The organism is Comamonas aquatica (genome assembly GCF_018064205.1).
Lineage (GTDB): Bacteria > Pseudomonadota > Gammaproteobacteria > Burkholderiales > Burkholderiaceae_C > Comamonas > Comamonas aquatica.
Genome location: NZ_CP072916.1, coordinates 3213311 through 3323605, shown reverse-complemented (window position 1 = coordinate 3323605; position 110295 = coordinate 3213311). Strand labels below are relative to the sequence as shown.

The 110295-nt window shown below is 64.8% G+C and carries 107 protein-coding genes, 1 tRNA gene and 2 pseudogenes (2 of these 110 only partly in view); 63 read left to right on the top strand and 47 right to left on the bottom strand.

Annotated elements, in window-relative coordinates; all coding sequences use genetic code 11:
- The 3 genes from KAQ61_RS15675 to KAQ61_RS15665 form a co-directional block, all read right to left on the bottom strand.
- On the bottom strand, window positions 1-109 hold the 5' portion of the coding sequence (locus KAQ61_RS15675) for a CsgG/HfaB family protein (RefSeq protein ID WP_042417618.1). Its footprint begins 581 nt before the window's first position; the window shows 109 of its 690 coding nt (coding positions 1-109); its start codon is at window positions 107-109; the stop codon falls past the left edge of the window.
- Between the two features lie 175 nt (window positions 110-284).
- A complete protein-coding gene (locus KAQ61_RS15670; protein WP_210929768.1) occupies window positions 285-1874 on the bottom strand; it encodes a methyl-accepting chemotaxis protein in 1590 nt (529 codons plus the stop codon).
- 183 nt (window positions 1875-2057) lie between these two features.
- On the bottom strand, window positions 2058-4253 hold the full coding sequence (locus KAQ61_RS15665) for a malate synthase G (protein WP_210929767.1): 2196 nt from the start codon (window positions 4251-4253) through the stop codon (window positions 2058-2060).
- Between the two features lie 247 nt (window positions 4254-4500).
- On the opposite strand from KAQ61_RS15665, the gene KAQ61_RS15660 reads away from it, so the two are divergent.
- The 8 genes from KAQ61_RS15660 to KAQ61_RS15625 all read left to right on the top strand — a co-directional run bounded on the left by KAQ61_RS15660 (window position 4501) and on the right by KAQ61_RS15625 (window position 12175).
- The gene (locus KAQ61_RS15660; RefSeq protein WP_042417623.1) at window positions 4501-5430 is read left to right on the top strand and encodes a LysR family transcriptional regulator; all 930 of its coding nucleotides are present in this window, start codon (window positions 4501-4503) and stop codon (window positions 5428-5430) included.
- A complete protein-coding gene (locus tag KAQ61_RS15655; RefSeq protein ID WP_210929766.1) occupies window positions 5427-5873 on the top strand; it encodes a DUF2214 family protein in 447 nt (148 codons plus the stop codon). Before KAQ61_RS15660 ends, KAQ61_RS15655 begins: the two co-directional genes overlap by 4 nt.
- A 65-nt stretch (window positions 5874-5938) precedes the next feature.
- Window positions 5939-7648 carry an arginine--tRNA ligase gene (argS, locus tag KAQ61_RS15650; protein ID WP_210929765.1) on the top strand — a complete coding sequence of 570 codons (1710 nt, stop codon included), beginning with the start codon at window positions 5939-5941 and terminating at the stop codon, window positions 7646-7648.
- A gap of 30 nt (window positions 7649-7678) precedes the next feature.
- Window positions 7679-8329, top strand: coding sequence for an SPOR domain-containing protein (locus KAQ61_RS15645; protein WP_210929764.1), 651 nt, complete (start codon window positions 7679-7681; stop codon window positions 8327-8329).
- Between the two features lie 55 nt (window positions 8330-8384).
- Window positions 8385-9032 (top strand): thiol:disulfide interchange protein DsbA/DsbL, encoded by a 648-nt coding sequence (locus KAQ61_RS15640; protein WP_042417634.1) that lies wholly within the window; start codon window positions 8385-8387, stop codon window positions 9030-9032.
- Window positions 9033-9135: 103 nt separating this feature from the next.
- Entirely contained in the window at window positions 9136-9774 is a 639-nt protein-coding gene (gene lptA, locus KAQ61_RS15635; protein ID WP_210929763.1) for a lipopolysaccharide transport periplasmic protein LptA, read from the top strand.
- Window positions 9774-10544 (top strand): LPS export ABC transporter ATP-binding protein, encoded by a 771-nt coding sequence (gene lptB / locus KAQ61_RS15630; protein ID WP_045265905.1) that lies wholly within the window; start codon window positions 9774-9776, stop codon window positions 10542-10544. Before lptA ends, lptB begins: the two co-directional genes overlap by 1 nt.
- 50 nt (window positions 10545-10594) lie before the next feature.
- Window positions 10595-12175: an RNA polymerase factor sigma-54 gene (locus KAQ61_RS15625; protein WP_210929762.1), complete on the top strand. Its 1581-nt coding sequence runs from the start codon at window positions 10595-10597 to the stop codon at window positions 12173-12175.
- 192 nt (window positions 12176-12367) lie between these two features.
- On the opposite strand, the gene KAQ61_RS15620 is transcribed toward KAQ61_RS15625, so the two are convergent.
- Window positions 12368-14194, bottom strand: a complete 1827-nt coding sequence (locus tag KAQ61_RS15620) for a methyl-accepting chemotaxis protein (RefSeq protein WP_210929761.1) — start codon at window positions 14192-14194, stop codon at window positions 12368-12370.
- A 152-nt stretch (window positions 14195-14346) separates the two neighbouring features.
- On the opposite strand from KAQ61_RS15620, the gene KAQ61_RS15615 reads away from it, so the two are divergent.
- From KAQ61_RS15615 to KAQ61_RS15605, 3 genes are all read left to right on the top strand, one after another.
- Window positions 14347-15630, top strand: coding sequence for a THUMP domain-containing class I SAM-dependent RNA methyltransferase (locus KAQ61_RS15615; protein WP_043383713.1), 1284 nt, complete (start codon window positions 14347-14349; stop codon window positions 15628-15630).
- Window positions 15631-15633: 3 nt separating this feature from the next.
- The gene (locus KAQ61_RS15610; RefSeq protein WP_210929760.1) at window positions 15634-16122 is read left to right on the top strand and encodes a putative toxin-antitoxin system toxin component, PIN family; all 489 of its coding nucleotides are present in this window, start codon (window positions 15634-15636) and stop codon (window positions 16120-16122) included.
- Window positions 16123-16238: 116 nt separating this feature from the next.
- The gene (locus KAQ61_RS15605) at window positions 16239-17342 is read left to right on the top strand and encodes a 3-deoxy-7-phosphoheptulonate synthase (RefSeq protein WP_045265909.1); all 1104 of its coding nucleotides are present in this window, start codon (window positions 16239-16241) and stop codon (window positions 17340-17342) included.
- Between the two features lie 160 nt (window positions 17343-17502).
- On the opposite strand, the gene KAQ61_RS15600 is transcribed toward KAQ61_RS15605, so the two are convergent.
- The gene (locus KAQ61_RS15600) at window positions 17503-18507 is read right to left on the bottom strand and encodes an isopenicillin N synthase family dioxygenase (RefSeq protein ID WP_210929759.1); all 1005 of its coding nucleotides are present in this window, start codon (window positions 18505-18507) and stop codon (window positions 17503-17505) included.
- A 428-nt stretch (window positions 18508-18935) separates the two neighbouring features.
- Between KAQ61_RS15600 and KAQ61_RS15595 the strand changes: the two genes are divergently transcribed.
- From KAQ61_RS15595 to KAQ61_RS15585, 3 genes are all read left to right on the top strand, one after another.
- The gene (locus KAQ61_RS15595; protein WP_210929758.1) at window positions 18936-19970 is read left to right on the top strand and encodes an ABC transporter substrate-binding protein; all 1035 of its coding nucleotides are present in this window, start codon (window positions 18936-18938) and stop codon (window positions 19968-19970) included.
- Window positions 19967-20491 carry a nucleoside deaminase gene (locus KAQ61_RS15590; RefSeq protein WP_244982914.1) on the top strand — a complete coding sequence of 175 codons (525 nt, stop codon included), beginning with the start codon at window positions 19967-19969 and terminating at the stop codon, window positions 20489-20491. Before KAQ61_RS15595 ends, KAQ61_RS15590 begins: the two co-directional genes overlap by 4 nt.
- 216 nt (window positions 20492-20707) lie before the next feature.
- On the top strand, window positions 20708-21028 hold the full coding sequence (locus tag KAQ61_RS15585) for a DMT family transporter (protein WP_210929757.1): 321 nt from the start codon (window positions 20708-20710) through the stop codon (window positions 21026-21028).
- A 91-nt stretch (window positions 21029-21119) separates the two neighbouring features.
- Here KAQ61_RS15585 and KAQ61_RS15580 read toward each other — a convergent pair whose 3' ends face one another.
- Window positions 21120-21440 (bottom strand): heavy metal-binding domain-containing protein, encoded by a 321-nt coding sequence (locus KAQ61_RS15580; RefSeq protein WP_210929756.1) that lies wholly within the window; start codon window positions 21438-21440, stop codon window positions 21120-21122.
- Window positions 21441-21971: 531 nt separating this feature from the next.
- Between KAQ61_RS15580 and KAQ61_RS15575 the strand changes: the two genes are divergently transcribed.
- Entirely contained in the window at window positions 21972-22610 is a 639-nt protein-coding gene (locus tag KAQ61_RS15575; RefSeq protein WP_042417672.1) for a response regulator, read from the top strand.
- A 70-nt stretch (window positions 22611-22680) separates the two neighbouring features.
- Here KAQ61_RS15575 and KAQ61_RS15570 read toward each other — a convergent pair whose 3' ends face one another.
- Window positions 22681-23100, bottom strand: a complete 420-nt coding sequence (locus KAQ61_RS15570) for a RidA family protein (RefSeq protein WP_210929755.1) — start codon at window positions 23098-23100, stop codon at window positions 22681-22683.
- A gap of 133 nt (window positions 23101-23233) precedes the next feature.
- Here KAQ61_RS15570 and KAQ61_RS15565 point away from each other — a divergent pair, with 133 nt between their 5' ends.
- Window positions 23234-24172: a LysR family transcriptional regulator gene (locus tag KAQ61_RS15565; RefSeq protein WP_210929754.1), complete on the top strand. Its 939-nt coding sequence runs from the start codon at window positions 23234-23236 to the stop codon at window positions 24170-24172.
- 19 nt (window positions 24173-24191) lie between these two features.
- On the opposite strand, the gene KAQ61_RS15560 is transcribed toward KAQ61_RS15565, so the two are convergent.
- Window positions 24192-25283, bottom strand: coding sequence for an acyltransferase family protein (locus KAQ61_RS15560; protein WP_244982913.1), 1092 nt, complete (start codon window positions 25281-25283; stop codon window positions 24192-24194).
- 186 nt (window positions 25284-25469) lie between these two features.
- Here KAQ61_RS15560 and KAQ61_RS15555 point away from each other — a divergent pair, with 186 nt between their 5' ends.
- On the top strand, window positions 25470-25898 hold the full coding sequence (locus KAQ61_RS15555; protein WP_042417683.1) for a VOC family protein: 429 nt from the start codon (window positions 25470-25472) through the stop codon (window positions 25896-25898).
- A gap of 78 nt (window positions 25899-25976) precedes the next feature.
- Here KAQ61_RS15555 and dmeF read toward each other — a convergent pair whose 3' ends face one another.
- Window positions 25977-27050: a CDF family Co(II)/Ni(II) efflux transporter DmeF gene (gene dmeF, locus KAQ61_RS15550; RefSeq protein ID WP_210929753.1), complete on the bottom strand. Its 1074-nt coding sequence runs from the start codon at window positions 27048-27050 to the stop codon at window positions 25977-25979.
- A gap of 45 nt (window positions 27051-27095) precedes the next feature.
- Here dmeF and KAQ61_RS15545 point away from each other — a divergent pair, with 45 nt between their 5' ends.
- On the top strand, window positions 27096-27371 hold the full coding sequence (locus KAQ61_RS15545) for a metal/formaldehyde-sensitive transcriptional repressor (RefSeq protein ID WP_083215376.1): 276 nt from the start codon (window positions 27096-27098) through the stop codon (window positions 27369-27371).
- Window positions 27372-27375: 4 nt separating this feature from the next.
- On the opposite strand, the gene KAQ61_RS15540 is transcribed toward KAQ61_RS15545, so the two are convergent.
- The gene (locus tag KAQ61_RS15540) at window positions 27376-27780 is read right to left on the bottom strand and encodes a YkvA family protein (protein WP_210929752.1); all 405 of its coding nucleotides are present in this window, start codon (window positions 27778-27780) and stop codon (window positions 27376-27378) included.
- 189 nt (window positions 27781-27969) lie between these two features.
- Window positions 27970-30618, bottom strand: a complete 2649-nt coding sequence (locus tag KAQ61_RS15535) for a hybrid sensor histidine kinase/response regulator (protein ID WP_210929751.1) — start codon at window positions 30616-30618, stop codon at window positions 27970-27972.
- 214 nt (window positions 30619-30832) lie between these two features.
- On the opposite strand from KAQ61_RS15535, the gene KAQ61_RS15530 reads away from it, so the two are divergent.
- Window positions 30833-32155 carry a dicarboxylate/amino acid:cation symporter gene (locus KAQ61_RS15530; protein WP_042417696.1) on the top strand — a complete coding sequence of 441 codons (1323 nt, stop codon included), beginning with the start codon at window positions 30833-30835 and terminating at the stop codon, window positions 32153-32155.
- 145 nt (window positions 32156-32300) lie between these two features.
- Here the strand turns inward: KAQ61_RS15530 and KAQ61_RS15525 are convergent, their stop codons facing one another.
- The 3 genes from KAQ61_RS15525 to KAQ61_RS15515 all read right to left on the bottom strand — a co-directional run bounded on the left by KAQ61_RS15525 (window position 32301) and on the right by KAQ61_RS15515 (window position 35153).
- Window positions 32301-33254, bottom strand: a complete 954-nt coding sequence (locus tag KAQ61_RS15525; RefSeq protein ID WP_210929750.1) for a GGDEF domain-containing protein — start codon at window positions 33252-33254, stop codon at window positions 32301-32303.
- A gap of 18 nt (window positions 33255-33272) precedes the next feature.
- Entirely contained in the window at window positions 33273-34094 is an 822-nt protein-coding gene (locus KAQ61_RS15520; RefSeq protein ID WP_210929749.1) for a hypothetical protein, read from the bottom strand.
- 246 nt (window positions 34095-34340) lie between these two features.
- Window positions 34341-35153 carry a BUD32 family EKC/KEOPS complex subunit gene (locus KAQ61_RS15515; protein ID WP_210929748.1) on the bottom strand — a complete coding sequence of 271 codons (813 nt, stop codon included), beginning with the start codon at window positions 35151-35153 and terminating at the stop codon, window positions 34341-34343.
- 239 nt (window positions 35154-35392) lie between these two features.
- Between KAQ61_RS15515 and KAQ61_RS15510 the strand changes: the two genes are divergently transcribed.
- Complete coding sequence (locus KAQ61_RS15510) at window positions 35393-36214, top strand: YecA/YgfB family protein (RefSeq protein ID WP_210929747.1); 822 nt, start codon at window positions 35393-35395, stop codon at window positions 36212-36214.
- Between the two features lie 195 nt (window positions 36215-36409).
- The gene (locus KAQ61_RS15505) at window positions 36410-37888 is read left to right on the top strand and encodes a SulP family inorganic anion transporter (protein WP_210929746.1); all 1479 of its coding nucleotides are present in this window, start codon (window positions 36410-36412) and stop codon (window positions 37886-37888) included.
- Between the two features lie 89 nt (window positions 37889-37977).
- On the opposite strand, the gene KAQ61_RS15500 is transcribed toward KAQ61_RS15505, so the two are convergent.
- From KAQ61_RS15500 to apaG, 9 genes are all read right to left on the bottom strand, one after another.
- A complete protein-coding gene (locus KAQ61_RS15500; RefSeq protein WP_210929745.1) occupies window positions 37978-39225 on the bottom strand; it encodes a L,D-transpeptidase family protein in 1248 nt (415 codons plus the stop codon).
- A 26-nt stretch (window positions 39226-39251) separates the two neighbouring features.
- Complete coding sequence (locus tag KAQ61_RS15495; RefSeq protein ID WP_476728540.1) at window positions 39252-40337, bottom strand: YybH family protein; 1086 nt, start codon at window positions 40335-40337, stop codon at window positions 39252-39254.
- Between the two features lie 256 nt (window positions 40338-40593).
- Complete coding sequence (locus KAQ61_RS15490; protein WP_210929743.1) at window positions 40594-41088, bottom strand: CinA family protein; 495 nt, start codon at window positions 41086-41088, stop codon at window positions 40594-40596.
- An 8-nt stretch (window positions 41089-41096) separates the two neighbouring features.
- Window positions 41097-41678 (bottom strand): phosphatidylglycerophosphatase A family protein, encoded by a 582-nt coding sequence (locus KAQ61_RS15485; RefSeq protein WP_154165098.1) that lies wholly within the window; start codon window positions 41676-41678, stop codon window positions 41097-41099.
- A gap of 45 nt (window positions 41679-41723) precedes the next feature.
- Window positions 41724-42692, bottom strand: a complete 969-nt coding sequence (gene thiL / locus KAQ61_RS15480) for a thiamine-phosphate kinase (protein WP_042417574.1) — start codon at window positions 42690-42692, stop codon at window positions 41724-41726.
- 115 nt (window positions 42693-42807) lie between these two features.
- Complete coding sequence (locus KAQ61_RS15475) at window positions 42808-43932, bottom strand: YbdK family carboxylate-amine ligase (RefSeq protein ID WP_210929742.1); 1125 nt, start codon at window positions 43930-43932, stop codon at window positions 42808-42810.
- A gap of 2 nt (window positions 43933-43934) precedes the next feature.
- On the bottom strand, window positions 43935-45182 hold the full coding sequence (locus KAQ61_RS15470) for a cation:proton antiporter domain-containing protein (protein ID WP_210929741.1): 1248 nt from the start codon (window positions 45180-45182) through the stop codon (window positions 43935-43937).
- Between the two features lie 70 nt (window positions 45183-45252).
- Window positions 45253-47217, bottom strand: coding sequence for a site-specific recombinase (locus KAQ61_RS15465; RefSeq protein ID WP_043383778.1), 1965 nt, complete (start codon window positions 47215-47217; stop codon window positions 45253-45255).
- A complete protein-coding gene (gene apaG / locus KAQ61_RS15460; RefSeq protein WP_043383781.1) occupies window positions 47218-47631 on the bottom strand; it encodes a Co2+/Mg2+ efflux protein ApaG in 414 nt (137 codons plus the stop codon). It abuts the gene before it with no gap.
- A gap of 31 nt (window positions 47632-47662) precedes the next feature.
- Between apaG and rpe the strand changes: the two genes are divergently transcribed.
- From rpe to KAQ61_RS15435, 5 genes are all read left to right on the top strand, one after another.
- Complete coding sequence (gene rpe / locus KAQ61_RS15455) at window positions 47663-48346, top strand: ribulose-phosphate 3-epimerase (protein ID WP_042417560.1); 684 nt, start codon at window positions 47663-47665, stop codon at window positions 48344-48346.
- Between the two features lie 116 nt (window positions 48347-48462).
- On the top strand, window positions 48463-48627 hold the full coding sequence (locus KAQ61_RS15450; protein WP_210929740.1) for a hypothetical protein: 165 nt from the start codon (window positions 48463-48465) through the stop codon (window positions 48625-48627).
- 18 nt (window positions 48628-48645) lie between these two features.
- Window positions 48646-49488, top strand: a complete 843-nt coding sequence (locus KAQ61_RS15445; RefSeq protein ID WP_210929739.1) for a TniQ family protein — start codon at window positions 48646-48648, stop codon at window positions 49486-49488.
- Between the two features lie 62 nt (window positions 49489-49550).
- Complete coding sequence (locus tag KAQ61_RS15440; protein ID WP_210929738.1) at window positions 49551-49853, top strand: hypothetical protein; 303 nt, start codon at window positions 49551-49553, stop codon at window positions 49851-49853.
- Window positions 49854-50089: 236 nt separating this feature from the next.
- Window positions 50090-50344, top strand: coding sequence for an AbrB/MazE/SpoVT family DNA-binding domain-containing protein (locus KAQ61_RS15435; RefSeq protein WP_210929737.1), 255 nt, complete (start codon window positions 50090-50092; stop codon window positions 50342-50344).
- A 217-nt stretch (window positions 50345-50561) separates the two neighbouring features.
- On the opposite strand, the gene KAQ61_RS15430 is transcribed toward KAQ61_RS15435, so the two are convergent.
- The gene (locus tag KAQ61_RS15430) at window positions 50562-51788 is read right to left on the bottom strand and encodes an IS256 family transposase (protein ID WP_210929736.1); all 1227 of its coding nucleotides are present in this window, start codon (window positions 51786-51788) and stop codon (window positions 50562-50564) included.
- A gap of 127 nt (window positions 51789-51915) precedes the next feature.
- On the opposite strand from KAQ61_RS15430, the gene KAQ61_RS15425 reads away from it, so the two are divergent.
- Window positions 51916-52245 carry a hypothetical protein gene (locus KAQ61_RS15425; protein ID WP_210929735.1) on the top strand — a complete coding sequence of 110 codons (330 nt, stop codon included), beginning with the start codon at window positions 51916-51918 and terminating at the stop codon, window positions 52243-52245.
- A 212-nt stretch (window positions 52246-52457) separates the two neighbouring features.
- Here the strand turns inward: KAQ61_RS15425 and KAQ61_RS15420 are convergent, their stop codons facing one another.
- Complete coding sequence (locus KAQ61_RS15420; protein ID WP_199797940.1) at window positions 52458-53477, bottom strand: cation efflux transmembrane domain-containing protein; 1020 nt, start codon at window positions 53475-53477, stop codon at window positions 52458-52460.
- 136 nt (window positions 53478-53613) lie between these two features.
- On the opposite strand from KAQ61_RS15420, the gene cadR reads away from it, so the two are divergent.
- On the top strand, window positions 53614-54033 hold the full coding sequence (cadR, locus tag KAQ61_RS15415) for a Cd(II)/Pb(II)-responsive transcriptional regulator (RefSeq protein ID WP_010791743.1): 420 nt from the start codon (window positions 53614-53616) through the stop codon (window positions 54031-54033).
- 22 nt (window positions 54034-54055) lie between these two features.
- On the opposite strand, the pseudogene tnpC (KAQ61_RS15410) reads toward cadR, so the two are convergent.
- The 4 genes and pseudogenes from tnpC (KAQ61_RS15410) to KAQ61_RS15395 form a co-directional block, all read right to left on the bottom strand.
- Window positions 54056-54949 (bottom strand): annotated as a pseudogene (gene tnpC, locus KAQ61_RS15410) (IS66 family transposase); the annotation flags it as partial.
- Window positions 54950-54992: 43 nt separating this feature from the next.
- Window positions 54993-55388 carry an IS66-like element accessory protein TnpA gene (tnpA, locus tag KAQ61_RS15405; protein ID WP_006217728.1) on the bottom strand — a complete coding sequence of 132 codons (396 nt, stop codon included), beginning with the start codon at window positions 55386-55388 and terminating at the stop codon, window positions 54993-54995.
- A 284-nt stretch (window positions 55389-55672) separates the two neighbouring features.
- A complete protein-coding gene (locus tag KAQ61_RS15400) occupies window positions 55673-57064 on the bottom strand; it encodes a heavy metal sensor histidine kinase (RefSeq protein ID WP_210929734.1) in 1392 nt (463 codons plus the stop codon).
- Window positions 57061-57744: a heavy metal response regulator transcription factor gene (locus tag KAQ61_RS15395; protein WP_045267443.1), complete on the bottom strand. Its 684-nt coding sequence runs from the start codon at window positions 57742-57744 to the stop codon at window positions 57061-57063. Before KAQ61_RS15395 ends, KAQ61_RS15400 begins: the two co-directional genes overlap by 4 nt.
- 145 nt (window positions 57745-57889) lie before the next feature.
- Here KAQ61_RS15395 and KAQ61_RS15390 point away from each other — a divergent pair, with 145 nt between their 5' ends.
- The 11 genes from KAQ61_RS15390 to KAQ61_RS15340 all read left to right on the top strand — a co-directional run bounded on the left by KAQ61_RS15390 (window position 57890) and on the right by KAQ61_RS15340 (window position 69853).
- Window positions 57890-58990, top strand: a complete 1101-nt coding sequence (locus KAQ61_RS15390) for a TolC family protein (protein ID WP_210929733.1) — start codon at window positions 57890-57892, stop codon at window positions 58988-58990.
- Window positions 58991-59023: 33 nt separating this feature from the next.
- Window positions 59024-60397, top strand: coding sequence for a multicopper oxidase family protein (locus KAQ61_RS15385; protein WP_045267445.1), 1374 nt, complete (start codon window positions 59024-59026; stop codon window positions 60395-60397).
- Window positions 60398-60450: 53 nt separating this feature from the next.
- Window positions 60451-60927 carry a cupredoxin domain-containing protein gene (locus KAQ61_RS15380; RefSeq protein ID WP_210929732.1) on the top strand — a complete coding sequence of 159 codons (477 nt, stop codon included), beginning with the start codon at window positions 60451-60453 and terminating at the stop codon, window positions 60925-60927.
- Window positions 60928-60959: 32 nt separating this feature from the next.
- Window positions 60960-61301, top strand: a complete 342-nt coding sequence (locus KAQ61_RS15375) for a copper-binding protein (protein ID WP_210929731.1) — start codon at window positions 60960-60962, stop codon at window positions 61299-61301.
- Window positions 61302-61444: 143 nt separating this feature from the next.
- Window positions 61445-61975, top strand: coding sequence for a hypothetical protein (locus tag KAQ61_RS15370; protein WP_210929730.1), 531 nt, complete (start codon window positions 61445-61447; stop codon window positions 61973-61975).
- Window positions 61976-61999: 24 nt separating this feature from the next.
- A complete protein-coding gene (locus KAQ61_RS15365; RefSeq protein ID WP_083215358.1) occupies window positions 62000-62233 on the top strand; it encodes a DUF2933 domain-containing protein in 234 nt (77 codons plus the stop codon).
- 3 nt (window positions 62234-62236) lie between these two features.
- A complete protein-coding gene (locus KAQ61_RS15360; protein ID WP_210929729.1) occupies window positions 62237-64444 on the top strand; it encodes a copper-transporting P-type ATPase in 2208 nt (735 codons plus the stop codon).
- A gap of 241 nt (window positions 64445-64685) precedes the next feature.
- Complete coding sequence (locus tag KAQ61_RS15355) at window positions 64686-65765, top strand: calcium/sodium antiporter (RefSeq protein ID WP_003074489.1); 1080 nt, start codon at window positions 64686-64688, stop codon at window positions 65763-65765.
- A 784-nt stretch (window positions 65766-66549) separates the two neighbouring features.
- Window positions 66550-68061 carry a recombinase family protein gene (locus KAQ61_RS15350; protein ID WP_276514470.1) on the top strand — a complete coding sequence of 504 codons (1512 nt, stop codon included), beginning with the start codon at window positions 66550-66552 and terminating at the stop codon, window positions 68059-68061.
- A complete protein-coding gene (locus KAQ61_RS15345; protein WP_210929727.1) occupies window positions 68058-68954 on the top strand; it encodes a plasmid partitioning protein RepB C-terminal domain-containing protein in 897 nt (298 codons plus the stop codon). Before KAQ61_RS15350 ends, KAQ61_RS15345 begins: the two co-directional genes overlap by 4 nt.
- A gap of 47 nt (window positions 68955-69001) precedes the next feature.
- The gene (locus KAQ61_RS15340; protein ID WP_244982912.1) at window positions 69002-69853 is read left to right on the top strand and encodes a plasmid partitioning protein RepB C-terminal domain-containing protein; all 852 of its coding nucleotides are present in this window, start codon (window positions 69002-69004) and stop codon (window positions 69851-69853) included.
- 80 nt (window positions 69854-69933) lie between these two features.
- Here KAQ61_RS15340 and KAQ61_RS18895 read toward each other — a convergent pair whose 3' ends face one another.
- The 3 genes from KAQ61_RS18895 to merT are packed head-to-tail and all read right to left on the bottom strand — an operon-like array spanning window position 69934 to window position 70832.
- Entirely contained in the window at window positions 69934-70161 is a 228-nt protein-coding gene (locus tag KAQ61_RS18895; protein ID WP_079364968.1) for a GDCCVxC domain-containing (seleno)protein, read from the bottom strand.
- Window positions 70158-70442: a mercury resistance system periplasmic binding protein MerP gene (gene merP / locus KAQ61_RS15335; RefSeq protein WP_079364967.1), complete on the bottom strand. Its 285-nt coding sequence runs from the start codon at window positions 70440-70442 to the stop codon at window positions 70158-70160. The genes KAQ61_RS18895 and merP overlap by 4 nt, the downstream gene beginning before the upstream one ends.
- A 15-nt stretch (window positions 70443-70457) precedes the next feature.
- Window positions 70458-70832: a mercuric ion transporter MerT gene (merT, locus tag KAQ61_RS15330; RefSeq protein ID WP_070401208.1), complete on the bottom strand. Its 375-nt coding sequence runs from the start codon at window positions 70830-70832 to the stop codon at window positions 70458-70460.
- 42 nt (window positions 70833-70874) lie between these two features.
- On the opposite strand from merT, the gene merR reads away from it, so the two are divergent.
- A complete protein-coding gene (gene merR, locus KAQ61_RS15325) occupies window positions 70875-71294 on the top strand; it encodes an Hg(II)-responsive transcriptional regulator (protein WP_079364966.1) in 420 nt (139 codons plus the stop codon).
- 6 nt (window positions 71295-71300) lie between these two features.
- Here merR and tnpC (KAQ61_RS15320) read toward each other — a convergent pair whose 3' ends face one another.
- The 4 genes from tnpC (KAQ61_RS15320) to KAQ61_RS15305 all read right to left on the bottom strand — a co-directional run bounded on the left by tnpC (KAQ61_RS15320) (window position 71301) and on the right by KAQ61_RS15305 (window position 75378).
- Window positions 71301-72845, bottom strand: a complete 1545-nt coding sequence (tnpC, locus tag KAQ61_RS15320) for an IS66 family transposase (protein WP_179130010.1) — start codon at window positions 72843-72845, stop codon at window positions 71301-71303.
- Window positions 72846-72925: 80 nt separating this feature from the next.
- On the bottom strand, window positions 72926-73258 hold the full coding sequence (gene tnpB, locus KAQ61_RS15315; RefSeq protein WP_210929725.1) for an IS66 family insertion sequence element accessory protein TnpB: 333 nt from the start codon (window positions 73256-73258) through the stop codon (window positions 72926-72928).
- On the bottom strand, window positions 73255-73671 hold the full coding sequence (locus KAQ61_RS15310; protein ID WP_143434174.1) for a transposase: 417 nt from the start codon (window positions 73669-73671) through the stop codon (window positions 73255-73257). The genes tnpB and KAQ61_RS15310 overlap by 4 nt, the downstream gene beginning before the upstream one ends.
- A gap of 354 nt (window positions 73672-74025) precedes the next feature.
- Window positions 74026-75378: a TniQ family protein gene (locus KAQ61_RS15305; RefSeq protein ID WP_210929724.1), complete on the bottom strand. Its 1353-nt coding sequence runs from the start codon at window positions 75376-75378 to the stop codon at window positions 74026-74028.
- A 185-nt stretch (window positions 75379-75563) separates the two neighbouring features.
- Between KAQ61_RS15305 and KAQ61_RS15300 the strand changes: the two genes are divergently transcribed.
- Window positions 75564-76711 (top strand): IS3 family transposase gene (locus KAQ61_RS15300; RefSeq protein ID WP_210929257.1). Its coding sequence is split into 2 segments (ribosomal slippage): window positions 75564-75825 and window positions 75825-76711, totalling 1149 coding nucleotides; the frame shifts between segments, so codons are not numbered across the junction.
- 355 nt (window positions 76712-77066) lie between these two features.
- Here KAQ61_RS15300 and KAQ61_RS15295 read toward each other — a convergent pair.
- The 4 genes and pseudogenes from KAQ61_RS15295 to KAQ61_RS15280 form a co-directional block, all read right to left on the bottom strand.
- On the bottom strand, window positions 77067-77225 hold the full coding sequence (locus KAQ61_RS15295; RefSeq protein WP_210929723.1) for a helix-turn-helix domain-containing protein: 159 nt from the start codon (window positions 77223-77225) through the stop codon (window positions 77067-77069).
- 1049 nt (window positions 77226-78274) lie between these two features.
- A pseudogene (locus KAQ61_RS15290) lies at window positions 78275-79207 on the bottom strand (IS5 family transposase).
- An 81-nt stretch (window positions 79208-79288) separates the two neighbouring features.
- Window positions 79289-80083 (bottom strand): hypothetical protein, encoded by a 795-nt coding sequence (locus KAQ61_RS15285; RefSeq protein ID WP_210929722.1) that lies wholly within the window; start codon window positions 80081-80083, stop codon window positions 79289-79291.
- Between the two features lie 9 nt (window positions 80084-80092).
- Window positions 80093-80180, bottom strand: a tRNA-OTHER gene (locus tag KAQ61_RS15280).
- Between the two features lie 348 nt (window positions 80181-80528).
- On the opposite strand from KAQ61_RS15280, the gene gph reads away from it, so the two are divergent.
- Window positions 80529-81242 (top strand): phosphoglycolate phosphatase, encoded by a 714-nt coding sequence (gph, locus tag KAQ61_RS15275; protein WP_210929721.1) that lies wholly within the window; start codon window positions 80529-80531, stop codon window positions 81240-81242.
- Window positions 81243-81386: 144 nt separating this feature from the next.
- The gene (gene speE, locus KAQ61_RS15270) at window positions 81387-82628 is read left to right on the top strand and encodes a polyamine aminopropyltransferase (RefSeq protein WP_210929720.1); all 1242 of its coding nucleotides are present in this window, start codon (window positions 81387-81389) and stop codon (window positions 82626-82628) included.
- 55 nt (window positions 82629-82683) lie between these two features.
- On the opposite strand, the gene KAQ61_RS15265 is transcribed toward speE, so the two are convergent.
- Both KAQ61_RS15265 and KAQ61_RS15260 read right to left on the bottom strand, forming a co-directional pair.
- Window positions 82684-84492 (bottom strand): methyl-accepting chemotaxis protein, encoded by a 1809-nt coding sequence (locus tag KAQ61_RS15265; RefSeq protein WP_210929719.1) that lies wholly within the window; start codon window positions 84490-84492, stop codon window positions 82684-82686.
- A gap of 166 nt (window positions 84493-84658) precedes the next feature.
- On the bottom strand, window positions 84659-85282 hold the full coding sequence (locus tag KAQ61_RS15260; RefSeq protein ID WP_244982911.1) for a chalcone isomerase family protein: 624 nt from the start codon (window positions 85280-85282) through the stop codon (window positions 84659-84661).
- 404 nt (window positions 85283-85686) lie between these two features.
- Here KAQ61_RS15260 and trpE point away from each other — a divergent pair, with 404 nt between their 5' ends.
- From trpE to KAQ61_RS15220, 8 genes are all read left to right on the top strand, one after another.
- The gene (trpE, locus tag KAQ61_RS15255; RefSeq protein ID WP_210929718.1) at window positions 85687-87186 is read left to right on the top strand and encodes an anthranilate synthase component I; all 1500 of its coding nucleotides are present in this window, start codon (window positions 85687-85689) and stop codon (window positions 87184-87186) included.
- Window positions 87183-87536: a chorismate mutase gene (locus KAQ61_RS15250; protein ID WP_042417536.1), complete on the top strand. Its 354-nt coding sequence runs from the start codon at window positions 87183-87185 to the stop codon at window positions 87534-87536. Before trpE ends, KAQ61_RS15250 begins: the two co-directional genes overlap by 4 nt.
- Window positions 87533-88114 carry an anthranilate synthase component II gene (locus tag KAQ61_RS15245; protein ID WP_210929717.1) on the top strand — a complete coding sequence of 194 codons (582 nt, stop codon included), beginning with the start codon at window positions 87533-87535 and terminating at the stop codon, window positions 88112-88114. The genes KAQ61_RS15250 and KAQ61_RS15245 overlap by 4 nt, the downstream gene beginning before the upstream one ends.
- A gap of 148 nt (window positions 88115-88262) precedes the next feature.
- Entirely contained in the window at window positions 88263-89297 is a 1035-nt protein-coding gene (trpD, locus tag KAQ61_RS15240; protein ID WP_210929716.1) for an anthranilate phosphoribosyltransferase, read from the top strand.
- Window positions 89298-89345: 48 nt separating this feature from the next.
- Window positions 89346-89981, top strand: coding sequence for a hypothetical protein (locus tag KAQ61_RS15235; protein WP_210929715.1), 636 nt, complete (start codon window positions 89346-89348; stop codon window positions 89979-89981).
- 55 nt (window positions 89982-90036) lie between these two features.
- Window positions 90037-90837: an indole-3-glycerol phosphate synthase TrpC gene (trpC, locus tag KAQ61_RS15230; protein WP_210929714.1), complete on the top strand. Its 801-nt coding sequence runs from the start codon at window positions 90037-90039 to the stop codon at window positions 90835-90837.
- 206 nt (window positions 90838-91043) lie between these two features.
- Window positions 91044-91763, top strand: a complete 720-nt coding sequence (locus tag KAQ61_RS15225; protein ID WP_043383813.1) for a uracil-DNA glycosylase — start codon at window positions 91044-91046, stop codon at window positions 91761-91763.
- A 7-nt stretch (window positions 91764-91770) separates the two neighbouring features.
- Window positions 91771-92037: a DUF2798 domain-containing protein gene (locus KAQ61_RS15220; protein WP_210929713.1), complete on the top strand. Its 267-nt coding sequence runs from the start codon at window positions 91771-91773 to the stop codon at window positions 92035-92037.
- A 25-nt stretch (window positions 92038-92062) separates the two neighbouring features.
- Here KAQ61_RS15220 and KAQ61_RS15215 read toward each other — a convergent pair whose 3' ends face one another.
- Complete coding sequence (locus KAQ61_RS15215; RefSeq protein ID WP_210929712.1) at window positions 92063-92968, bottom strand: DMT family transporter; 906 nt, start codon at window positions 92966-92968, stop codon at window positions 92063-92065.
- A gap of 323 nt (window positions 92969-93291) precedes the next feature.
- Between KAQ61_RS15215 and KAQ61_RS15210 the strand changes: the two genes are divergently transcribed.
- From KAQ61_RS15210 to KAQ61_RS15195, 4 genes are read left to right on the top strand one after another with little or no spacing between them, the layout of a single operon-like run.
- Window positions 93292-94221, top strand: a complete 930-nt coding sequence (locus tag KAQ61_RS15210) for a siderophore ABC transporter substrate-binding protein (protein ID WP_042417511.1) — start codon at window positions 93292-93294, stop codon at window positions 94219-94221.
- Complete coding sequence (locus KAQ61_RS15205) at window positions 94205-95206, top strand: ABC transporter permease (protein ID WP_197504838.1); 1002 nt, start codon at window positions 94205-94207, stop codon at window positions 95204-95206. Before KAQ61_RS15210 ends, KAQ61_RS15205 begins: the two co-directional genes overlap by 17 nt.
- 4 nt (window positions 95207-95210) lie before the next feature.
- Window positions 95211-96212, top strand: a complete 1002-nt coding sequence (locus KAQ61_RS15200) for an iron chelate uptake ABC transporter family permease subunit (protein WP_210929711.1) — start codon at window positions 95211-95213, stop codon at window positions 96210-96212.
- Window positions 96209-96967, top strand: coding sequence for an iron ABC transporter ATP-binding protein (locus KAQ61_RS15195; protein WP_042417502.1), 759 nt, complete (start codon window positions 96209-96211; stop codon window positions 96965-96967). Before KAQ61_RS15200 ends, KAQ61_RS15195 begins: the two co-directional genes overlap by 4 nt.
- 112 nt (window positions 96968-97079) lie before the next feature.
- On the opposite strand, the gene queA is transcribed toward KAQ61_RS15195, so the two are convergent.
- Window positions 97080-98168, bottom strand: a complete 1089-nt coding sequence (gene queA / locus KAQ61_RS15190) for a tRNA preQ1(34) S-adenosylmethionine ribosyltransferase-isomerase QueA (RefSeq protein ID WP_210929710.1) — start codon at window positions 98166-98168, stop codon at window positions 97080-97082.
- Window positions 98169-98392: 224 nt separating this feature from the next.
- Here queA and KAQ61_RS15185 point away from each other — a divergent pair, with 224 nt between their 5' ends.
- Window positions 98393-99547, top strand: coding sequence for a GGDEF domain-containing protein (locus KAQ61_RS15185; RefSeq protein ID WP_210929709.1), 1155 nt, complete (start codon window positions 98393-98395; stop codon window positions 99545-99547).
- A gap of 13 nt (window positions 99548-99560) precedes the next feature.
- On the opposite strand, the gene KAQ61_RS15180 is transcribed toward KAQ61_RS15185, so the two are convergent.
- The gene (locus tag KAQ61_RS15180) at window positions 99561-100751 is read right to left on the bottom strand and encodes a cyclic di-GMP phosphodiesterase (protein ID WP_210929708.1); all 1191 of its coding nucleotides are present in this window, start codon (window positions 100749-100751) and stop codon (window positions 99561-99563) included.
- A 95-nt stretch (window positions 100752-100846) separates the two neighbouring features.
- Here KAQ61_RS15180 and recG point away from each other — a divergent pair, with 95 nt between their 5' ends.
- The 6 genes from recG to KAQ61_RS15150 all read left to right on the top strand — a co-directional run bounded on the left by recG (window position 100847) and on the right by KAQ61_RS15150 (window position 107699).
- A complete protein-coding gene (recG, locus tag KAQ61_RS15175) occupies window positions 100847-102970 on the top strand; it encodes an ATP-dependent DNA helicase RecG (protein ID WP_210929707.1) in 2124 nt (707 codons plus the stop codon).
- Between the two features lie 129 nt (window positions 102971-103099).
- On the top strand, window positions 103100-104062 hold the full coding sequence (locus KAQ61_RS15170) for a LysR substrate-binding domain-containing protein (RefSeq protein ID WP_042417489.1): 963 nt from the start codon (window positions 103100-103102) through the stop codon (window positions 104060-104062).
- 248 nt (window positions 104063-104310) lie between these two features.
- Complete coding sequence (locus KAQ61_RS15165; protein WP_225890607.1) at window positions 104311-104742, top strand: Dps family protein; 432 nt, start codon at window positions 104311-104313, stop codon at window positions 104740-104742.
- 85 nt (window positions 104743-104827) lie between these two features.
- The gene (ubiA, locus tag KAQ61_RS15160; RefSeq protein WP_043383839.1) at window positions 104828-105721 is read left to right on the top strand and encodes a 4-hydroxybenzoate octaprenyltransferase; all 894 of its coding nucleotides are present in this window, start codon (window positions 104828-104830) and stop codon (window positions 105719-105721) included.
- Window positions 105722-105912: 191 nt separating this feature from the next.
- Window positions 105913-106782: a 4,5-DOPA-extradiol-dioxygenase gene (gene ygiD / locus KAQ61_RS15155; RefSeq protein ID WP_244983096.1), complete on the top strand. Its 870-nt coding sequence runs from the start codon at window positions 105913-105915 to the stop codon at window positions 106780-106782.
- A gap of 62 nt (window positions 106783-106844) precedes the next feature.
- Window positions 106845-107699 (top strand): HNH endonuclease, encoded by an 855-nt coding sequence (locus KAQ61_RS15150; RefSeq protein ID WP_210929706.1) that lies wholly within the window; start codon window positions 106845-106847, stop codon window positions 107697-107699.
- Window positions 107700-107776: 77 nt separating this feature from the next.
- Here KAQ61_RS15150 and proC read toward each other — a convergent pair whose 3' ends face one another.
- Complete coding sequence (gene proC, locus KAQ61_RS15145; RefSeq protein ID WP_210929705.1) at window positions 107777-108616, bottom strand: pyrroline-5-carboxylate reductase; 840 nt, start codon at window positions 108614-108616, stop codon at window positions 107777-107779.
- 107 nt (window positions 108617-108723) lie between these two features.
- On the opposite strand from proC, the gene aqpZ reads away from it, so the two are divergent.
- Window positions 108724-109428: an aquaporin Z gene (gene aqpZ / locus KAQ61_RS15140; protein WP_210929704.1), complete on the top strand. Its 705-nt coding sequence runs from the start codon at window positions 108724-108726 to the stop codon at window positions 109426-109428.
- A 91-nt stretch (window positions 109429-109519) separates the two neighbouring features.
- Here the strand turns inward: aqpZ and glpK are convergent, their stop codons facing one another.
- Window positions 109520-110295, bottom strand: the 3' portion of a protein-coding gene (glpK, locus tag KAQ61_RS15135; protein WP_210929703.1) for a glycerol kinase GlpK. It continues 721 nt past the right edge of the window; 776 of the gene's 1497 nt are visible here — the last part of the coding sequence; its start codon lies off the right edge, out of view — the gene reads right to left on this strand; its stop codon occupies window positions 109520-109522.

Here is a 110295-nt window from a genome sequence, read left to right as displayed (position 1 = left end):
TCTGGGTCTGGGTGGCGTTCAGGGCCTGGGACGTTTCCGTCGCGCAGCCGGTCAGCCAGAGGGGAACGGCCACGACGGCGGCCAGGGGGATCAGTCGGAAAGAGCGCATGGTGCAGTGCAATCAAGAGAAAAGTGGATTGTCTCCATATCGGACCGCGCGATGCTTGTGGCTGGCTGACAGAAGGGGCCAGCGCCCACCAAAAAGGCACCCGCAGGTGCCTTGTCTTGCGCCATGTCAGACGCCGGTGCGTCGCCCGGATCCCGATCAGGGCCGGGACTGCGGGTCATGCCCGGGTCAGCAGCGCCGGGGCGGCGGTGATGGCGCGTTCCTGGCCGACCTGGAAGTGCACCATGGCCTGGACCAGTTGCACGGACTGGGCCTCCAGCGCGCGCGTGGCGGCGGCGGCTTCCTCGACCAGGGCGGCGTTCTGCTGGGTCACGGTATCCATCTGCGTGATGGCGTGCTGCACCTGTTCCAGGCCCTGGGTCTGCTCCTGGCTGGCCGCGCTGATCTCGCCGACGATGTCGGTCACTCGGCGCACACCGGCCACCACGTCGCGCATTACCACGCCCGCTTCCTCGACCAGGGTGTGGCCGGCGTCGACACGCTCCACGCTGGCGGTGATCAGGTCCTTGATCTGCTTGGCCGCATCGGCACTGCGCTGCGCCAGGGTGCGCACCTCGCTGGCCACCACGGCGAAGCCGCGGCCCTGCTCGCCAGCACGCGCGGCTTCCACGGCGGCGTTCAGCGCCAGGATGTTGGTCTGGAAGGCAATCGCGTCAATGACGCCGATGATGTCCACGATCTTGCGCGAGGCCTCATGGATGTCGCCCATGGTGCCCACCACCTGGTCAACCACCTGGCCGCCGCGGCTGGCCAGCTCCGAGGCCGAGACCGCGAGCTGGTTGGCGGTGCGGGCGTTGTCGGCGTTCTGGCGCACGGTGGAGGTCATTTGCTCCATCGAAGCGGCGGTCTGCTGCAGGGCGCTGGCCTGCTCTTCCGTGCGGCTGGACAGGTCCAGGTTGCCGCTGGCGATCTGGCTGGAGGCCGAGGCCACGCCGTCCGCACCCTGGCGCACCTGGCCGACCACGTCGCGCAGCTGGTCGCCCATGCCGTCCAGGGCGCGCAGCAACTGGCCGGTTTCGTCCCGGGCATCGCTGCGCACGCGGTGCGTCAGGTCGCCGGCGGCCACGGTTTCCACGGCGTGCACGGCGCGCGCCAGCGGGGTGGTGATGCTGCGCGTGATGGTCACGGCCAGGGCCACGGCGATCAGCACGGCCAGGCCCCCCAGGCCGGCCAGCTGCATACGGCCGCGTTCAAACTCGGCCTGCACGCCGGCGGCGGCGTCGCTGATGCGCTGGCGCTGGTGGTCCAGCAGGGCTTGCAGGGTCTGCAGGTAGGCGTCGGCCGCCGGCTGGAAGTCGCTGCGCAGCAGGCGCTCGGCCTCGTCGGCCCGGCCTTCGGCCTTGGCCTGGTAGATGGTGTCGCGGGCCTGTACGAAGCGGGTGCGCAGCACGCTGACCTGGTCGAACAGCGCCTGTTCTTCGGGCGTGCTGATCAACTTTTGCAGCTCCGCCTGCTGGCGCGACGAGGCCTTGGAGGCCTCGACGTTGTCGGCCACAAACTGGCGCGCCAGATCGGCGTCGCTGCTGCGGGCGACCAGGGCGTGGCGGCTCACGTTGCTGTAGACGGTGCGGTACCAGTCGGAGATGACGCGCTCCTTGGACAGCGGGCGCGCCATCATGTCGGCCGTGGACTGGGCCACGGCCTGCAGGCGCCAGATGCCCACCGCCAGCATGGTGGCGATGAACAGCGTCAGCACGGCAAAGGCCAGGCCCAGGCGCTTGCCGATGGAGATGTGTTGAAGTGGCATGGAGATGGAGTAAGTAAAAACCCTGATTGGCGGCGATTGTCCAAGCAATCACCGCCCACTCCGTCTACGCGCCAATGACAACCTTACATCCTGTAGCAATATCTGCAGAGCTGGCGACGCCATGCAAAAAAGCGCCCCGCAGGGCGCTTGGTCGTGCCTGTCGGGGCCTGGGGCCCCGTGGCTTCAGCGGGCGCCGGCCTTGACCTTCAGGCGCCAGGCGTGCAGCAGGGGCTCGGTGTAGCCGGACGGCTGTTGCACGCCCTTGAACACCAGGTCCAGTGCCGCCTGGAAGGCCGCCCCCTGTGGGTTGGCGACCAGGCTCTTGTAACTGGCGTCGCCGGCGTTCTGGTTGTCCACCACCTGGGCCATGCGGGCGAAGGTGTCGCGCACCTGCTGCTCCGTCACCACGCCGTGCAGCAGCCAGTTGGCGATGTGCTGGCTGGAGATGCGCAGCGTGGCGCGGTCTTCCATCAGGCCCACGTTGTGGATGTCAGGCACCTTGGAGCAGCCCACGCCGGCGTCCACCCAGCGCACCACATAGCCCAGGATGCCCTGCACGTTGTTGTCCAGCTCCTGCTGCTTCTCGGCGTCGGTCCACTTGGGGGCCTTGGCCACGGGGATTTGCAGCAGATCGGCCAGGATGTTGGCGCGCTCGGTGTCGGCGCTGGTCTTTTCCAGCTCCTTTTGCACATCGGCCACATTGATCTGGTGGTAGTGCAGGGCGTGCAGCGTGGCACCGGTGGGCGAGGGCACCCAGGCGGTGTTGGCGCCCGACTTGGGGTGGCCGATCTTCTGCTCCAGCATGGCCTTCATCAGGTCGGGCATGGCCCACATGCCCTTGCCGATCTGGGCGCGGCCGCGCAGGCCCATGGTCAGGCCGACCAGCACGTTGTTGCGCTCATAGGCCTGCAGCCAGGCACTGGTCTTCATGTCGCCCTTGCGCACCATGGGGCCGGCGCGCATGGCGGTGTGCATTTCGTCGCCGGTGCGGTCCAGGAAACCGGTGTTGATGAAGGCGACGCGGGCGGGGGCCGCGGCGATGGATGCCTTCAGGTTCACCGAGGTGCGGCGCTCCTCGTCCATGATGCCCAGCTTCACGGTGTTGGCGGGCAGGCCCAGCAGTTGCTCGACACGGCCGAACAGCTCGTTGGCAAAAGCGACTTCGGCAGGGCCGTGCATCTTGGGCTTGACGATGTAGACGCTGCCGGTGCGGCTGTTGCGGATGCCGTTGGCGCCATGGCCCTGCAGGTCATGGATGGCGATGGCGGTGGTGACCACGGCGTCCAGGATGCCTTCGGGGATTTCCTTGGCCTGCGCACCCCACAGGATGGCGGGGTTGGTCATCAGGTGGCCGACGTTGCGCACGAACATCAGCGAGCGGCCGTGCAGCACCACGGGCTGGCCGTTGGCACCGGTGTAGACGCGGTCGCCGTTCAGGCCCCGGGTGACGGTCTTGCCGCCCTTGTCGAAGGATTCGGTCAGCGTGCCCTTCAGGATGCCCAGCCAGTTGCTGTAGCCCAGCACCTTGTCTTCGGCATCCACGGCGGCCACGGAGTCTTCCAGGTCCAGGATGGTGGAGAGGGCGGCTTCCACCACCACATCGGCCACGCCGGCGGCATCGGTGCTGCCGATGGGGGTGGACTTGTTGATGAGGATGTCGATGTGCAGGCCGTGGTTCTTCAGCAGTACCGAGGTGGGGGCCGCCGCGTCGCCCTGGTAGCCGACGAACTTGGCGGCGTCCTTCAGGCCGGTGGTGTTGCCGTTCTTCAAAGTCACGACCAGCTGGCCGCCTTCCACGCGGTAGCCGGCGGAATCCTGGTGCGAGCCCGTGGCCAGCGGCGCAGCCTGGTCCAGGAAGTTGCGGGCGAAGGCGATGACCTTGGCACCGCGCACGGGGTTGTAGCCCTTGCCCTTGTCGGCGCCGCCGTCTTCGGGGATGGCGTCCGTGCCGTACAGCGCGTCATACAGGCTGCCCCAGCGGGCGTTGGCCGCGTTCAGCGCGTAGCGCGCGTTCAGGATGGGCACCACCAGCTGCGGGCCGGCGATCTGGGCCAGCTCGGCGTCCACGTTCTCGGTGGTGGCCTTGGCGTCCTTGGGCGGTTCGACCAGGTAGCCGATCTGCGTCAGGAACTGCTGGTAGGCGGCCATGTCGGCGATGGGGCCGGGGTGGGCCTGGTGCCAGGTGTCCAGCTCGGTCTGCAGGCGGTCGCGTTCGGCCAGCAGGGCGGCGTTCTTGGGGGCCAGGTCGGCCACCAGGGCGTCAAAGCCCTGCCAGAACACGGCGGCATCGACGCCGGTGCCGGGCAGCACCTGTTCATTGATGAAAGTGTGCAGTTCGTGGGCAACTTGCAGGCCGTGGACCTGGGTGCGAGCGGTCATGGGAAGGCTCCTTGGATCGTGGGAAGTCGGAAAACCGGTGTCGCCGGGACGGGCCAGCGTTGCATCCCACTGTATTCCAAATGTATGCAGCAATAAATTGCTGAAAAATCTCAAAACTGATGACTTTTACGCAAAAGTGGGCAACACTCCCCAGCGTGCATGCAGCGTCGATAATCAAAGAAAACATAGCTTTCAGCGCTTGCTGCATCAGCGCTGCAGGCCTATTGGGCACCTGATCCGTCTCGCCATGGACAAACTCAAAGCTTTCGAGTCCTTTGTCTCCGTCGCCACCAAGGGCAGCCTGACGGCCGCCGCCAAGGCCGAGGGCGTGGCCCCGGCCATCATGGGGCGCCGGCTGGACGCGCTGGAGGAGCACCTGGGCGTCAAGCTCATGGTGCGCACCACGCGGCGCATCACCCTCACGCACGAGGGCAGCGCGTTCCTGGAGGACTGCCAGCGCCTGCTGTCCGATGTGGCCAACGCCGAGGCCAGCGTCTCGGCCGGCGGCATCAAGGCCACCGGGCACCTGCGCATCACCGCGCCGGCCGGCTTTGGCCGCCGCCATGTGGCGCCGCTGGTGCCGCTGTTCCACGACCTGCACCCCGAGGTGACCATCTCGCTGAACCTCAGCGACCGCGTGGTCGACCTGGCGGGCGAGGGCTATGACTGTGCGGTGCGCGTGGGCGACCTGCCGGATTCGTCGCTGATCAGCGTGCGCATGGCCGACAACCGGCGCCTGTGCGTGGCCACGCCGGCCTACCTGGCGGCCTATGGCACGCCCCGGCACCCGGGCGAGCTGGCGCAGCACCGCTGCCTGACGCTGTCCAGCGATGCCTCGCAGACCCGCGGCTGGGCCTTCAGCGTGCCCCGGGACGGCGGGCGCGAGAGCGTGCACATCAAGCCCGGCGGTCCGCTGGACTGCTCCGACGGGCAGGTACTGCACGACTGGTGCCTGGGCGGCTGGGGCATTGCCTGGCGCAGCACCTGGGAGGTCGAGGCGGAAATCGCCGCCGGCCGGCTGGTGGAGGTGCTGGCCGACTTTGCCGCGCCGCCGAATGGGATTTACCTGGTCTTTCCGCAGCGCAAGCACATGACCTTGCGCCTGCGGCTGTGGATGGACTACCTCAAGGCGCACTATGAGCGCCCGGAATTTTGGAGCAAAGGAGGAACGCAATGACCTTGGAAGCCTTGTTAGCCAGCCTGCACCTGCTGGCCATCCTGACCCTGGTGGTCTTCTTGTCGAGCGAGGCAGCGCTGTGCCGCAGCGAGTGGATGAACGCTGCCGTGGTGCGGCGTCTGGCGCGGCTGGACATGATTTACGGCATCACGGCCCTGGTGCTGCTGCTGACCGGGATCGCCCGCCTGGTGTGGGGCGTCAAGGGCCTGACCTGGTACGTGTCGCAGCCGCTGTTCCACCTGAAGATGCTGCTGTTCTTCGTGGCGGCGCTGATGTCGCTGCGCCCGACCCTGGCCATCCGCCGCTGGCTCAAGGCCCTGAATACGGATGGTGCGCTGCCCGGCGAAGAGGCGGTGCGCAAGGTCCGCGCCTGGATCATGGTGCAGGCCCACATCATCCCGGTGATCGCCGTCGTGGCCGCGTACTGGGCCCGGGGCATGTAGCCGGCGGCAGGGCGCGGGAATCCTGGCTGCGGGCATAGCGGCGCCCGGGCACGTAAAATCCGCCGATGCTTTCCGTCAAACAGGATTTGCTCGCGGCCCTGGCTGCCGAGCTCGAAACACTCTCGCCCGGCGCCGGCGCCCGCGCCGCATTTGAAAACCCCAAGGTGGCAGCCCATGGCGACTTCGCCTGCACGGCGGCCATGCAGCTGGCCAAGCCCCTGAAGGCCAACCCGCGCGCTTTGGGCGAGCAGCTCAAGGCCGCGCTGGAAGCCACGCCCGCGTTCCAGCAGTGGGTGGATGCGATCGAGATCGCCGGCCCCGGCTTTCTGAACATCCGCCTCAAGCCCGCCGCCAAGCAGCAGATCGTGCGCGAAGTGCTGGCGCAGGGCGCCCAGTTCGGCTACCAGCCGGCGCGGGGCGAGCAGGTGTTGGTCGAGTTCGTCTCCGCCAACCCCACCGGCCCGCTGCACGTGGGCCATGGCCGCCAGGCGGCCATCGGCGACGCCATCAGCAACCTCTACGCCACCCAGGGCTGGAAGGTGCACCGCGAGTTCTATTACAACGACGCGGGCGTGCAGATCGACACCCTGACCAAGTCCACGCAGTTGCGTGCCAAGGGCTTCAAGCCCGGCGACGACTGCTGGCCCACGGACAGCGAGAACCCGCTGGCCAAGAATTTCTACAACGGCGACTACATCGCCGACATTGCCCAGGCCTTCCTGGCCAAGGAAACCGTCAAGGCCGATGACCGCGAGTTCACCGCCAATGGCGATGTCGAGGATTACGAGAACATCCGCAACTTCGCCGTGGCCTACCTGCGCAACGAACAGGACAAGGACCTGCTGGCTTTCAACCTGAAGTTCGACGAGTACTACCTGGAATCCAGCCTCTACCAGAACGGCCATGTGGCGGCCACGGTGGAGCGTCTGATCGCCAGCGGCTACACCTATGAGCAAGACGGTGCGCTGTGGCTCAAGTCCACCGAATTTGGGGACGACAAGGACCGCGTGATGCGCAAGTCCGATGGCACCTACACCTACTTCCTGCCCGATGTGGCCTACCACATCCAGAAGTTCCAGCGCGGCTACGGCAAGGTCGTCAACATCCAGGGCACGGACCACCACGGCACCATCGCCCGCGTGCGCGCCGGGCTGCAGGCCGCCAATGTGGGCATCCCCCAGGGCTACCCCGACTACGTGCTACACACCATGGTGCGCGTGGTGCGCAACGGCGATGAGGTCAAGATCAGCAAGCGTGCCGGCTCCTACGTGACCCTGCGCGACCTGATCGAGTGGACCAGCAAGGACGCCGTGCGCTTCTTCCTGCTGAGCCGCAAGCCCGACACCGAGTACACCTTCGACGTGGACCTGGCCGTGGCGCAGAACAACGACAACCCCGTGTACTACGTGCAGTACGCGCACGCCCGCATCCAGTCGGTGCTGCGTGCCTGGCAAGAGGCCGGCGGTGCCGGCGTGGCGGCGCTGCAGAGCGTGGACCTGTCCGCGCTGCAAGGCCCGCAGGCCCAGGCGCTGATGCTGCTGCTGGCCAAGTACCCCGAGATGCTGAGCGCCGCGGCCGCGGGCAATGCCCCGCATGACGTCACTTTCTACCTGCGTGACCTGGCTTCCGCCTACCACAGCTACTACGACGCCGAGCGTATCTTGGTGGACGACGAGGCCGTGAAGCTGGCGCGTCTGGCCCTGGTCGCCGCCACGGCCCAGGTGCTGCACAATGGTCTGGCGGTGCTGGGGGTGGATGCTCCCGAGCGCATGTAAGTGACGCAACAGAAAGTGACAGGCGGTTTTATGGACAAGCAGCAGCGCGGGGGCACGATCCTCGGCTTCATCCTGGGTTTGATCGTGGGTCTGGGGGTTGCGCTGGGGGTGGCGGTGTATGTCACCAAGGTGCCCGTGCCCTTCCTGACCAAGGGCGAGTCGCGCAACACCCCGGCGGCCGAGAGCGAACGCAACCGCAACTGGGACCCCAACTCGCCGCTGTATGGCAGCACCCAGGCCCGTCCGGCGCCGGCGGCCACTCCTGAGGCCCCGGCTGCCCCAGCGACCGCCACGGCCACGCCGGCGGCGGCCAGCCCGGCCACCCAGCTGCCCGCGGTCGCCGCGGACCCGCTGGGGGATCTGGCCAAGGCCCAGGTCAAGGCAGCCGATGCCAAGGCGGCTGCGGCCGCCAAGGCCGGGGCCCCCGGTGCGGGCGGCTCCGACGGGTTCAGCTATTTCGTGCAGGCGGGGGCTTTCCGCACCCAGGCCGATGCCGACGCCCAGCGCGCCAAGCTGGCCATGCTGGGCTGGGAGGCCCGCATCAGCGAGCGCGAGCAGAACGGCCGTCCCGTGTTCCGCGTGCGCGTGGGCCCCTTCGACAAGCGCGGCGATGCCGAGCAACTGAAGCAGAAGCTGGACGGTGCGGGCGTGGACGCCGCCCTGGTGCGCGTGCAGCAGTGAACTTTCTGAGGCTTTCCCCCTCTCAATGCCCATATCTCAAGAAGGAGTCCTTTTGATGCAACGCCGCCAGTTCTCTTTGGCCGCAGCCACCGCTGCGACCTCCATGGCCTTCGGTGCCAACACGGCTTGGGCACAGGCTGCCGCCCCCAAGGAAGGCAAGGAATACCTGCGCCTGTCGACCCCCGCCCCCACGGAAGCGGCCGCTGGCCAGATCGAGGTGGTGGAGTTCTTCTGGTACAGCTGCCCCCACTGCAACGCGTTCGAGCCCACCTTTGCAGCGTGGAAGCAGAAGGCCCCGGCCAACGTGTCCGTGCGCCGCGTGCCCGTGGCCTTCAACGCCAGCTTCGTGCCCCAGCAAAAGCTGTATTTCGCGCTGCAGGCCATGGACAACTTCGACGCCATGCACGTCAAGGTGTTCCACGCCATCCATGTGGAGCGCAACAAGCTGGCCAAGGACGAGGACATCTTCAACTGGGTCGCCAAGCAGGGCGTGGACGTGAACAAGTTCAAGGAGATCTACAACTCCTTCAACGTCGCCAGCCAGGTGCGCAAGGCCACTCAGGTGCAGCAGGCGTATGACGTGGAAGGCGTGCCCTCCATGGGCGTGGCCGGCCGCTACTACACCGACGGCCCCCGTGCCGGCAGCATGCCGAATGTGCTGCGTGTGGTCGAATACCTGGTGGAGCAAAGCCGTAAGGCCTGATCCGGCCCTGCGGCCCCCATCCCCGAGCCCGCCTTGCGCGGGCTTTTTTGTGGGCTTGGGAGGCAGGATGACTACAATGTCCAGCAAGAAACGTGCCCTGCCCATGACACCCAAACTCCTCACCTGCCTGTTGTTGACTGCCCTTGCGGGGGCTTCTGGCGTGGCGCATGCCGAGCGTGCCGACCGCGACAAGCCCATGAACATCGAAGCCGATGCCTTGCGCCACGACGAGCTCAAGCAGACCAGCGTGTTCACCGGCAATGTGGTGATGACCAAAGGCTCCATCGTGCTGCGCGGCGCGCAGCTGGACGTGCGCCAGGACGGCGAAGGCTACCAGCACGGCATGGTCAAGGCCGAAGCCGGCAAGCGCGCTTTCTTCCGCCAGAAACGCGACACGGCGCCCGGCGCCCCCGAAGAGTTTGTCGAGGGCGAGGCCGAGGTCATTGAGTACAACGGCCGCACCGACGATGTGAAGCTGATCCGCCGCGGCCAGTTGCGCCGCTACACCGGCGGCAAGCTCAGCGACGACATCATGGGCAGCGTCATTACCTACAACAACCTGACCGATGTGTTCACGGTCGACGGCGAAAAGCGCAGCAACCTGCCTTCGTCGGCACCCGCAGGCTCGGGCGGCCGCGTGCGCGCCATCCTGGCGCCCAAGTCCACGCCGGGCAGCAGCCCCGCGCCGGCACCGGCCCAGCCCTTGCAGCCGTCGGGTGGTCTGAACTCCCAAGGACAGTGATGGCAGAAGATTCTCGTGACACGCGTGCCACCAGCAAGCTGGAGGCGCGCCACCTGGCCAAGACCTATGGCAGCCGCAAGGTGGTCAAGGACGTGTCCATGACGGTGCAAAAGGGCGAGGTGGTGGGCCTGCTCGGCCCCAACGGCGCGGGCAAGACCACCTCGTTCTACATGATCGTGGGTCTGGTGCGCTGCGATGGCGGCGACATCCTGATCGACGGCCAGTCCGTGGGCAACATGCCCATCCACCAGCGCTCGCGCCTGGGGCTGTCCTACCTGCCGCAGGAAGCCTCGATCTTTCGCAAGCTGAATGTCGAGGACAACGTGCGCGCCGTGCTGGAGCTGCAGACGGATGCGGCCGGCCAGCCCCTGAGTGCCGCTGCCATCGAGCAGCAACTGACCAGCCTGCTGCAGGAGCTGCGCGTCGAGCACCTGCGCAAGTCGCCGTCGCTGGCGCTGTCCGGCGGCGAGCGCCGCCGCGTGGAGATCGCGCGCGCCCTGGCCTCCAACCCGCGCTTCATCCTGCTGGACGAGCCCTTCGCCGGCATCGATCCGATCGCCGTGATCGAGATCCAGCGCATCATCGGCTTCCTCAAGGAACGCGGCATCGGTGTGCTGATTACCGATCACAACGTGCGCGAAACACTGGGTATCTGTGACCACGCCTTCATCATCAGCGATGGCACAGTACTCGCCCAGGGCACACCCGAGGAGATCGTCGAGAACCCGGATGTGCGCCGGGTCTACCTGGGCGAGCACTTCCGCATGTAGTCTGGCCCGGCAGCGTCGGCAATCACAAGAAAGTTCGAGGGGGTACAGCGTTGAAGCCAGGTTTGTCACTGCGGGTCTCACAGCATCTGGCGCTCACGCCGCAGTTGCAGCAATCCATCCGGCTGTTGCAGCTATCCACCCTGGAGTTGTCCCAGGAAGTCGAGCAAATGCTCGACGACAACCCGTTTCTGGAGCTGGCCTCGGACGACGCCCCGCGCGAGGAGTTCGGCCTGCAGGCCGCGGACGAGCCCGCCCAGCACGAGGGCGGCTCGGTCGACGAAACACCATATTCCATAGCAGACAGCGCAGGTGCCGCAAGCGCTGAAGGCCAAAAAGACCAGGAATCCGCGGCGCCCGACAGCGACGTGCCCAGCGACTGGGAGGGCGACGGCAGCGTCGACATCGCGCACGACGACAGCGAATGGGGCGGCGACGCCCCGGCGCGCGGCAACCGCAATGACGACGAGGATGCCCCCACGGCCCTGGACCTGGCGGGCGCGCACGAGTCGCTGACCGATTTCCTGCACCAGCAGGCGCTGTCGCTGCGCCTGTCCGAGATCGACCGCTATGCGCTGCGTTTCCTGATCGAAAACCTCAACGACGATGGCTACCTCGAGGACCCGCTGCAGGCGTTGGCTGAGGGCCTGGCCGGCACCGACGATCTGGAGCAGCTGGACGAGCTGGTGCACCGCTTCACCGTGGCCCTGCGCCTGCTGCAGTCGCTGGAGCCCGTGGGCGTGGGCGCCCGCGACCTGGCCGAATGCCTGCGCCTGCAGCTGCTGCACCTGCACCGCGAGGATCCGCAGGACGAGATGCTGGGGGTGGCGCTGCAGGTCTGCGCCCAGCCGCTGGAAATGCTGGCGCGGCGCGATGTGCGCAAGCTGATGCAGGCCTGCGGCCTGCCCGAGGCCAAGGTGCGCGCCGCGCTGGGCGTCATCGCTCGGCTGGAGCCCAAGCCGGGGCGGCGCTTCACCGATGTCGAGCGCCACATCATCGTGCCCGACGTGATCGTCAAGAAAACAGCGCGCAAGGGGGGGGATGGCCTGGCGCAGTTCAGCGTGCAGCTGAACCCGGACGTGATGCCGCGCCTGCGCGTGCACGACGTGTACGCCAACGCCCTGCGCAGCCACAAGGGCAGCGACGGGCACGCCGGCCTGCAGCAGCGGCTGCAGGAGGCGCGCTGGTTCATCAAGAACGTGCAGCAGCGCTTCGACACCATCCTGCGCGTGTCCAAGGCCATCGTCGACCGGCAGAAGAACTTTTTCGTGCACGGCGAGCTGGCCATGCGCCCGCTGGTGCTGCGCGACATTGCCGACGAACTGGGCCTGCACGAATCGACCATCAGCCGCGTGACCACGGCCAAGTACATGGCCACGCCGCACGGCACCTACGAGCTGAAGTTCTTCTTCGGCTCGGGCCTGGGCACGGAGACCGGGGGCAACGCCTCCAGCACGGCGGTGCGCGCGCTGATCAAGCAGTTCGTCGCGGCCGAGAGCCCGAAGAAACCGCTGTCCGACAGCCAGATCGCGGACATGCTCAAGGAGCAGGGCATCGAGTGCGCGCGCCGCACCGTGGCCAAGTACCGCGAGGCCTTGAAGATCGCCCCGGCCAACCTGCGCAAGGCGCTGTAGACGCGTTCCGGTCCGGTGGGGGCAGCCGGTGGGACAGCACCGACACAGCGGCCAATCATCAAAAAGAGAGCTGCTGGCGCTCCATACACAAAGGGTTCAGATGGAAAACCATCTGAACCCTTTTATGCAAGCGCGCGAGCAGCTCTCTTTTTAAAACCCCGCGGGCCCGCGCTGCGCGTGCCCGGCGGTGTGTCAGCGCAGGGCCAGGGCCTGCGTGGCGGGCGCGTGGTCCAGCTTGAAGCCGCCGACCACCTCGGCCAGCTGGTGCGCCTGCTGCTGCAACGACTGCGCGGCGGCGGTGGCCTGTTCGACCAGGGCGGCGTTCTGCTGCGTGCCCTGGTCCATCTGGCTGACGGCGCCGTTGATCTCGCCGATGCCGTTGCTCTGCTCCTGGCTGGCGTGGCTGATCTCCGCCACGATGGCGGTGACGCGGCGCACGCTGTCCACCACTTCCTGCATGGTGGCGCCGGCCTCCTGCACCAGGCGGCTGCCGGTGTTGACCTGGTTGACCGAGTCGTCGATCAGCTGCTTGATCTCCTTGGCCGCGGCGGCGCTGCGCTGGGCCAGGGTGCGCACCTCGCCGGCCACCACGGCAAAGCCGCGGCCCTGTTCGCCGGCGCGGGCGGCTTCCACGGCGGCGTTCAGCGCCAGGATGTTGGTCTGGAAGGCGATGCTGTCGATCACGCCGATGATGTCGACGATCTTGCGCGACGCGGCGTCGATCCCGCCCATGGTCTGCACCACCTGGCCGACCACGCTGCCGCCGTGCGAGGCGACGGAGGAGGCGCTGCTGGCCAGCTGGTTGGCCTGGCGGGCGTTCTCGGCGTTCTGCTGCACCGTGGCGGTGAGCTGCTCCATCGCCGCGGCGGTCTCCTCCAGCGAGCTGGCCTGCTGCTCGGTGCGCGAGGACAGGTCCTGGTTGCCCATGGCGATTTCCTGGCTGGCCAGGCGCACCGATTCCGAGGCGGTGCGGATGCGCAGCAGCACGGCGGCGATCTTGTTCACGAAGTGGTTGAAGGCGGTGGCGATCTGTGCCAGCTCGTCCTTGCCGCTGTTGTCCAGGCGCACGGTCAGATCCCCCTCGCCCGAGGCGATGTCTTCCAGCGCATCGCGCACCATGGCCAGACGGCGCAGCTGGCGGCTGACGGCCACCGACACCAGGGCCACGGCCGCCACCAGGCACAGCGCGGTGATGGCCGCCGCCACCTGCAGCAGGTGGCGCAGCGGCGCGGTGGCCTCGGCGCGGTCGATACCGATGGCCAGCACCCAGGGTGTGCCCTCGACCTTGACGGCATACAGCATCTGCTCGGCATCACCGATGGTGACGTTCGCGCTCTGGCCTTGGCTGGTCAGCTGCTCGATCAGGGCCGGCGTCAGCGCCGGCGCGAGGGCGCTCATGGGCTTGAGCACCAGGTCCGCCTGGGCATGCGCCAGGATGTTGCCCTGGCCGTCCAGCAGGAAGGCAAAGCTCTTGGGGGTGGGCTGGATGCTGGTCACCTTGCGGGAGACCGTGTCCAGGTGCATGTCCGAGCCGACGACGGCCACGGTCTGCCCGTTGGTCACCACGGGCTCCACGAAGCTGATGGTCAGCTTGCTGGTGCTGGCGTCAACGTAGGCCGGCGTCAGCGCCGCCTTGCCTTCGCGCACCGCCTGCTGGTACCAGGGGCGCGCCGTGCCGTCGTAGTTCTCGGGCATCGGGTGGCTGAAGACATGGCGCTTGTCGGCAAACACAAAGTAGGTGTCGTCGAAGGCGCCGGCCTGTTTGGCTGCCAGCAGCGCGGGCACGGGCTCGGCCTGGGGCACGGCGGCCTTGATGGAGCTGGTGATGCGCTGCTTTTCCTTGACCCATTCGGTCAGCTCGCCGGCATAGACCTGGGTGAGCTGGTGGATGCGCTGGTCCAGGCTCTCCAGGGTGTTGCTGCGGACCAGCAGGAAGGTGGGCACTGCCAGCGCCAACAGGGACAGCGCAGTGATGGCAACACAAATGCCGATGAGGCGGGCGCGCAGACTCTGGAACATCGAGGACTCCCGAAAGGAGATGTAATAAAGTGATTCTGGCTGCTATTTCGACGGAAATTGAACTGGATCAAGCGCGATCTGCAAAGTTACAGGTGTAAAAAATTGCGTCAAGCAATTCCTGGCGGCAACGCGTATCCTCCGCAGCACTACTTATGAATGCCCTGCAAATTTTTCTGCCCTGCGCCGCCGGCGTCGAGGGCTTTTTGGCCGATGAGGTCCGCGCCATCACTGGCGTCGGCCCGGAGGATGTGCTCACTGGCCGTGGCGGTGTGCTGGTGCGCGCCATGTGGCGCGACGCCCTGTTGCTGAACCTCCACAGCCGCCTGGCCCAGCGCGTGCTGGTGGAGCTGTCGTTCACCGAATACCGCAACGAAAACGACCTGTACCGCGCCGCCAGCGAGGTGGCCTGGGAGATCTGGTTCTCGCCCAAGGAAACCTTCAAGATCGAAGTCACGGCCCAGCACAGCCCGTTGACCAGCCTGAACTTCGCCGCGCTGCGCGTCAAGGACGCGATCGCCGACCGTTTCCGCGCCAAGCGCAACGGCGTGCGCCCCAGCGTGGAGACCCACCACCCCGACGTGCGCGTGCACATGCACCTGACCACGGACAGCTGCACGCTGTACATCGACACCACGGGCGAGGCGCTGTTCAAGCGCGGCTGGCGCGAGGACAAGGGCGATGCCCCGCTCAAGGAAACCCTGGCCGCCGCGATGATCGCCGCCACCGGCTGGAACCCGCACGGCCCCAACCCGCAGCCGCTGTACGACCCCTGCTGCGGCAGCGGCACGGTGGTGATCGAGGCGGCGCAGATCGCGCGCAAGATCCCGGCCGGCATCCTGCGCCGCTTTGCCTTCGAGAAGCTGGTGCCCTTCCAGAAGCATGTCTGGGAAGCCATGCTGGACGAGGCCGAGGCCCAGATCCTGGACGAAAGCCCGGTGCCCATCTACGGCTCGGACGTGTCGCACCGCATGGTCGACTTTGCGCAGCGCAACGCCGAGCGTGCCGGCGTCGGCCAGACCGTGCAGCTGCGCGGCGGCGATGCGCTGCAGCGCATGCCGCCCTGCGAGCAGCCCGGTGTGATGCTGCTGAACCCGCCCTATGGCGAGCGCATTGCCGCCGCCGGCAGCGCCGGCCGCAACGCGGCCGAGCGCATGGGCGTGGTCGAGCGTGCCGGCCGCGAAACCGCGCAGACCGAAGACGGTGTCGACTTTTTCGACCAGCTGGCCGCCCACTGGAAGAAGCATTACAGCGGCTGGCAGGCCTGGCTGCTGACGCCCGACCTGAAGCTGCCCGGCAAGATGCGCCTCAAGGAAACGCGCCGCACGCCGATGTGGAACGGCCCCATCGAATGCCGGCTGTTCCGCTTCGACCTGATCAAGGGCGCGGTCAAGCCCCGCAAGGATGAGAGCGCACAACGCCCATCCGACGAGGGCTAAGCCATGAAAATCGTGCTGAAGTGGCCGGCCTGCAACGCCGGCTACACCGGCCCCTGGCCGCGTCCGCTGGTGCTGGACACGAATGTGGTGCTGGACATGCTGATCTTTGACGATCCGCACATCCCGCCCATCCGCGAACTGGTGGCGCAGGGCGCCGTGCGCTGGATTGCCGACCAGGCCCAGCGCATCGAGCTGGAGCGCGTGCTGCACTACAGCCAGATCGCGCCGCGCGTGGCCTTCTACGGCAAGACCGCCGAGGGCGTGCTGGCGGCTTTCGACGCCGCGGTGACCTATGTGGCCGAGGCGCCCAAGATCCGCTTCACCTGCACCGACCCCGACGACCAGCATTTCCTGGACCTGGCCAGCCAGCACCAGGCCCTGCTGGTCAGCAAGGACAAGGCCGTGCTCAAGCAGCGCAAGCGCGTGGCCACCACCTACGGGGCGACCGTGGGCAACCTCGTGCTGCTGGAAGCGGCGCTGGCCGAGGCCTGAGTCTGGCGATGGCGGCCCCTGGGGGCCGCTGTTTGCACCCCGCCCACCAGGGCCGCAGCGGCGGCACGGAACGGGGCGAATGCGCGGGGGCACGCGCATGGCGCGACAATAGCGGGATGAACGCCCCCACCCACACCAAACCCGCCGCCTTGTCCACGGTGGACAAGACCCGCATCGACGACACCCGCATCAAGACCGTGCGGCCCCTGCTCACGCCGGCCTTGCTGGAAGAGTGGCTGCCCGCCACGGAGCAGGCGCTGGCGCTGGTGGAGCACAGCCGCCGCGCCATCTCACGCGTGCTGCATGGGCAGGACGACCGCCTGATCGTGGTGGTCGGGCCGTGCTCCATCCACGACCACGAACAGGCCATGGCCTATGCGCGCCAGCTCAAGCAGCAGGCCGATGCGCTGCAGGACGACCTGCTGATCGTCATGCGCGTGTACTTCGAGAAGCCGCGCACCACCGTGGGCTGGAAGGGCTACATCAACGACCCGCACCGCGACGACAGCTTTGCCATCAACGAGGGGCTGGAGCTGGCGCGCAAGCTGCTGCTGGAGGTGGTGGAGCTGGGCTTGCCGGCCGGCACCGAGTTCCTGGACCTGCTGTCGCCGCAGTTCATCAGCGACCTGGTCAGCTGGGGCGCCATCGGCGCCCGCACCACGGAGAGCCAGAGCCACCGCCAGCTGGCCAGCGGCCTGTCCTGCCCCGTGGGCTTCAAGAACGGCACGGACGGCGGCGTCAAGGTGGCCAGCGACGCCATCCAGGCCGCGCAGTCGTCGCACGCCTTCATGGGCATGACCAAGATGGGCCAGAGCGCGATTTTCGAGACCCGCGGCAACCAGGACTGCCACGTCATCCTGCGCGGCGGCAAGCAACCCAACTACAGCGCCGCCGATGTGCAGGCGGCCTGCGAGATGCTGGTCAAGGCCGGCCTGCGCCCGCAGGTGATGGTGGACCTGTCGCACGCCAACAGCAGCAAGCAGCACCGCCGCCAGATCGACGTGGCCGCCGATGTGGCGCAGCAGATCGCGGGCGGTGACGCGCGCATCACCGGCGTGATGATCGAAAGCCACCTGGAAGAAGGGCGCCAGGACATCGTCGAAGGCCAGGAGCTGGCCTATGGCGTGTCGCTGACCGACGCCTGCATCAGCATGGCGCAGACCGTGCCGGTGCTGGAGCAACTGGCCGCCGCCGTGCGCGCCCGCCGCACCCAGTCGTAAAGAGCAGAGCGCACTGCGCGCGCCCCCAGCCACTTTCAGCCCTATAGCGTGCTGAAAGTGGCTTTTTGCTTGCGCAGGCAGCTATCTTTTTGACAGACCTGTGCGGCGGAGCACCCCGGGCCGGGTGGGGTGCCCGGGCACGGGGGCTGCGCTCAGTCACTCAGTACTTGTTGGAGAAGTTGGCGCTGATGCGCTGCTTCAGGTACTCGGCGGCGGTGATGTCCGGGTACTTGCCGCCGGGGCTGCGGATCACCACGTCCTCATTCGCCTGGCAGAAGAAGGCCAGGCTGTAGCGTGCGCCCTGGTACTCGTGCGCGGCGGGGTGCTTCACGCGGTGGAAGTTGGAGGGCAGCTGGTCATCGCTCCAGCGCATCAGCATGTCGCCGATGTTGCAGGTGATCACACCCTGCGCGGGCTCCACCGGCGTCCAGGCGCGGCCCTGCATCTCCTTGCCGGGCAGCACCTGCAGGCCACCCTGGCCGGGGCGCTGGAACAGCAGGGTCAGGCAGTCGAAGTCGGTGTGCGCGCCGGCGCGCCAGGTGCCGGGTGTGTGGGCGCCGTCCTGGGCAAAGTAGTGCAGCATGCGCAGCGTGCTCTGGTAGTGCGGGCTGTCGGGCGCATGCGCCCGGGCGAAGAAATCGCTGTCAAAGCCCAGCCTGTCGGCAAAGCAGGACAGCACCTGCATGCCGACCTGCCAGCACTTGGCCTCGAAGGCCAGCGCGGCCTGCTGGAAGCCGGGCAGCTCCTGCTCCGACGGCCACAGCCCGGCCATGCGCGGGCGGGTGATCTGGTAGGACTCCTTCTGGTCGGCCGTGCCGGTGGACGGGCGGATCTGCGACAGGCTTTCCCAGCCGGCGTTGCGCGACAGCGGCCACTGCGCCTTGGTCGCCGTGGGGAGGGCGAAGAAGGATTCGGACAGGGCGAAGGCGTCGTCGATCTCGGCGTTGCTGATGCCGTGGTGGTCGATCTGGAAGAAGCCGATTTCGGTGGCCGCGCTCCACAGCTGCTCGGTGATCTCGGCCTTGCGCGCGGCAAAGTTCGACAGGTCGATGCGGCGGATGTCGCGCTGCACGGTCGTGCCTTCGCTGCCCATGGTGGATTCTTTGCGCAACTCTTCGAGGGCATAGTCGGGCGCGGCAGCGGAGGTGGAATAGATGGCTGGCATGGCAAGGGCTTTCAGGGGCAAGAGGTGGAAATTCCTGCTCGCCCGGCCTTGCACCGGGGTGGTGCGCTCAGCGGGGCGGTCAGGCCTGTTGCGGTGCACGCAGGCACCGCACGCTGAGCAATTTCCGGCCGTGCCCGCCGGCCAGGCTGGGGGCACTGCTGAACGCTTCTACTCGTGCACCTTGATTCAAGCCAAAACCGTGCCAGGCCGCGCTGCGCCATCTTTGCGTTGCCGCAAGGCGCGCTGGCATGCGATGTGCTTGGCAGGGTGCTGAGTAGAAGCGTTCAGCACACCACGGCCCTGGCCGTGCCGCCGGAAATTGCTCACCCCCACGGCTGCAGGACGGCCGTGGACGGGGTGGGCCAGCCTGGCGCGCGCACCCCGTCTGCCCCGGCTTGCAGCACATCCCCCGATGAAGGAGTTTTGCCATGCAACGCCGCCACTTTCTGCGCTCTGTGTCTTCCCTGTCCGCCGCTGCGGCCCTGGTGCCCGCCCACACCTGGGCGCAGGGGGCCAAGCCCGCCCTGACCCCCGTGAAGTTCACCCTGGACTTCAAGGTCACCAGCCAAACCGCACCGTTCTTCCTGGCCGCGGCCAAGGGCTACTACGCCCAGGAAGGGCTGGACGTGCAGATCGACGTGGGCGCGGGCTCGGTGGCGTCGCTCACGCGCGTGGCCTCCGGGGCCTACGACCTGGGCCTGGGCGACATCAGCGCCCTGATCGAGGCGCACGCCAAGGGCAGTCTGCCCGTGCAGGCGGTCTACCAGTACTACAACCGCGCGCCCTTCGTCATCATCGGTCGCAAGGACCGGGGCATCACCACCCAGATGGCCAGCCTCAAGGGCAAGAAGGTGGCCGCCGCGGCCGTGGAATCCACGCGCCGCAGCTGGCCCATGGTGGCCGAACAGCAAAAGCTGGGCAGCGACTTCTTCGAATGGGTGACCACCGACTTCAGCGCGCGCGACAACGTCATGGTGCGCGGGGACGTGGACGCCGCCACCTACTTCCACGACTCGGCCGTGTCGCTGTTCCAGCGCATGCCGCCCGAGCAGCTGAGCGTGCTGTCCTATGCCGAGGCCGGCGTGCACCTGTACGGCAATGCCATCGTGGCCAGCACCGCACTGATGAAGGACAAGCCCGAGCTGGTGCGCGGCTTCCTGCGCGCCACCCAGCGTGCCCTGCTGGACGCCCTGGCCAACCCGGCCGAGGCCCTGGCGGCGGTGCGCGCCCGCGAGCCCATGCTGCGCGACGACCAGGAGCGCGCGCGCTGGGCCATCACACGCACCTACCTGGCGAACGCCGAAACCGCCCAGGTGGGCCTGGGCCGCATCCAGACGGCCGTGCTGCAGCAGCAGATCGCGCAGATCGGCAAAACCTTCGGCCTGCCACAGCTGCCCACGGTGCAGGCGGTGTGGAACACCGGCTTTCTGCCCACGGCCGTGCAGCAAGGGGCGGGCGCATGACCGCGATGACAGCACCTTCCGTGGCCACCTTCCCGGCCGAGCAGCCCGTGGCCGAGCGCGACGCCACCTACCTGCGCCAGGCGATTGAGCTGTCGCGCACTGCGCGCCAGCGCGGCAACCGGCCCTTTGGCTCGGTCATCGTGGCGCCGGACGGCACGGTGCTGGGCGCGGGCTGGAACAGCAATGGCGAGTCTGGCGACTGCACTGCGCATGCCGAGGTGCAGGCCATTCGCGAGGCCTGCCAGCGCCACGACCGCACGGCCCTGGAGCAGGCCACGCTGTATGCCTCTGGCGAGCCCTGTGTGATGTGCGCGGGCGCCATCTTCTGGGCCAACATCCGCCGCGTGGTGTATGGCATTGACGACCAGCGCCTGCGCGTGTTCCGTGGCGAGCGCCTGGACCAGCGCGATGTGGAGCTGTCATGCCGCGACGTGTTCCGTGCCGCGCCGTTCGCGGTCGAGTGCACCGGCCCGTCCCTGGTGGACGAGGCCAGCCAGCCCCACGTCGGCGCCTGGAAGTAAGGCGCGAGCGCGCGCCGCGGCCCGGGCGCCACTGTGGCGTGGCAACCACCCAGGCGCTGCCCGGGCTTGGGACGGCGCGCGGGCCACGGGCGCAGGGCCGGCCTACACTGGCTGCAGCTTCACAGCCGCGCGCTGTGCCACCAGGGACGGCCCTGGCGGAATCCACATCCGGGGACGGCCCCTGTGCGGTGCCTGGCACCGCCAAGGAGCAGGGTCATGGCATGGTGGTATCTGTTGGTGGCAGGGGTGTTGGAGGTGGTGTGGGCCTACACCATGAAGCAGTCGCAGGGCTTCACACGGCTGCTGCCCAGCGTGATCACCGGCGTCACCATGGTCGCCAGCTTCGGCCTGCTGTCGCTGGCCATGCGCACGCTGCCGCTGGGCACGGCCTACACCATCTGGACCGGCATCGGCGCCGTGGGCGCCTTCGTGGTTGGCATCACGGTGCTGGGTGAGCAGGTCAGCGCCACGCGCGTGCTGGCGGCCGTGCTGATCGTCAGCGGCCTGGTGCTGATGAAGCTGTCTGCCACCGAGTGAGCGCGGGGTGCCCGCAGGTCCGTGCGGCGCGTGACCGTGGTGCCCCTCTTGAATGCAGCCGCTGCGGCGGCCCTCCCTTTGCCGGGGTCGGTCAGGCCAGGACCACGGCCGTGCCGCTGGCGGACACCATCAGCATGCTGTGCCCCGTGCCCAGGATGGCGTAGTCCAGGTCCACACCCACCACGGCGTTCGCCCCCAGCTGGATGGCGTGGGCCTGCAGCTCCTGCAGCGCCAGTTCGCGCGCCTTTTGCAGTTCGCGTTCGTTGGAGCCCGCGCGCCCGCCCGTCAGGTAGCGGATGCCGGCAAACATGTCCTTGAACACATCGGTGCTGAGGATGACCTCCCCCGCGACCACGCCGCAGTACTTGCTGATGTGCTTGCCTTCCACGTTCGGGGTGGTGGTGATGATCATGGGGCCTCCAGGCGCGGCTGCGCATGACGGCATGCTCCAAGCGCGCAGGGCGTGCGCGGTGTAGGACGCAGGCCGAAAGCACCGCGCAACCCCGACCAGACCCGGACCAGCGTGCCCGGCCCAGGCCGGCGGGCTGTGGCGCGATGCCCACACCTGGCGCAGGTGGCATGTTGCGGTGCAAAAAAATCGCATGTGGTTTATACTTACGTCTACGGGTTATCACTTAGAGGTTATCCCGAAGTTGTGCGGTGGTTGAGATGCCCGCCCACAGCACCCCCAGCAAGGCATCTCGTATTTACAGAAAGAAGACTGTCATGCGCCAAGCCCTCAACACCGTGATCGAGTTGATCCAAGCAGCCCGCGCTGCCCACCTGGAAATCGCCAGCCAGTAATCTGGCCCTGGCGGCAGCCGCTGCGGCTGCCTGACAAATGCAGTGACAAATGCCCTTCAGCCACAGGCTGCGGGGCATTTTTGTTGGGGGTTTGCGCCGACAGGGGGCGTGGATATGGCCCGCATGGCAGACTCGCGCCATGCCCCACCCCACCTTGCTGGTCGCCGACGACCATCCCCTGTTCCGTGCCGCGGTGCTGCACGTGCTGCGCGAACGCTTTGCGCAGTACCAGACGCTGGAAGCCGCCAGCGCCATGACCGTGAGCAGCACGCTGCAGGCCCACCCCGAGGTGGAGCTGGTGCTGCTGGACCTGACCATGCCGGGTGCGCGGGGCTTTTCCACGCTGCTGCATGTGCGCGGCGAGTACCCCGAGATCCCGGTGGTCATCATCTCCTCCAACGACCACCCGCGCATCATCCGCCGGGCCCAGCAGTTCGGGGCGGCGGGCTTCATCCCCAAATCGGCCCCGGCCGAAGACATCGCGGCCGCCGTGGCGGCGGTGCTGGACGGTGGCAGCTGGTTTCCGCCGATGGCTGCGGAGCGCTCCGAGGCCGACGCCGAGCTGGCGGCGCGCCTGGCGCAGCTCACGCCGCAGCAGTTCCGCGTGCTGCTGTGCATTGCCGATGGCCTGCTGAACAAGCAGATCGCGCACGAGCTGGGGCTGGCCGAGAACACCGTCAAGGTGCATGTCACGGCCATCCTGAAGAAGCTGGCCTGCTACTCCCGCACCCAGGCCGCGGTGCTGGTCAAAAGCCTGGAAAACGACCGCGAGGCCTGAGTGGCGCAGGCCCCAGGCGGGGCAGACTTTCATTGGTGTTTTGGGGTACTTGCCCAATGCTGTCAAGCGCCTAGAGCTCTGATTTTTGAGTCTCCGGTGGCAGCTTGGCGATGACCTTGATTTCCAAGATGAAACCGGACAGCCAGGTGACGCCGACGCCGGTCAGCGCGGGGTAGGGCGCCTCGCCCCAGTAGCTGGGCAGGATGCGCCAGATGCGTTCGAGCTGCTGCGGCGGATCGACGAGGAAGACCGTGACATCGACCACATCGTCAAAGCTGCAGCCAGCGGCCTGCAGCACCGCCTGCAGGTTCTGGAAGGCGCGGTGCACCTGGGTGTCCAGGTCGGGTTCGGGCGAGCCGTCTTCGCGGCTGCCGACCTGGCCGGAGACAAACAGCCAGCCACCGCTGCGCACCGCCGGGGAGTAGCGGTGGCGCTCGTACAGGGCGTGGCGCCCGGGTGGAAAAACAGCATCGCGCAGGGGGGAGTGCATGGGGGATCCAAGGTGATAGCGTCCCGCAGGGACAATGCAGCCACTGTAAGAATCTGGAGCCCGCGGATCGAGGGCCAACCCGTGCCAACACTGTTTGTGAAATCCCAACAATCCCTTTGCCCCTGGAATGCCCATGGACCGTTTTGATGCCATGCAGGCCTTCGCCCGTGTGGTGGAGGCCGGCAGTTTCACCCAGGCCGCGCAGACGCTGCACATGGGCCGCGCCACCGTGACCCAACTGGTCCAGCAGCTCGAAGCGCGGCTGCGCGTCAAGCTCTTGCACCGCACCACGCGCAGGCTGCGCCTGACAGAGCAGGGCGCCCTCTACTACGACCGGGTGTGCCGGGTGCTTGCCGAGCTGGAGGAGGCCGAGTCCCAGCTCTCCAGTGCGGCCCACCAGCCCCGTGGCCGCCTGCGTGTGGACGTGCCCAGTCCGCTGGCGCAGCGGGTGCTGATCCCGGCGCTGCCGGACTTCTTTGCGCGCTATCCGGAGATCCAGCTGGAGTTGGGCGTCAGCGACCGCAATGTGGACCTGCTGCGTGAGCGGGTGGATTGCGTGCTGCGCGGCGGCAGCATCGACAGCCCCGGCCTGGTGGCGCGCCAGGTCGGCAGCCTGCGCCTGGGGGTGTATGCCGCCCCGGCCTACCTGCAGCGCCACGGCACCCCGGCGCACCCGCAGCAGCTGGCCGGCGACGGGCACCACATGGTCGGCCTGCTGCAGTCGCGCACCGGCAAGCCCCGGGTGGCCACGCTGCGGCGGGGCACGGAGTCGGTGGCCCTGCCCGCGCGCTACGTCTGCGCGGTGGACGACGGCAACGCCTATCTGGCGGCCGGGCTGGCCGGCTTGGGGGTGGTGTGCGTGCCTGACTACATGGCCCAGCCGCATGTGGCCTGCGGGGCCTTGCAGCCGCTGTTTGCCGACTGGCAACTGCCCGCCATGCCGCTGTCGATCGCCTATCCGCCGCAGCGCCACGTGAGTGCGGCCTTGCGGGCCTTCATCGACTGGGTGGTGGCCCTGATGGCCGTGCATGTGCCACGGCCGGAGGATGCACCGCCCGCCGCGCTGGATTGAGGCGCGGGTGTAGCGCCGCTCAGAGCGTGGCGGCCACCCAGCCGGTGGCCAGCACGCCCAGCTGCCAGTTGCGCCACAGCTGCCAGGTGGGCGTGGCCTGTTCGGTCCAGCGGAACAGCTGGGCGCCGGCCACCACCGACAGCAGCACGGCCGCCAGCATGCCCAGGGCATTGGCGGTCACGCTCTGGGGCCAGTGCAGGGTGACCAGGGCGTTCACCAGCAGGCTGGTGGGGAAGTGGATCAGGAAGATGGCGTAGGAGCGCTGGCCCATCCAGGTCAGCAGCGGCCATTGCGGCCAGCGGCCGGCGGGCAACCACAGGCCCTGCAGCACCAGCGCCAGGGCCGTGACGCCGGCGATGGCGATGCGGGTGCGCCACTCCAGCAGCAGGGCGCTGCCGGTCAGCAGCAGCATCAGTGCCACCCAGCCCCAGCGCTGCCAGGGATGGGGTGTGTGCGTGGCCCACCAGGCCATCATGCCCAGGCCGTAGGCGCCGAGGAAGTACAGCGCCCACACATCCAGGCTGCTGTCCAGGTTCCAGACCCACAGCGAGGCGGCCGTGGCCAGCACCAGGCCGGTCTGGCCCAGCGCGGGCCAGCGTGGCAGGCTGCGGCTGCACCACAGCCATATCAGGCACAGGGCATAGAGCTGGAAGTCGATGGCCACGTACCAGACGCCGGCCGACAGGGCTTCCCAGTCGCCCAGGCTTTGCACCAGCAGCAGGTGGGCCAGCACCGCATCCCAGGTCGGCGTGGCGGAGACCGAATCGTGGTCAAAGCCCCAGCTGCGCACCACCTCGTTGACCACGATGGCGCAGGCCAGGGCGGCGCTGTAGGGCAGGCACAGGCGCACGAAGCGCTTGCCCAGCACTGGGCCGATGTCGGCATGCCGGGCCTGGCCCTGGGGCGCCAGCGCGGCGGCGGCCCAATAGCCCCCCAGCACCAGGAACAGCTGCACGGCCATGCGCCCATACTCGTCCAGCCAGCCCAGCAGGCCGGGCCACAGCGGGCGCAGCACGTCGGACATGGGGCCGTAGAAAGCCAGGTGGTGGCAGACGATGACCAGGCAGGCCACGGCCTTGACGTGGTCCAGGGCGGTATTGCGGGAAGTCACGATCCAGAGGGTTTGTTAGGTGTTGTTCTCCCCCCTCAACGCGCCAGGGGGGCGAATGGCTGACACGCGCAGCCCGCGGCACCCGGTGGCAGGCGCACGGGGGGCGCTGATGGGCCGGGCAGGCTGGCTTGAGGCGTGGCGGCCCTGGCGCTACAGTGGGCCATCCCTCTGTCACCGGAGTACGGTATGCAAATCAACGAGATCCACCGGGGTCGCCTGATCGACCATGTGCAGCTGGTGGTGCGCGATCTGCCGCGCACCCAGGCCTTCTACACCGCCGTGCTGGCGGCGCTGGAGGTGCCCCTGGGCGGCACGGGGGAGGGCTACTTCTGGGCGGACGAGCTGTTTGTGACCAGTGCCGACAGCGAGGCCGCGCTGGGCCAGCTGACCGGGCGCCACCACCTGGCCTTCCAGGCCCGGGACCGGGCCATGGTCGATGCCTTCTACCAGGCCGCGCTGGCCCACGGTGGCCGCGACCACGGCGCTCCCGGGGAGCGCGCCTACCACCCGGGCTACTACGCGGCCTTTGTGCTGGACCCCGATGGCAACAACATCGAGGCCGTGTTCCACGGCGAAGCCCAGCGCAGCGCACCTTCCGTGCACATCCGCTTCTAGGCGGCGGGCCGGGTCAGCGCAGATTCGCATGAAATAGGCCGTGGGCCCAGGTGGAATCAGCGTGGGCAGCTCTGCTTTTTAGGGTGCTGCGGGGCGGGGCCGTGGCTGCGCAGGCTGCTCCGCTTCCACCGGCCTCAGTGCCGGCGGCGCCGGGTTGATCTCCACCGTGATGTGCACCAGCTCCTCGTGGATGGCGAGCTGCTGGCGGATGGCGTCGGGCGTCACGCCGTCGCGCGCCTCCAGGGCCACGATGCAGGCGTACAGGCCCTTGCCCACGCGCCAGACATGCAGGTCGGTCAGCACCACCGGCTGCGGCGCGGCCGCCAGGACGTCACGGATCTCCTGCACCACGGGCGCATCCATCTCGGCGTCCAGCAGCACCCGGCTGCTGTCGCGCAGCAGGCCCAGGGCCCAGACGGCCACCAGCACCGCACCGACCAGGCCCATGGCCGGGTCCAGCCAGGCCGCGCCCCAGAGCATGCCGCCCAGCAGGGCCAGGATGGCCAGCACCGAGGTGGCCGCGTCTGCGACCACGTGCAGGTAGGCCGCGCGCAGGTTCAGGTCTTCGGGCGCGTGGTCATCGGCGTGGCCGACGGGGTGGTGCCCGTGGTCATGACCGTGATCGTGATCGTGATCGTGATCGTGATCGTGATCGTGACCATGATGATGGTGGTGGTGGCCGCCGCGCAGCAGCCAGGCGCAGGCCAGATTCACCGCCAGGCCCAGGCCGGCCAGGGCGATGGCCTGGGCGTAATCGATGGCCAGGGGCGCGCGCAGCCGGTCCAGGGACTGCACCGCCATCCAGCCGGCGACGAACAGCAGCAGGATGGCGCTGGTGTAGCCCGCCAGCACTTCCAGCTTCCAGGTGCCGAAGGCGAAACGGCGGTCGCCCGCCAGGCGCCGCGCCGCCACATAGGCCCCCACCGACAGGCCCAGCGCCAGGGCGTGCGAACTCATGTGCCAGCCGTCGGCCAGCAGCGCCATGGAGTGGAAGTAGTAGCCGCCGCCGATCTCCAGCACCATCATGGTCAGGGTCAGCCAGACCGCCAGCGTGGTGTTCTTTTCCGCCAAGGGGTTGCCCGTGTCGAAGCGGTGGCTGTGGGACCGGGGGCTGGGTGACAAGGGATTCAGGGTTATGGAATCGGTGTGCATTTTTATACTGTACCCCAGTATATTATCACCCCTAGAATAGGGGCCATGTCACACACCCTGCAGAACCGAAAACCCTTGCTGGCCCGCATCCGGCGCATCAAAGGCCAGACCGAGGCGCTGGAGCGCGCGCTGGAGAACGCCGAGGACTGTGCGGTCATCCTGCAGCAGCTGGCGGCGGTCCGTGGGGCCGTCAACGGCCTGATGCTGGAGGTGCTGGAGGGCCATGTGCGCGAACACCTGGGCGCGCCGGACGTGCCCGAGGCCCAGCGCGCCCAGGACCTGGACCTGGTGGTGAAGGTGCTGCGCTCGTACGTGAAGTGAGAGCCTAGGCGCCGCCGCCAGTGCGTGCGCGCCACCACAGCCAGGCCGCCACGGCAGCGGCCAGCCACAGCAGCACGATGGCCACGGCACCGGCGGTGCTGCGGGGCTGGCGGCCCGTGGTGTGCATCCAGGCCTCGGCCTGGGCGCGGCAGGCCACCAGCACGGGCGGCGGCAGCAGCCGCAGGGTCAGCCAGATCAGCCCCGGCAGCAGCAGGACGTCGTCGACAAAGCCCAGCACCGGGATGAAGTCCGGGATCAGGTCGATCGGACTCAGGGCATAGGCGACGACCAGCACGCCCAGGGCCTTGGCATGCCAGGGCGTGTCCGGGTGCCGGCCGGCGAACCACAGGGTCACGCCGTCGCGCTTGAGGCGCCGGGCCCAGGTTTTGAGGGTGTCGAGCAACTGCATCTGCAAGGTGGGAAAAGGCCGGGGGCCGGTATGCCGCGGATTGTAGGGACAGTCCTGCGGTCCGCGCGCCTGTCCGTCGCACGGACCCTGTTGCGTTTGCATGCAAAAAACAGAGCTGCCGGCGCAGGCTGCATCAGCACTGGAGGCCTGAAAGCAGGGGCATCACCTGCGGCGCCGTGGCGCCGGGCCTCAGCCTTCGCGGATGCGCAGCAGCATCTGGCTCATCAGGGCGCGCAGGGCCGGGGGGCGCACCGGCTTGGCCAGAAAGCCCCAGCCCTTTTCCGCGGCTTGGCGGCGCAGCGAGGCATCGCGCTCGGCCGTGACCAGGATCACCGGTGGGGTCTGGCCCCAGCGTTCGCACAGCTGGGCATAGACCTCGGGGCCGTACAGGTCGCCGCCCAGGTGCACGTCCAGCAGCAGCAACTGGGGCACGCTGTCGGGGCTGGCCAGGGCCAGCGCTTCGTGCGGGCCGCCGGCGAACGGCACATGGCAGCCCCAGCGCTCCAGCAGGGCGCCGGTGGCGCTGCAGGTGCCGGGGTCGTCGTCCACGTACCAGGCGACGCCGCCCTGCAGCGGTGCATCGTCGGTGTGGACGGTGACCTGGGGGCGGGCCGTGGGCTGCAGTGCGGCGCGGTCGCCCAGCGGCACCTTGACCCAGAACACGCTGCCCTGGCCGACCTCGGAGCGCAGGCCGATCTCGTGGCCCAGCAGCCGGCCCAGGCGCTCCACGATGGCCAGTCCCAGACCGGTGCCGCGGTCGTCGGCGTGGCCTTCGTCCAGGCGGCGGAACTCCTCGAAGATCTCCTTTTGCAGGCTCTGCGGGATGCCCGGGCCCTGGTCGTGCACCTCGATGCGCAGGAACTGGCCCTCGCGGCGGCAGCCCACCAGGATGCGGCCGCGGCGCGAGTAGCGGATGGCGTTGGAGACGAAGTTCTGCACGATGCGGCGCAGCAGGGCCTCGTCGCTGCGCACCACGTAGTGGCCGGCCCGCGTGCGCAGCTGCAGGCCTTCGCTTTGCGCCAGCATGGCGAAGTTGTTGTGCACCACGTGCAGCAAGGCATCCAGCGTGAAGTCGCGCACGTGCACCTCCAGCTGCCCCGATTCCATGCGGGCGATGTCCAGCAGGCTGGTCAGGATGGCGTCCTGCGAGGCCAGGGCCGCCTCGATGCTGTCGACCACGTGGCGCCCGGCCTCGTCGCGCACATGGGCCGGCAGCAGGCTGGTGAACATGCGTGCGGCGTTCAGCGGCTGCAGCAGGTCGTGCACGGCGGCGTTGACGAAGCGGGTCTTGTAGCGGTTGGCCTCTTCGGCCTCGCGCTTGGCGGCGGCCAGGTCGCGGGTGCGCTCCACGATGCGCTGCTCCAGCGCATCGGCCAGCGACCGCAGCTCGCGCGCGGCGTTCTTGTAGCTGGTGATGTCGGCGTAGCTGGTGACGAAGCCGCCGTCTGGCAGCGGGTTGCCGCGGATCTCCAGCACCGTGCCGTCGTCCTTGGCGCTTTCATGGAGGTGGGGCTTGCCGCTGCGCAGGTGCTGCAGGCGGCGCTGGATGGCCTCTTCCATCGGCGCCGGGCCCAGCAGGCCGCGGCGGGCGTTGTAGCGCAGCAGGTCCTCGATCGGGCGGCCCACCTGCAGCAGCTCGGACGGGTAGCGGAACAGTTGCAGGTAGCGCGAATTCCAGGCCACCAGGTTCAGTTCGGCGTCGATGATGACCACGCCCTGGGGCAGGTGCTCCAGGCTGCGCGACAGGCCGGTGTCGGCCTGCTTGGCGGCCTGGACGATGCCGTCCTGGGCGGTGCGCAGCTCCTGCGCATGCTGGCGCAGCACGGTCTCCAGCTCCTGGCGGCTGCGCTGGCGCACGCGGGCCAGGCGCTGGCGCTGGCGCACGAACAGCACCAGCAGCCCACTGGCCAGCCACAGCCCCCCCGCCGCGGCGGCCGCCCAGATGCTGGTCTGCAGGCTGGTGCGGATGTCGTGCAGCAGGTGCATCTTCCAGCCGCTGTGCGGCAGCTCCAGCGTCTGCAGCAGCATGCGGCCCGGCAGGTCGCTGTCGCGCAGGCGCACCAGCCGGCCGCCGTTGTCCAGCTGCTTGCGCACGTCGAAGTGCAGTGGCGTCAGGGTCTGGCCCTCGTACTGGCGCGTGGCGGCCAGCATGGCCAGGTCCTCGGACGAAAGCGGCTGCAGCAGCCGGTAGCGCCAGGCTTCGCGGCTGGTCAGGAAGATCACGCCGTGCTCATCGGCCACCACCACCACGTCGGTGGTGCGCAGCCACTGGCGCTCCAGCTCATGCAGGGCGATCTTGATGGCCACCAGGCCGATCACCTGGCCGGCCTCGTCGTAGATGGCCTGCGACAGAAAGTAGCCCGGCTCGCCGGTGGTGGTGCCGATGCCGTAGAAGCGCCCGCTGCCCGTGGTCAGGGCCTGCTGCACGTAGGGGCGGAAGTTGTAGTCCTCGCCCACGTTGTTGCGCGGCGAGCGCCAGTTGCTGGCGGCCACGGCAATGCCATGGCGGTCGATCAGGGTCAGGGTGGAGGCCTGGCTGGCGCCGTTGGCCCGCTCCAGCTTGCGGTTCAGGTAGTTCACATCGCCCGCCGACAGCGGGTGCTGCAGCGCGGCGCGCAGCTCGTTGTCCAGGGACAGCACCTCGGGCAGGGTGCGGTAGCGGTCCACGCGCTGGGTCAGCCCCTGGGCGCGCACCGCGAGCTGGCGCAGGTAGTTCTCACTCTCGGCCAGCAGGGTCCGCTCCCAGGTCAGCCAGCCCGCGGTCAGCATGCTCAGCAGCATGCCCAGCAGCAAGGTGGCGACGGTCCAGACGGTGCGGCGGCGAAGGGGGAACAACATGGCCTCCAGTGTGCCCGTTCGGGCGTCTGGGCGTGCGTGGCGGGTGCTGGGCAAGGGGTGAAATCGTTCGTATTTCTACGTAGAAAAGCGGCTTTCTTGCAGCAAAAAGGGGGCCTCTAATACCAATAGGTTATCGGCGTGGGCGCGGCGCAGCAGTACAACCCCGGCAGTTGCACCCCCGGGTGCGTTTTTTTGGACTTCCGGAACACCTCGCATGCATGCCGTCCCCGCTGAAGCAATGAACACCCTGAAGCTGCCGTTCTACCGCCAGCTGTATTTCCAAGTGGTTGCCGCCATCATCATCGGCGTGCTGCTGGGCTATTTCGAGCCCGCCTATGGCGAGGCCATGAAGCCGCTGGGCGATGCCTTCATCAAGCTGATCAAGATGATCATCGCGCCGGTGATCTTCCTGACCATCGTCACCGGCATCGCCGGCATGACCCAGCTGTCCACCGTGGGCCGCGTGTTCGGCAAGGCCATGGCGTACTTCCTCACCTTCTCCACGCTGGCGCTGGTGGTGGGCCTGGTGGTGGCCAACGTGTTCCAGCCCGGTGCGGGCATGAACATCAACCCCGCCGACCTGGACCAGAAGGCCGTGCAGGGCTTCGTGGCCAAGTCGCACGACATGACGCTGGTCGGCTTCGTGATGGACATCATCCCCAAGACCCTGATCAGCCCGTTCGTGGGTGACAACATCCTGCAGGTGCTGCTGGTGGCCGTGCTGTTCGGCGTGTCGCTGGCCATGGTGGGCGATGCCGGCAAGCCCGTGCTGAACTTCTTCGAAGCCCTGACCAAACCCGTGTTCAAGCTGGTGAACATCGTGATGAAGGCCGCTCCCATCGGTGCCTTCGGTGCCATGGCCTTCACCATCGGCAAGTTCGGTCTGGGTTCGCTGCTGAACCTGGCCGAGCTGGTGCTGACCTTCTACATCACCTCGGCCATCTTCGTGCTGGTGGTCCTGGGTGCCGTGGCGCGTGCCTGCGGCTTCTCGGTGATCAAGCTGATCCGCTACCTGAAGGAAGAGCTGCTGCTGGTGCTGGGCACTTCGTCGTCCGAATCGGCCCTGCCTTCGCTGATGGAAAAGATGGAAAAGGCCGGCTGCAAGAAGTCCGTGGTCGGCCTGGTGGTGCCCACCGGCTACTCGTTCAACCTGGACGGCACCAACATCTACATGACGCTGGCGGCGCTGTTCATCGCCCAGGCCACCAACACCGAGCTGACGCTGGGCCACCAGATCGCGCTGCTGCTGGTCGCCATGCTGTCGTCCAAGGGCGCGGCCGGCGTGACCGGCGCGGGCTTCATCACCCTGGCCGCCACCCTGGCCGTGGTGCCCGAAGTGCCCGTGGCCGGCATGGCTCTGATCCTGGGCGTGGACCGCTTCATGTCCGAGTGCCGTTCGCTGACCAACTTCATCGGCAACGCCGTGGCCACCGTGGTCGTGTCGCGCTGGGAAAAGGGCGTGGACATGGAACGGCTGCATGCCGCGCTGGATGGCAAGCCCCTGCCAGCGCTGGACGCCGTGCCCGCCAAGGCCTGAGGCCGAGCGCGCAGCCCGACCCCGAAGCCCCGCTCAGCGGGGCTTTTTTCATGCCCGCCAGGCGCGGGGTGATGCTGCAACCAATCGGCCGCTGGACCAGGTGCAATGGGCGCAGGTTGCTATTTTTTTGCGATGGCTGCCCAGTCTACAGCACCACCGCCTGCGCGACCACGCGGTTGCGCCCGGCGTTCTTGGCCGCGTACAGCAGCCGGTCCACCGCGTGCACGAAGCTGGCGCAGTCCTGGTCGGGCTGCGGCACCAGGCTGCCGGCGCCGATGCTGACCGTGACCTGCTGGCCGAAGGGCGAGCGGGCATGGGGAATGGCCTGCTCCTGCAGCAGGCGGCGAAAGCGCTCGGCCACCTGCCGGGCGATGTCCAGGCCCACCTTGGGCAGCAGCACCACGAATTCCTCGCCGCCATAGCGCGCCACCAGGTCGTTGCACTTGTCGCAGACCTGGGCCAGCGCCTGCGCCACCTGGACCAGGGCCTGGTCGCCGGTCTGGTGGCCGTAGCAGTCGTTGAGCTGTTTGAAGAAGTCGATGTCCAGAACCAGCAGCGACAGCGGTGTCTGCGCGGTCTGGGCCTGGGCCCAGGCCTGCTCCAGCGCCTCGTCGAAACGGCGGCGGTTGGCCACGCGGGTCAGGCTGTCCTGGTAGGACAGGGCCTGCAGTTCGCGCTGCAGCGCCAGCAGCCTTTGCTCGGTCTGCTTGCGTTCGTGGATGTCGAAAATGAAGCCGACCAAGGCCTCGGTGCCGCCCTGTGCATTGCGCAGCACGTGCACCGTCTCGCGCACCCAGACGTAGCGCTGGTCGGCCGTCAGCGCGCGGTAGTCGGCCTCGTGGTCGACGCCGGCCTGCGACAGCTCCACACAGCGGTGGACCACCTGGTCGCGTTCATCGGGGTGGATGCGGTCGATCCAGTCCTGTACCGTGCCCCAGTCGTCGGTGCGCCAGCCCAGCAAGGCCTCGATCTGGGGGCCGACATAGACGTAGCGCTGGCTGGCCCAGTCGATCTTCCAGGGGATGGCCTGGGTGGACTCCAGCAGCGTGCGGTAGATATCGTCCTGGTCGATGGGCTGGGGTGGGGGCAGCTGGGGCATGGGGCGCGACCTCCGGGCTCAGGCGCTGTGCTGCGGCGCCTGCGCGGGTGGGCGGCTGTGCAACGTGGGCAGCGGGTTCCAGTACCAGCGGAAGGAGTCGTCCTTCTCGCGCAGCAGGGTCTGGGTGTGCACGCGGTCCTGGAACAGGTCGCCCCAGCAGGCGCGTGCCGAGTTCCGGTTGTTGTGCAGGTCCACGCAGGGGGCCGTGGCGTTGTCGGGCTGCGCTGGCAGGAACACGCTCCAGCCCTGCGGGATCCACAGGTCGGCCATGCAGATGCGGCCTTCGGCGGGCCAGTAGCGCGCCACGCTCAGCACCAGCGGCTTGACCGGGTCGCAGGAGATGAAGAGGTGCGGAAAGTCGTGGTGTTCCAGGTCGGTGCAGATGGTGGTGCACAGGCGGTTCTGCGTGCCCTGGTAGGGCGACCAGTGGCCGGCAAACACGCCGTACTCGAAGTGCATGTGCTGCAGCTCGGGGAAGCGGCTGTCGATGCGCAGCCCCTGGCCGGGCTGGATGACGGTGATGCCGAAGGCGGCGGCATGCTCCGCAGTGGCCCACAGCGGCTCGAACACCACCTCCTCGGCGGCCAGGTCCAGCTCGTACTCCACGCCAAAGCCGGGCGACAGCTTGGTGTTGCGCAGGCCGCGCACGCGGTAGGGGCGGCCGGCCTGGGCCTGCGGGTCGCAGGGCGCGGGCTGGAGCAGCGTGGCCTCGGGGGGCAACTGGTCCAGGTAGCAGGGCTGGCCCCCGGCGTTGTAGAAGAACGGGGTGCGCTCCAGGCTCACGGTGCGCGATTGCAGCTCGCGGATCAGCAGCGGAGGGTCGAAGTGGTCTTGCGTCATGGGTCCCAGCAGGGCGGCAAAGCGCTCGATCCTAGGGACTGGCGGCGACGGTCGCTATCGCGGCAGGGGGCACGATCCACGGTCAAATGGCATGAAATAGCTTGTGGCTATTGCATATAGTGCTATGTTATTTATTCTACCGGCGGTCGTGCAACCGCTCGCCGGCAGGGTGCGGCAGCGCCTGGTGCGTGGGCGCGCACTCTCGGGCCAGGCGGCATGGGGTGGTCTGTGGCGGGGTCAGGGGCGTCAGCGGTCGGCGCGCACCAGTTCGAACGCGCTGCGCAGGCGCTGTGCGTCGCGGCCCAACCGGCGGCTGTCGGGCAGGCGGCCGGCCCAGGCCATGCGCGCGATGGAGGCGTGCAGCAACTCGCGCGCGTCGGGCGACAGGGTGCTGACCCAGGCCTTCCACTGCGCGCGTGCCGGCTCCAGCGCCCCGGCCTGCGCCAGGATCCAGGCCGTGGAGTGGGCATAGCACAGGGCGTCGCGGACCTGGCACACGGCCAGGGGCAGGTGGGCGGCGGGGTCGTCCTCGAAGTCGATGTAGCCGATCACGCCATCGGGGCAGCGCACCAGGTTGCGCGCAAAGGCCTGGCTCAGGCAGGTGCCGGCCTTGTGTACCTTGGCAATCGCCTGCAGACCCTGCTTCCACAGCGCCAGCACGGCGTGGGCGCCGCGGGGCATGGCTTCTTCCATCGCATTGCCCAGGTTGGGCGTTTCCTGGCCGGGGGCGCCCAGGTGGCGCATGACAAAGCCGTCGGCGCAGTGCGCCAGCACGGTGGGCACGCGCAGGCCGCGGCGCTGCAGGTCCTGCAGGCGCGCCACCTCGATGGCCATGGCCGCGCGCCCGCCGGGGTTGGGCACGGGGCTGAGCACGGGCATGCGCAAGGCCTTGGCGGCCGCGCCCAGCACCCGCAGGCGCCAGCCCGGCACGGTGGCGCCGGCCCGCTTGACCCACAGGCTCTCCCCGTCCACGTCGTAGCGCATGACGCTGTGCGGCTGGCTCTGCACATGGGCGTGGAGGAAGGCGTCGTAGTCGGGGGCGGTCGCGGAAGCAGGCACAGGCAGTCGGTCCAGAAAAACAGGGGCCTCCGGGCAGGCCGGCGGTCGGTGCGGCGATTGTGCCTTGTTCGCCAGGGGCTGCGCGCGGGTCGACAACGCCAGGGTGCGCGACGCGGACTTGGCCTGCGGGCTACACTGCGCGGCAACGGCGCTGCATGCCTGCGCATGCCGCCACCTTCCGGCCCCCGCGACGGCCCTGCCATCGCCCCGGCCCCTCCCCCGCACACCGACACCGTCCCATGACCGATACCCCTGACACCCTGGAACCCCAATCCGCCCTGAGCACCGAGATGCTGGAGGAGCTGGACGCGATGCTGGAAGCCATGCGCGAGCGCGCCGAGGAAATCCCCCAGTGGGAGTTCTGCGACGGCTTCCTGGCGGCCATCGTCTGCACCCGCCGCGAGATCCCCGCGAACGAATGGCTGCCCATGCTGCTGGGTGACGGCGAGGCGCTGAGCGTGGCCGAAGGCCAGCCCCTGCCCCAGCTGGAAGCCTTTCTGGACGCGGCCCAGCAGGCCCGTTTCCTGGAGCTGGCCGCGCTGCGCATGGCCGAGCTGCGCACCCAGCTGGACACCGAGATCAAGTCCCTGCAGGACGAGGCCGCCTTCCAGCCCGAAGTCATGGACACCCGGGGTGCCGTGCTGATGCTGCCCGAGGCCGAGCGGGCCGAGCTGGCCGATGAGGAGATCCCGTCCTTCGCCCAGGTCTGGGCCCTGGGCTTCATGTTCGTGGTGGAAAACTGGGCCGAGGAATGGGCCGCCCCCCGCGACAAGGAAGCCGCGCAGATGCTGGATGCGGCCATGGAATTCGTGGTCGACCTGACCGAGGACGACGACGGCGAGCCCGCGCTGAACCTGTACGCCGAGGAAGGCCCCGCCTCCACCAGCCAGGAGCGCCTGGACGCGTTCGGCGAAGCCATCTGGGCCGTGTACGACCTGCGCCAGCTGTGGCGCAGCATCGGCCCCCGCGTGGAGGCCGTGGTCAAGGGCGACCAACCCGGCCGCAACGATGCCTGCAGCTGCGGCAGCGGCAAGAAGTTCAAGAAGTGCTGCGGCGCCTGATCGCCTGAATGCCGGAACGCCGGGGCGGAATCCGTCCCGGCACGCTTCTTGAAAAGGAGCTGCTGGCGCTGGTATGCAAAGGGTTTCAGATGGTTTTATCTCTGAAACTTAGCCATATCCAGCGCTGGCAGCTCCTTTTTTGTGGGTGACCGCCAGGTCCCACCCCGCCCTCCGCCCCGCTCGTTGCACCTGTCCATGTCCTTGCCCCTGCTTGCCCGCCTGCGTGCGGAATGGGCGCCCAGCATTCCGCGCGAACTGCTGGCCGGCGCCGTCGCCACCTTCGCCCTGATTCCGGAGGTGATCGCCTTCTCCTTCGTCGCCGGGGTCGATCCGTCCGTGGGGCTGTTTGCCTCGTTTGTCATCAGCATCGTCATCGCCGTCTTCGGCGGGCGCCCGGCCATGGTGTCGGCGGCGGCGGGCTCGGTGGCCCTGGTGGCGGCGCCGTTGGTGGCGGCGCACGGTCTACCCTACCTGTTTGCCGCTGGCCTGCTGGCCGGGGCCCTGCAGATCGTCTTTGGCCTGTGCAAGCTGGGCGTGCTGATGCGCTTTGTCTCCAGCTCGGTGCGCACCGGCTTTGTGAATGCGCTGGCCATCCTGATCTTTGCCGCCCAGCTGCCGCACCTGCACGGGGCGAATGCGCCCACCTGGGCCCTGCTGGCGCTGGGCCTGCTGTTGATCTACGGCCTGCCGTGGCTGGGCCAGCGCCTGGGGCTGACGCTGTTCGGCCTGATCCCCTCGCCGCTGATCTGCGTGGTGGTGCTGACCGTGCTGGCGGCGCTGCTGGGCCTGCCCGTGGCCACGGTGGCCGACCTGGGCCGGCTGCCCGAGGCGCTGCCGCAGTTCGGCCTGCCCGCGGTGCCTGCCAGCCTGGAGACGCTGCGCATCATCTTGCTGCCGGCGCTGGCCATCGCCATGGTCGGCCTGCTGGAGTCGGTGCTGACCGCCGCCGTGGTCGACGAGATGACCAACACCCCCAGCGACAAGAACCGCGAATGCACGGGCCTGGGCCTGGCCAACATGGCCTCCAGCGTCTTTGGCGGCATTGCCGGCTGCGGCATGATCGGCCAGGCCGTGGGCAATGTGAAATACGGCGGGCGCGGGCGCCTGTCCACGCTGTTTGCCGGGGTGTTCCTGCTGGTGCTGATGGTGGCGCTCAAGGACTGGGTGTCGCAGGTGCCGGTGGTGGCCCTGGTGGCCATCATGGTCATGGTCTCAGCCTCCACCTTCGACTGGAAGTCGCTGGGCAACCTGGTGCGCCACCCGCGCCTGTCCAGCGGCGTGATGCTGGCCACGGTGGTCATCACCATCGCCACGCACAACCTGGCGGCGGGCGTGATCACCGGGGTGTTGCTGTCGGGCGTGTTCTTCACCTTCAAGGTGGCGCACATGCTGCAGGTGCGCCATGCCGATGATCCGGCCACCGGGGCGCGCACCTGGTGGGTCAGCGGGCAGGTGTTCTTTGCCTCGGCCGATGCGCTGGTGGAAAGCTTCGACGTGCGTGCCGTCGCCGGGCTGCCGGTGCGCATCGACGTCAGCGGCGCGCACTTCTGGGACATCACCGCCGTCGGCGCCCTGGACAAGGTGGTGCAGCGCCTGCAGCAGCATGGCTGCACGGTGGAACTGGTGGGCCTGGACGCCCAGAGCCAGCGCCTGGTGCAGCGCATGAGAACCTGAGCAGCCCTTGGCCCTGGGCCGGACACCAAAAAGCCCGCTGGCGCGATGCGAGCGGGCTTTTTTGCGGGGTGTCGCGCGGCGCGTAGTTCTCAGCTCAGCACGTCTTCCGAGAAGATCTGCCAGCGCCCGTCCTGCTTGCGCCAGTACTGGCGCACGGTGGGGCTGTTGCCGCCCTTGGTCGCCACATGCAGGTTGACGATGCGGATCTCGCCAGCCGCCTCGCGCCAGTTGTAGACCGACATGTCATCGATCGCCAGGCTGGCCAGCGGGCCGTACGAGGACAGGCGGCTGCGGCGCTTGCTCAGCGGCTCGGCACCGGCCAGCTCGGCGCTGTACAGCGCCGACAGGCGCTGCGTGTCGCCCTGGCGCCAGGCCGTCTGCCACTGCTCCAGGCCCTGCATGAAGCTGTCCTGCTTGTGCTGCTGGGTGGTCCACTGCGGGGTGACCCAGTCCAGCTTTTCCGCGATCAGCACCGGCGTGCGGCGGTCGATGGACTCCATCAGGAAGCTGATGTCCGGGTTGGACAGCACCACGCAGCCATCGCTGGCCTGGGGCACGCGCGCGAACTGGTCGGAGGGCACGCCGTGCAGCCAGATGCCGCTGCCGGTGCGGCCCTGCAGGCGGTCCCAGTCGTTGGGGTAGTTGACCGTCAGCGCGCCCTTGCCATACAGCTCGGGCAGCTTCTCGCCAGGGATCTGGCGGCCGACGAAGTACACGCCCAGCGGTGTGCGCTGGTCGCCTTCGGCGCGCTTGTGCACGCCGTTGCGGCCCACGGTGACGTAGAAGTTGGAGATCAGCTCCATGCCCTGCGGGCCGTTGGCGAACACGTACAGCCGCGAGCGGCTGGCATCCACGGCGATCGCATGCCGCACCGAGGGGCTCAGGTGCAGGAAGTTGCTGGGGATCATGCCCGGTGGCGGCAGGTCGACCGCGGCCTGGCGGCGGCGCTGCAGCTCGCTTTGCAGGCCCTGGAAGAACTCGGGCGGGGCAATGCTCTGGTCGGCCACGCTGCGGTTGCTGGTGCTGGGCGTGGTCTGTGTCTGGGCCAACTGGGCGCCCATGGGGCCGCTGCCGGTGCGCATGCGCAGCAGGTCGGCGTAGAGCAACTGGGCGGCGCGGAAGTTAGGCACCTCCTCGGTCAGCTCGGCCACGGCGCGCAGGGCGGCGTTGATTTCGCGGCGCTCGATCTGCGCCAGGATGGCGACCAGGCGCTGTTCGGCACGCGCCAGCTCCTGGGCCTGCGAGGAGGCCCAGACGGTGGAGGTCCAGCCCAGGCTGCCCGCCAGCGCGGCGCCGGCCAGGCAGGTGGCCAGCCAGCGCGGGCGGAGGGGGGACAAGGGGCTACGGATCGGATCGCGGGACATTAGCGGCCTGTTTCTTCTCGGACGATGCGCCACTGGTTGCCCTCGCGCTGCATGCGCAGGGTCTTGCGGGTGGTGGCCTTGTAGCTGCCGGAGGCGTAGTACTGCTGGAAGCTGGCGGCCGCCTTGTCGCCGTCCAGCGTGACCTTCAGGTTGCGCACCGCCACGGTGATGGCGTCGCGGCCCACGATGCGGTCCTTGCGCTCCTGCTTCCAGGCCGCCAGGGTGCCGCCCTGGGGATCGAAGCGGGGGCTGTAGGCCGCGTAGTAGGCGTTGATGTTCTGCTGCTCCCAGGCCTTGGCCCAGGCCAGCACGGCCTTTTCCACCGCGTCGACGGCCTGCTGGTGGGCCGAGGGGCCTTCCTTGGCCTTCTCGGTCTTGTCGGCCTTCTCGACCACGGCGGCGGCCGGGGCGGCTGGTGCAGGTGGGGTGGCCGCGGGCGCCGGGGCGGGTGCTGGCGCAGCAGCCGGTGTCACCACCGGTGCGGGGGCCGCAGCTTGCGCAGGGGCTGCCGGTGCCGGTGTGGGGGCGGGTGCTGCGGGAGCCTTGGGCTCGACCGCGGCGGGGCGGGGCGCCGCAGCCGGTGCGGCCGCGACCACGGCGGCGCCGGTGCCGGAGGTCGGGAAGATCTGCTTGATCAGCGACAGCTTGGGCGGCGCGGGCTTGCGGTTGTTGTCCAGCTGCAAGGCCTTGGCATAGGCGTCGCCGGCCATGCGGGCGTACAGGTCGCCCAGGTTCTCATGGGCGGTGGCGTAGCTGGGGTTGGTGCGGATGGCCTGTTCCAGCACCTGGGCGGCCTTGCGGTCCTCGCCCTTGGCGGCGTGCAGCACGGCCAGGTTGTTGTAGGGCTCGGGCAACTGGGGGTGGTCGCGTGTCAGGGCCGTGAAGACCTGGATGGCCTGGTCGTACTTCTGCTGTTCGGCCGCGATCACGCCCTGCAGAAAGCGCAGCTGCACATCCTGGGGGCTTTGCTTGAGCAGGGTCTGCACGCGCTGCGCGGCATCGTTGATCTTGCCTTGGTCAACCAGCTGTTGCACCTCGGCGGCGGGCGCAGCGGCCGCCTGGGCCAGCGGTGTGGCTGCGGCCATAACACACATCAAACTGGCGGCTGTTACAGGTCGTATCCACCGTCCTGGCTGGAGCATGGGGGCAGCGCGAAGCCAGGAAAGCACGGGCGGAAGAGACATAGAAGCACTTTCTCTGCGGAACAAAGAGGGGGAGTGGATAAAGCCCGCGCATTTTCGCCTGTAAGCGCTTGGCTGACAAAGCGGGAGATTTTAGGGGGAATCGACCGTCTGACTGCGTGCCGGGGTTGTCGCCGTGACGGGTGGGGGACCCCTGCGCTCAGGGTGGCTGGAGGGTTGTCACCAAATGTTGCAGTGCCAGGACCGTGGTCTGCGCCCGCACGGCCGCGCGGTCACCGGGGAAGTGGTGCACGCGGCTGTGCACCTGGCCCTGCACGCACCAGGCCAGCCAGACCGTGCCGACGGGCTTGTCGGCACTGCCCCCGCTGGGGCCGGCCACGCCGCTGACGGCGACGCTGACCTGGGCCTGGGAGTGCGCCACCGCGCCGTGGGCCATGGCGCGCACCACGGCCTCGCTGACGGCGCCGTGCGTGGCAATCAGGGCGGCAGGCACGCCCAGCATCTCGGTCTTGGCGGCGTTGGAATAGGTCACGAAGCCGCGGTCGAACCACAGGCTGGAGCCCGCCAGGTCCGTGCAGGCGGCGGCGATCTGGCCGCCGGTGCAGCTTTCGGCGGTGGCCATCAGCCAGCCGCGCTGCTGCAGGGCCGCCGCCAGCTGGCGCACGGTGGGGGCAAGGTCGGGCGCGGCCGTCATGGGCGGCCTCAGCCGAACAGGTGGCGCCACACCGCCAGCACCAGCAGGGTGCAGAAGGCCGCCACCAGGTCGTCCAGCAGGATGCCCCAGCCGCCGCGCGGGCCGAAGCCCTTGCACAGGCGGTCGGCCCAGCGCACGGGGCCGGGTTTGGCGGCATCGAAGAAACGGAACAGTGCAAACGCGCTCAGCTGGCCCCAAAAGCCCATGGGCATGGCCAGCCACAGCACGATCCACATGGCAATCACTTCGTCCCAGACGATGTGGCCAGGATCGGCCACGCGCAGGTGGCGGGCGGTGACGGTGCAGGCCCACCAGCCGACGGGCAGGCTGGCGGCGATCAGCCAGCCGATCTGTGCGGGTGTCAGCCACAGCTGCAGCACCAGGAACGCCAGCCAGGCCCACAGGGTGCCGACGGTGCCAGGCGCCACGCGGCTGAGGCCCGAGCCGAAGCCCAGCGCGATCAGGTGGGCCGGGTGTTGCAGCAGGAAGCGCACGCTGGGGCGTGGGGGCGCGCTGGCCGGTGCGGCGGACGCGCCGGCCCCGGGGTGTGCGGTGAAGCGCTTGGGCTGCACGTCGGTGATGGGTTCCATGGAGCGATTGTAGAAGTCGCGCAGGGGGCGCCGGCCAGCCCGGCGTCAGGCGAAATGGTCGAACGCGGCGAAGCGCAGCGGCAGCTGCTGGCCGCCGGGGGCGATGACGCGCACGCCGCGCTGGGCCTCGATGCGGCCGATGCAGGTGACGGGCGTGGCGCTCTGCTGGGCCGCCTCGCGCACGGCGGTCTGGGCGCTGGCGGGGGCGGTGAAGCACAGCTCGTAGTCGTCGCCGCCGGCCAGGGTGCAGGCGTCGATGCGGGTGGTGGCCAGGGCCGCCATCAGCGGGTGGCGGCGCGCATGCAGCAGGCCGCGCGTGATGTTGGCGTCGATGCAGGCGCCGACGCCGCTGGCGTCCAGGATGTGGCCCAGGTCGCCCAGCAGGCCGTCGCTCACGTCCAGGCAGCTGCTGGCAATGCCGCGCAGCGCCTGACCCAGGGCCACGCGCGGGGTGGGCTGCTCCAGCCGCTGGCGCGCCTGGGCCAGCACGGCGGGGGGCAGGGCGTGCTGGCGCAGCAGGGCGTCCAGCGCCAGGCGTGCGTCGCCCAGGGTGCCGCTGACCCAGATGTCGTCACCGACCTGGGCGCCGCTGCGCAGCAGGGCCTGGCCGGTGGGCACTTCGCCGAAGATGGTGATGCACAGGTTCAGCGGGCCCTGTGTGGTGTCGCCGCCGACGAGTTCGCAGTCGTGCTGCGCGGCCAGGGCGAACAGGCCGTCGCTGAAGGCCTGGCACCAGGCGGCATCGGCGCGCGGCAGCGACAGCGCCAGGGTGAAGGCCAGGGGCCGGGCACCGCAGGCGGCCAGGTCGCTGAGGTTCACGGCCAGGGCCTTGTGGCCCAGCAACTGGGGATTCACGTCCGCAAAGAAGTGGCGCCCTTCGACCAGCATGTCGCTGGACACGGCCAGCTGCATGCCGGGCGCGGGCGCCAGCAGCGCGCAGTCGTCGCCCACGCCCAGGGGCGAGCGGCGCACCGGGCGCTGGAAGAATTTGCGGATCAGTTCGAATTCGCCCATGATAAAAAAGTAGCGGTTTGCGCTTGTCATTCAAGCGTTTCAAGCACATTTTGGTTCGAAAGCATTGTTTGACAAGCGCATGCAGCTATGTTTTTGGGGTTGCCCCCGGTGTTCCCTAAATGGCCTCGCCCCGGAACCGGCGCGAGGCCTGGCGCGTCACCTCGCCCAGCAGCTGTTCCCGTGCCTGGCGTTCGCGCAGCCAACGTGCGTCATTGTGGCTGTTGGCGACGTCGCTGCGCAATGTCTGCAGCGCCGGGGCTGCGCCGTGGCGTGCCGCCTGGGGGGTGATCTGGTCGATGGTCTGCAGGATGTGCTCGGACAGCGGCATGTGCTGGCCCGTGGCCGGGTCGACGTAGACCGCATCCAGCCCGAAGCGGCAGGCCTGGAAGCGGTTGTAGGTGTAGACCAGGTAGTCGTCCTCGGCCGGGGTGAAGGGCTGGGCCTCCAGGAACCAGGCGGCCAGCGACTGCACATAGCCCGCCAGGGCGGCGGCGCGTTCGATGGTCAGCGGCGTGTCGAACACGCGGATCTCGATGGTGCCGAACTCGGGCTTGGGGCGGATGTCCCAGTAGAAGTCCTTCATGCTCTTGACCACGCCGGTGGCGGTCATCTTGTCGAAGTACTGCTCGAACTCCTTCCAGCTCAGCACGCAGGGCGCGCGCCCGGACAGCGGGAAGGCGAACACCGAGTTCAGCCGCGCCGAGTCAAACGCCGTGTCCTGCCCCTGCACGTAGGGGCTGGAGGCCGACAGCGCGATGAAGTGCGGGATGTAGCGGCTCATGCGGTGCAGCATCAGCAGCGCGGCATCGGCATCGGGGCAGCCGATGTGGATGTGCTGGCCGAAGATGGTGAACTGCTTGGTCAGGTAGCCGTACAGCGCCGACAGCTCGTGGAAGCGCGCCTTGTCGTAGATGCGCTGCTGGTGCCACAGCTGGAAGGGGTGGGTGCCGCCGCCGACCACGGCGATGTTGAGCTTGTCGGCGCTCTTGACCAGCGCGTCGCGGATGGGGGTGAGCTGGCTCAGCACCTCGGCCGCGCTGCGGCAGATGCCGGTCGAGACCTCGATCATGCTGCTGGTCATCTCGGGCACTACGCTGCCGGGCAGGGCGTGCTTGTCCATCAGGCGCAGCATGTCGGTGGCGTAGGGCGCCAGGTCGTAGTCGTGGGTGTTGACCAGCTGCAGCTCCAGCTCCACCCCCAGGGTCAGGGGTTCGGACTGCTGAAAGGCTTCCAAAGGCATGTTCAGGCTCCGTCTTGGGGGGTGGGCAGGGCCGCCTGCGCCTTGGGCGAGGTTTCCCCGGCGCGGCGCAGGGCCAGCGTGGCCAGGATGGCGCCCAGCAGCTCCAGCAGCAGGATGGCGGGCAGGGCCGTGGCCGAGATGGCCTGGGCCTGCTCCGGTGCCGCCTGGGCGAACTGCGAGGTGATCAGCAGCGCCACGGCCGACATCGGCGCCATGGCGCACGACACCCAGACCGCCTGGCGCCAGCTGGCGCCGGTGCTGATGTTGCCCAGGCCCACGCCCACGGCCTTGGCCAGCAGGCGGGCCACCACCAGGGCCAGCACGGCCAGGGCCACGGCCCCGCTCCACGAGGCCTGGGCCGCCACGGTGGAGACCAGCACGAACATCAACAGGGTCAGCAGCGACGAGGCCGTGCCCAGCTGTCGCGGCCAGGCCCAGGGGCGCTGGTGCAGCTGCTTGAGCAGCATGCCGCCCAGCAGCGCCGCCAGCGGGGCCGAGCCGCCCAGGTGCGCGGCAATCGCGGTGGCCGCCGCGATCAGCGCCAGCATCAGGATGGAGGTGTTCTCGCTGGTCGGGCTCATCAGCTGCAGCGCCAGGCGCATCGCCAGGCACAGCAGGGCGGCAACCGCCACCGACACGCCCAGCACCACCAGCACGGGCGTGATGTCCTGCCACAGCGAGGCCGAGGGCCGGGCGAAGATTTCGGCCTTGGCGCTGCCCAGGGTCAGCGCATACAGCGTGGACAGTGTGGCCAGGGCGATGGCCCGGTCGGTCACCGGGCCGGCCGCGCGCGTGTCGTTGACCACGCGCGTCAGCACCACGGGCGAGGCGGCCATGGCGATCAGCGCCAGCGGCGTGGCCGTGGTGGGCGGCACCTGCAGCCAGACCAAGGCGTAGAACACGGCGAAGTAGGTCAGCGCCGCTTCCAGCAGGCTTTGCACCAGCACCATGGGGTTGTGGCGGAACCAGCGCAGGGTGATGCGGCCCCCGCATTCAAACAGGATGATGGACACCCCCAGTTCCAGGGCGAACAGCGCCGGGCCCTGCAGCGGCCAGGTGGTGGCGCTGAAGCCCAGCAGGCCGGCCAGGGTGCCGACCACGGCATACCCCAGCACCTTGGGCATTTGCAGATGGCGCTGGAACACATAGCCGATCAGCGCGGCCAGCGCCAGCAGCAGCGACCATTGCAGGGTGTCGAGGCCTGCAGAGGGTTTGAGCCACTGGGCCCAAAAGGTGGGATCTGGGGTCATACCTTCATCCTTAGGGGGGTCTCCTCGTCAAGGGCAGGCCCGGCGGGCTGCCCGGTCTGGGCCGGTGGGCTCAGGGCTTGAAAAAACTCAGGGGGCGGGTGCGCAGGCGGTGGCGGATGGCCGCGTAGATGCGCGAGCGCTCCACCCCGGTGACGTTCTGCGCGCGCAAGGCCATGCGGAACGCCAGGTAGAAACTTACCAGCACATTGAGGGCGCCGTTGAAGGGCAACATCGCCACGGCCCACCAGAAAGCGTCGTCATGCACGATCTCCCAGCCGAAGGTGGCACCGGCCACGCCCAGCTGCCCCGAGGACAGGGTAACGTGGCGCACTTCCAGGCCCAGGCCGAAGAAGCCGGCGATCGCCGGGGTCAGGCCCAGCATCAGGCCCAGGGAGATGTTGGCTGCAAAGCCGGAGATGTTGCGGCGCCAGAAGTCGCCCCAGCGCTTGGCGCGCGGTGCGCCCAGCAGGCGGGTGATGCGCGGGTTGTAGCGCATGGCCGAGTCCATGCGGCGCAGCACGAACCAGTTTTCCGCCCAGCCGGCGATCAGGCTGCTGACGAACAGCAGCACGCCGGTGAAGGCCGCAAACAGCAGCGAGGGGCCCAGCAGGCTCAGCGAGTCCAGCACCTGGGTGGCGTGCACCACGTCCAGCGGCGGGTGGCCCAGCGCCCGGCTGAACAGCCAGGCCAGGCCCAGTGCGGCCGGGAACACGACCAGCACATTGCCCAGGATGGCCGCCACCTGGCTGCGGGTGAGGTTGGCCACCTCGTCCACAAAGGTCTCGATGGCCCCGTCCTCATTGATGTTCTTGAGCTTGGAGGCCATGGCCGGTGCCGTCATCGCCGGCTGCTTGGTGGCCACCGTAAAGTGCAGCAGCTGGATCAGCACGAAGCTGATGGCGTAGTTAAGGCCGGCCCAGAACCCGCCCCAGAAGGCGGAAAACGCCAGCGCGGCCAGGCCGAACTTGACCAGGGTGGTCACGGACATGACCAGGCCGCCGCCCGCCGCCCGGCGCAGCATCTGCAGGTATTCCCGGCTGTTGCGGGTGATGTAGTGCTCGCCGGTTTCCGCGCTGCGCTCGGTGACCTTGGCGGCCAGCAGCGAGGAGTTGGTGGACAGCAGCGAGCGCAGGCTGCGCCGCTCGCGCCCGACGCTGACGAAGCCCGCCAGCAGGCGCATGGCGTCCTGCTCGGTGTGCGCGCTGGTCAGGCAGTCCAGCAACTGGCGGATGCGCACGATGCGCGTGCGCAGCTGGCGCACGCGGAACACCAGGCCGACGGAGATGCCTTCATCGCCGAAGTGCTGGTAGACTGTGCCGATGGCCGCTCGGCAGGCATCCAGGCGTTCGCGCAGGCGCTTCTCGGCCTCTTCCAGCCGGTCGGTGGTGCGCAGGCCGTGCAGCACCTCGATGCGCAGGCTCTCCACATCGCGGATCAGGTCGTGGAAGGGGCGCTGCTCGCGCGCCTCCTCGCTCATGCGCAGGCGCAGCTCGGGCGCAAAGCCGTTGGCCAGGATCTGGCCCGCGCAGTAGGTGATGGCATTCAGCAGCGCGTGCTGCCAGAAGCTGGCGCCCTGGCTGTCGGCCGGGGCCAGCAGCGCGGCCAGGCGCTGCAGCAGCGGCTCGGGCAGGGCGATCAGCCAGCGGGCATCGAACTCGCTGGGCAGGGCGATGGAAAACAGCTCGGAGGCATCGATGGTCTCGGGCGTGCCGGGTAGCAGCTTGTGGCGCAGGCGCTCCGACACCTCGGTGATCATGGCCGTGCGCGGCGCAAACCCGAAGTCGGCCAGCAAGGTGGTGATGTCCACGCGGTCGATGAACGCCAGCCACCAGGCCTGCAGGCGCTGGCGCAGATCGGCATCGGCCTCGATCGCCGCCACCAGCGACTCCACGCGACCCAGCGCCACCTCGACCGAGGGTTCGGCGGCCCGGACCCACTCCAGCACATGGATCAGCCACAGGTGGCGTTCCGCCAGCTCGGCGTGGGGGTCAAGTTCCGCCAGCAGGCGTGGGAGGTCGTGGGTGGGATGGGGCATTCAGTGCAGGGTGCGAGAGGGGGGAGACGGGATATCCGCGCCCGTGGCCGACGGGTCGATATCCAGCACGAACAGAGCGATCGGGGTGTCGAAAGTTTCCCCGGCTTCTGTGACACACAGGTAGCGGCCCTGCATGGTGCCGCTGGGGGTGCGCAGCTCGCAGCTGCTGCTGTAGCGGAACGACTCCCCGGGCTGCAGCATCGGCTGGCGGCCGACCACGCCCAGGCCGTGGACTTCCTGCTGCGCGCCCTGGGCGTCGGTGATCAGCCAGTGGCGCGCAATCAGCTGCGCGGCGCCCTCGCCGGTGTTGGTGACCGTGATGGTGTAGGCGAAGCGAAACAGGCCTTGCTGGGGCATGGACTGCTCCGGCTCGTACTGGGCCTGGGCCTCGACGTGAAACTCGTACATGGGCATGTGGCAATGGTAACTGCGACAATTGGCGGCCATGAACCCCACGTACCGCATCGCCCCTTCCATCCTGTCCGCCGACTTTGCCCGTCTGGGTGAAGAAGTGCGCAATGTCATTGCCGCAGGCGCCGACTGGATCCACTTCGACGTCATGGACAACCACTACGTGCCCAACCTCACGTTTGGCCCCATGATCTGTGAGGCTTTGAAGCCCCATGCCGTGACGCCCGATGGCCGCCCCGTGCCCATCGACGTGCACCTGATGGTGCAGCCCGTGGACGAGCTGGCCAGCGCCTTCGCCAAGGCCGGTGCGGACTACATCAGCTTCCACCCCGATGCCTCGGCCCACGTGCACCGCAGCATCCAGAACATCAAGTCGCACGGCGCCAAGGCCGGCCTGACCTTCAACCCCGCCATGCCCCTGGACGTGCTGGACTGGGTGATCGAGGACCTGGACCTGATCCTGCTGATGAGCGTCAACCCCGGCTTCGGTGGCCAGAGCTTCATCGACAGCACGCTGCGCAAGATCGAAGCCGTGCGCAAGCGCATCGATGCCAGCGGCAAGGACATCCGCCTGGAAGTGGACGGCGGCATCAAGGAAGGCAACATCCGCGCCGTGGCGAATGCCGGTGCCGACACCTTCGTGGCCGGCAGCGCCATCTTCGGCAAGCCCGACTACCAGGCCGTGATCGACCAGATGCGTGCCAACCTGGCCGCATAAGCCGGTCTTTCGCCCCCAAGGCCTGCGATTGCAGGCCTTTTTAATTTCTCTGTGTTTTTGACGGTTTGCGCTTATCTGGCAAGCGCAGACAGCTATCGATTTGTGAAGAGGACGACATGTCTGTGCAAGTAACTGTGGGCGCCCAGGCGCTGCACCTGGTGGTCCAACTGAATAAAGTTGGAAAACAAAAAAATCCTCTTTGCAATGGGGGCGAATCTTACGAGGCGATAGTCAATACAGCGAAGGTTGAAAACGGTGGCGATTCCCGACCTGTTTTGTGACTTATGGCAGGAATAGAGTTGCAAGCAGAAGTGAACAGGGCTGGTGCAGCACTACCAAGCGGAGCCTATCTATATACCGCCTTGGTTCATCTACATCGTTCATCTGCGCACCGTTCGCCGCGTACAGCTACAGCAAGTTTTTTTAATCAGCCACGGATGATCACAATCCCCTATTTGATGGGAACGCGTTCGGGCACAATTAGCAGTACATACTTTGCTGGAGTACTTTCTCCCGAAGAAGTTATACGGCGACACACATTATTTGGATACGTGAATCTTTCGATTGACAAAGAGGATGCAAATAACCGTGAAAAAGCGTTGATACCTGATTATTTTGGGTTGAATTTCAGTATTGACAGAGTAAAGCATCTTCGTTGGTGTAAGAACTGTTCAGATGAGGAACTCGATGTGTATGGTTTCGCAAGCTGGAAAGTTATGCATCAAATTTCTTCAGTTAGAATTTGTCATATCCATGGAAGCCCGTTGCTGTCGCAGTGCAATAATTGCGGAAATTTACTTGGGGCGATAAATAATTTTAGATTGCCTGGTGACGCATGCCCTAATTGCAGGAAATTCGATTTTTCCGGTGAGACTATCGGGGTCGTAGATGCGTATAAAGTGCTGTTGAAGAGCATGGGAATGGCATTTCAGAATCAAGAGGAATACTTTCGATTTACTGAATGGAACAGGCGTGTTGCAAAATTTATCGAAAATTTTTCTTCGTGGTTTGATGCGCATAGAGCCTTAGAAGAATATCTGTGTCAAGCTTGGGATGCCTCATCCTTATCATCAATTTTGGAATTATTGAAAACCCCATTGCCTGCTAGGGGACACTGTTCAGTTGTGGTGATAGGCACCTAAGTGTGCGAATTCTTCTTAGTAATGCAATGTGGGAAATTTGTCCGTTTCTCCGCAGCATCACTGTGAACGATGTAGATAAACCTCCGTCAGCTGAGCTAGGAGTTTTGCATCTTCCGTCGGTAATAAAGCAGCATGCGCGGATGTTAAAAATTAATGAACGCGTAGCTGATGCGCTATGCATGCCCTTGAATGTTAAGCAAGCAGCAAATGCTGTGGGTGTCGATTACGCTTCTACCTCCAGAGATTGGAATAAAATATTAGATTCGATGAGGTTGAACATTCCACATGAAGAAATTTCTGAATTATTGCCCGGGAACAGTCGTGTAGCCGGATTAGCTGCTTGTGGTAATACTCGTCTTGAATAAATGGCTTAGGCGAATGCTAGTCGAAATTTGAATGTGATCATTAGCCTTAATTCCCAGGGGTAGAGAGGTCTGAGGGTCTAATACTATATTTTTTATTATCATTTGAGGAATGTATTAAACTATTAATTTTATCAACGGATCACTACGATCTATTTTTATTAAATAATGTTTTAGTTATTTTATTCCGAGTTGTATTTTTGATGTTGAAAATAATTTTTGAATGATTTGGAGATGAGATGCTTATTTCAATTCGCAGTATTGGACATAGCAAGCTGGTTGTGATCCCTCAGAAGATCCTAGCCCAGGCGGGCTTGGACGGGGAGACCATTGCTGTTATGACGGTGGAAGGCTCCGGTATTGTGCTGCGCAAGTCTGAAAAACCGGTGCGCGAGGGGTGGGCTGCGGCCGCTCAGGCCGTTGCGGCCAGTGGTGAAGCTACGCTTGTGATGGGAGCGTTTGGTAATCTTGATGACGAGGCTTTACAGTGGTGAAGTGTAGGGACTCCGGCTCTGCTCCATGATTTGCGTGCCTGCTTCAATCGTGAATTCTTCGGTGTGACGCTGACTCCTAGTAAGGGCTGCTGTTGGAGCGGAAATGGGGGCTTGGAGCTATGTACAGAACTCTGGTCGATTCAAGTATCGCTTCAGACGTTCCTCCGCTACTACTTGTATGGGGGGTGTCCGAATTTTTGTGTAAACGGGTCGGACTTCAATTGACGGAGATGCGGTCTCCGAACTGAATGGTAAAGCGGGTCAGTGCGGCCTTCCAATCCCGGATGGGCATGGTCCACTTCTGGCTGATGTTGCGCAGCGCCAGGTAGAACAGCTTGGTCAGCGCCTCGTCACTGGGGAACGAGCCCCGGTTCTTGCTCAGCTTCCTCAGGCTCATGTTCACCGACTCGATGGCATTGGTGGTGTAGATGACCTTGCGGATTTCCGGCGGGTAGTCAAAGAACGGGGTCAAGCGGCTCCAGTTCCTGCGCCAGGACTGGCCGATGGGCAGGTACTCGGCATCCCATCGGGCCTCGAACTCTGCGAGCATCAGTTCGGCCTCCTCGGCGGTGGCGGCCGTGTAGATGCGGCGCAGGTCGGCCGCCACTTCCTTGCGGCGCTTCCATGAGACGTAGTTCAGGCTGTGGCGCACCATGTGAACGATGCACAGTTGCACCACCGCCTTGGGGAACACCGCCTCGATGGCGTCAGGGAAACCCTTGAGCCCATCGACACAGGCAATGAAGATGTCCTGCACGCCCCGGTTGCGCAGTTCGGTCACGACCTGCAGCCAGAACTTGGCTCCCTCGGTTTGCGCCAGCCACAGACCCAGCACCTCCTTCTCGCCCGTCATGGTGATGCCGATGGCCAGGTACACCGCCTTGACCCGCACCGCGCCCTCGCGCACCTTCACGTGGATGCAGTCCAGATAGACGATGGGGTAAATCGGCTCCAGCGGCCGGGCCTGCCAGGCCTTGACCTCGTCGGCCACGGCATCTGTCACCGAGGAAATCAGGCTGGGTGAGACCTCGGTGCCGTACATCTCTTCGAGGTGGGCCTGTATCTCGCGCACCGTCATGCCACGGGCGTACAGCGAGATGATTTTGTCGTCGAAGCCGGCCCAGCGGGTCTGGTGCTTGGGGATGAGCTGAGGCTCGAAGCTGCCATGGCGGTCGCGTGGCACTTCGATGGGCAATTCGCCGAACTCGCCCTTGAGGGTCTTCTTGCTCTTGCCGTTGCGGGTGTTGCCAGCGGGGTTGGCCACCGCCTCGTTGCGTTCATGGCCCAGGTGCTCAGTCAGCTCAGCGTCCAAAGCTCGCTCGACCAGCAGCTTGGTCAGTTGCTTGAGCAGGCCGTTCTCGCCGATGAGGTCTTCAGGCTTCTTGTAGTTGGCCAGCAGGCCAGACAGCAGTTCTTCGGGTACGTCGTGTTTCTTGGTGTTCATTGTGTTTACGGACAGCCCGGCTTGCGCCGGCGGTGGATTGTCCGTTTACACAAAATTCTGCACACCCTCCTTGTATGCGGCCGTGACCCTCCGGTTCTTCACCTTTTCAGCACACTGGACTATCGCTATGAAAGCACCACTGCATCCACTGCTTGAAGACGTACAACTAGAGTGTCGCAACGGCTGGTACAACATCGTTCGCGTGCTCTGCGAGCAGTTGCAAGATCAGGCCGACAGATTCGGAGCACCTGAGCCTAAGGTTCTCGAGGTCAAAGAAAAGTACGGAACACTTCACTTTTACGCTAACCAGTGCTCTCAGACGCAATACGCACTTATTGAGTTAGCTGAAGAGTTGTCGGCACATACCTGTGAAGTGTGCGGCAAAGCAGCCACGCTGCGCAGATTTGGCTGGCTTCAAACGCTGTGCGACGAGCACGCAGAAGATGCTGGGACGTGAGATGAGCTTTCATCTTCGGTCAGAAGCAGTACCCCAACACAGATTGCCTGAAGCCTGCGTCAGGCTGTGTGCAGCCTGCCGCCAAACGGCAGACCTGATGGGGCAGCGCCACAAACCTGAGGTACCGATTAGTGGTCCTTCGCGTTGGCCAACAGTAAGCGGCCGGCCATCCCACCTTGGCTAGGCATCGGTGTGGGATGCCGCTAGATTGGCTATCGGAGGTTCAGGATGCGCCGGGCACCGCTGAGCACTATCAGCGCAATGACTGCGCCAATCACGAGGTCAGGGTACGAGGAGCCCGTCCAAGCGACCAAAACACCAGCGACTATCACCCCCGCGTTTGCGATCACATCATTCGCAGAAAAAATGTAGCTTGCCGTCATGTGGGCGCCCCGATCCCGCTTCTTGGCGATCAGCACCAGGCAGGTGACGTTGGCGATCAATGCGACCAGCCCGATACTCATCATGAGCATGGACGCCGGCTCACTTCCCACAACTGCCCGCCGAACGACCTCCAAAAGCGCGCCAAGCGCAAGCACGACTTGCAACCAACCAGCGATGTGCGCTGCCTTCATCTTCAAGGCGGCGGCGCGGCCCACCGCATAGAGCGCCAGTCCGTAGACCGCCGCATCGGCGAACATGTCAAGCGAGTCCGCTATGAGACCTGTGGACTGGGCGATCAGGCCAACGATCAACTCAAAGACAAACATCGCACCGTTGATAGCGAGCAGCAGCTTTAAGGTCCGAGCCTCAGAGGCATTCCCCTCTGCGTCTGGGGCCGTAGACTCGTCGCTTTGCACGCTGTCCAACACTTGCGCGCCGAGGTTGAGAGGGATGAGACGGCCCAGCAGCTCTTGCGTACTTCCCCCATGCTGCACGGTGAGTACACGGTCCTTCAGATCGAAGTCCAGTGCCGCAACAGCCGACGCATCGGCCAGCGCCATCCGAATGAGATTCTCCTCCGACGGGCAATCCATCTTCGGCACGGAGAAACGCGTCTTCCACTGCCCGCCTTCGGTGCGCCTCTCGCTTGTCAGCAGAACCGCACCCAAGTTCAGGGGCGTCAGCTTCTGGGCGATCCTGGCGGGCTCGCCCGAGTGCACCACCCGGAGCTGCCGATGGGCCAGATCGAAGGTCATCGGCCCAACCCCGGTCAGACCACCCAGCGCCATGCGAATGAGGTTCTCCTCGGAGGGGCAGTCCATTCCCGGAACTGAAAATGTGCTCTCCACGGAAGCAATGGCGCTTGGGGCCTCGTCGACCGTCTGCGAATTGCAACTGCTCGAGCAGCTACTGCTTTGACATGTACTCATGTCCCGTATTAGAAACCCTCAAGTAGCTGTAGAGTCAAGCGGTAGGTAGGCAAATATGAAAATCGGTGAACTATCGTCATTGGCAGGGTGCTCCGTTCCCGCGGTGCGCTTTTATGAAGCAGAGGGCCTTCTGCAGGCGCCCCTGCGGGCCGCCAACAACTATCGGCAATATGGCCAACAGCATGTCGACAGGTTGGCCTTCATCGTTCGGTGCCGCTCGCTGGACATGTCGCACGACGATATCCGGGCTCTGCTGCAGTTGCAGGACGACCCCGCCATGTCCTGCGACGAGGTCAATGCCTTGCTAGACGATCAAATGCGCTTGGTAGAGCAGCGAATCGCCGAGTTGCAGGCGCTGCGCAAGCAACTGCGTGCCATCCGCAGTACCTGTGCGGGAGGGGTATGCGTTGGCGATTGCGGTGCACTTGAATCGCTGCGCAGCGCCACTGGGGCAAGCTGGCCAACCGTTCGCTGAGCGGAGCCTCAAATAACGACATTCAGCTCGGTGCGAACCAACGATGCGGTAGCAACTCGTGAACCAGGCTAACCCGTTGCGTCGGCAAGCGAGCCAAAACGTCCTTGAGATACGCATAGGGATCATGCCCATTGAGTCGTGCTGACTGGATGAGCGTCATGACGGCTGCTGCCCTCTGACCAGCTCGTAGGCTGCCCGCAAAGAGCCAGTTGTTGCGGCCAATGGCAATCGGCCGAATCTGGTTCTCGATCCAGTTGTTGTCCACGGGCAGCTGTCCGTCATCGACGAACCGGGTCAAAGCCTCCCAGCGCCGCAAGCTGTAGTCCAGCGCTTTGGCGCTTGCCGAGCCTTCCGGCACCTTCTGGCGTTGCAGCACCATCCACTGGTGCAAGGCATCAAGCAGCGGCTTCGTTTGTTGTTGCCGGATGGTTTGGCGCTGATCGGTCGCAATCTCCTTGACCTCACGCTCGATCTCGTAGACCCGCGCGAACTGCTGCAGCGCGACCTCGGCGATCTGGCTTTGGTTCGCCGCGTGCAAATCGAAGAACTTGCGCCGCGCGTGCGCCAGGCAGCCGACCTCGGTCACACCACTTGCGATCAAGGCCTTGTAGCCGCTGAAGTCGTCACAGGTGAGGCTGCCTCTCCAGTCGCCCAGGAAGCGCCGGGCGTGTTCGCCCGAGCGCGATTCGCAGAAGTCGTAGACGACCGCCTTGATGTTCTCGAAGGCGCCCGTGGCATAGGCCCATAGGTACGCCCGGTGCGCCTTGCCGTTGCCCGGCTTGAGCATGGACACCGGCGTCTCGTCGGCATGCAGCACGCGGCGCTGCAGCAGCTCTGTCCTCATGGCGTCAACCAGTGGCTGCAACTGCACGCGGCGTTGTTGCATAAATCGTTGCTCAGCAAGCGGTAGGCTTGCGGCATGAGCCACTCGGTGGAGAGCCACAGCGCATCAATGCGGATCATCGGAGCCAGTCGCGCAGCCACGCTGCACATGACGCTGCATCTTCCAGGGGCCAGTTCACGGTGACTACGCTGGCGCTGCGCCGAACATCAACGCGAATCGCACGCGACACGGGCGGCGAGCTGGTCTCGGTTGCTGGGAGCTGTTCAACTGGTGGAGGCAGATTCAGCGCAACGAACTCATTCCGGGGCGCTGGCAACAGGGAGTCTGCTTGCTCGCGCATCCAGCGATGAACGATGTTGGCGTTGATTCCGTGTGCAAGCGCTACGCCGGCCACTGACGCGCCGGAGACCTGGCATTCGGCCACGATCTGGCCTTTAAGTTCCGGGGAGTAGTAGTGCCGCTTGGGGCGCTGGGCGATCGTGTCGTTCGCCATAGTGTGCGTGATGTTCATCGTGCACACGATGCCTCGACACTGGGTCTATCTCAAGATGGGATTGCCGGACGCTTACGGCCAACAATCGACCCATAGCTGTCGTCTGTATTTACGCAATCGATGCCCGCTGTGCAGCGTTTACTGCCGGTCAACTCTGCTAGTCAAAGACGGGTTTCAGCCAAGTAGCTGTCATCCCAAGAACCATGGCCTCTGAATATCAATGGCTGTTTTCTGGGGTGAGCGGAAAAATTCCTGCCCCGTTTACCTTGATGGCCGTCTTGCAGCACTCAATGGCCAGACTCTTAGAGTGAGGCGTCAAACAACACAGTAAAACGTGTTTGTCCCGCGTTAGATTGAACGTATATCGATCCACCGTGCGAGCTGACGATCGCCTTGGTGATGGCCAGCCCAAGCCCCGCCCCTTCGGAAGCAGGGTGGGCTCTGGACTTGTCGGCGCGGTAGAAACGGTCGAAGAGCCGAGGGATGTCCTCCGTTGCTATGGAAGTCCCTTGATTGCTTACCGTGAGTGTCACTGCACCTTCGTTCGACGCCACCTGGACCGCCACTGCCGACCCTGCATCAGCATGGCGTAGTGCGTTTGACAGCAGGTTGCTGATGGCACGGCGCATCATCAGCTTGTCGCCGTCTATTTCAGCTTGCCCTTCCAATACCAGGATGACGTGCTTTTCGTCGGCCACTGCTTCATAGAAATCGAACAGCGCTAGCACTTCCTTGTGCAGCTGGATACGTTCCCGATAGGGCAAGTCAATACCGTGATCAGTCTTGGCCAAAAAGAGCATGTCCGAGACCATCTTGGCCAGGCGCTCGAACTCCTCGGCGTTTGAGGCCAGAATATCGCGGTACTCGTCGGCAGTGCGCCGCTGCGTAAGAGCCACCTGCGTTTGCGTCAGGAGGTTGCTTAAAGGGGTGCGCAGCTCGTGTGCCAGATCGCTGGAAAAGTCCATCAAGCGCTGGAAATCTTGCTGGAGCCGCCCGAACATGCCATTGAGACTGGCTGCAAGTTCAGCAAACTCCACCGGAACAGACTCCACAGGCATACGCTCCTGCAAGTTGTAGGCGGTGACTGAAGTCGCTCTTTCGCGCATTGTCTTCAAGGGTGCCAGTCCGCGGCGGGCGGCCCACCAGCCCAGCACACCGCTGACCAAGGTCGCGACCAGAAAGTAGGCGACCAGCGTCTTGCGTAGTTCAGCTAGGAAATGGGCGTGGTGCGCAGTGTCCAAGGCCACCAATACCCGCAGGGTTTGCGTATTGGTGGTGGATGCCAATTGCGATGCTGGTGGGCGTGGCAGGCTTTCCACAACGCCGCGCAGCGACTGCCCAGCGTGGGTCCACTCCATCAGTTGCTCTGTCGCCAGAGTATCAGCGAGGATGTTCTGTGTCAGCGCTGGCGGACCATAAATGAGCTCGCTTCCGAGCCAGACCTGTACAAACAAGCCTTTATGGCTGTCCAGCATGTCATCAAGTACACCTTTCAAGGCAGCAGGGGTGTCGGCTTCAGCGACGAGTTTTTCTACAAGATGCACTTTGTCGTCGAGAAACATCCGATCTAGTTCGACAAAGTGACGGGCTGTGGCCCAGGCTACCAACACACCCAGCCCCAACAGCACCATAGCTGCCACCAACGTGAATAGGACCGTCAGCCTTGCGGTCAGAGGCAGGCGCAAAGAGTTCATCGGGTTTCAGGGTTCTCCAGTACGTAACCCATGCCGCGCACGGTCTGGATCAGCTTCACATCAAAGCCGTCGTCTACCTTGGCACGCAGGCGCCGCACCGCCACTTCAATGACGTTGGTGTCGCTGTCAAAATTCATATCCCATACTTGCGATGCGATCAGTGAACGCGGCAGCACTTCGCCTTGACGGCGCATCAGCAGCTCAAGCAACCCGAATTCCTTGGCGGTGAGATCGATGCGCATGCCTGCGCGAGAGACACGGCGACGCAACAGATCCAGCTCTAAGTCCGCCACCCTCAATGCCGTACTTTCGGAGCTGTTGCGGCCCCGGCGCAGAATGGTCCTCACTCGCGCCAACAGCTCGGCAAACGAAAAAGGTTTCACCAAGTAGTCGTCTGCCCCCAACTCTAAACCTTTGACCCGATCTTCTACCTGATCGCGTGCAGTCAGGAACAGCACTGGCATCTGCCGGCCTCGGCTGCGCAAGTTCTGGAGCACTTGCCAGCCATCCAACCCCGGCAGCATCACGTCCAAAATCACCAGATCGTGGTTGCCATCCAGCCCATGGTGCAGGCCATCTATGCCGTTGGTCACCAGGTCCACGGCAAACCCTGCTTCGCGCAGCCCTTGGCGCAGGTAGTCACCCGTCTTGGGTTCGTCTTCAACGATGAGTATCTTCACAGCAAGTATTCCTGTGCCTGTAGTGTGCCCGGGGTCAAGCAGCCGCGGGCGAACATGACGCATTTGTAATCTTGCCGACAGGCTGTTGTCGGTGCTGCCTATTCAGAATTCATCCGTTTGATACGCATCAATAGGAGCGATTTCGATGAAGCATCGATGGCTGAAAAATAAAGTGATGCCCATGCTGACGCTGGGTCTTGTGGTCGCGCACTGGGGTGCTCAGGCACAGGTTCAGGATGATGTTGTGCAAGACTGGCGCAAAGCGAATGAGACTGTCGGTCAGTTCCCGAGAGGTCACGCAGATGTGCTGCGCTGGGAGAAGTCACAGCCGACAACGCAAGCGGCAACGCCAGATGCTGTCCCAGAATTTGCGCTGCCATCTACTTCTGATGCCATTCGGGCTGCCTGGAAAGTCCATCGCGAACTGGCATCACCTCTGGCTCGACTGGGGCGGGAGAACGTGGAGCGTATTGCTGCCGGTGCCTGGGGTGAAGTCGACACCAGACTTCAGCAAAGGATTGATGGTGCCGATGAGGTGCTGAAAGTGGCAGCGGACACGCGAAAGGCCTGGATCAGGGCCGTGGCTGCAAGACAAGCGCTCAAGTCAGTGGAAGATTCCGTGACAGCCGCAGAAGCGGCTGCGGAACTTGGCCGCCGTATGGTGAGTGTAGGCAACTGGAGCCGCTATCAACAAGCCCAGGTGGCTTTGGGCGAATCATCTGCCCGGATGGAGCTCAAACGAGCGCGATTGACCGCAAGCCAGGCCGAACGCGCACTGCTGAAGTCGATGGGACTTGACGCGGTACACAACCGCGTGGCTTTGCCTGATCGCCTGCCGGACACAGCAACGCCGATGAGCGACACAGAACTGCGAACGCGCCTAGCGGCGATACAAGGCAACTTGCCATTGGCACAAAGCAGAAAAGCTGGCAACAACGCCATGCAGGCTTACGCAGCCTATGCCGCCAGTCTTGACGTTTACCACGGTTATCGCAATGACGTTCTCAAGCAGCGCGAACTGATTGGAGAAGAAACCCAGCTTCGCTACAACGGCATGCTCGAAAGCGTCTGGGGCGTTTTGGCAGACGTAAAAGCGCGCTCACAGACCGTAGTGGCCGCCATAGACGCGCAGCGTGACGCACTGATCGCTGAAACCGATCTGCAATGGGTGCTGCAAGGTGGTCAGCCTGATGCCTTTGTTGCCCTCGGTGGCGGCGAGCAGGCCACTGCCGCAGCCGGCCATTGAACCCGCTTCGCATCAACACCTGGACTATTACGCATGACAACGAACATTCCCTCCCGGCGCCGCTTCTTCGCGGGTGCTGCAGCTTCTGTTGCTGGCTTGGCAGTTGCCCGCTCCGCTTTGGCAGCACTGCCCGAACCTGTTATCCAAACCTCAGCAGCCACAGCAGATCCACTGGTGCCTAACACCGGGCGCCCCTACAACCCTGTGGTCACAGTCAATGGCTGGACGCTGCCCTGGCGCATGAACAATGGCGTCAAGGAGTTCCACCTGGTGGCTGAGCCTGTGGTGCGCGAGGTGGCCCCAGGCTTCGTGGTGAACATGTGGGGCTACAACGGTCAGAGCCCTGGACCCACCATTGAAGTGGTGGAAGGCGATCGCGTGCGCATCTTTGTGACCAACAAGTTGCCCGAACACACCACCATCCACTGGCACGGCCAGCGTCTGCCCGCCGGCATGGATGGTGTGGCTGGCCTGAACCAGCCCGCGATTCCGGCTGGCAAGACCTTCGTCTACGAGTTTGAAGCGCGCCGCCCGGGCACTTTCATGTACCACCCGCACGCCGACGAAATGACGCAGATGGCCATGGGCATGCATGGTTTCTGGGTTACCCATCCCAAGACCAAGCACCCGCTGATCAGCGACGTGGACCGCGACTTCTGCTTCCTGCTCAACGCCTTTGACGTGGAGCCCGGCACCCGTACGCCCAAGATCAACACGATGACGGATTTCAACATCTGGTGCTGGAACAGCCGCATTTTCCCGGGCATTGACAGCTTCAACGTGCGATTGGGTGACCGGGTTCGCCTGCGTGTAGGTAACCTGACAATGACCAATCACCCCATTCACCTGCACGGCCACGAATTCGTGATGACAGGTACTGATGGCGGCCCCACCCCCTTGGCGGCACGATGGCCCGAAGTCACTGCCGACATCGCTGTCGGTCAGATGCGCCAACTCGATTTCATCGCAGATGAGGAAGGTGACTGGGCCCTGCACTGCCACAAGAGCCACCACACCATGAACGCCATGGGACACGCCGTGCCGACCATGATTGGTGTCGACCACCGCGGCCTGATCGGCAAGATTCAGAAGGTGGTGCCCGATTACATGCTGATGGGGGAACGCGGCATGGGTGACATGGAAAGCATGGAAATGCCCATCCCCGAAAACACCGCCCCCATGATGACCGGCCATGGCCAGTTTGGCCCCATCGGCATGGGCGGCATGCTCAGCGTACTCAAGGTACGCAAGGACCAAAAACCCGGGGATTACAAGGACCCTGGCAACTACAAGTTCCCTCCCGGCACTGTGGCCCATGAATGGACCGGAGCCACCCCGGCCCCAGCCAAGGCAGCTGCGCCCAGCACACCGGCCAACGCCAAGGCTGTCAAAGGCATGCAGCATTGAAGCCACGCTCGCCGTTTTCTCTGCTCCCCTCAACACTGCCAGAAAGATCACACATGAAGTTCAGTAAATCCTCCTCCTTCTTCCTTGCCGCCATGACTTTGGCCGCATCCACTGCGTTCGCCTCGGGCAAACACGCGGGTGGCCATGACAACTCGACACCTGGTGAGCCCGGCATTGCAGCTAATGTCACCCGCACCATCCAGGTGGACGCTGCTGACAACATGCGTTTCACGCCTTCGGATGTGACCGTCAAAAAGGGGGAAACCATCCGGTTTGTCATTAAGAACTCCGGCAAGGTGCCCCATGAGTTCAGTCTTGGCACGGAGCAGGAGTTGAAGGAGCACTACGAAGAGATGAAGAAGTTTCCTGGCATGGAGCATGAGGAAGCAAACAAGATTTCACTCAAGCCCGGCCAGCAGGGTGAGGTGATCTGGCGCTTCACCAAAGCAGGTGTTGTGCACTTTGCTTGCCTGCACGTGGGCCACTACGAGGCAGGCATGAAGGGCCAAGTCAAAGTCTCGGCTCGCTGAACTGTTGAGCCTAATTTGCACAGGATGCAACCATGAAGAGTTTTCGCGTTTTTCTAAGCGCTGCGGCACTAGCAGCCTCCACCCTCGCCAGCACTCAGGCGTTCGCGCAGGTGCCCATGGACCACAGCAAGATGGACATGGCCGCACCAGCCGACATGACCGAGGGAGAGGTTCGCCGCATCGACACTGGTGCGGGCAAGGTGACTATCAAACACGGCGAGATCAAAAACTTGGATATGCCGCCGATGACGATGGTCTTCACCATGGCCGAACCCTCCATGCTCACGAACCTCAAAGTCGGCGACAAGGTCCGGTTCGTGGTCGAGCAGCAAAATGGCAAGATGGTGATTACCCAAATCACCCCTGCATCCTGACAATTTTGTAATCCAGCGGTCATGTTCCAGTGACTCTTGCAAGCATAGAGTGAAGTCACTGGTGTACATCAAGCGTCATGGGGACGCGGTGGTGGCGCCACACTGGCGATGACCGCTGGATTTTGTCTGGAAAGGACTGCACCATGAATGCCTCAAAACCCCTGGCCTTAGCGATGCTTATCGGCATCACGGCGTTCTCCGCCTCAGCCCAAACGGCTGCCGAGCATACGCAACATCACCCTGACGGAGCAGCCGCACCGGCCCAGGCCGTGCCAGCAACTCCCGAGCAGCAGATGTCAGCCATGGACAAGCAGTTGCAGCTGATGCGCGACATGAGCCGCAAACTGGCAGACGCAAAGACGCCGCAGGAACGGCAGGCCATGATGGCTGAGCATCAGAAGACCATGCAAGACAGCATGAAGATGATGGGGCAAATGCAAGGCATGCCGATGGGGGGCATGGGCATGATGAGTGGCCAGATGATGGGAGGAGCAGGAATGTCAGGTAACTCGACGACTCCTCCATCTGCACCAGCAAGCAGCACATCAGCGCCAGGCATGGGGCCGCAAATGATGGGGCAGATGATGCAGCGCCATGCCCTGATGGAAAAGCGCATGGACATGATGCAAGCCATGATGCAAATGATGATGGACAAAGACTCCGGCAAGCATTGAGCGCAATCTGCGCAGGAGGTCACCATGAACTCACCAGAGCCCAAAAGCCAAGGGCATACCCCGTTTTGGCGCAGGCCGCTAACCCTGGCTTGGGCAACGGCGGCTGCGATTGCAGTGTTTTACCTGCTGCGGGAACATTGGGGGCATCTACTGGGCTGGTGGCCCTACCTAGTGCTGCTGCTTTGCCCGCTGATGCACTTGTTTCATGGGCACGGAGGAGATCACTCCCACCATGGCCACAAGAAGGACGGTACTTGAAGCATGGACCACTCCCACCACCATAGCGTCGGCCATCAATCGCGCACCACTGCAGGTGCCGATTCTTCGTTGGTATCGCAACCTTCGGTGACAGGCACCGTCTACACATGCCCCATGCATCCGGAGATTCGCCAGGACCATCCGGGCACTTGTCCCAAATGTGGCATGTCGCTGGAGCCGGTGATGCCGTCTCTGGACCAAGATGAAGACCCGGAACTGCGCGAATTTCAGCAACGCTTCTGGTGGACCTTACCCCTGACCGTGGTGGTCGCTTTTTTGGCAATGGCGGGCCATCGCGTGCCAGGTTTGGACATCGGCGTACAAACCTGGCTGGAACTGGCACTGTCGCTGCCAATCGTGCTGTGGGCGGGCATGCCCTTCTTCAAGCGGGGCTGGCAGTCGGTGGTGAGCCGCAGCCCCAACATGTGGACGTTGATCGGTCTGGGCACCGGTGCAGCCTTCGTTTACAGCGTTGTGGCAACACTGGCGCCCGGGGTGTTTCCCGATTCGTTCCTTTCGATGGGGCGCATAGGTGTGTATTTTGAGGCTGCAGCCGTGATCATCTCTCTGACACTGCTTGGGCAGGTCCTGGAGTTGAAGGCACGCTCGCAGACATCGGCAGCGATCCGTTCGCTGTTGGGCCTGTCTCCTAAGACGGCGCGGCGAATATTGCCTGATGGTGGGGAAGAAGACGTTCCGCTGGCGCACGTTCACCTTGGAGACTTGCTGCGTGTGCGCCCAGGTGAGAAAGTCCCCGTAGACGGTGTCGTCGTAGAGGGCTCCAGCGCCGTAAACGAGTCGATGCTCACAGGAGAACCACTGCCTGTGAGCAAACAGCCGGGTGACAAGCTGATTGGCGCAACACTCAACACTAGCGGTGCCCTGGTAATGCGGGCGGAAAAAGTAGGCTCGGCCACGGTATTGGCGCAGATCGTGCAGATGGTGGCCCAGGCACAGCGCTCCAAGGCACCCATGCAGCGTATGGCTGACCAGGTAGCTGGCAAGTTTGTGCTCGCAGTCGTGGCTATCGCCGTCGCCACCTTACTGGTCTGGGGAGCCTTCGGCCCTGAACCAAGCTGGGTGTTTGGCCTGATCAATGCTGTCGCCGTGCTCATCATCGCCTGTCCTTGTGCCCTGGGGCTGGCCACGCCCATGTCCATCATGGTCGCCACTGGCAGGGGTGCAACGCAGGGCGTTCTGTTCAGGGATGCTGCCGCTATTGAGAACATGCGCAAGGTGGATACCCTGATCGTTGACAAGACAGGGACACTGACAGAAGGAAAACCTGCATTTGAACGGGCGATCGCGGCGCCTGGCCATACCGAAAGCGATGTTTTGCAACTGGCAGCAAGTCTGGATCAGGGCAGTGAACACCCGCTGGCGGATGCGATTGTGCACACAGCCCGTGAGCTAGGTTTGGCGCTTTCTTCTGTTAGCCAGTTTGAGTCGGAGTCTGGCATTGGCGTGACGGGTGTGGTCGATGGCAAACGGCTGGCCCTGGGCAACACCGCATTGATGGAACGAGAAGGCGTGGACGTTTCAGGTCTACATGAACATGCGGAGGCGCTGCGGCAAACGGGGGCCAGCGTGATGCACTTGGCCGTAGATGGGAGCCTAACGGGCTTATTGGCAGTATCTGATCCGGTCAAGGCCAGCACCCCAGAAGCGCTGGCTGCACTGCACCAAGCAGGTATCCGGGTCATCATGGCCACGGGCGATGGCTGGACCACTGCGCGCGCGGTTGGCAAGCACCTGGGCGTGGACGAAGTGCATGCCGAGGTGAAACCCGCAGACAAGTTAGAGCTGGTGAGCAAGCTGCAGGCCGAGGGACACATTGTTGCCATGGCAGGCGATGGCATCAACGACGCACCGGCGTTGGCTAAGGCCGATGTTGGCGTGGCCATGGGTACAGGCACCGACGTAGCCATGAATAGCGCTCAGGTGACACTCGTGAAGGGCGACTTGCGTGGAATCGCAGTGGCACGGGAGCTGTCAGTCTCTACGGTCCGCAATATGAAACAGAACCTGTTGTTTGCGTTTCTGTATAACGCGCTGGGCATACCGGTGGCAGCAGGCGTGCTCTACCCGATCACTGGGTGGCTGCTCTCACCGTTGATCGCGGCGCTGGCTATGAGTCTGAGTTCAGCATCGGTCATCGGCAATGCCTTGAGGCTGTCAAAACCTTCCCATGATGGTCTCCCATCGAGTTGAGGGCTACAAAGGATGCACTCTTGAGCGGGCGCACCTCTGACTCACCTGAGCGACGAGTGATGGACTACTGCCACGGCCTTCTGATGGTCAGCTTCCTGGCACTGTCACGAATTCACCCTCCCGGCCAGAAGCCGACGCTCTATAAGGAGGACTTATGGCGAGCTATGGCATGCATGGAGGCTCGATAAAGGTACGCGCCTGGTAAGCTGTGCCACTTGATTCTTAGCTACAGTGCTCAGTCATGAACATCCTTCTATTTCTCGGCGGGCTTTTCTTGCTGGTCATGGGTGCCAGCTTGTTGGTGCGAGGCTCTTCCAAGCTGGCCCTGTCGTTTGGCATCAGTCCGCTGGTCGTGGGACTGACGATCGTTGCGCTCGGCACAAGCGCACCCGAGGTTGCAGTCAGCGTGGGGGCCGTGCTCGATGGGAAAACCGACATTGCCATTGGCAACGTGGTGGGCAGCAACATATTCAACGTTCTGTTCATCCTTGGCATCAGCGCGTTGATTGCACCGCTGGTGGTCAACATTCAGCTGATACGCCAGGAGGTACCGATCATGATCGGTGCATGTTTTCTCTTGCTCGCCTTGGGGTTGGACGGTCAACTTTCGTTTTTCGATGGCGGTTTTCTCTTCGTGCTGCTGGTGTCTTACACAGTGTTCCTGATCGTGCAGTCACGGCGCGAAACCCAGCTCGCCAAGGACGAATACGCGGGTGAGATCAAACCCTCTGCCCCCGGCGCCTGGGACGATCGGTTGCTGGTTCAGTTGCTGCTGATTGCCGCTGGCCTAGCTGCGTTAGTGTTCGGCTCCGAGTACCTAGTGCAAGCATCGGTGAGTTTCGCAAAGGCCATGGGTGTGAGCGACCTGATCATTGGGCTGACCATCGTTGCCGCTGGTACCAGCATGCCCGAGGTTGCCACCAGCATCGCCGCAGTCATCAAGGGCGAACGGGACATCGCAGTAGGCAATGTGGTGGGAAGCAATACCTTCAACATTCTGGGCTGCCTGGGTGTCTCGGGCCTAGTGTCGGGTGACCTGGGGTTGGACATGGCTCCATCGCTGCTGGCCTTTGACATCTGGGTCATGGTGGCAGTGTCGTTTGCCTGCCTCCCCGTGTTCATGACTGGTCGCGAGATCGCTCGCTGGGAAGGCGGGGTCTTTCTGGGCTACTACGTCGCATACGTGGCTTACTTGATCATGGCCGCGCAGCAGCACGATGCGCTGCCAGCATTCTCGGGCGTCATGCTCAGCTTCGTCGTACCGCTGACGGTCGTGACGCTGGTTGTTGTGTTGATCCGCCGCCCAGTAAAGAAAGGATAGAGCACTAAAACTTTGCCCTCTATCACTAGCTAATGACTGCTATGGGTCGTCACCACCAGTTCGCAGCTTACGAAAGCTGCCGTTCAGGTTGTCTGGCGCACTGCGTCCAGCGAGTTTCCGGTTTGAAGGGGACAACAGACGTCTAGCCAGACAGCGGGTCAACGTCTGATATCGGCGGCAGCGGTCACAGGCTTGCCAAAGTTCAGTGGCGGTAATCAGCCTGAAGCAGTCGTCTGCGAGCGCCCGCTCGAAAACCTCTACTGGCCGAACACAGTGGTTCACGACCAGCAGCCTGTTCAGCCACAGCCGGTACAGACGGTCATTTCAATCGGAATACGTAGCCTACTAGCGTGCTTCGTGTGGGTCGTGGAGGCACTGAGCAGGTCGCTGTTTTAGCAGCTTCGCAGCTTAAGTCTTGAGGGGGCCAGCAGCCTGATTTCTGCGGCTGCCAGGAGCTTCCGATATGTGCCAAGAACTTGTCCTGGCTGCTGCATTCCAACTGTGCTGTGCGTGGCACAGTGGACAAGTAGGCATAGCTAACCTAGGAACTACATTGATGGGGTCCACCATGGACGAAAATACACAGGAGCATCTCTGCAGACGCGCTTAGCGAGGAATTTGGACACAGCGAACTTCTCGATTAACCATCATTTTTGTCATAGCACTGACACATGCTTTGATTACTTTGCTTGACATGCCCGGATGACGTATCAGGTGGAGGTGCTCGGTGTCTTCCCATCATGAGGAAACCACTGCGGAATTTGCAAAGGACGCTGGCCTACCAGTGGCCCAGTATGTCCGTATGTCCACCGAGCACCAAAAATACTCCACAGAGAACCAGGCCGCAGCCATCGCCGAGTACGCCAGACTTCATGGCATGAGGATCGTCAGGACCTACGAGGACTCAGGCAAGAGTGGCTTGAATCTCAAAGGACGAAACGGACTCCAGGCACTGCTTCACGATGTCGAGCAGCCATCTCCAGGCTTCAGCGCCGTACTTGTCTATGACATCAGCCGCTGGGGGCGCTTTCCCGATCCAGATGAGGCGGCAGCCTATGTGCACTCCTGCAAGAGCCGTGGCATCCAGGTGATCTACTGCGCCGAACCATTCAATAACGATGGCTCGTTACCTTCCACTGTCTTCATCGGTATCAAACGCAGCATGGCAGCCGAGTACAGCAGAGAACTGTCTGTCAAAGTTTTCAATGGCGCCTGCACTATCGTCCGTCATGGCTACAGGCAAGGTGGCGCCCCTGGTTTTGGGCTTCGGCGACAACTCATTGATGAGCAGCACAAGGTCAAAGGACTTCTGTCCCGGGGGGAGAAAAAGAGCATCCAGACGGATCGCGTCATCTTGGTGCCTGGTCCTCCTGATGAGGTTGAACTGGTAAACCGGATCTATCGGCTTTTCCTAGATGACAACATGCCGGAGCGCGTTATCGCATCCGTCTTGAACCGGGAGGGACTAACCAACGATGCTGGCAAGCTATGGACTAGAGGAACGATCCACCAGATACTCACAAATGAAAAGTACATTGGCAACAACGTATACAACCGCTCATCCTTCAAACTGAAGATCCAGCACGTACGAAACCCACCTGAGCAGTGGGTGCGTAGAGATGGTGCTTTCGAAGCCATCGTGCCAGCAGTAGTGTTTATGCAGGCACAGGCAGTCATTGCGGCCCGATCGCACCACTTGGATGATGCACAAATGCTGGAGATGCTGCGCCAGACCTTGGAACGGCATGGCGCTCTCTCTGGCATCGTGATTGATGAAGATGACGAGGCTCCGTCTAGCTCCGCGTACCGTACACGCTTTGGCAGCTTGTTGCGCGCCTACAGCCTTATAGGCTACGCCCCTCGACGAGACTATGCCTACTTGGAGATCAACAAGTTGCTACGTCGGCGGCACCCCGAATTGATTGACGAGATGGCCGCGAGCATCGCATCGTCTGGAGGCTGGGCCGCACGCAATGATGAAACCGATTTATTGACGATCAACGACGAGTTCACTGCCTCCCTAGTGATTGCCCGCTGCAAGCCAACCGCTACAGGCTCCTATCGCTGGTTGATCCGATTCGACGCAGGGCTTCACCCAGATGTCACGGTGGTCGCGCGTATGGACCCATCTAACAGCCACGCGTATGACTACTACGTTCTTCCTGGAATTGACTTCTCTGCCGAGACATCCCCTGTTCTGGAGAACAACGGATTCACACTTGACGCATACAGGGTGGACTCGCTGGAAAACTTCTGCCAATTGGCAGGACGAACGACCCTTCAGGAGGTCGCATGACAAAACCACCGCAACGGGTCGAGATGATTTCGATCGCCGACATCGCTGTCGTCAACCCCCGGCTTCGTAGCCAAAAGATTCACAAGACGATTACACAGAGTATTGAGCTTGTGGGTCTCAAGCGGCCGATCACGGTTCGTAGAGTCCCGTCAACTCAAGGCGCTCTGCCATACGCACTCATATGCGGGCAAGGGCGCCTGGAATCCTATAAGTTACTGGGCCAGAGTGAAATTGCTGCGCTTGTGCTGGACGTTGACGAAGAGACCGGACATGTCATGAGCATCGTCGAGAACATTGCGCGCCGCACACCTCGGGCTGTCGAAACTATGGAACAAGTTCGAGTGCTCAAACATCGCGGCTACAGCGATGAAGAGATCGCGGCAAAGTTGGGCTGTACAGCTTCCTGGGTGAATCAAGTCAACCACCTTCTGGAGTGCGGGGAAAAGCGCCTGCTAGCTGCCGCGGAATCAGGTCATATTCCACTGCATCTGGCAGTCAGCATCTCAAGGGCCAATGACAGCGATGCCCAGAAGCTGCTACTTGAAGCCTATGACAGCGGTGAGCTCAAAGGGCGCAAGGTGACCGTCGTGCGCAGGATACTGGAGCAACGCGCTCGCAGTGGCAAGCAGGGAAACAACGCCTTTGCGAAAGTACCTCCTCGCAAACCCATGACACCGGAAGATCTGACGAAGCTCTATCGTCGGGAAGTCGAGGTGCATCGCCGGATTCAGAAAAAATCCGAATTCATCCAGCAATCGCTTCTGCTTGCGCGCCAGATCTTCAAAGAGCTTTTTGCAAACAAAGAATTCTGCGCACTACTCAAGGCAGAGAAACTGACCAGTATTCCTCAGCCTTTGGCAGATTTACTGCCTCGCGGAGGGCTGCGCCGATGACACCGTCATTGCTTAGATCGATTCGACTTGGATTTGAGCGCGACTGTGTGGAAGTTCCACTAGACAAGATCCGTTTCACCATCCCTTTGCCCCTGGGGATTAAGGAGTCGGTGGTTTACCGGAGAGTCAGCACCTCAATCAACGCTATTGGGCTGGTAGAGCCCATCGTGGTTGCACTGGATCGTGATCAGGTAGGCGCATTCATCATTCTTGATGGGCGTATGCGAGTGGAAGCTCTGCGAGACCTTGGCGTGCTGCAAGCAATGTGTCTCATCTCCACTGATGACGAAGGCTACACGTACAACAAGCGGGTGAACCGTCTTTCGGTAGTTCAGGCACACCGAATGATTGTGCGTGCAGCCGAGCGAGGAGTTTCGGTTCAGCAGCTAGCGGATGCGTTAGATGTCTCACCGGGCGCTATTCGCGCACGCTTCAGACTGCTGGATGGCATTTGCAATGAGGCAGTCTCGCTGTTGGCAGATAAGCCAGCAACGTATGGCATGTTTCGTCTACTCAAGCAGATGAAGCCGTTTCGCCAGATCGACGTGGCGCAAACCATGGTGAATCTTGGCAACTATTCCGTCAAGCTGGCGACGGCGATGCTGCAGAGCACGCCCAACGACCAGCTCTCCGATGCCACAGCGACCAAAACGAAGTCAAGCGATGTGACTGAGGCACTGCAGCGTTTGGAGCGCGAATTGGCGTCCATGCAAGCCGACACCTGTCTTCTCGAAGAAGGCTACGGGCCTTCAAGCCTGCAATTGGAGATCATTAAAACTCACATTGGTGCCACACTGTTGAACAATGCGGCGATTGTCCGTTGGCTAGCCAAAAGTCAGCCGGAGTATCTCCAGCAACTACAGCGTATCGCGGATATCAGGGAACTGCCGACTTCATAGTCGTACATTTCTGTTTTGCAGCGTATGCGTCCGGTTATCCCATCTTGACATGGGCCGCTCACAGATAGCTTAGCAAGAGATCAAGCCGCGGGTTTACAGCAACCAGCTTCACCACCGATCTGGATTGGTGGGCAGGGAACGGATCCGTACGAGCAGAACACACAGCAGTCACCGGCCTTCGGGCGCAAGACGGCGTGGCACCCTTCGCACTCATAGAACCATTGGCAGGCATCGGTGGGCATCTCTTCGGTCTTCATATGACCGCACTCGGGGCAGGTGAAGACAGAGGTCAGGATGACATCGCTCATGGGTTTACAGACACAACAGTGGACGGGAATCCGGCGTTCTTGGTCGCACTGGTCAGGGCCTCAACCTTCACCTTGGCACTGTCAAACACCACTGTGGTTTCCCGCTTGGGCAGGTTGGACTTGACGTCGATGACCCCATCGATCCGGGTCAACGCCAATTTGACGGTGATTGGGCAGGTCGGGCAGTTCATCCCTGGCACCGAGAGGACCGCACTCTGCTGGGCCGCCCAGCTCGGCCCGATGAGTAGCATTGCCGCCGCAGGGATGATCCATCGTTTCATTGCAGAACCCTTCATTCAGTAGAACCAGTGGGCGATCCAGGGGAACGCCAATGAAATTCCCAGTAGTAGGACTACCAGCAGGAACAGCACCTTGTAGGACCGGTTGACCATGGGGCGCTCACAGACCTGGCCCACATCGCACGCTACCGCAGGGCGCCATATCCGGCGTCCTGCAACCACCAAGGCAATCGCCGCCGCCCCCATGAACCACGGTTGATAAGGCTCCAGCAGCGTCAGAGAGCCGATCCAGGCCCCGGAGATGCCCAGCATGATCAGCACCAGGGGGCCCAGGCAGCAGGCGGAGGCGAGCAGCGCCGAAATACCACCAGCAATCAGGGCCTTGCCGCCGCCAGTGGTCTGGCCCGGGTGGTCGGTAGATGTTGTAGACATGCGATAAGCTTACTTCCGTACCAAAGTACAGAGTCAAGCGCCATGACCCATACCCCTTCACAGTCCGACGGCAGCATGACGATCGGAGATCTCGCGAAAGCGGCCGGTGTGAACGTCGAGACCATCAGGTTCTATCAGCGCAAAGGGCTGATGCCAGAGCCGGACCGTCCTGTGGGCAGCATCCGGCGCTATGGCCGAACCGACCAGTCGCGGCTCAGCTTCATCAAGTCAGCGAAGCGGCTGGGATTCAGCCTCGACGAGACCGCGCAACTGCTTCAACTGGAGGACGGGGAGAGTTGTACCCAAGCTCGGCGGCAAGCGGAGTCTAAGCTGGCAGAAGTCAGGCTCAAGCTAGCCGACCTCCAACGCATGGAGGCTGCACTCTCTGGCCTGATTCTGCTTTGCGGCTCTGGCAAGGGGAATGTGCGCTGTCCGCTGATCGCAGCCATGGAGGGGCACTAGATTCGATCAATCGGTTGAGGGATTCCAGCGATGCGGCAGCAGCTCACCGATACGGCTGTTGGGCCAGGTCGGCAGCCTGTCCATCACATCCTTGAGATAGGCATACGGATCAAGGCCGTTGAGCTTGGCCGACTGGATCAGGCTCATGATGGCAGCGGCTCGTTGCCCAGCCCGCAGGCTGCCCGCAAACAGCCAGTTCTTGCGGCCCAGCGCAATCGGGCGCATCTGGTTCTCGACCCAGTTGTTGTCGATCGGTATCCGCCCATCCTCCAGGAACCGGGTGAGCGCAGGCCAGCGGCGCAGGCTGTAATCCATGGCCTTGGCCGTGGCCGACCCACTGGGCACCTTCCCTCGGTGTTCTGTGAGCCAGAGGTGTAGGCGATCCACCGCCGAGCGGCTCTGCTGCTGCCGTATGCGCAGCCGCTCATCTGCCTCTACCCCCTGAGCCTGTCGCTCGGCCTCATAGATCTGTCCGATCAGGGCCAGCGCCTGCTCAGCGAGCTGACTCTTGTTGGCCGTGTGGAGCTCAAAGAACTTGCGCCTTGCATGGGCCCAGCAGCCTGCCTCCTGGATCTGTTCACCCATGAGCTGCTTGTACCCGGCAAAGTCATCGACCAGCAGCGTGCCCGCCCAGCCCTCCAGGAAGGAGGCGGGATGGCGCCCGGCCCGGGTCTCGCTGAAGTCATAGACCACCGCCCTGGTCTGCTCGTGCCGCCCTGGTGTGTAGGCCCACAGGTAAGCCCGCTGGGTCTTGCCATCTCTCTGAGCGGCCGGCTTGAGCATCTGCACCGGCGTCTCGTCGGCGTGCAGGACGGCGTGGGCAAGCACCTCTGCGCGCAGGGCGCTGGCCAGCGGTTGGAGTTGTACGCCACAGCTGCCCACCCACTGCGCCAGGGTGGAGCGTGGGATCGGCACACCAGCGCGGGCGTAGATAGCCTCCTGGCGGTGCAGGGGTAAGTGATCGGCGTACTTGGCCACCAGCACATGGGAGAGTAAGCCCGTGGTGGCCAGCCCCTTGTCGATGATGTGCGCATCCACCGGGGCCTGTCTGAGCGTCTGGCAGCAGGCGCAGGCCCACTTGCCCCGCACGAAGCGGTGGACCGTGAAGACGCCTGGGGTGTAGTCGAGCTTCTCGGCCACGTCCTCACCGATGCGCTTCATCGGCTGGCCGCAACACTCGGTGGAGGTAGGCTCATGGCGCAGTTCCTGGCGGGGAAGCTCCGGGGGCAGGGGTTGGCGCCTGGGCTGCTGGCGGGTTACCTGCTCGGCTGCGGGCTGGCCTGCGTCGCCCATCTGTTCGATCTCGAGCGCCACCGCCTGCAGATCCTCATCGAGGGCGTCCTCAAGGAGGCTGCGCTGCTCAGCGCTGAGCGCCTCGCTGCGGGCAGCGAACTTCATGCGCTTGAGCATGGCGTTCTCGAAGGTGAGCTTGTCGAGCAGCGCCTGCTTGTGGCGCAGCTCTGCAGACTGCTGCTGCAGCTGGCCCATCAGGCCCAGCACCAGTTGGCGCGTGCCCTCGTCCATGCTCTGCAGATCCACCGCTTCGTTCATGGCAGTGATCATGACCGGTGCCAGTGGCTGTGCCCATTGGCACATTCACGAATTGAAGAGCGCACACGCCCCGTTCAAGATCACAGCACCGTGATGACACCTGCCTGCCCAAGGCGCTGCCAGGGTAGGCCCGTGACCAGGGCTTGTAGCTGCTCCTGGCTCAGTGGCAGGCGGGGAGTGCTGGAGTTGCCCCAGACAAACCGGCCCTGATGGAGCCGGCGTGCAACCAGCCAGACGCCAAAGCCGTCGTGGACCAGCACCTTCATGCGGTTGGCTCTGGCGTTGGCGAACAGGTAGGCGTGATGGGGGTGGGCTGCGCCGAAGACTTGTACGACACGGGCCAGAGCGGTCTCTGTACCCGCTCGCATATCCAGGGGTTCACAGGACATCCACACCGCATCGATGCGGATCACCGCAGCACCTCGCGCAGCAGGGTCCCGCAGTGCTCGAGTGGGCACTGTACGCTCACGATCAGGTCACCGCGGCGCAGTTGCAGCTCAACCGGTCTCGGGGCGGTGGGAGCAGTCTGATCCGCGCTGCCTGCGGGCGCTTGGGGCACGGCAGGACTGAGCAGGTCCAGGGGCACGGGAGTGAACCTGGGCTGCATCGCTTGCGCGATCTGGCTACCCGGCATCCCAAGAGGCGCTCGGTATGCAGCGCCGGCCTCCCTGATCCAGCGGTGGACCATGTTGGAGTGCAGCCCATGGGCCAGAGCAACACCGCCCACGCTCGCTCCGGGTTGGCGGCACTTGGCCAGCACCTCGGCCTTGAAGTCTTTGCTGTACTCACGGCGGCGCGGTCGCCCTTCGTTTGAAATCTGTTCCATCGTCTCCACGATCCTCCAATCGTGGGGACGATGCCCGCTTCTCAACTCACATTCAAGATGGGTTGACCGGACGGATACTTTGCAGCGGCTGCTACCGGTCACATCTGCAAATCGAAGCACCGCTTTCTGCCAGATACCGAGCATCAAATCTGCGACAGCGAAAGACTGAAACCGCAGCGAAGCAGTCCTTTATACGATGTTGGGTGGAGGCATAATCTATGCAGATGGTCTAACGGACGATTCAAGCAGGCTGAAGCCTCTGCTGGGTGGTTCGCAAGCAAAAGATGATTGATGGCAAATGACTCGCTAAGTGTTCAAGGAACCTGCTAGAAAGTGGTGCAAGGTTGGTTGAATTTAGTACTCAAGCCGGGATTGCACCGAGTTTCGATTGGCCAGCGATTTCATTAACTCTATGAGCTGGTTAGGTGCATGCTCACGCATCCATCGGTACTCTGCAGCGCAATGATTTTCAATATCAGCTCGCCTGCTTTGTGGCACGCTTTGGGCGAAACTTCGGATGCGTTCAACACATTCGGCCTGGCGAGTGTTGCGTAGCCGTGATTTCCATTCGAGGCGTAGCTTGGGGTCGGCTTCCAGCCATCGAACAACGTCGTGGCGACTCACGTTTAAGCGCGCCATTACCGCTGCATAGCTGTCGCAGCATTCAAATGCTTCACAGACGTGTTCAGGTGCTTTTCTTGAGTCTGTTGGCAGATCACTAAACAACAGGAGTTGGCCTTGTATAGATCGACTGCGACCGGCAGCTGCATCGGCGAAAGAGAGAATGAGCTCATTCGAAGACTTCCACTCAAGAGCGTTCCATAAAAGTGCCCAGGCAATCGCAGTCGTCCTTTTTTGACGCCAAAGCAGTCTCGAAATTAGGCTGCCATCAATGAGTGCGTTTAGATTAGGTTGTGCAATCCGAGCTAGAGCACAAGAAGTGGTGGAAGCGAACCATTGAGCGATTCGTTCATGCCGCACACCGTTGGCTGAATGTATGACACCAATTTCTTGAAGTCGGTAGATGGCAAATCGGCGCAGAGAGAGCATGTCTATGCATGGAATCCTTCGCAGGCTGCTGCTTAACGTAGTCGCGTTGCTCGCCGCTTGCAGCAAGGTATCAGGGATTGAAACTGTAAGGCCGACTTCTTTATGGGGCAACCGCCATTGCTTGCTCCGTAGAGCACTCGAATTCAATACTTCGTTGTGTTGGGTGCAAATTAAAGCAACTGGGTGTTGATGGACCGTACGCCATAAGGGGCGGCCAATAGTCTCGAGGTCATCTTGGATGCAACGGTGACACCACTTTAGCGGGTGCATAACCTTCTGAGTTCGTGAAGAGCCTAGTGCGGCTCTCATCCAGTGAGTTGATTGTTGGGATAGCGATTTCGAAGCAAGCTCTTTTTGTTCTTGCTCACTAAGAAAAGGCAAGTAGAAGCCCGCAACAGTATGGTCACGGAGAAGCCCAAGGATGCACGCACGCTCTGCCCTTGAGATCGCGATGAAGCTATCAAGTGAGTGTGGGAACTCGTGCTGGCGAACAGCATGCACAGCACCGAGAAGAGATAAAGCAGTAGCCGCAGAATTACGACTACTGCTCATCGCATGGTTCGCTGCACACCAGCTATATATCGTCTCATCCGGATGGATCGAAATAAGACTGTGGCCGGCCATAGAATGGCCTAGCTCAGGTGATTTTTTCAGCATCAGGCTTTTCTGTTACTTGGTCCGTGGAGATTTCCCTTTTTCAACAGGCTTGAGGTTCTCTAGTTGTTTCGTCATCCCACTAATCAGCTCTTCGCTGACTCCTAAGCGTCGAATATCCTCGGGCTGGGCTGCTGCCGGTTTCAAAGACACCTTGTTAAGGTGGAAGATGAAACCGGAGGTGGTTCATGGAGACAAGAAGGACATTCAGCCGCGAGTTCAAGCTCGAGGCGGTCAGGTTGGTCACCGAGCGTGGCGTGGCTGTGGCCCAGGCAGCCAAGGACCTGGACGTTCACGAGAACGTGCTGCGCAAGTGGGTTCGTGAGTTGCGAGAGGAGCCCCAGGAGGCGTACCCTGGCAACGGCAAGCAGAAGGCCCAGGACGCGGAGATAGCGCGACTGCGCAAGGAGGTTGCCAAGCTCAAGATGGAGCGCGACATCCTGAAAAAAGCCGCGGCCTACTTCGCGAAGGAGTCGATGTGAAGTTCGGCTTCGTGGCGAAACACCGAGGGGCCTGGCCGGTCAATCTGATGTGCGAGGCGCTCGGTGTCTCGCGGGGTGGCTTCTACGCGTGGCTCACACGGCCCAGGAGCCAGCGCAGCCTCAGCGATGAAGTGCTGGGCGCGCAAGTCCACCAGAGCTTCGTGCGCAGCGACCGCACCTACGGCGCGCGCCGTGTGTGGCACGACGTGCTGGAGCAAGGTCAAGCCTGTGGTCTGCACCGCATCGAGCGACTCATGCGAGAGCAGGCACTACGAGCCAGGCCCCGACGACGTGGACTGCCCAAGGACCGGGGCACGCGCAGCGCGGTGGCCGACAACGTGCTGGACCGCCAGTTCCGGGCCGATGGCCCGAACCAGAAGTGGGTAGCCGACTTCACCTACATCTGGACAGCCGAGGGCTGGCTGTACGTGGCGGCGGTGCTGGACCTGTACTCGCGGCGCATCGTGGGCTGGTCGATGCAGGAGAGCATGACCTCGCAGCTCGTGGTGGATGCGCTGATGATGGCAGTGTGGCGTCGAGGCAAGACGGTGGCCTTGTTGCATCACTCGGACCAGGGCAGCCAGTACACCAGCGAGCACTTCCAGAAGCTGCTGGATGAACAAGGCATCACTTGCAGCATGAGCCGGGCTGGTGAGGTCTGGGACAACTCGGCCATGGAGAGCTTCTTCAGTTCCCTCAAGACCGAGCGCACGGCCAGGAAGGTGTACCGCACACGAGGGCAGGCCCGTTCAGATGTGTTCGACTACATCGAGTGCTTCTACAACCCGACGCGCCGGCATTCGACGCTCGGCTATCTCAGTCCCGTACAGTTCGAGAAAGCTCAAGAAGCTTAGGTCGGTGTCAACGGAACCGGCAGCAGCCCACTTGCCCGTAGCCAGCACGAAGCAGTGCTTCTAGCTTCTTGGCGGTCATCAGCCCAGTTTGGGGCGGGGGAGGGGGTTTGGGGCGAGCGAATTCCCCAACATTGAAGTCAGATGCGGTCCACATAGACCCAGCCTTTCTCTTGGAATCCATTTGTGCAAAGCTGTGCACGAGAAGACTTGACCCTCCGCCCTGCGGCGGATAAATTTGGACCTGTCGGATCCTTGGGACTAGCTTCTCGGGGTGACAAAGCCTCGGGTTGCCGCCCGGGGCTTTGTTGTTTCTGCGATGACGCAGACAGTCGGTACGTAGCCGTTGGGGAAGGTGTTATTTCAAACCAAGCTCCTTTGCGATTTGTGCACTTTTTCCTCGCACGCACTTTCGATCCCCTTTAAGAATCGAGTAAACAAGCCAAGGGCTGTATCCATGCTCCTTCGCCCACGAAACCACGGAAATTCCGTTTTGCCGGAAGTATTCCCAGGTCATGGGCGGCTTTCCTGCAGCGGATGTATCTGGTGCTGGGGGCTTGTGCATGGACGTGACGCGAATAACGGCGGCGAATGAGCGGCGGCCGATGTTACGTACAAATCTTTTAAAAGTCCAATTTGATTTTGTTTTTATATTTCCAGATCTATCTGCCTACATAAAATTATCACCATTTATTTTCATGTGTGACTCTGGGGCTGTAGATATTAACCAGCATGGCTACAAATAAATATCATTTATTTGTCTTGTAAATTGCCAAAAAATAACCTTGCTGTTGGTGTGGTATTTTCTGAGGCGACCGAATTGTCCACGCTGAGGCTGCCGAGGTCATGCTTCGTTTGAATGGTCGCTGAGGCCTTGCCGCGGCTTCCATTCGCGCTCAGAATGTATCTGTCTTGCCTAGTCATGGCTCTTTCGCTCTTTCGGCTGATGTGAGCGATTGCTTATCTTGCGAAGATAGGTCAGGGCGGTTAATAGATATAGGCGGGCTGTCTATCGATCTAATTTTTTGTCAAATGAAGAAAGCATCTAGGAGTCGGTATGCGCACTGAGTATGAGATGCGGATGCGACTAAAGCGCTTGCAAAGTGAATTCAACGTGGACGTGAGTCCAGCGGTTGAGTTGCATGGTCGAGACTTGTCGATATGGGTTAGCCAAGCTGAGAAAGATGCCTCAGCTACATTTAACGCAGCTCTTCGGTTGTTGTACAGCCGTACAGAGTTCCCTCCACTTCCACCACACCCGTTGTCTCAAAAGACTTTAGACAAACTTAGGAGGGAACTTCGTTTGTTGACTAAGATTGGGTATGCATCCAGCATTAGTATGACAAAGAAAATAGAAAGAATTAATGCGATAGAAGCGCTCATTGAGCGGTATAAATAGCGCTGCACTTCGGATAGCCAAATATTCAGTGATTTCCGGAGCCAGCGTCTAGCCGGGATGTGCCACAGACGCTTAGCCTTGAGCGCGGTTCCCAGCGGCCAGTGTGTCGAGCAGGCGTTGTTGCATAAATCACCCTGAGGCCGAGCTACCCCAAACCTCAGACGGATTTACGCAGCAGCGACCGTCTGGGGTGTGCCCAGAGCGGTAAATTGATTGAGGATTGACGCTCGAATATTGAGCTCGGCCACCTGGCGTTCAAACGTCCAGGCCATCACCTTCTCGCCCAGGCGCTTGAAGCAATTCATCTTGGTCTCCACCAAAGACCTTCGGTGGTAGCCGCTCCAGCGTTTCCAGATAGCCCGCCCCAACTGCCTACACGCCTTGACCGCTTCATTGCGGTGAGCAAATGCCAGCCCCTTGCGTAGCTTCGCTCCCTTGCGTGGCGGGATGATTGGAATGGCTCCCCGCAGGTAGCAGGCCTCATGCACATCCTTGGTGTCATAGGCCCCATCACCAGTCAAGCTAGCTACCTGTTCATGGCTGGGGATCTGGCCCAGTAAGACAGCGGCCATGGGCGAGTCACCTACTTCATTGGTTGTGACTGCGATAGCCCGAATCTGCAGTGTCTGGGCATCAATACGCAGATGCACCTTGCGCCACTGGCGGCGGCGCTCGGCACCGTGCTTTTTGGTTTTCCACTCACCTTCGCCCAAGAACTTGATGCCCGTGGAGTCGGCCAGCAGGTGCAAGCCTTTCTCGCTTGCTCGGTAGTGCACCTGCACATTCAAGCTCTTTTGTCTGCGACACACCGTGCTGTAGTCGGGCACTGGCTAAGGCAGGCCTGCCATACGCAATAGCGACTGCACCAGGCCCAGCGTCTGGCGCAAGGGCTGCCCAAACAAGCCCTTGATGGTCAGGCAAAACTGGATGGCCGCATCTGAGAACTTCTGGCAACGACCACGCTTGCCCCTGGGCTGGGCCAGCCACTGCATGCCCTTATCCAGCCAGATGGTCAGGTCTCCTCGCGCTTTCAACGCTGCGTTGTACGCCTTCCAGTTCGTTGTGCGGTACTTAACCCGACCCCAGCTCGTCTCACTCATCTCCCGAGCCTACCTCACCTGCGACCGGCATTTATGCAACAACGCCGTGTTAAACCGCCAGTCAATTTTTGCACCTTTGATTTAAATGGTGAGAGGCTTTTCAATCACTTGATTTGTAAGCTCTTCATTTATGAATGGGAGATGTGTTTTAAAGAATTGCCGCACTCGCCGCTCCCTTTCTTCGGTCCCATTTGATTTGCAAATACTCCGATATTGATCTTCCAAATTTAGATGCTTAAGCCAGTATGGAATTTTTTCGTATGCCGCCGTGTCCAGCTGTAGGCTTTTGTCGATACCCCTTGCGAAGCGGATGGTTATTGCAATTAGCGTTGATGCATCTTTGAGGGTAATAGACCTATCGTGAAAATGCTTCAGGGTTTCTTTGACATCAATTTTTGCATGCGAATTTTTTATATCTTCAGCATGCTCTATAATAGAGGACTCCTGTTTTGCGCTAAGCTTGGCGTTTGATGCTGGGTGAACAATTCTGTTTCGCCAATGAACAAGTAAAGATGCAAAAGGTCCCCAATATTCTTTTTCGGGCGTGTGAAGCGTGCAAATATGCTCTAGGCGTTCGGCTCCGCCTTCAATCTTGGTCGTCTGTTTTAGGGTTTCTGGCGCTGCAGGATGCTTTGCTAGATAGCGGACATATTGCATTAGAGCTTCTTCAACAAAGACAATTGCTGCATTGATTGCGAATGTCCTTGATTTTCGCGCGGACCAGCATGGATCCTGCGGGTCCCAGGTGACTGTTAGGTCATCGGGCTTCGTATAGATGCGCGTTTCTACTCCATGAAGGCCGACGCAAATTGTGTTCAATGAGTGAACAGAGTTTCCTACTGACTTCAGGAATTCAGAGAGTCCCAAACTTTCCATTTTTGTCCTTGGTGCACCGTAGGGGAATCGAACCCCCAGTTTCCTGCTTTGAATTGAATGGTAATAGACAGGCGTCTTAACCGCTAGACCACGGCGCGATGCAAATTTACCAGAATCTAACGCAATTTTGACAGCGACCAAGTCGCAGGCAATGTCTGGTGCGTGTGGTCTAAATTGGCACAGAAAATCGCGGAAAGGGCTTGTAGCCTAGAATCCCGCATTTTTGCTGTATAAAAATACAGCTCTAAACTCAGCCGTTAAACCCGCCGCAGCCTCGTGTGTTACGCGCCACACGGTTGCTGAAGCAGGTCCTCGAGCGAATTCGCTACAAACACAATAGCCTGCGTACCGAGCAGACCTATGTGCTTTAGGATAGAAGCGCGATTTCGCAACCTTATTCCTGAGTAGCTAACATACATCCCTTTGGATTTGCGAACTCTATTTCATGGTTTCCATCTCTATTCCGTCGTTCCACCTGGAAGTGGACGCCGCCATCGTGGACCTGGACGGCACCATGGTGGACACGATTGGCGACTTTGCCGAGGCCATCGCGCGCATGCTGGCCGACCTGCAGCTGCCGGCGCTGGACGCCGCCTTGATCGAGCACATGGTGGGCAAGGGCACGGAGCACCTGCTGCGCAGCGTGCTGGCCCATGTGCTGGCGCAGGCCGGCCATTCCGCAGATGCCCTGCCAGCGGCCGTGGCCAGCCTGTTGCCCACGGCGCTGGCCCGCTACGAGCAGCATTACCTGGCCATCAACGGCCAGCACTCGGCGCTGTACGCCGGGGTGCTGGAAGGCCTGCAGGCGCTGCGGGCCAGCGGCCTGCGCCTGGCCTGCGTGACCAACAAGCCCCTGGCCTTCACCCGGCCGCTGCTGGCGGCCAAGGGCCTGCAGGGTTTGTTCGAGCAGGTGTTCGGCGGGGATTCCTTCGCCACCAAGAAGCCCGATCCGCTGCCCCTGCTCAAGACCTGCGAAGCCCTGGGCACGACGCCGGCGCGCACCCTGATGCTGGGTGATTCCAGCAACGACGCCCAGGCCGCCCGCGCCGCGGGGTGCCCGGTGGTGCTGGTGACCTATGGCTACAACCATGGGCAATCCGTGGAGGTGGTGGGTGCTGATGCGCTGATTGACAGCATCGCGCAGCTTCGTGTGGTCTAAAAACGGAAATTGCCGTTATTTGTCCTTTGCAGTGCTTGTGGTTAGGATGCCAAGCTTTGCCCGCTTGACAAACAGATAACCCAATGCGCTGCAGGGAGGAGCTCTTCGCCCTGGCGTTTCGTGTGACAGGGAGGACTCCACACCATGCAAGGTTTGCACCTGACGGCCGATTTGTACCAATGCGCGTGCGACGATGCGCTGATGCTGGATGCGCAGGCGATCGCCGCCCTGTGCCGAAGGCAGACGGAGGACGCCGGTCTGACCCGGGTGGATGACCGCTGGGTGCAGTTTCCGGCCTGGCAGGGCCAGCCCGGGGGCGTGACCGGCACGGTGCTGCTGGCCGAGTCGCACCTGGCCATCCACACCTGGCCGGAAACCGGCAACGTCACCATCGACGTCTATGTGTGCAATTTCTCGGCCGACAACTCGGGCAAGGCGCAGGCGCTGATGGATGGCGTCGTCGCAGCGTATGCCCCACGGCACGCCGTGCGCCAGCAGCTGTGGCGCGGCGATATCGCCACCGATGGCGTGGGCCAGTACCCCTGGGTGATGGAACAGCTCAGCCCCGATGCGGCCTTCGGCTTTCGCGCCGACAACGTGCAGCGCCGCCAGACCCCCTACCAGACGCTGGAGATGATGGACACGGCGCACTTTGGCCGTGTCATGCGCCTGGACAACTGCTTCATGACCAGCGAGCGGGACGAGTTTTTCTACCACGAGTGCATGGCCCACCCGGCGGCCATCGCCCACCCGGCGCCACGGCAGGCGCTGATCCTGGGCGGCGGCGATGGCGGCCTGGCGGAGGAACTGCTCAAGCACAACACCCTGGAGCGCGTGGTGCTGGCCGAGCTGGACGAGGCCGTCATCCGCGCCAGCCAGGCCGAGCTGCAGGCCGTGCACCGGAATGTCTGGAGCGACCCGCGCCTGCAGGTGCGCATCGGCGATGGTATGGCCCTGATCGCAACGACGACCGAGCGCTTCGACCTGCTGGTGCTGGACCTGACGGACCCCGACACCCCGGCGGGCTCGCTCTACGCGCCGCCGGCGCTGCAGCGCATGCGGCAGGTGCTGGCACCGGGCGGGGCACTGGTGCTGCACCTGGGCAGCCCGGTGTTCCATCCGCAGCAGGTGCAGCGCCTGGTGCGCAGCCTGCGCGGGGTGTTCCCGCAGGTGCGTTGCTATGGCGTGTATGTGCCGCTGTACGGCGCTTACTGGGGCATGGCCGTGTGTTCCGACTCGCTGGATGCCACGGCCCCCACGGCGGCGCAGGTGCGCGAACGCCTGCAGGCGCGCGGTGTGGGCGATTTGCAGTACTACAACCCCGCGGTGCATGGCGCCCTGTTCGCCCTGCCCAACTACTACGCCCAGCTGGTCGCGCCCGCGTAAATCGCGCCGCCCGCCGTGGGGGCGGCCCCACGGTGTGGAGCAGCTCCCTGGGCGCTTAGAAACTTTCCCAGTCGGCGTTGTCGGTGGTGGACGTGGCCGGTGGCGCACTGCGTGGCAGAGCTGGGCGGGCGACCGCTGCCGTTGCCCCTGCACCTGCACCTGCACCTGCACCTGCACCTGCACCTGCACCTGCACCTGCGGCAGTTGCAGGGGCGGGGCGCGGCGCTGGCACGGGGCGGGGCATGGTGGCCGCGCGCACCACGGGCGCTGGGGTCACGGCGGCCGGAGCGCGGTCCGGCTGCGTGGCCTGCAAAGCCAGGCGGAACCTGGAGACGGCCTGCAGCAATTGCTCGGCCTGCATCTTCAGGCCGTTCGCGGCGGCCGCACTTTGCTCCACCAGGGCGGCGTTTTGCTGGGTGTTGTGGTCCATCTGGGTGATGGCCTCGGCGATCTGGCCGACACCCGCGCTCTGCTCGGCGCTGGCCGCGCTGATTTCGCCCACGATGTCATTCACATGGCGGATGGCGGACACCACGTCGGCCATGGTGTGGCCCGCACGGTCCGCCAGGGCCGAGCCCTGGGCGATCTGCTCGACGCTGGCCGTGATCAGGGTCTTGATCTCCTTGGCGGCCTCGGCCGAACGGCCGGCCAGGCTGCGCACCTCGGCCGCGACCACGGCAAAACCGCGGCCTTGCTCGCCCGCCCGCGCGGCCTCGACGGCGGCATTCAGCGCCAGGATGTTGGTCTGGAAGGCAATCCCGTCGATCACGCCAATGATGTCGGCAATGCGCTGGCTGGCGCTGTTGATGCCGCGCATGGTCGTGACCACCTCCTGCACCACCTGCCCGCCCTGCTGCGCCACCTGGCTGGCGTTGAGCGCCAGCTGGTTGGCCTGGCGCGCGTTGTCGGCGTTCTGGCGCACCGTGCTGCCCACCTGTTCCATGGAGGCGGCGGTCTGCTCCAGGGCGCTGGCCTGCTCCTCGGTGCGGCTGGACAGGTCGTGGTTGCCCTGGGCGATTTCCTGGCTGGCCAGGGTCACGTGTTCGGCACTGTGGCGCACGCCCTGGACGATGTCCGCGAGGTGGGTGCGCATGTGCTCCAGGCCCTGGGCCACACTGCGGGCGTCGCCTCGGTGGGCAATCGGGGTGCTCAGGTCGCCCTGGGCCATGCGCTCAGTGCCGGCCAGCAGCGCTGCCGGCTCGTTGCCCAGTTGGCGCAGGATGCTGCGTGAGATCAGCCAGCCCATCAGCACCAGCAGCAGCGCCAGCGCGGCGCTGACCGCCGCGGCGCCGATCATGCGCTGCAGGAAGGCGGCGTTGACGGTGTCGATGTATACGCCCGAGCCCACGACCCAGCCCCAGGGCTGGAAGCCCATCACGTAGGAGATCTTTTCCACCGGTTCATCGCTGCCGGGCATGGGCCACAGGTAGCTGTGGAAGCCCGCGCCGTCCTTCTTGACGATGTTCACGAAGTCGATGAACAGCGCACGCCCGGTCGGGTCCTTGTTGCCGCTGACATCCTGGCCGTTCAGTTGCGGACGCACGGGGTGCATGATCATGCGCGGGTGCATGTCGTTGACCCAGAAGTATTCATTGCCGCTGTAGCGCAAGGCAGCCAGGCTTTGCAGGGCCCGGGCCTGGGCTTCTTCGGTGCTGATCTTGCCCTGTGCGGCCTGCTGGTGGAAGTGGGCAATCAGGCCGTGGGCGATTTCCACGGTCTGGCGCACCCCGTTCTGGCGCTCCTGCAAGAGCAGGCTGCGTTCGGAAAGGCTCAGGCCGGCCCCCAGGGCCAGTAAGGTCAGTATGGCCATGGCCACCAGTCCGCCCAGGCGGCGTGTGACCGTGATGTGCTGAAGCAGTCGCATGGAATCTCCCCTTGATCATTCTGTCTGCGCGCGCCCCGACCTGCATGGGCAGGCCAGGGAAAAGTGAGGGGCTACTTTGTCAGCGATTGCTGCGATGTGTTTTGCGTAGAAACAAGCTTGTCGAATGCGGCGGATTGCGTTAGTTACCGCTGGTCGGCGCGCCGTCTCAGGGGGCGGCGGCCAGCAGCGCCTGCTTGAGGCCGCGGTCCGCGGGCTTGGGGCCCAACCAGATGCCCAGCATCGCCTGGTAGAACTCGGGCTCGGTGAATTCGGCCGGCTCGGGCTTGCCGTTGACGCTGATCACCATGCCCTTGCCGGGCAGCCAGTCCAGGGTGAAGCGGTCGCCGGCCTTGAGTTCCTTGTGGCGGTTGAAGACCTCGCTCATGCGCACCACGCCGGGTATCAGCTTGGAGAACTGCTGCTTGTCCATGTTGTCCTCCATGCCATGGGCGAACAGCGTGCCCAGTTCCGCGGCGTTGATGCTGCGCAGCATGCTGACGCTGATCCGCTTGGGGCCGGTCAGCAGGCCGATGGCCTCCAGCGAGGCCGCCGGCTTTTCCAGGTACAGCGCCGCCGAGTAGACCTTGAAGATGGCCTTGTAGCGGATGCCGGCCCCGTTGCGCTGCAGGTTGTGGCCGTCCACCTGCACCGTGGCCGGGTGCACGGCCAGCTCCGCCGGCTCGCTGCCCTGGGCCAGTGCGGGCAGGCTGGCGCTGCCGGCCATGACCAGCAGGGCCAGGGCCCACCGGCGCAGGCGTGACAGCGGGAGAAGGCGCGGGGCAGCAGGCATGGTGAAGTCTCCGGGTTCAGGTGTTGTTGGCACGACCGTGCTTTTTGACGGTCATTGTCGGCCGGACACGGGGTGCCCCACAACTACCGGCCGGGTGGTTTGCGGGAAAACGCCCTCGGGACTAACGCGCAAGCGGCGAGGCCCACCATCGCCGGCCAGCGCTTGGGGGCGGTGGTGCAATGCGCTACACTTGGCTGCTATGTTCATTCACTACGTGTTCATCACAGGTTGCGCGGACCGGGGAGCCTGGCCCTGGCGTAAGCCTGCCGCCATGACCGTCTGATCGCGCCTGTTTGCACGGGTGCACCCTTGTCCGCCACCGCCGCGGACGGTTTGAATGAATCGCAGCGCCTGCCCGGCATGACCCTTGCGCAGTGTGCTGCCCCGAATGGGAACCCTGCTCTGTGATCACAGAACTTGAATTCAAAAGCCTGGCCAGCGAAGGCTACAACCGCATCCCCCTGGTCAGCGAGGCGTTTGCCGACCTCGAAACCCCGCTGTCGCTCTACCTGAAGCTGGCCCATGCCCAGGGAGATGGCAAGCACAGCTTCCTGTTGGAGTCGGTGGTCGGTGGCGAGCGCTTTGGCCGCTACAGCTTCATCGGCCTGCCGGCGCGCACCTTCTTGCGCTCCAGCGGTTTTGGCGCGGCGGCCAAGACCGAGGTCGTGACCGATGGTACGGTGGTGGAGACACACGCCGGCAATCCGCTGGACTTCATCGCCGCCTACCAGCAGCGCTTCCGTGTGGCCCTGGTGCCGGGCCTGCCGCGTTTTTGCGGCGGTCTGGCCGGTTACTTCGGCTATGACGCCGTGCGCTACGTCGAGAAGAAGCTGGAGCAGTCCTGCCCGCCCGACACGCTGGGCACACCCGACATCCTGCTGCTGCTGTGCGAAGAGGTGGCGGTGATCGACAACCTCTCGGGCAAGCTGTACTTCATCGTCTATGCCAACCCGGCCGAGGCCGAGGCCTACAGCCGCGCCAAGAAGCGCATGCGCCAGCTCAAGGAGCAACTGCGCTACTCGGTCAGCGTGCCGAAGATCAAGGGCGGCGACAGCCACCCGGCCGAGCGCAGCTTTGCCAAGGCCGACTACCTGGCCGCCGTGGAGCGCGCCAAGGAACTGATCGCGGCGGGCGACTTCATGCAGGTGCAGGTGGGCCAGCGCATCCACAAGCGCTACACCGAGTCGCCGCTGAGCCTGTACCGCGCGCTGCGCTCGCTGAACCCCAGCCCCTACATGTACTTCTACAACTTCGGGGACTTCCAGGTCGTGGGCGCCAGCCCCGAGATCCTGGTGCGCCAGGAGAAGGTGGAAGAGGGCGAGAAGATCACCATCCGCCCCCTGGCCGGCACGCGCCCGCGCGGTGCCACGCCGGAGAAGGACAAGGCCACCGAGCAGGAGCTGATCGCCGACCCCAAGGAGCGGGCCGAGCACGTGATGCTGATCGACCTGGCGCGCAACGACATCGGCCGCATCGCCAAGACCGGCAGCGTCAAGGTGACCGAGGCCTTCGTGGTCGAGCGCTACAGCCACGTCATGCACATCGTCAGCAATGTGGAGGGGATCCTGCAGGACGGCATGACGAGCATGGACGTGCTCAAGGCCACCTTCCCGGCCGGCACGCTGTCGGGCGCGCCCAAGGTGCACGCCATGGAGCTGATCGACGCGCTGGAGCCGACCAAGCGCGGCATCTACGGCGGTGCGGTGGGTTATCTGAGTTTTGCGGGCCACATGGACATGGCCATCGCCATCCGCACTGGCGTCATCAAGGATGGCACGCTGTACGTGCAGGCGGCGGCCGGCGTGGTCGCCGATTCGGTGCCCGAAATGGAATGGAAAGAGACCGAACACAAGGCCCGCGCGGTCTTGCGGGCGGCGGAACTGGTAGAGGAAGGTCTGGAATGAGCCGAGCCATCGACAATGTGAAGCAGTGCCAGAGCATGGCCGAGGTGCGCGCCGGCGTGAATGCGCTGGACGACATCCTGGTGCCCTTGCTGGTGGAGCGCAGCGGCTACATGACCCAGGCGGCGCGTGTGAAGAACGACGAAGGGCTGGTGCGCGATGAAGCGCGCATCCAGGCCATCGTCGACCGGGTGCGGCCCATGGCCGAGGCGCAGGGCGGCAACCCCGACCTGATGGAGCGCCTGTACCGCGCCATGATGGAGTGCTACATCGACTACGAACACCAGGAGCTGGCGCGCCTGCGCGCCGCCGGCCTGGCGCCCAAGGACGACAGCGCGGGGAGTGCGGCATGAAGCTCTTGATGATCGACAACTACGACAGCTTTACCTACAACATCGTCCAGTACCTGGGCGAGCTGGGTGCGGACGTGACCGTGGTGCGCAACGACGAGGCCACGCTGGACGAGGTGATCGCCCTGGTGGCCGAACAGGGCATCACGCGCATCGTGATCTCGCCCGGACCGTGCTCGCCGGCGGAGGCCGGCATCTCGGTGGCGGCCATCCAGCACTTCGCCGGCCAGCTGCCGGTGCTGGGCGTGTGCCTGGGCCACCAGAGCATTGGCGCGGCCTTTGGCGGCGACATCATCCGCGCGCAGCAGCAGATGCACGGCAAGACCAGCGTCATCACCACCGACCAGCAGGGCGTGTTCGCCGACCTGCCGGCGCAGTTCACCGTGAACCGCTACCACTCGCTGGTGATCGACCGCAACACCCTGCCCGAGTGCCTAGCCATCACCGCGACCAGCGAGGATGGCGAAATCCAGGGCGTGCGCCACAAGACGCTGGCCGTGGAGGGGGTGCAGTTCCACCCCGAGAGCATCCTGACCGAGCACGGTCACGCCATGCTCAAGAACTTCCTCGACCAGCAGTGACACCCGGGCCGCACTGCCACCCAGCAGGCGGCCCTTTGTTTTTGAGAGCTGCTGGCGCGCGTTGTCTCTGGTTTTCCAAGCCATAACTATCTGAAAGCCGCAAACAGCCAGCGCAGGCAGCTTCGCAACCGATAGCACAGGATCCACCATGCCCCGCATCACCCCCCAGGAAGCGCTGCAGCGCACCATCGAACACCGCGAAATCTTCCACGACGAAATGCTGGAGCTGATGCGCCAGATCATGCGCGGCGAGCTCTCGCCGGTGATGACGGCGTCCATCCTCACCGGCCTGCGCGTGAAGAAGGAAACCATTGGCGAGATCTCCGCCGCCGCCGAGGTGATGCGCGAGTTCTCGAACAAGGTGCATGTGCACGACCGCACGCACCTGGTGGACATCGTCGGCACCGGCGGTGACGGCGCCAACACCTTCAACATCTCCACCTGCGCCACCTTCGTGATCGCCGCGGCCGGTGGCAAGGTCAGCAAGCACGGCGGGCGCAGCGTCAGCAGCAAGAGCGGCAGCGCCGACGCCATGGAAGCCCTGGGCGTGAACATCATGCTCGCGCCCGAGCAGATCGCCGACTGCATCCGCGACGTGGGCATCGGCTTCATGTTCGCGCCCAACCACCACCCGGCCATGAAGAACGTGGCCCCGGTGCGCAAGGAACTGGGCGTGCGCACCATCTTCAACATCCTGGGCCCGCTGACCAACCCGGCCAGCGCCCCCAACATCCTGATGGGCGTGTTCCACGAAGACCTGGTCGGCATCCAGGTGCGGGCCTTGCAGCGCCTGGGCGCCGAGCACGCGCTGGTGGTGTACGGCCGCGATGGCCTGGATGAAATCAGCTTGGGCGCTGGCACCCTGGTGGGTGAACTTAAAGACGGTGTGGTGCGCGAGTATGAAATCCACCCCGAGGACTTCGGCCTGCGCATGGCCGGCACGCGCGCGCTGAAGGTGGAGACGCCCGAGGAATCCAAGGCCATGCTGATGGGCGTGCTGCAGGGCGAACAGGGCCCGGCGCGCGACATCGTCTGCCTGAACGCCGGCGCGGCGCTGTACGCGGCGAATGTGGCGGCGTCGATCGAAGACGGCCTGCAGCGTGCCCAGGCCGCGCTGGACACCGGCGCAGCACTTCAGAAATTGAAGCAGCTGGTGGCCTACAGCGGCGCGTTGACGGCCTGAACGCGTGGCAGCCGTCCTGTTTTCGGTGGTGCATCCGGCTCGGCGCTGATGCCCACGGCCCCGCCCCCCGACCCGTACCCGCCGCTGGGCGCCGTGCTGCGCCAGCTGCAGACCGATGCCGAGCTCTGGCTGCCCGCGCGGCTGGCCCACGGCTGCCCTGGCCGGCTGTGGCGCGGGGAGCAGGCCCCGCTGTGGCAGGTGCTGCTGTTTGCGCTGGGGGCGGTGCTGGCGTTCCGGCAGGTTTGGGCGCTGGCGGTGGCGCTGGCCGTGGCCAGCGGGGGCGTGTACCGCTGGCGCCACCCGCGCGATCCGGCCGAGGACCTGGGCCTGCCCCTGGAATGGAACGGCTGGCGCATCGATATGGCGCAGCGGACGCTGGCGCGCATCGGCACCCCCGCCGATCCGCGCGCGCAGCCGATGGACGTGCTGCAGCTGGAGCCGACCGCCGCCTGGAGCCTGGGCGTGCTCCCTGGCGATGTGCAGGACGCCCGGGCGGTCCATGCCTGGCAGCTGGAATTGCGCCACCAGCGGCGCGGTCCCGTCGTCACGCTGTGCGTGGTGCGCAGCAACTCGGGCGCCCAGACGGTGCAGCAGGACGTGGATGCACTGGTGGACGCTTTGGTGGCCCGCCTGGGCATCCGCCGCTCGGGCTCGCGGCTGGTGCCGCCAAAACGCCGACAATAGACCACAAGGCGGTCTGCCCCCGCGGCAGGCCCGCCACCGAACACAAGGAAAACACATGTCCGACATTCTGAAAAAAATCTGCGACGTCAAAGTGCAGGAAGTGGCCGCCGCCAAGAAGGCCACGTCGCTGGCCGAGGTGCGCCGCGATGCGGAAAGCCGTGTCTCCACGCGCGACTTTGTCGGCGCCATCCGCGCCAAGATCGCCCAGGGCCAGGCCGGCGTGATTGCCGAGATCAAGAAGGCCAGCCCCAGCAAGGGTGTGATCCGCCCCGACTTCGATCCCGCCGACATCGCCCAGAGCTACATGGTGGGCAACGGCAAGCTCAGCGCGGCCTGCCTGTCGGTGCTGACGGACCGCCAGTTCTTCCAGGGCCAGCCCGACTACCTGAAGCAGGCGCGCGCCAGCACGCTGCTGCCGGTGCTGCGCAAGGACTTCATGGTCGATCCCTACCAGATCTACGAATCGCGCGTGATGGGCGCTGACTGCGTGCTGCTGATCGCCGCCTGCCTGGACGATGCGCAGATGGCCGAGATGGAGCAGATCGCGTTCAGCCTGGACATGGCCGTGCTGGTGGAGGTGCACGACGGCGCCGAGCTGCAGCGCGCGCTGCGGCTCAAGACGCCGCTGGTGGGCATCAACAACCGCAACCTGCGGACCTTCGAGGTGGACATCCAGACCTCGATCATGCTCAAGCCCGAGGTGCCGGCCGACCGCCTGCTGGTGACCGAATCCGGCATCCTGACCACGACCGAGGTAAAGACGATGCGCGACGCCGGCATCGACGCCTTCCTGGTGGGCGAAGCCTTCATGCGCGCCAAGGAACCCGGCGAGGCGCTGGCCAAGCTGTTCGCCTGACGGCCGGCGGGCCTGTGCCCGTCTGCGCGCCCGCCAGCCCACGGGCCGTGACTGTGACCGTCGCAGCCCGCCCGAGTGGCGGGCGCGGGCGCGTGGTTGGAGGGGCACTGGCGGCGGGCGCCGTACGCGGTGGGCCGCCAGGCACTCCCCAAGCAGGAGCAGTCAGCGCTGGTCGCTCCAGCTTTTTGTAGAGAAAACGTTCTGAAATGACCGATACACCTGCGCAAACCGCTACGCAATTGATGAGCGCCGACCCCGGCGACTGGCGCGTCGCGCCCGGTTGGCAGGGGGTGGTCGATGCCTACTTCGCCTCGGCCACCGGCCAGCAGCTGCTGGGCTACCTGCAGCAGCGCCTGGCGGCGGGCGCGGTCATCTTCCCGCCCCAACCGCTGCGGGCGCTGGAGCTGACGGCGCCCGAGGACGTGCGCGTGGTCATCCTGGGCCAGGACCCCTACCACGGCCGGGGCCAGGCCGAGGGGCTGGCGTTCTCGGTCGCGCCCGGCGTGCGCCTGCCGCCGTCGTTGCTGAACATCTTCAAGGAAATGCAGCGCGACCTGGGCGTGCCGTTTCCACCCTTCCCGCAGCCCGGGGGTTCGCTGGTCAAGTGGGCGCACAACGGCGTGCTGCTGCTCAACACCTGCCTGACGGTGGAAGAGGGCCAGGCCGCCAGCCACAGCAAGCGCGGCTGGGAGGTGCTGACCGATGCCGTGATCCGCCAGGTGGCCGAGCAGGGCAAGCCGACGGTGTTCATGCTCTGGGGCAGCCATGCCCAGTCCAAGCGCGTGCTGATCCCCGCCGACCGTGGCCATCTGGTGCTGATGAGCAACCACCCCTCGCCCCTGTCGGCGCTGCGCCCGCCCGTGCCCTTCATCGGCAACGGCCATTTCAGTCAGGCGCGCGATTTCCGCCAGCAGCACGGATACTGACGGGCCTATGTCGACACCCTCGCCCTATATCGTCGGCCGCATTCCCAAGCTGCCGCCCAAGTACGCCCTGATCGTCATGCCGCTGCTGATGTCCGGAATGATGTCCGGCATCATCTGCATGGTGAACCTGGTGCGCGCCCTGGGCTGGAGCCGCGCGGCCCTGACCGCCTGGCCCGGCACCTGGCTGCTGGCCTGGGCCGTGGCCTTCCCGACGGTGCTGCTGGTGATCCCCCTGGTCAAGCGCATCACGGGGCGGCTGGTGCGCCTGTCCTGAGGCCGGACCGACGGCGGCGGGCCGGCTAGCCCCGGCCGCGCACGCTGAGCCAGATATTGACCAGACCGCAGCCCAGGATCACCGCGATCCCGGCCAGGGACAGCCCGTCCGGGCGTTGGTCGAAGAACAGCCAGCCCATCAGCATGGCAAAACCGATCTGGCTGTAGAGGAAGGGCGACACCACCGACGGCGTGGCGTGGATGTAGGCCTGCAGCAGCAGCAGGTGGCCCACGCCGCTGCACACCCCCATCAAGCCCACGGCGGCCCAGACCTGCCAGTGGGGCACGGGCTCCCACAGCCAGGGGATCAGCGGGGCCGTCGCCAGCACCGGCAGCCAGGTGGTGTACAGCTGCGTGGTGGTGGGTGGGTCCAGGCGCGCCAGGCGGCTGCCCAGCAACTGGTAGGTGGTGCCGCACAGCAGCACGCCGACCGGGGCCAGGGCCATCCAGCCCAGGGGCAGGCCATCCTGTTCGGGGCGGACGATGGCGATGACGGCAATCAGTCCGATCACCAGCAGGGCCCAGCGCGCGGCGCTCACTTTTTCACCAAACAGCAGGGCCGAGGCGACCACGATCAGCAAGGGGCCGGCCGACCACACGGCGGTGAAGTTGGCCAGCGGCATGTGCTGGATGCAGTAGAAGGCGAACACCGTGGTCAGCACCCCGCTGAGCGCGCGGCCCAGCTGGAACTTCGGGTGCTGGGTGCGCAGGGCACGCAGGCCCTGGCGCGGCAGGACCACGGCCGTGGTCACCAGTGCCTGGGCCACGAAGCGCAGCCAGACCACCATCAGCATCGGCAGGAACTGGCCGGAAAATTTGGTACCGCTGTCCAGCAGCGCGAACAGGGCGCAGGCCGCGACGGTCAGGGCGATGCCGGTCAGCGCGGCCCGGGCGGGGGAGATGGCGGGCGCACACCCGGAGACGGAGGACATCCAGTCCACCCACTTTCTGCAAAGACATCCCCGCAGCCACGGCGGGGGCGGCGGGCGGCAGGACCGCCCGGGTGCGGGCGCCCCATGCGGCCGGCACGGCTGGCGATTGTAGGGGCTGGGGCGGCGGCGCCGGGCGGTGGCGCGGGCCGGTGGCCGCGCCGCTGTCGGGGCGGTGACACCAGGTGGCCCGGGACTGATCTGCATCAGCGTGGCGCGGCTTTGCGCAACTTTACAAAACCCATGCCAGTCTTATTGAGAATTATTCTCATAGAATGCACCGCAGTGCCGGTGTGAAGTGCCGGCCTTGAACAAGGGAAGAATTGATGAACGGCTTGTTGACGCGCCGCCATGTGCTGGGTGGCTTGGGAGTGCTGGTAACCATGCCCTGGGCGGTGGCCCAGGCGGCAGAGACCTTGAAGGTGCAGGACAACACGGGTGAGGTGAGCGTGCCGCGCCGGCCCAAGACCGTGCTGGTGTTCGACCTGGGCGCGCTGGACATCATCCAGTCCCTGGGCGGCGAGGTGCAGGGCGTGCCCAACCAGGCCGTGCCCGAGCTGCTGCGCAAGTACCGCGACAGCGCCAAGTACCCGCAGATCGGCAGCCTGTTCGAGCCCGATTACGAAAAGGTCAAGGCCCTCAAGCCCGACCTGATCATTGCCGGCAACCGCACCCTGCCCAAGATCGACGAGCTCAAGAAGTTCGGCCCGGTGCTGGACGTGACCATCGACAACCAGAACCAGATGGCCCACGTGTACCGCAACATCCGCAGCATCGCGGCCATCTATGGCGTGCCCGACCAGGGCGAGCAGCAGATCCAGTCGATCGAGGCGGCCATCGCCGAGCTGAAGGCCAAGGCCGCCGGCAAGGGTGGGGCGCTGTTCCTGATGACCAACGGCGGCAAGCTCAGCGTCTACGGTCCCGGCTCGCGCTTCGACATGCTGTACTCGGTGTTCGGCATCAGCCCCACCAAGGACAAGATCGAGGTGTCCAAGCACGGCCAGGCCGTGTCCTTTGAATACCTGCTCAAGGCCAACCCCGACTGGTTGCTGGTGCTGGACCGTGACGCCGCCATCGGCAAGGACGGCGATGCGGCCAAGAAGCTGCTGGACAACAAGCTGGTGCATGCCACCAAGGCCTGGCGCCAGCAGCGCGTGGTCTATCTGAATGCGGCCAATTGGTACACGCTGTCCAACGCGGGCCCGGCAGCCCTGAAGGAGAACCTGAAGCAGCTGTCCGATGCCTTCTCCGCATAAGCACACACCCGCCGGGCGCATGGCGCTGGCGTGGACAGGGGCCCTCGTGGCCCTTTTTGCTTTGGCGCTGTGGAGCCTGGCGGTCGGCGTCAGCGACGTGTCGTGGAACACGCTGTGGTCCCGCCACGAGGACGACATGGTGGCCCAGGTGCTGATGTACGCGCGCGTGCCGCGCACGCTGGCGCTGATGCTGGCGGGCAGCGCCATGGCCGTGGCCGGCCTGCTGATGCAGATGCTGGCGCGCAACCACTTCGTCGAGCCGTCGACCATGGGCACGGTCGAGTCGGCCACCCTGGGCATGCTGGTGTGCATGCTGTGGGCGCCGCAGTGGTCGGTGCTGGCCAAGATGGGGGTGTCGGCGGTGACGGCCATGGCCGGCACGGCCCTGTTCATGGCGGTGCTGTCGCGCATCCGTCTGCGCTCGGCCTGGATCGTGCCCTTGGTGGGCCTGATCCTGGCGGGCGTGCTGGAGGCCGCGGCCACCTTCCTGGCCTACCAGTACGACATGCTGCAGTCGCTGCGTGCGTTCTCGAACGGTGATTTTTCCGTGGTGGTCGAAGGCCGCTACGAGCTGCTGTGGCTGTCGCTGGGTGTGACGGTGCTGGCCTGCCTGGCGGCCGACCGCTTCACGGTGGCCGGGTTGGGCGAGTCGTTCGCCACCAACCTGGGCCTGAACTACCAGCGCCTGGTGCTGCAGGGGCTGATCGTGGTCTCGGTGGTCACGGCCTGCATCGTGGTGACCGTGGGTGCGATCCCGTTCGTCGGCCTGATCGTGCCGAACGTGGTGCGCCTGGTGCTGGGCGACAACGTGCGCCGCAGCGTGCTGTGGGTGGCCCTGGCCGGGGCGGCGCTGACGCTGCTGTGCGACCTGTTTGGCCGTCTCGTCATCGCCCCGTATGAAGTGCCCGTGGGCACCGTCATGGGCGTGGTGGGCAGTGCCTTGTTCCTGGTGATTTTGCTGCGCCGCCGGGCGCGGCCGGAGTGACGCCATGGCTGGCGATGCAAGCAAGGCCCTGCAGGCCGGGGCCTGGACCCGCAACTGGTCGCGTCAGGGGGTTCGCCTGACGGCGCTGGCGGTGTTGGCGGCGGTGACGCTGCTGGCCTTCATGACGCTGGGCGTGGAGGCCGACTGGGCCTTCGTGCTCCAGCACCGGGGCACCAAGGCGCTGACCATGCTGGTGGTGGCCTGTGCGCTGGGCATGTCCACCGTGGTGTTCCAGACGGTGACGCACAACACCATCCTGACCCCCGCGGTGATGGGGCTGGATGCGCTGTACCTGTTCCTGCAGGCGGTGCTGGTGCTGGTGCTGGGCTCCGTGGGCGTGGTGCAGTTGGGCCTGCTGCCCAAGTACGGGCTGGAGATCGTGCTGATGGTGGCCCTCAGCGTGGCGCTGATGCGCTGGCTGTTCACCGGCCATGCCAGCAGCCTGCACCTGATGCTGCTGGTGGGCATGGTGATGGGCATCCTGTTTCGCAGCATGACCAGCTTTGCCATGCGCATGATCGACCCCAACGAGTTCGCGACGCTGCAGGACCGCATGTTCGCCAACTTCAACACCATCCACACGCAGCTGTTGCTGCCGTCGCTGGTGGTGCTGGCGCTGGGCACGGCCTTCTTCTGGCACCGCCGCCATGTGCTGGATGTACTGGCCCTGGGGCGCGATGCCGCCGTCAACCTGGGCGTGCACTACCAGCGCCAGGTGCTGCAGCTGCTGGTGGTGATGTGCGCCATGGTGGCCATCTCCACGGCCCTGGTCGGCCCGGTCACCTTCTTCGGCCTGCTGGTGGCCAACATGGCCTACCAGTGGATGGGCACACGCCGCCACGCCTGGGTGCTGCCGGCGGTGGTGCTGTGGGGCTGCGTGCTGCTGCTGGCCGGGCAGGTGGTGCTGGAGCGGGTGCTGGGCTTCAACTCCGCCCTGTCGGTGGTGGTGGAATTTGTCGGCGGGCTGGTGTTCATCTACCTGCTGATGCGCAAGGGTAAGCAATGATCGAAACACGCAAGGTGGTGAAAGTCCACGGAACGACGACCGTGCTGCACGGGGTGGATGTGCAGATTCCGGCCGGCCAGCTGACGGCCATCATCGGCCCCAATGGTGCGGGCAAGAGCACGCTGCTGGCCCTGGTCAGCCGCCTGGCGCCGATCACTTCGGGGACGGCCAGCGTGGCCGGCCTGGACGTGGGCAAGACCGCCAGCGACGCGCTGGCCAAGGTGATGGCCATCCTGCGCCAGGACAACCAGTCGGCCCTGCGCCTGACGGTGCGCGATCTGGTGGGCTTCGGCCGCTTTCCGCACAGCAAGGGGCGCATGACGGGCGAGGACCTGCGCCATGTGGACGAGGCCCTGGCCTTCTTGCAGCTGGAGCCGCTGGCCGACCGCTTTCTGGATGAGCTTTCGGGCGGCCAGCGCCAGCGCGCCTACATCGCCATGGTGCTGTGCCAGGACACGCCCTACATCCTGCTGGACGAGCCGCTGAACAACCTGGACATGGCCCACGCCGTCAGCATGATGCGCCTGCTGCGCCGCATGGTGGACGAGCGTGGCAAGACCGTGGTGGTGGTGCTGCACGACATCAACTTTGCCAGCTGCTACGCCGACCACATCCTGGCCATGAAGGACGGGCGCGTGGCCTACGAGGGCTCGCCCCTGCAGGTGGTGCAGGATGCGGTGCTGTCCAGCCTGTACGGGCTGGAGGTGTCGGTGCACGAGGTCAAGGGCCAGCGCCTGTGCCACTACTTCGCCTGAGGCGGTGCTGCTGAAAAAGTGAGCGCCTGGCGCGCATGAAAAAAGGACTTCAAGGTGTTGATGCCTTGAAGTCCTTTTGCTTTCAGCGCTGGCAGCTATGTTTTTTGCTGGCTCAGCGGCGGCGCTCCAGCAGCATGGAGTCGCCATAGCTGAAGAAGCGGTAGCCCTGGGCGATTGCGTGCTGGTAGACCTGCATGATGTGCTGGTAGCCCGCGAAGGCGCTGACCAGCATCATCAGCGTGCTCTTGGGCAGGTGGAAGTTGGTGATCAGTGCGTCCACCACGCGGAACTCGAAGCCCGGCGTGATGAAGATGTTGGTGTCGCCCGTGATCTGGCCGGTGCGCGCCCAGGACTCCAGCGTGCGCACGCTGGTCGTGCCCACGGCGATGATGCGCCCGCGCCGCTGGCGGCAGCGCTCCAGCGCGGCCAGGGTCTCGAACGGGATGTTGTACCACTCGCTGTGCATCTGGTGCTCGGCCAGGTTCTCGGTCTTGACCGGCTGGAAGGTGCCGGCGCCCACGTGCAGCGTCACGGCGGCGGTCTCCACGCCCTTGGCCTTCAGTGCCGCCAGCACCTGGTCGTCGAAGTGCAGCGCCGCCGTCGGCGCGGCGACGGCGCCGGGGTGGCTGGCGAAGACGGTCTGGTAGCGCTCGGTGTCCTCGGCCGCGTCGGGATCGACCTCGGCGTTCTGTTGGCGTTCGATGTAGGGCGGCAGCGGCAGGTGGCCGAACTGGTCCATCAGCTCCCAGGGCGTTTCGCCGCGGGCGCCGGTCAGCGCAAAGCGGAACAGCGGACCGTTGTCGTCGGGCCAGCGGCCCAGCAGCACGGCGTCAAAGCCGCCGCCCTGGATGCCGCCGCACAGGTGGATGCGCGCGCCGGGCAGGGGCTTCTTGCTGACCTTCATGTGGGCCACGACTTCGTTGCCCTGCAGCACGCGCTCGATCAGCAGCTCCAGCTTGCCGCCGCTGGCCTTCTCGCCAAAGACGCGGGCCTTGACCACCTTGGTGTCGTTGAACACCAGCAGGTCGCCCTCGTGCAGCAGCCCGGGCAGGTCCTTGAAGATACGGTCCACCAGCTCCGGCGCGCGTGCATCCAGCAGGCGGGAGGCGCTGCGCTCGGCAGCCGGGTGTTGGGCAATCAGGTGCTCGGGGAGCACAAAGTCGAAATCGCTGAGCGTGTGCGCGCGGGGGCTGAGAGACATGCGTGTGCTTGAGGGCCTGACAAGCCCGTTCCAAGGTGAAAAAACCAAAGACCGCGATTCTCGCAAATCTGCAGCGCCCTGCGCGGCAAGTGGCCGGCAATGTCCCTGATGGCCTCGGGTAAGCCCTAGGCACGAAGACCGCTTCCTTTGATGCGGGTCACAGCCGGGTGTCAAAACATCCTTACACTTGATTACAGACTTCCCTTTCTGGATGACTGCACTTCATGGACACCTCTTTCGCATGGGACCAGCATTTCGTGACGGACCTGGATGCCGTGGACGAGCAGCACCATGCGCTGGTGGATCTGTTCAACGAGCTGAGCCAGGGCCTGTTTTCCAAGCGCAGCGACCGTGAGGTGGTGCTGGCTGACACCTACGCGCGCCTGCTGTCGTACACCGAGCACCACTTCCAGGAAGAGGAAGCGCTGATGGCCCAGTACGCCGTGGACCCGCGCCACGTCGAAAGCCACCACAGCATGCACCAGCAGTTCGTGGAGCAGGTCATCATGCTGTGGGCGCAGCGCACCACCATGACCGACCCCGCCACCACGCTGGTCGGCTTTCTGACCTCCTGGCTGGGCCTGCACATCCTGGGCATCGACCAGTCCATGGCGCGCCAGATCAAGTCCATCCGCGAGGGCATGACCCCGGCTGCGGCCTACGACAAGGAACGCGGCAACCACGACAACGGCACGCAGGCGCTGCTGAAGATGATCGGCAAGCTCTACACCGCGCTGTCGGCCCAGAACGCGCAGCTGGCGCTGGCCAACCAGACGCTGGAGGCCCGCGTGGCGCGGCGCACGCGCGAGCTGGAGGCGGCCAACGCCCGCCTCAAGGCCTATTCCTGCACCGACGCCCTGCTGGGCATCGCCAACCGCGCGCACTTCAACGAGCGCTTGGAGCAGGTGTGTGCCATGGCCCGGCGCGGCGTGCGCCCGGTGGGCATGGTGCTGGTCGATGTGGACGATTTCAAGCGCTACAACGACCGCTACGGGCACCTGCAGGGTGATGCCTGCCTGCAGGCTGTGGCCCAGGCCATCCAGGGCTGCGTGCACCGCGAGACCGACCTGGTGGCGCGCTATGGCGGCGAGGAATTCGCCGTGATCCTGCCCGATACCGACCTGGACGGCGCCTATGCCGTGGCGCAGCGCATGGTGGAGGCCGTGCGCGCCCTGGGCTGGGTGCATGAAAGCTCGCAGGCGGCCCAGGTGGTCACGATCAGCGCCGGGGCCTACAGCATGGTGCCGACAATCGCCGGGGCCAAGCTGCTGCTGCGGGGCGCCGACGAGGCGCTGTACCAGGCCAAGGGCCGGGGCCGCAATTGCGCCATGAAGCTGCAGCTGCTGCAGACCGCCACCGCCGAGGGCCGCGCGCCCTGAGTAGCACCCGGCCTCAGGCCAGCGCGGTGGCGGCTTTCTGCCACAGGCTGTCCAGGTTCTGAAACGGCCATTGCGCCGGGTCCTCGCGCGACACGATGCGCTCCTCGGGCAGCTGGCGCAGGTCCAGCAGCCGGGCAGGGCGCAGCAGGCGCTGCTGCCCGATGTGGTAGAAGGCCATGACCTGGGGCGTGGACAGGCTGGCCTGCGCGGGGGCGCAGACCACGCCCAGCAGCCCGGACTGCAGGCGCACCAGGCTGCCGATGGGGTAGATGCCCATGGTTTTCACAAAGCTCTCGAACAGCTGCACATCCAGGTGGCCTCCGCACCATTCGGACATGCGCTGCAGGGCAATGCCCGGCGACCAGGCCTGCTTGTAGGGCCGGTCCGAGGTGATGGCGTCATAGATGTCGCAGATCGTGGCCATGCGCGTCAGCAGGGGAATGGCGTCACCGGCCAGCCCCTGCGGATAGCCCCGGCCGTCCAGGCGTTCGTGGTGGTGCAGGCAGGCGTGCAGCACGGCGGCATCCTGCACACAGGCCTGCAGCATGGCGTGGCCCCGCACGGGGTGCAGTTTCATCTGCGCAAACTCTGCCTCGGTCAGCGCGCCGGGCTTGTTGAGGATCTGCAGGTCCATGTGCGCCTTGCCCATGTCGTGCAGCAGCCCGGCCATGCCGGCCTGGTGGACCTGGGCCGGGGTGTGGCCCAGTTTCTTGGCCAGCGCCACCATCAGGCCGCAGACCGCCACCGAGTGCATGTAGGTGTAGTTGTCCAGGGTTTTCAGGCGTGCCACGCTGATCAGGGCATCGGGGTGGCGTTCGACGGAGCTGGTGATCTCCTGGACCAGGTTCTGCGCCGTGATCATGTCCACCGCCTGGCCCATGCGGGCCTCGCTGAACATGTGCATCACGGCGTCGCGGGCTTCGGCGCACAGCGCGGCCGCACGCTGCACCTCGCTGCCCAGGGTCACCGGGCCCTCGGCCGCAGGCTGCGTGGCCGGGGCGGTGGGAGGCGGTGCGGGCAGGTCACGCCCCCGGTCGGTATCGATCCACAGCTCCTGCACCGGGCTGGCGCGCAGCTTGTCCAGCACCTCGGCTTTCTCGAGCAGAAAGGACGTGCGCCAAAACGGGTGTGACAGCCATGGCCCGCAGAGCGCATGGACATGCATGCCGATTTCCAGCTGATCAACACGGATTTTTTTGAGCATGGGTCGAAAAGGCGGAGAACGTAACAACTGGATACGCGCACGCCCATGGTAGCCTTTTCCCCTCTCCCTGCAATTGCGTCAACTGCTACCGCTCCATGTCCGCCCCTTCCGCATCGCCCGCCAAGAAAACAGCCCCCAGCGCGGCCCTGCAGGCCATGCACAAGCTGGGGCTGGTGCGCGATATCGACCTGGCGCTGCACCTGCCGCTGCGCTACGAGGATGAGACGCGCATCACCCTGCTGCGCAACGCCCGCGATGGCGACACCGTGCAGATCGAGGCCACGGTCACGCAGTGCGAGGTGCAACTGCGCCCGCGCCGCATGCTCAAGGTGACGGTGGACGACGGCACGGGCGAATGCGTGCTGACCTTCTTCAGCTTCTACCCGTCGCAGCAAAAGAGCATGGCCGTGGGCGCGGTGCTGCGCATACGCGGCGAGGTCAAGGGCGGCTTCTGGGGGCGGCAGATGCTGCACCCCGCGTTCAAGGCTGCCGGCGGCGAGCTGCCCCAGGCCCTGACGCCGGTCTACCCCACGGCGGCCGGCCTGCCCCAGCCCTACCTGCGCCGCGCCATCGCCAGTGCCATGCAGCGCGTGCAACTGCCCGAAACCCTGCCGCCCGGCACGCCGCCGCCGGTGATGAACTATTGGGGTGAAAATGGCCTGCAGCCCTTGATGGGTCTGCGCGAAGCGCTGCATTTTTTACACCACCCGACCCCCGACGTGGCCCTGGCCACGCTGGAAGACCACAGCCACCCGGCCTGGCAGCGCCTGAAGGCCGAGGAGCTGCTGGCCCAGCAGCTGTCCCAGTTCCGCGCCAAGCGCGAACGGGCGCTGCTCAAGGCCCCGGTGCTGACGGTGCCCACACCCGAGCCGGGCATGCTGACGCTGGTGGAGCAGTTTCTGCAGCAGCTGCCGTTCGGCCTGACCGGGGCCCAGCAGCGCGTGTGCCGCGAGATCGCCGAGGACATGGCCCGCCCTCTGCCCATGCACCGCCTGCTGCAGGGCGATGTGGGTTCGGGCAAGACCGTGGTGGCGGCCATGTCGGCCATGGTCTGCATCGCTGCGGGCTGGCAGTGCGCGCTGATGGCGCCCACGGAAATCCTGGCCGAGCAGCATTTCGGCAAGCTGGTCGGCTGGCTGGAGCCCATCCTGGCGCCGCTGGGCAAGAAGGTGGCCTGGCTGTCCGGCGCACAGAAGAAGAAGGAGCGCGCCGCCATGCTGGCCCTGGTCGCCAGCGGCGAGGCGGCCCTGGTGGTGGGCACGCACGCGGTCATCCAGCAGCAGGTGGAATTCCACAACCTGGCCCTGGCCGTGATCGACGAGCAGCACCGCTTTGGCGTCGCCCAGCGCCTGGCATTGCGGCAAAAGCTGGCCCACGCCGGGCTGGAGCCGCACCTGCTGATGATGAGTGCCACGCCCATCCCGCGCACCCTGGCCATGAGCTATTACGCCGACCTGGATGTGTCGGTGATTGACGAGCTGCCGCCGGGCCGCACGCCCATCGTGACCAAGGTCATCTCGGACAGCCGCAAGGACGAGGTCATCGCCCGCATCGGGGCCCAGGTGGCGGCCGGGCGGCAGGTGTACTGGGTGTGCCCGCTGATTGAGGAAAGCGAGGCGCTGGACCTGTCGAACGCCACGGCCACGCACACCGATCTGAGCGAGGCCCTGCCCGGCGTGATGGTGGGCCTGCTGCACTCGCGCATGCCCACGGCCGAGAAGAAGGCCGTGATGGAGCTGTTCACCGCCGGCATCATGGGCGTGCTGGTGTCGACCACGGTGATCGAGGTGGGGGTGGACGTGCCCAACGCCAGCCTGATGGTGATCGAGCATGCCGAACGCTTTGGCCTTTCGCAACTGCACCAGCTGCGCGGCCGGGTGGGGCGGGGTGCTGCGGCCTCGGCCTGCGTGCTGCTGTACTCGGTCAACGACAACGGCCGCCTGTCGGACACCGGCAAGGAGCGGCTGCGCGCCATGGCCGAGACCAACGACGGCTTCGAGATCGCGCGGCGCGACCTGGAAATCCGCGGCCCTGGCGAGTTTCTGGGGGCCCGCCAGTCCGGGGATGCCTTGCTGCGGTTTGCCGACCTGGAGCGGGACGTGGCCCTGCTGGAATGGGCGCGCGAGCTGGCGCCCACCATGCTGCAGCGCTACCCGCACCTGGCGGACCTGCACATCCAGCGTTGGCTGGGCGCCAAGTCCGAGTTTCTCAAGGCGTAGGACAAGCGCGGGTTTGGGCGAAATAATCAGGCATGCGGCCGTGCAGAGAAAGCCAGCCTGCTATACATTCGATTACATCCCCGCTTTGCACTTTCAACCCACGAACTGCGATAGGCGCACGTTCCGCCCATGACACTGACTGAACTGAAATACATTGTTGCCGTAGCCCGAGAGAAGCATTTTGGTCGCGCTGCAGACGCGTGCTATGTGTCGCAGCCCACCTTGTCGGTGGCCATCAAGAAGCTGGAAGAGGAACTGGACGTCAAGATTTTCGAGCGCAGCGCGGGTGAAGTCTCGGTCACGCCCCTGGGCGAGTCCATCGTGCGGCAGGCCCAAAGTGTGTTGGAACAGGCGGCGGAGATCAAGGAAATCGCCAAGCGCGGCAAGGACCCGCTGTCGGGCGTGCTGACGCTGGGGGTGATTTACACCATCGGCCCCTACCTGCTGCCGGAGCTGGTGCGCAACTCCATCAAGATGACGCCGCAGATGCCGCTGATGCTGCAGGAGAACTTCACGGTCAAGCTGCTGGAGATGCTGCGCACCGGGGAGATCGATTGCGCCATCGTGGCCGAACCCTTCCCCGACACCGGCCTGGCGATGGCGCCGCTGTACGACGAGCCCTTCATGGCCGCCGTGCCCAGTGCCCACCCGCTGGCGCAGCAGGAATCGGTGACCACCACCGAGTTGAAGAACGAGACCATGCTGCTGCTGGGCGCGGGCCACTGCTTCCGCGACCATGTGCTGGAGGTGTGCCCCGAGTTCGCGCGCTACGCCAGCAATGCCGAAGGCATCCGCCGCACCTTCGAGGGCTCGTCCCTGGAAACCATCAAGCACATGGTGGCCGCCGGTATGGGTGTGACCCTGGTGCCCCGCCTGTCCGTGCCCAACGAGGCCCTGGTCACGCAGCGCCGCCGCAGCTCGGACGATCCGCACATCCGCTACCTGCCTATCCGTGGCGACGACGGCAATACGCCGCCCAGCCGCCGTGTCGTGCTGGTGTGGCGCCGCAGCTTCACCCGCTACGAAGCGATTGCCGCGCTGCGCAACGCCGTCTACGCCTGCGATCTGCCCGGCGTCAGCCTGCTGACCTGAGCGGCGGCGGGCTATCCGTCCCATTGGCCCAAGTCATGAAACCGACATGCCGCGCCCTGCGGCATGCGCTAAAGTCGTAAGGCCGACCGTGCCTGCGCATGTGGCGCACACGGCGCCCCGTTCAGTGTTTGAGGAGAAATACCATGGCGAAAGAATCGACCAAGACCAACAAGAAGCAGCCTGTGAAGGCTTCTGTGGCTGCTGGTGTTGCTATCAATATCGGGATCAGTGACGAAGACCGTGCAGCGATGGCGCAGGGCCTGTCGCGCCTGCTGGCCGACACCTACACCCTGTACCTGACCACGCACAACTTCCACTGGAACGTGACCGGTCCCATGTTCAATGCCCTGCACAACATGTTCATGGACCAGTACACCGAGCTGTGGAACGCCGTGGACCCGATTGCCGAGCGCATCCGCTCGCTGGGCCACCCCGCACCCGGCTCCTACGCCCAGTTCGGCAAGCTGACCAGCCTGGCGGACGTGCCTGCCACGCCGCCCAAGGCCAAGGACATGATCCGCATCCTGGTCGAGGGCAATGAGGCCGTGGCGCGCACCGCACGCAGCCTGTTCCCCCTGGCCGACAAGGCCAGCGACGAACCCACGGCCGACCTGCTGACCCAGCGACTGACCGTGCACGAGCAGACCGCCTGGATGCTGCGCTCGATGCTGGAAGAGTGACACCCCGCGCCGGCGCCCGTGCGCCGCGCCCCGCCACAACGCCCGCTGCCAGCGGGCGTTGTGCATTTGGCGCGACAATTTGCCCATGACCCGTCCTGCTTCTCCCGGTGCCGCTGTGGCACCCCGCTCCAAACTGTCGCTGTACCTGGACCTGATCCGCTGGAACCGCCCGGCCGGCTGGCTGGTGCTGGTCTGGCCCACGCTGGCCGCGCTGTGGGTGGCGGCCGAGGGTTTCCCGGGCTGGCACCTGCTGCTGGTGTTCGTCGCCGGCACGGTGCTGATGCGCAGCGCGGGCTGCACCATCAACGACATTGCCGACCGCGATTTCGACCGGCATGTGAAGCGCACCACGCAGCGCCCCATCACCAGCGGCCAGGTCAGCGTCAAAGAGGCGGCGCTGGTGGGCTTGGTGCTGACCCTGGTGGCCTTCGCCCTGGTGCTGACCACGCGCTGGGAGGCCGTGGCCTGGTCCGTGCCCGCCGTGCTGTTCACCATCCTCTACCCCTTCACCAAGCGCTTCTTTGCCATGCCCCAGGCCTTCCTGGGCATTGCCTTCAACTTCGGCATCGTGATCGCGTTTGCGGCCGTGACGGGCGAGGTGGGCTGGACCGCCTGGACCCTGTGGCTGGCCAACATGTTCCTGGTGCTGGCCTACGACACCGAATACGCCATGGTGGACCGCGACGACGACCTGAAGATCGGCATGAAGACCTCGGCCATCACCCTGGGGCGTTGCGACGTGCCGGCCATCATGGGCTTTTTTGTGCTGTGCCTGGGCCTGACCGTCTGGGCGGTGCTGCCCCAGGGGCTGGGCTGGCCATTCTGGTTGGGCCTGGGCGTGGCCGCGGCGCAGGTGCTGTGGCATTACACGCTGATCAAGGACCGCACGCGCGAAGGCTGCTTTGTGGCCTTCAGCAAGAGCCATTACATCGGCATGAGCCTGTTTGCGGGGATTGCCCTGGGCTTCGCGCTGCGCTAGGCCGCTGCGGGCGGAACTTTGCCGTGCCGGGGCACTCAGTCTGCCCAGTGCTTGCGAGGGGCCAGGCGCCCCTTGTTTCATGCCCGCATCCCGCGATGCATCGCGCAGAAAGTGGGAAGATGCAACGCAGACATTGGCTGGGCATGGCCGCAGGCGCGGCGGCCCTGGCCGCCACAGGAGTCCCTATGAGCATGAGCCACACGCTGGAGGGCGCCGCGGCGCAGGCCGGCATCACCGCGCTGCGGCCCTCGGCACGCATGCCGGTGCTGTTCGTCGGCCATGGCAGCCCCATGAATGCGATCGAGGACAACGCCTACCGCCGCAGCTGGCAGCAACTGGGCCAACAGTTGCTGGCCCGGGCCGAGCGCCCGCAGCTGGTGCTGTGCATCTCCGCCCACTGGATCACGCAGGGCCAGGGCAGCTGGCTGACGGGCATGGCCCAGCCCCGGACCATCCATGACTTTGGCGGCTTTCCCGACGCGCTGTTTGCCCAGCAATACCCTGCGCCGGGCGCACCGGTGGTGGCGCAGCAGTTGGCCAGCCAGCTGCACATGCCGCACAGCCAGCAGGCGCTGGGGGTGGATGCGGACGGCTGGGGCCTGGACCACGGCACCTGGAGCGTGCTCAAGCCCATGTTCCCGGCCGCCGACATCCCCGTGGTGCAGCTGAGCATCGACTACCGCCGCCCGTCGGCCGAGCATTTCGCCCTGGGGCAGCAGCTGCAGGCCCTGCGGGAGCGCGGCGTACTGATCGTGGGCAGCGGCAATGTGGTGCACAACCTGCGCGCCCTGCAGCGCACGCAGTCGCCCCTGCAGGCCTATGACTGGGCGATCGAGTTCGACCAGATGGTGACCGGGCTGGTGGAGCGGGGGGATCTGGCGCGGCTGGGCGACTTCCAGCAGCTGGGCACGGTGGCGCAGATGGCCCACCCGACCTACGACCACTACCTGCCGCTGTTGTATGCGGCCGGGGCCGTGCACCCGGGCGAAGTGGCCCAGTTCTTCAACGCCGACTTCCAGATGGCCGCCATTTCCATGCGCTCCATGGTGTGGGGCGCTTGATGATCTGGTGCGGTATGCGAAACGATGGCGCGACGGATGAGGCAGCCCAGGAGCATCACGACATGGTCACGCAGTACAAAGCCCAACGGTACAAATATGGTGATGGCAGCAAAAGTACGGTGCAAATCGTTCTGGATGCCTTGGTGAGTTTGGGCGGTGTCGCAACACGCCATGCAATTACGGCAGAGGTGCTGCGTGTCCTGCCAAACTTTAATCCGAAAAATGTGGCACCGGATCTGTCCACTTTGGCTGTGAATTCGTTTGCTCGAAGCAACTTTGGCGGCAATCAGATCGCTAGGCGGTCAGATGAAGGTCACCTGCATGACCAAATCTTTTGCTTCAAACGTGATGATGGCGAGACCCTATTCACGCTGTATGACCGCAACCAGCATGGCATTTGGGCGCTGGCACCTGACGCACAAGGCAAGCTGCGCCCGCAGTTGGTCGAGCACCCATCAACGAGCGATGCGCTGTATCAGGCGCAGCATGACGTGGAGTCTGAGCATGGCTGGGCGCTGCATGAAGATGCACGCCGCAGAGAGATGGCTCTGATTGTGCGTAGGCAAGGCCAGCCCGCATTTCGAGCAAGTCTGATGGCCGCGTATAAGGGGCAGTGTGCGATCAGCCGATGTCGGGTCGCTGCATTGCTAGAGGCTGCGCATATCGTTTCTTATCGAGGTCCGCACACGAACGCGGTCAGCAACGGCTTGCTTTTGCGAGCAGATTTGCACAAGCTGTTTGATCTTGGTTTGGTGTGTGTGGACCCCAGTAGCTATGTCGTTCGGTTGCACGAAAGTTTGCTGGATTCAGAGTACGTGCAATGGAATGGCGTCAGGCTTGCCATGCCTGCTGTGGAGCAGCATAGGCCGAGTGGTGAAGCTTTGGCCTATCGAGCGCAGCAGCGTGCCGGGGCGTGAAGGCTCCTGGCCGATTGCGTAAAAAATCCCCGCAGCAGCATGCTGGCGGGGATTTTTAATGAAAGTACGGCGCCGCGTTACCGGCCGAACTCCTGCGCCAGTTCCTGGGCGCGGGCTTCGGCCTTGCGCAGGGCTGCAATGAAGGTCTGCGGCAAGCCGGCCTGCTGCATGTGGGTGATGGCGGCGTAGGTGGTGCCGCCCTTGCTGGTCACGCGCTCGCGCAGCACGCTGGCGGGCTCGTCGGAGCGGGCTGCCAGTTCCGACGCCCCCTGGAAGGTGGCCACGGCCATCTGGTAGGCCTGCTCGGCGGTCAGTCCCATGTCCACGCCGGCCTGGGTCATGGCTTCCAGCAGCAGGAACACATAGGCCGGGCCGGAGCCGGACAGGGCCGTCACGGCGTCCAGCTTGGCTTCGCCATCCACCCACACCAGCTGGCCGGTGGTGCCGATCACGCGCTCGATCAGGGCCTGGCCGCCGGCGTCCACCTCGGGGCGGGCGAACAGGCCGGTCATACCCTTGCCGACCAGGGCCGGGGTGTTGGGCATGGCGCGCACGATGCGGCCCGTGCCCAGCCACTGCGCGATGCTGTCGGTGGTGATGCCGGCCGCCACGCTCAGGTGCAGGGCCTGGGCGGTGTGGGGGGCGGCGGCGCTGGCGGCGTCCTTGAAGGTCTGGGGCTTGACGGCCCAGACCACCAGGTCGGCCGCGTCCAGGGCCGCGCTGGCGGCGGGCAGGGCGTCGATGCCGAACTTGGCTTGCAGCGCGTCACGCGCGGCCTCGAAGGGTTCGACCACACGGATATTTGCCGCCGGCAGGCCGCTGGCGATCAGGCCGCCAATGATGGCGCTGGCCATGTTGCCGCCGCCGATGAAGGCAATCACGGGGGAACGCTCAAGCTGCGTGGAGTGGGTAGTCATGGTAGGACACGGAAATCAGAAAAAAGGAGGCGCTGCGGCGCCGTGCCGGAACTATAAACCGTGCCATGGCGCCTCCGGGATGGCGCCGCACCGCACGGAGGTGTCGCATGGCGTCGAATCTACAGAAGTGGTCGGCAGAGCTGGTGGGCACGTTCTGGCTCACCTTCGGTGGCTGTGGCAGCGCGGTGCTGGCGGCCGCCTTTCCGCAGGTGGGCATTGGCCTGCTGGGCGTGTCGCTGGCCTTCGGGCTGACCGTGGTGACCGGGGCGTACGCGCTGGGGCCCATCTCCGGCGGGCATTTCAACCCGGCGGTGTCGGTGGGGCTGGCCGTGGCCGGGCGCTTTCCGGCGGCGCAGCTGCCGGGCTACATACTGGCCCAGGTGCTGGGGGCCATCGCGGCGGCGGCCCTGCTGTACGTGGTGGCCAGCGGCCAGGCCGGGGCCTTGATGGGCGACCTGGCCACGAATGGTTTCGGGGCGCACTCGCCGGGCCGCTACTCGATGACGGCGGCGCTGGTGGTGGAGGTGGTGCTGACCGCAGTGTTCCTGGTGGTGATCCTGGGGGCCACGGCGCCGAAGGCGGCTGCGGGTTTCGGCGGGCTGGCGATCGGCCTGTGCCTGACGCTGATCCACCTGATCTCCATCCCGGTGACCAACACCTCGGTCAATCCGGCGCGCAGCACCGGGCCGGCGCTGTTCGGTCCCGCGATCGCGCTGGAGCAGCTGTGGCTGTTCTGGCTGGCGCCGATGGCCGGTGCGGTCCTGGGGGCGCTGCTGTACCAGGGGTTGCTGGCAGACGCGCCCGAAGCCTGAAGGGCGCACGCGTCGCACCCAAAATGCCCGGGCGCCATGTTGGAGTCTTTTAGGCCTGTAGCCATGATCCGACGAGCGCAGGTTGCTATGTTTATGCGGCAACGGTCTGGCGCACGGCGCGTTCCCAGCGCGCCATCAGCTCGTCGGCGCGGGACTTGTCCATGGTGGGGACAAAGCGGCGCTCGGCCTTCCACAGCGAGGACAGTTCTTCCGTGCTCTGGTAGACGCCGCTGGACAAGCCGGCCAGGTAGGCAGCGCCCAGGGCGGTGGTCTCCACGCAGGCCGGGCGCACCACGGGGATGCCCAGCAGGTCGGCCTGGAACTGCATCAGCAGGTTGTTCACGCAGGCGCCGCCGTCCACGCGCAGCTCGCTCACGGCCGCGCCGCCGTTGGCGACCGCATCGCGGCTCATGGCCAGCAGCAGGGCGGCGCTCTGGTAGGCGATGGACTCCAGCGCGGCGCGGGCGATGTGGGCCAGGGTGGTGCCGCGCGTCAGGCCGGTAATCGACCCGCGTGCATCGGGCTCCCAATAGGGGGCGCCCAGGCCGGTGAAGGCTGGCACCAGCATCACGCCGCCGCTGTCGGGCACGCTCTCGGCCAGTTGCTGCACCTGGCCGCTGTGTTCAATCGCCTGCAGGCCATCGCGCAGCCACTGCACCACGGCGCCACCGACGAACACGCTGCCTTCCAGCGCAAACTGGGGCGTGGCGCTGGGCTGGGCGGCGCTGGTGGTCAGCAGGCCGTTGGCCGAGGTCTGGAACTGGCCGCCGGTGTGCATCAGCATGAAGCAGCCGGTGCCATAGGTGTTTTTGGCCATGCCCGCCTGAAAGCAGGCCTGACCAAACAGCGCGCTTTGCTGGTCGCCGG

What these genes read in the sequence shown, in the direction of transcription:
- KAQ61_RS15670 (WP_210929768.1), bottom strand. Translation starts at nt 1,874, where the DNA reads ATGCCACTTCAACACATCTCCATCGGCAAGCGCCTGGGCCTGGCCTTT.
- KAQ61_RS15665 (WP_210929767.1), bottom strand. Translation starts at nt 4,253, where the DNA reads ATGACCGCTCGCACCCAGGTCCACGGCCTGCAAGTTGCCCACGAACTG.
- KAQ61_RS15660 (WP_042417623.1), top strand. Translation starts at nt 4,501, where the DNA reads ATGGACAAACTCAAAGCTTTCGAGTCCTTTGTCTCCGTCGCCACCAAG.
- KAQ61_RS15655 (WP_210929766.1), top strand. Translation starts at nt 5,427, where the DNA reads ATGACCTTGGAAGCCTTGTTAGCCAGCCTGCACCTGCTGGCCATCCTG.
- argS (WP_210929765.1), top strand. Translation starts at nt 5,939, where the DNA reads ATGCTTTCCGTCAAACAGGATTTGCTCGCGGCCCTGGCTGCCGAGCTC.
- KAQ61_RS15645 (WP_210929764.1), top strand. Translation starts at nt 7,679, where the DNA reads ATGGACAAGCAGCAGCGCGGGGGCACGATCCTCGGCTTCATCCTGGGT.
- KAQ61_RS15640 (WP_042417634.1), top strand. Translation starts at nt 8,385, where the DNA reads ATGCAACGCCGCCAGTTCTCTTTGGCCGCAGCCACCGCTGCGACCTCC.
- lptA (WP_210929763.1), top strand. Translation starts at nt 9,136, where the DNA reads ATGACACCCAAACTCCTCACCTGCCTGTTGTTGACTGCCCTTGCGGGG.
- lptB (WP_045265905.1), top strand. Translation starts at nt 9,774, where the DNA reads ATGGCAGAAGATTCTCGTGACACGCGTGCCACCAGCAAGCTGGAGGCG.
- KAQ61_RS15620 (WP_210929761.1), bottom strand. Translation starts at nt 14,194, where the DNA reads ATGTTCCAGAGTCTGCGCGCCCGCCTCATCGGCATTTGTGTTGCCATC.
- KAQ61_RS15615 (WP_043383713.1), top strand. Translation starts at nt 14,347, where the DNA reads ATGAATGCCCTGCAAATTTTTCTGCCCTGCGCCGCCGGCGTCGAGGGC.
- KAQ61_RS15610 (WP_210929760.1), top strand. Translation starts at nt 15,634, where the DNA reads ATGAAAATCGTGCTGAAGTGGCCGGCCTGCAACGCCGGCTACACCGGC.
- KAQ61_RS15605 (WP_045265909.1), top strand. Translation starts at nt 16,239, where the DNA reads ATGAACGCCCCCACCCACACCAAACCCGCCGCCTTGTCCACGGTGGAC.
- KAQ61_RS15600 (WP_210929759.1), bottom strand. Translation starts at nt 18,507, where the DNA reads ATGCCAGCCATCTATTCCACCTCCGCTGCCGCGCCCGACTATGCCCTC.
- KAQ61_RS15595 (WP_210929758.1), top strand. Translation starts at nt 18,936, where the DNA reads ATGCAACGCCGCCACTTTCTGCGCTCTGTGTCTTCCCTGTCCGCCGCT.
- KAQ61_RS15590 (WP_244982914.1), top strand. Translation starts at nt 19,967, where the DNA reads ATGACCGCGATGACAGCACCTTCCGTGGCCACCTTCCCGGCCGAGCAG.
- KAQ61_RS15585 (WP_210929757.1), top strand. Translation starts at nt 20,708, where the DNA reads ATGGCATGGTGGTATCTGTTGGTGGCAGGGGTGTTGGAGGTGGTGTGG.
- KAQ61_RS15580 (WP_210929756.1), bottom strand. Translation starts at nt 21,440, where the DNA reads ATGATCATCACCACCACCCCGAACGTGGAAGGCAAGCACATCAGCAAG.
- KAQ61_RS15575 (WP_042417672.1), top strand. Translation starts at nt 21,972, where the DNA reads ATGCCCCACCCCACCTTGCTGGTCGCCGACGACCATCCCCTGTTCCGT.
- KAQ61_RS15570 (WP_210929755.1), bottom strand. Translation starts at nt 23,100, where the DNA reads ATGCACTCCCCCCTGCGCGATGCTGTTTTTCCACCCGGGCGCCACGCC.
- KAQ61_RS15565 (WP_210929754.1), top strand. Translation starts at nt 23,234, where the DNA reads ATGGACCGTTTTGATGCCATGCAGGCCTTCGCCCGTGTGGTGGAGGCC.
- KAQ61_RS15555 (WP_042417683.1), top strand. Translation starts at nt 25,470, where the DNA reads ATGCAAATCAACGAGATCCACCGGGGTCGCCTGATCGACCATGTGCAG.
- dmeF (WP_210929753.1), bottom strand. Translation starts at nt 27,050, where the DNA reads ATGCACACCGATTCCATAACCCTGAATCCCTTGTCACCCAGCCCCCGG.
- KAQ61_RS15545 (WP_083215376.1), top strand. Translation starts at nt 27,096, where the DNA reads ATGTCACACACCCTGCAGAACCGAAAACCCTTGCTGGCCCGCATCCGG.
- KAQ61_RS15540 (WP_210929752.1), bottom strand. Translation starts at nt 27,780, where the DNA reads ATGCAGTTGCTCGACACCCTCAAAACCTGGGCCCGGCGCCTCAAGCGC.
- KAQ61_RS15535 (WP_210929751.1), bottom strand. Translation starts at nt 30,618, where the DNA reads ATGTTGTTCCCCCTTCGCCGCCGCACCGTCTGGACCGTCGCCACCTTG.
- KAQ61_RS15530 (WP_042417696.1), top strand. Translation starts at nt 30,833, where the DNA reads ATGCATGCCGTCCCCGCTGAAGCAATGAACACCCTGAAGCTGCCGTTC.
- KAQ61_RS15525 (WP_210929750.1), bottom strand. Translation starts at nt 33,254, where the DNA reads ATGCCCCAGCTGCCCCCACCCCAGCCCATCGACCAGGACGATATCTAC.
- KAQ61_RS15520 (WP_210929749.1), bottom strand. Translation starts at nt 34,094, where the DNA reads ATGACGCAAGACCACTTCGACCCTCCGCTGCTGATCCGCGAGCTGCAA.
- KAQ61_RS15510 (WP_210929747.1), top strand. Translation starts at nt 35,393, where the DNA reads ATGACCGATACCCCTGACACCCTGGAACCCCAATCCGCCCTGAGCACC.
- KAQ61_RS15505 (WP_210929746.1), top strand. Translation starts at nt 36,410, where the DNA reads ATGTCCTTGCCCCTGCTTGCCCGCCTGCGTGCGGAATGGGCGCCCAGC.
- KAQ61_RS15495 (WP_476728540.1), bottom strand. Translation starts at nt 40,337, where the DNA reads ATGGCCGCAGCCACACCGCTGGCCCAGGCGGCCGCTGCGCCCGCCGCC.
- KAQ61_RS15490 (WP_210929743.1), bottom strand. Translation starts at nt 41,088, where the DNA reads ATGACGGCCGCGCCCGACCTTGCCCCCACCGTGCGCCAGCTGGCGGCG.
- KAQ61_RS15485 (WP_154165098.1), bottom strand. Translation starts at nt 41,678, where the DNA reads ATGGAACCCATCACCGACGTGCAGCCCAAGCGCTTCACCGCACACCCC.
- thiL (WP_042417574.1), bottom strand. Translation starts at nt 42,692, where the DNA reads ATGGGCGAATTCGAACTGATCCGCAAATTCTTCCAGCGCCCGGTGCGC.
- KAQ61_RS15475 (WP_210929742.1), bottom strand. Translation starts at nt 43,932, where the DNA reads ATGCCTTTGGAAGCCTTTCAGCAGTCCGAACCCCTGACCCTGGGGGTG.
- KAQ61_RS15470 (WP_210929741.1), bottom strand. Translation starts at nt 45,182, where the DNA reads ATGACCCCAGATCCCACCTTTTGGGCCCAGTGGCTCAAACCCTCTGCA.
- KAQ61_RS15465 (WP_043383778.1), bottom strand. Translation starts at nt 47,217, where the DNA reads ATGCCCCATCCCACCCACGACCTCCCACGCCTGCTGGCGGAACTTGAC.
- apaG (WP_043383781.1), bottom strand. Translation starts at nt 47,631, where the DNA reads ATGCCCATGTACGAGTTTCACGTCGAGGCCCAGGCCCAGTACGAGCCG.
- rpe (WP_042417560.1), top strand. Translation starts at nt 47,663, where the DNA reads ATGAACCCCACGTACCGCATCGCCCCTTCCATCCTGTCCGCCGACTTT.
- KAQ61_RS15450 (WP_210929740.1), top strand. Translation starts at nt 48,463, where the DNA reads ATGTCTGTGCAAGTAACTGTGGGCGCCCAGGCGCTGCACCTGGTGGTC.
- KAQ61_RS15435 (WP_210929737.1), top strand. Translation starts at nt 50,090, where the DNA reads ATGCTTATTTCAATTCGCAGTATTGGACATAGCAAGCTGGTTGTGATC.
- KAQ61_RS15430 (WP_210929736.1), bottom strand. Translation starts at nt 51,788, where the DNA reads ATGAACACCAAGAAACACGACGTACCCGAAGAACTGCTGTCTGGCCTG.
- KAQ61_RS15425 (WP_210929735.1), top strand. Translation starts at nt 51,916, where the DNA reads ATGAAAGCACCACTGCATCCACTGCTTGAAGACGTACAACTAGAGTGT.
- cadR (WP_010791743.1), top strand. Translation starts at nt 53,614, where the DNA reads ATGAAAATCGGTGAACTATCGTCATTGGCAGGGTGCTCCGTTCCCGCG.
- tnpA (WP_006217728.1), bottom strand. Translation starts at nt 55,388, where the DNA reads ATGAACATCACGCACACTATGGCGAACGACACGATCGCCCAGCGCCCC.
- KAQ61_RS15400 (WP_210929734.1), bottom strand. Translation starts at nt 57,064, where the DNA reads ATGAACTCTTTGCGCCTGCCTCTGACCGCAAGGCTGACGGTCCTATTC.
- KAQ61_RS15390 (WP_210929733.1), top strand. Translation starts at nt 57,890, where the DNA reads ATGAAGCATCGATGGCTGAAAAATAAAGTGATGCCCATGCTGACGCTG.
- KAQ61_RS15385 (WP_045267445.1), top strand. Translation starts at nt 59,024, where the DNA reads ATGACAACGAACATTCCCTCCCGGCGCCGCTTCTTCGCGGGTGCTGCA.
- KAQ61_RS15380 (WP_210929732.1), top strand. Translation starts at nt 60,451, where the DNA reads ATGAAGTTCAGTAAATCCTCCTCCTTCTTCCTTGCCGCCATGACTTTG.
- KAQ61_RS15375 (WP_210929731.1), top strand. Translation starts at nt 60,960, where the DNA reads ATGAAGAGTTTTCGCGTTTTTCTAAGCGCTGCGGCACTAGCAGCCTCC.
- KAQ61_RS15370 (WP_210929730.1), top strand. Translation starts at nt 61,445, where the DNA reads ATGAATGCCTCAAAACCCCTGGCCTTAGCGATGCTTATCGGCATCACG.
- KAQ61_RS15365 (WP_083215358.1), top strand. Translation starts at nt 62,000, where the DNA reads ATGAACTCACCAGAGCCCAAAAGCCAAGGGCATACCCCGTTTTGGCGC.
- KAQ61_RS15360 (WP_210929729.1), top strand. Translation starts at nt 62,237, where the DNA reads ATGGACCACTCCCACCACCATAGCGTCGGCCATCAATCGCGCACCACT.
- KAQ61_RS15355 (WP_003074489.1), top strand. Translation starts at nt 64,686, where the DNA reads ATGAACATCCTTCTATTTCTCGGCGGGCTTTTCTTGCTGGTCATGGGT.
- KAQ61_RS15345 (WP_210929727.1), top strand. Translation starts at nt 68,058, where the DNA reads ATGACAAAACCACCGCAACGGGTCGAGATGATTTCGATCGCCGACATC.
- KAQ61_RS18895 (WP_079364968.1), bottom strand. Translation starts at nt 70,161, where the DNA reads ATGAGCGATGTCATCCTGACCTCTGTCTTCACCTGCCCCGAGTGCGGT.
- merP (WP_079364967.1), bottom strand. Translation starts at nt 70,442, where the DNA reads ATGAAACGATGGATCATCCCTGCGGCGGCAATGCTACTCATCGGGCCG.
- merT (WP_070401208.1), bottom strand. Translation starts at nt 70,832, where the DNA reads ATGTCTACAACATCTACCGACCACCCGGGCCAGACCACTGGCGGCGGC.
- merR (WP_079364966.1), top strand. Translation starts at nt 70,875, where the DNA reads ATGACCCATACCCCTTCACAGTCCGACGGCAGCATGACGATCGGAGAT.
- tnpC (WP_179130010.1), bottom strand. Translation starts at nt 72,845, where the DNA reads ATGAACGAAGCGGTGGATCTGCAGAGCATGGACGAGGGCACGCGCCAA.
- KAQ61_RS15310 (WP_143434174.1), bottom strand. Translation starts at nt 73,671, where the DNA reads ATGGAACAGATTTCAAACGAAGGGCGACCGCGCCGCCGTGAGTACAGC.
- KAQ61_RS15305 (WP_210929724.1), bottom strand. Translation starts at nt 75,378, where the DNA reads ATGCTGAAAAAATCACCTGAGCTAGGCCATTCTATGGCCGGCCACAGT.
- KAQ61_RS15295 (WP_210929723.1), bottom strand. Translation starts at nt 77,225, where the DNA reads ATGACCTGGGAATACTTCCGGCAAAACGGAATTTCCGTGGTTTCGTGG.
- KAQ61_RS15285 (WP_210929722.1), bottom strand. Translation starts at nt 80,083, where the DNA reads ATGGAAAGTTTGGGACTCTCTGAATTCCTGAAGTCAGTAGGAAACTCT.
- gph (WP_210929721.1), top strand. Translation starts at nt 80,529, where the DNA reads ATGGTTTCCATCTCTATTCCGTCGTTCCACCTGGAAGTGGACGCCGCC.
- speE (WP_210929720.1), top strand. Translation starts at nt 81,387, where the DNA reads ATGCAAGGTTTGCACCTGACGGCCGATTTGTACCAATGCGCGTGCGAC.
- KAQ61_RS15265 (WP_210929719.1), bottom strand. Translation starts at nt 84,492, where the DNA reads ATGCGACTGCTTCAGCACATCACGGTCACACGCCGCCTGGGCGGACTG.
- KAQ61_RS15260 (WP_244982911.1), bottom strand. Translation starts at nt 85,282, where the DNA reads ATGCCTGCTGCCCCGCGCCTTCTCCCGCTGTCACGCCTGCGCCGGTGG.
- KAQ61_RS15250 (WP_042417536.1), top strand. Translation starts at nt 87,183, where the DNA reads ATGAGCCGAGCCATCGACAATGTGAAGCAGTGCCAGAGCATGGCCGAG.
- KAQ61_RS15245 (WP_210929717.1), top strand. Translation starts at nt 87,533, where the DNA reads ATGAAGCTCTTGATGATCGACAACTACGACAGCTTTACCTACAACATC.
- trpD (WP_210929716.1), top strand. Translation starts at nt 88,263, where the DNA reads ATGCCCCGCATCACCCCCCAGGAAGCGCTGCAGCGCACCATCGAACAC.
- KAQ61_RS15235 (WP_210929715.1), top strand. Translation starts at nt 89,346, where the DNA reads ATGCCCACGGCCCCGCCCCCCGACCCGTACCCGCCGCTGGGCGCCGTG.
- trpC (WP_210929714.1), top strand. Translation starts at nt 90,037, where the DNA reads ATGTCCGACATTCTGAAAAAAATCTGCGACGTCAAAGTGCAGGAAGTG.
- KAQ61_RS15225 (WP_043383813.1), top strand. Translation starts at nt 91,044, where the DNA reads ATGACCGATACACCTGCGCAAACCGCTACGCAATTGATGAGCGCCGAC.
- KAQ61_RS15220 (WP_210929713.1), top strand. Translation starts at nt 91,771, where the DNA reads ATGTCGACACCCTCGCCCTATATCGTCGGCCGCATTCCCAAGCTGCCG.
- KAQ61_RS15215 (WP_210929712.1), bottom strand. Translation starts at nt 92,968, where the DNA reads ATGTCCTCCGTCTCCGGGTGTGCGCCCGCCATCTCCCCCGCCCGGGCC.
- KAQ61_RS15210 (WP_042417511.1), top strand. Translation starts at nt 93,292, where the DNA reads ATGAACGGCTTGTTGACGCGCCGCCATGTGCTGGGTGGCTTGGGAGTG.
- KAQ61_RS15205 (WP_197504838.1), top strand. Translation starts at nt 94,205, where the DNA reads ATGCCTTCTCCGCATAAGCACACACCCGCCGGGCGCATGGCGCTGGCG.
- KAQ61_RS15200 (WP_210929711.1), top strand. Translation starts at nt 95,211, where the DNA reads ATGGCTGGCGATGCAAGCAAGGCCCTGCAGGCCGGGGCCTGGACCCGC.
- KAQ61_RS15195 (WP_042417502.1), top strand. Translation starts at nt 96,209, where the DNA reads ATGATCGAAACACGCAAGGTGGTGAAAGTCCACGGAACGACGACCGTG.
- queA (WP_210929710.1), bottom strand. Translation starts at nt 98,168, where the DNA reads ATGTCTCTCAGCCCCCGCGCGCACACGCTCAGCGATTTCGACTTTGTG.
- KAQ61_RS15185 (WP_210929709.1), top strand. Translation starts at nt 98,393, where the DNA reads ATGGACACCTCTTTCGCATGGGACCAGCATTTCGTGACGGACCTGGAT.
- KAQ61_RS15180 (WP_210929708.1), bottom strand. Translation starts at nt 100,751, where the DNA reads ATGCTCAAAAAAATCCGTGTTGATCAGCTGGAAATCGGCATGCATGTC.
- recG (WP_210929707.1), top strand. Translation starts at nt 100,847, where the DNA reads ATGTCCGCCCCTTCCGCATCGCCCGCCAAGAAAACAGCCCCCAGCGCG.
- KAQ61_RS15170 (WP_042417489.1), top strand. Translation starts at nt 103,100, where the DNA reads ATGACACTGACTGAACTGAAATACATTGTTGCCGTAGCCCGAGAGAAG.
- KAQ61_RS15165 (WP_225890607.1), top strand. Translation starts at nt 104,311, where the DNA reads ATGGCGCAGGGCCTGTCGCGCCTGCTGGCCGACACCTACACCCTGTAC.
- ubiA (WP_043383839.1), top strand. Translation starts at nt 104,828, where the DNA reads ATGACCCGTCCTGCTTCTCCCGGTGCCGCTGTGGCACCCCGCTCCAAA.
- ygiD (WP_244983096.1), top strand. Translation starts at nt 105,913, where the DNA reads ATGAGCCACACGCTGGAGGGCGCCGCGGCGCAGGCCGGCATCACCGCG.
- KAQ61_RS15150 (WP_210929706.1), top strand. Translation starts at nt 106,845, where the DNA reads ATGGTCACGCAGTACAAAGCCCAACGGTACAAATATGGTGATGGCAGC.
- proC (WP_210929705.1), bottom strand. Translation starts at nt 108,616, where the DNA reads ATGACTACCCACTCCACGCAGCTTGAGCGTTCCCCCGTGATTGCCTTC.
- aqpZ (WP_210929704.1), top strand. Translation starts at nt 108,724, where the DNA reads ATGGCGTCGAATCTACAGAAGTGGTCGGCAGAGCTGGTGGGCACGTTC.